This window comes from Marinomonas epiphytica, assembly GCF_054780655.1.
On record NZ_BAAGVX010000033.1, the window covers coordinates 229,362 to 315,469 of the forward strand.

General features: G+C 43.7%; 76 protein-coding genes (1 of these 76 only partly in view). 28 read left to right on the top strand and 48 right to left on the bottom strand.

Features of this window, described 5'->3' with window-relative positions; genetic code table 11:
* The 18 genes from der to iscR all read right to left on the bottom strand — a co-directional run.
* Nucleotides 1-1,140 carry the 5' portion of a ribosome biogenesis GTPase Der gene (der, locus tag ACYVGZ_RS11355; protein ID WP_460755485.1) on the bottom strand. 198 nt of this gene lie to the left of the window's left edge, so 1,140 of the gene's 1,338 nt are visible here — the first part of the coding sequence; the start codon lies at nucleotides 1,138-1,140; the stop codon falls past the left edge of the window.
* An 82-nt stretch (nucleotides 1,141-1,222) separates the two neighbouring features.
* A complete protein-coding gene (gene bamB, locus ACYVGZ_RS11360) occupies nucleotides 1,223-2,353 on the bottom strand; it encodes an outer membrane protein assembly factor BamB (RefSeq protein WP_460755488.1) in 1,131 nt (376 codons plus the stop codon).
* A gap of 2 nt (nucleotides 2,354-2,355) precedes the next feature.
* Entirely contained in the window at nucleotides 2,356-2,997 is a 642-nt protein-coding gene (locus ACYVGZ_RS11365; RefSeq protein WP_460755491.1) for a YfgM family protein, read from the bottom strand.
* Between the two features lie 57 nt (nucleotides 2,998-3,054).
* Complete coding sequence (hisS, locus tag ACYVGZ_RS11370; RefSeq protein WP_460755493.1) at nucleotides 3,055-4,332, bottom strand: histidine--tRNA ligase; 1,278 nt, start codon at nucleotides 4,330-4,332, stop codon at nucleotides 3,055-3,057.
* 9 nt (nucleotides 4,333-4,341) lie between these two features.
* On the bottom strand, nucleotides 4,342-5,454 hold the full coding sequence (gene ispG, locus ACYVGZ_RS11375; RefSeq protein ID WP_460755496.1) for a flavodoxin-dependent (E)-4-hydroxy-3-methylbut-2-enyl-diphosphate synthase: 1,113 nt from the start codon (nucleotides 5,452-5,454) through the stop codon (nucleotides 4,342-4,344).
* Between the two features lie 8 nt (nucleotides 5,455-5,462).
* Nucleotides 5,463-6,431 carry a RodZ domain-containing protein gene (locus ACYVGZ_RS11380; RefSeq protein ID WP_460755498.1) on the bottom strand — a complete coding sequence of 323 codons (969 nt, stop codon included), beginning with the start codon at nucleotides 6,429-6,431 and terminating at the stop codon, nucleotides 5,463-5,465.
* A gap of 1 nt (nucleotide 6,432) precedes the next feature.
* Entirely contained in the window at nucleotides 6,433-7,158 is a 726-nt protein-coding gene (locus tag ACYVGZ_RS11385) for a hypothetical protein (protein ID WP_460755500.1), read from the bottom strand.
* 75 nt (nucleotides 7,159-7,233) lie between these two features.
* A complete protein-coding gene (gene rlmN, locus ACYVGZ_RS11390) occupies nucleotides 7,234-8,349 on the bottom strand; it encodes a dual-specificity RNA methyltransferase RlmN (RefSeq protein WP_460755502.1) in 1,116 nt (371 codons plus the stop codon).
* A 140-nt stretch (nucleotides 8,350-8,489) separates the two neighbouring features.
* Nucleotides 8,490-8,897 carry a nucleoside-diphosphate kinase gene (ndk, locus tag ACYVGZ_RS11395; RefSeq protein ID WP_460755505.1) on the bottom strand — a complete coding sequence of 136 codons (408 nt, stop codon included), beginning with the start codon at nucleotides 8,895-8,897 and terminating at the stop codon, nucleotides 8,490-8,492.
* Between the two features lie 159 nt (nucleotides 8,898-9,056).
* Nucleotides 9,057-10,205 (bottom strand): IscS subfamily cysteine desulfurase, encoded by a 1,149-nt coding sequence (locus ACYVGZ_RS11400; RefSeq protein WP_460755508.1) that lies wholly within the window; start codon nucleotides 10,203-10,205, stop codon nucleotides 9,057-9,059.
* 21 nt (nucleotides 10,206-10,226) lie between these two features.
* Nucleotides 10,227-10,652, bottom strand: coding sequence for a SufE family protein (locus ACYVGZ_RS11405; protein WP_460755511.1), 426 nt, complete (start codon nucleotides 10,650-10,652; stop codon nucleotides 10,227-10,229).
* A 106-nt stretch (nucleotides 10,653-10,758) separates the two neighbouring features.
* A complete protein-coding gene (sufT, locus tag ACYVGZ_RS11410) occupies nucleotides 10,759-11,289 on the bottom strand; it encodes a putative Fe-S cluster assembly protein SufT (RefSeq protein ID WP_460755514.1) in 531 nt (176 codons plus the stop codon).
* A 5-nt stretch (nucleotides 11,290-11,294) separates the two neighbouring features.
* A complete protein-coding gene (locus ACYVGZ_RS11415) occupies nucleotides 11,295-11,645 on the bottom strand; it encodes a HesB/IscA family protein (protein WP_460755517.1) in 351 nt (116 codons plus the stop codon).
* A 9-nt stretch (nucleotides 11,646-11,654) separates the two neighbouring features.
* The gene (locus tag ACYVGZ_RS11420; protein ID WP_460755520.1) at nucleotides 11,655-12,872 is read right to left on the bottom strand and encodes an aminotransferase class V-fold PLP-dependent enzyme; all 1,218 of its coding nucleotides are present in this window, start codon (nucleotides 12,870-12,872) and stop codon (nucleotides 11,655-11,657) included.
* Nucleotides 12,873-12,883: 11 nt separating this feature from the next.
* A complete protein-coding gene (sufD, locus tag ACYVGZ_RS11425) occupies nucleotides 12,884-14,143 on the bottom strand; it encodes a Fe-S cluster assembly protein SufD (RefSeq protein WP_460755523.1) in 1,260 nt (419 codons plus the stop codon).
* Between the two features lie 3 nt (nucleotides 14,144-14,146).
* A complete protein-coding gene (gene sufC / locus ACYVGZ_RS11430) occupies nucleotides 14,147-14,932 on the bottom strand; it encodes a Fe-S cluster assembly ATPase SufC (RefSeq protein ID WP_460755525.1) in 786 nt (261 codons plus the stop codon).
* Between the two features lie 11 nt (nucleotides 14,933-14,943).
* Entirely contained in the window at nucleotides 14,944-16,380 is a 1,437-nt protein-coding gene (gene sufB, locus ACYVGZ_RS11435; RefSeq protein WP_460755528.1) for a Fe-S cluster assembly protein SufB, read from the bottom strand.
* Nucleotides 16,381-16,460: 80 nt separating this feature from the next.
* Nucleotides 16,461-16,949, bottom strand: a complete 489-nt coding sequence (gene iscR, locus ACYVGZ_RS11440) for a Fe-S cluster assembly transcriptional regulator IscR (protein ID WP_460755531.1) — start codon at nucleotides 16,947-16,949, stop codon at nucleotides 16,461-16,463.
* Between the two features lie 230 nt (nucleotides 16,950-17,179).
* Here iscR and ACYVGZ_RS11445 point away from each other — a divergent pair, with 230 nt between their 5' ends.
* A complete protein-coding gene (locus ACYVGZ_RS11445; RefSeq protein ID WP_460755534.1) occupies nucleotides 17,180-17,692 on the top strand; it encodes a hypothetical protein in 513 nt (170 codons plus the stop codon).
* A gap of 9 nt (nucleotides 17,693-17,701) precedes the next feature.
* On the opposite strand, the gene ACYVGZ_RS11450 is transcribed toward ACYVGZ_RS11445, so the two are convergent.
* On the bottom strand, nucleotides 17,702-19,723 hold the full coding sequence (locus tag ACYVGZ_RS11450) for an oxidoreductase (protein WP_460755537.1): 2,022 nt from the start codon (nucleotides 19,721-19,723) through the stop codon (nucleotides 17,702-17,704).
* Nucleotides 19,724-19,836: 113 nt separating this feature from the next.
* On the opposite strand from ACYVGZ_RS11450, the gene ACYVGZ_RS11455 reads away from it, so the two are divergent.
* The gene (locus ACYVGZ_RS11455) at nucleotides 19,837-20,448 is read left to right on the top strand and encodes a TetR/AcrR family transcriptional regulator (protein ID WP_460755540.1); all 612 of its coding nucleotides are present in this window, start codon (nucleotides 19,837-19,839) and stop codon (nucleotides 20,446-20,448) included.
* Here the strand turns inward: ACYVGZ_RS11455 and ACYVGZ_RS11460 are convergent.
* On the bottom strand, nucleotides 20,440-21,327 hold the full coding sequence (locus ACYVGZ_RS11460) for a DMT family transporter (RefSeq protein ID WP_460755543.1): 888 nt from the start codon (nucleotides 21,325-21,327) through the stop codon (nucleotides 20,440-20,442). The genes ACYVGZ_RS11455 and ACYVGZ_RS11460 overlap by 9 nt on opposite strands.
* Before the next feature lie 113 nt (nucleotides 21,328-21,440).
* Between ACYVGZ_RS11460 and ACYVGZ_RS11465 the strand changes: the two genes are divergently transcribed.
* The 7 genes from ACYVGZ_RS11465 to ACYVGZ_RS11495 all read left to right on the top strand — a co-directional run bounded on the left by ACYVGZ_RS11465 (nucleotide 21,441) and on the right by ACYVGZ_RS11495 (nucleotide 28,891).
* Nucleotides 21,441-22,376, top strand: coding sequence for a LysR family transcriptional regulator (locus tag ACYVGZ_RS11465; RefSeq protein ID WP_460755546.1), 936 nt, complete (start codon nucleotides 21,441-21,443; stop codon nucleotides 22,374-22,376).
* 189 nt (nucleotides 22,377-22,565) lie between these two features.
* Entirely contained in the window at nucleotides 22,566-23,453 is an 888-nt protein-coding gene (gene aguB, locus ACYVGZ_RS11470; protein WP_460755549.1) for an N-carbamoylputrescine amidase, read from the top strand.
* A gap of 29 nt (nucleotides 23,454-23,482) precedes the next feature.
* Nucleotides 23,483-24,580 (top strand): agmatine deiminase, encoded by a 1,098-nt coding sequence (gene aguA, locus ACYVGZ_RS11475; protein WP_460755551.1) that lies wholly within the window; start codon nucleotides 23,483-23,485, stop codon nucleotides 24,578-24,580.
* 60 nt (nucleotides 24,581-24,640) lie between these two features.
* Entirely contained in the window at nucleotides 24,641-25,198 is a 558-nt protein-coding gene (gene hemG / locus ACYVGZ_RS11480) for a menaquinone-dependent protoporphyrinogen IX dehydrogenase (RefSeq protein ID WP_460755554.1), read from the top strand.
* 62 nt (nucleotides 25,199-25,260) lie between these two features.
* Nucleotides 25,261-26,070: an alpha/beta fold hydrolase gene (locus tag ACYVGZ_RS11485; RefSeq protein ID WP_460755556.1), complete on the top strand. Its 810-nt coding sequence runs from the start codon at nucleotides 25,261-25,263 to the stop codon at nucleotides 26,068-26,070.
* Between the two features lie 97 nt (nucleotides 26,071-26,167).
* On the top strand, nucleotides 26,168-26,962 hold the full coding sequence (locus tag ACYVGZ_RS11490; protein ID WP_460755559.1) for a M48 family metallopeptidase: 795 nt from the start codon (nucleotides 26,168-26,170) through the stop codon (nucleotides 26,960-26,962).
* Between the two features lie 45 nt (nucleotides 26,963-27,007).
* Nucleotides 27,008-28,891 (top strand): cation:proton antiporter domain-containing protein, encoded by a 1,884-nt coding sequence (locus ACYVGZ_RS11495; RefSeq protein WP_460755562.1) that lies wholly within the window; start codon nucleotides 27,008-27,010, stop codon nucleotides 28,889-28,891.
* 113 nt (nucleotides 28,892-29,004) lie between these two features.
* Here the strand turns inward: ACYVGZ_RS11495 and ACYVGZ_RS11500 are convergent, their stop codons facing one another.
* From ACYVGZ_RS11500 to ACYVGZ_RS11515, 4 genes are all read right to left on the bottom strand, one after another.
* Nucleotides 29,005-30,561 carry an extracellular solute-binding protein gene (locus tag ACYVGZ_RS11500; protein WP_460755564.1) on the bottom strand — a complete coding sequence of 519 codons (1,557 nt, stop codon included), beginning with the start codon at nucleotides 30,559-30,561 and terminating at the stop codon, nucleotides 29,005-29,007.
* A gap of 131 nt (nucleotides 30,562-30,692) precedes the next feature.
* Nucleotides 30,693-31,574, bottom strand: a complete 882-nt coding sequence (locus ACYVGZ_RS11505; RefSeq protein ID WP_460755567.1) for a carbohydrate ABC transporter permease — start codon at nucleotides 31,572-31,574, stop codon at nucleotides 30,693-30,695.
* Between the two features lie 11 nt (nucleotides 31,575-31,585).
* Complete coding sequence (locus ACYVGZ_RS11510; protein ID WP_460755569.1) at nucleotides 31,586-32,554, bottom strand: ABC transporter permease; 969 nt, start codon at nucleotides 32,552-32,554, stop codon at nucleotides 31,586-31,588.
* A gap of 9 nt (nucleotides 32,555-32,563) precedes the next feature.
* Nucleotides 32,564-33,670 carry an ABC transporter ATP-binding protein gene (locus tag ACYVGZ_RS11515; protein WP_460755572.1) on the bottom strand — a complete coding sequence of 369 codons (1,107 nt, stop codon included), beginning with the start codon at nucleotides 33,668-33,670 and terminating at the stop codon, nucleotides 32,564-32,566.
* A gap of 692 nt (nucleotides 33,671-34,362) precedes the next feature.
* On the opposite strand from ACYVGZ_RS11515, the gene ACYVGZ_RS11520 reads away from it, so the two are divergent.
* A complete protein-coding gene (locus ACYVGZ_RS11520; protein WP_460755575.1) occupies nucleotides 34,363-36,339 on the top strand; it encodes a polysaccharide lyase family 7 protein in 1,977 nt (658 codons plus the stop codon).
* 108 nt (nucleotides 36,340-36,447) lie between these two features.
* Here the strand turns inward: ACYVGZ_RS11520 and ACYVGZ_RS11525 are convergent, their stop codons facing one another.
* Complete coding sequence (locus tag ACYVGZ_RS11525) at nucleotides 36,448-37,077, bottom strand: HAD family hydrolase (RefSeq protein ID WP_460755577.1); 630 nt, start codon at nucleotides 37,075-37,077, stop codon at nucleotides 36,448-36,450.
* A gap of 283 nt (nucleotides 37,078-37,360) precedes the next feature.
* On the opposite strand from ACYVGZ_RS11525, the gene ACYVGZ_RS11530 reads away from it, so the two are divergent.
* Nucleotides 37,361-38,389 (top strand): TAXI family TRAP transporter solute-binding subunit, encoded by a 1,029-nt coding sequence (locus ACYVGZ_RS11530; RefSeq protein WP_460755580.1) that lies wholly within the window; start codon nucleotides 37,361-37,363, stop codon nucleotides 38,387-38,389.
* 95 nt (nucleotides 38,390-38,484) lie between these two features.
* Entirely contained in the window at nucleotides 38,485-40,620 is a 2,136-nt protein-coding gene (locus ACYVGZ_RS11535; RefSeq protein ID WP_460755583.1) for a TRAP transporter permease, read from the top strand.
* An 82-nt stretch (nucleotides 40,621-40,702) separates the two neighbouring features.
* Here ACYVGZ_RS11535 and ACYVGZ_RS11540 read toward each other — a convergent pair whose 3' ends face one another.
* Nucleotides 40,703-42,055 carry a peptidoglycan DD-metalloendopeptidase family protein gene (locus ACYVGZ_RS11540; protein WP_460755585.1) on the bottom strand — a complete coding sequence of 451 codons (1,353 nt, stop codon included), beginning with the start codon at nucleotides 42,053-42,055 and terminating at the stop codon, nucleotides 40,703-40,705.
* Nucleotides 42,056-42,306: 251 nt separating this feature from the next.
* Here ACYVGZ_RS11540 and fdhD point away from each other — a divergent pair, with 251 nt between their 5' ends.
* Both fdhD and ACYVGZ_RS11550 read left to right on the top strand, forming a co-directional pair.
* Nucleotides 42,307-43,092 (top strand): formate dehydrogenase accessory sulfurtransferase FdhD, encoded by a 786-nt coding sequence (gene fdhD, locus ACYVGZ_RS11545; protein WP_460755588.1) that lies wholly within the window; start codon nucleotides 42,307-42,309, stop codon nucleotides 43,090-43,092.
* A gap of 10 nt (nucleotides 43,093-43,102) precedes the next feature.
* The gene (locus ACYVGZ_RS11550; RefSeq protein ID WP_460755591.1) at nucleotides 43,103-45,424 is read left to right on the top strand and encodes an FdhF/YdeP family oxidoreductase; all 2,322 of its coding nucleotides are present in this window, start codon (nucleotides 43,103-43,105) and stop codon (nucleotides 45,422-45,424) included.
* Between the two features lie 420 nt (nucleotides 45,425-45,844).
* Here the strand turns inward: ACYVGZ_RS11550 and ACYVGZ_RS11555 are convergent, their stop codons facing one another.
* Nucleotides 45,845-47,167, bottom strand: coding sequence for a methyl-accepting chemotaxis protein (locus ACYVGZ_RS11555; protein ID WP_460755594.1), 1,323 nt, complete (start codon nucleotides 47,165-47,167; stop codon nucleotides 45,845-45,847).
* Nucleotides 47,168-47,496: 329 nt separating this feature from the next.
* Between ACYVGZ_RS11555 and ACYVGZ_RS11560 the strand changes: the two genes are divergently transcribed.
* From ACYVGZ_RS11560 to ACYVGZ_RS11570, 3 genes are all read left to right on the top strand, one after another.
* Nucleotides 47,497-48,489, top strand: coding sequence for a 2-hydroxyacid dehydrogenase (locus ACYVGZ_RS11560; protein ID WP_460755596.1), 993 nt, complete (start codon nucleotides 47,497-47,499; stop codon nucleotides 48,487-48,489).
* Nucleotides 48,490-48,629: 140 nt separating this feature from the next.
* Complete coding sequence (locus tag ACYVGZ_RS11565; RefSeq protein ID WP_460755599.1) at nucleotides 48,630-49,592, top strand: aldo/keto reductase; 963 nt, start codon at nucleotides 48,630-48,632, stop codon at nucleotides 49,590-49,592.
* Between the two features lie 31 nt (nucleotides 49,593-49,623).
* Entirely contained in the window at nucleotides 49,624-50,640 is a 1,017-nt protein-coding gene (locus tag ACYVGZ_RS11570; RefSeq protein ID WP_460755602.1) for a TauD/TfdA family dioxygenase, read from the top strand.
* Nucleotides 50,641-50,701: 61 nt separating this feature from the next.
* Here ACYVGZ_RS11570 and ACYVGZ_RS11575 read toward each other — a convergent pair whose 3' ends face one another.
* The 6 genes from ACYVGZ_RS11575 to ACYVGZ_RS11600 are packed head-to-tail and all read right to left on the bottom strand — an operon-like array spanning nucleotide 50,702 to nucleotide 56,660.
* Nucleotides 50,702-50,965: an amphi-Trp domain-containing protein gene (locus ACYVGZ_RS11575; RefSeq protein ID WP_460755605.1), complete on the bottom strand. Its 264-nt coding sequence runs from the start codon at nucleotides 50,963-50,965 to the stop codon at nucleotides 50,702-50,704.
* A gap of 3 nt (nucleotides 50,966-50,968) precedes the next feature.
* Nucleotides 50,969-52,291, bottom strand: coding sequence for a metallophosphoesterase family protein (locus ACYVGZ_RS11580; RefSeq protein WP_460755608.1), 1,323 nt, complete (start codon nucleotides 52,289-52,291; stop codon nucleotides 50,969-50,971).
* Nucleotides 52,292-52,315: 24 nt separating this feature from the next.
* A complete protein-coding gene (locus tag ACYVGZ_RS11585) occupies nucleotides 52,316-53,005 on the bottom strand; it encodes a histidine phosphatase family protein (RefSeq protein WP_460755611.1) in 690 nt (229 codons plus the stop codon).
* Nucleotides 53,002-54,096, bottom strand: a complete 1,095-nt coding sequence (locus ACYVGZ_RS11590) for an HprK-related kinase B (RefSeq protein WP_460755613.1) — start codon at nucleotides 54,094-54,096, stop codon at nucleotides 53,002-53,004. The genes ACYVGZ_RS11585 and ACYVGZ_RS11590 overlap by 4 nt, the downstream gene beginning before the upstream one ends.
* On the bottom strand, nucleotides 54,086-55,030 hold the full coding sequence (locus ACYVGZ_RS11595; protein WP_460755616.1) for a GAK system ATP-grasp enzyme: 945 nt from the start codon (nucleotides 55,028-55,030) through the stop codon (nucleotides 54,086-54,088). Before ACYVGZ_RS11595 ends, ACYVGZ_RS11590 begins: the two co-directional genes overlap by 11 nt.
* On the bottom strand, nucleotides 55,023-56,660 hold the full coding sequence (locus ACYVGZ_RS11600) for a phosphotransferase (RefSeq protein ID WP_460755619.1): 1,638 nt from the start codon (nucleotides 56,658-56,660) through the stop codon (nucleotides 55,023-55,025). Before ACYVGZ_RS11600 ends, ACYVGZ_RS11595 begins: the two co-directional genes overlap by 8 nt.
* A gap of 123 nt (nucleotides 56,661-56,783) precedes the next feature.
* Here ACYVGZ_RS11600 and ACYVGZ_RS11605 point away from each other — a divergent pair, with 123 nt between their 5' ends.
* The gene (locus ACYVGZ_RS11605; RefSeq protein ID WP_460755622.1) at nucleotides 56,784-57,647 is read left to right on the top strand and encodes an inositol monophosphatase family protein; all 864 of its coding nucleotides are present in this window, start codon (nucleotides 56,784-56,786) and stop codon (nucleotides 57,645-57,647) included.
* Here ACYVGZ_RS11605 and ACYVGZ_RS11610 read toward each other — a convergent pair.
* Complete coding sequence (locus tag ACYVGZ_RS11610; RefSeq protein ID WP_460755624.1) at nucleotides 57,644-58,459, bottom strand: CLCA_X family protein; 816 nt, start codon at nucleotides 58,457-58,459, stop codon at nucleotides 57,644-57,646. The two genes, ACYVGZ_RS11605 and ACYVGZ_RS11610, sit on opposite strands and share 4 nt — an antisense overlap.
* An 87-nt stretch (nucleotides 58,460-58,546) precedes the next feature.
* On the opposite strand from ACYVGZ_RS11610, the gene xylA reads away from it, so the two are divergent.
* Nucleotides 58,547-59,869 (top strand): xylose isomerase, encoded by a 1,323-nt coding sequence (gene xylA / locus ACYVGZ_RS11615; RefSeq protein WP_460755627.1) that lies wholly within the window; start codon nucleotides 58,547-58,549, stop codon nucleotides 59,867-59,869.
* 36 nt (nucleotides 59,870-59,905) lie between these two features.
* Here xylA and ACYVGZ_RS11620 read toward each other — a convergent pair whose 3' ends face one another.
* The 10 genes from ACYVGZ_RS11620 to ACYVGZ_RS11665 form a co-directional block, all read right to left on the bottom strand.
* Nucleotides 59,906-61,090: a XylR family transcriptional regulator gene (locus ACYVGZ_RS11620; protein ID WP_460755630.1), complete on the bottom strand. Its 1,185-nt coding sequence runs from the start codon at nucleotides 61,088-61,090 to the stop codon at nucleotides 59,906-59,908.
* A 232-nt stretch (nucleotides 61,091-61,322) separates the two neighbouring features.
* Nucleotides 61,323-62,774: a xylulokinase gene (gene xylB, locus ACYVGZ_RS11625; protein WP_460755632.1), complete on the bottom strand. Its 1,452-nt coding sequence runs from the start codon at nucleotides 62,772-62,774 to the stop codon at nucleotides 61,323-61,325.
* 70 nt (nucleotides 62,775-62,844) lie between these two features.
* Complete coding sequence (locus ACYVGZ_RS11630; protein ID WP_460755635.1) at nucleotides 62,845-63,981, bottom strand: sugar ABC transporter permease; 1,137 nt, start codon at nucleotides 63,979-63,981, stop codon at nucleotides 62,845-62,847.
* Between the two features lies 1 nt (nucleotide 63,982).
* Nucleotides 63,983-65,500 (bottom strand): xylose ABC transporter ATP-binding protein, encoded by a 1,518-nt coding sequence (locus ACYVGZ_RS11635; protein WP_460755638.1) that lies wholly within the window; start codon nucleotides 65,498-65,500, stop codon nucleotides 63,983-63,985.
* A gap of 67 nt (nucleotides 65,501-65,567) precedes the next feature.
* Nucleotides 65,568-66,566 carry a D-xylose ABC transporter substrate-binding protein gene (gene xylF / locus ACYVGZ_RS11640; protein WP_460755641.1) on the bottom strand — a complete coding sequence of 333 codons (999 nt, stop codon included), beginning with the start codon at nucleotides 66,564-66,566 and terminating at the stop codon, nucleotides 65,568-65,570.
* A gap of 162 nt (nucleotides 66,567-66,728) precedes the next feature.
* On the bottom strand, nucleotides 66,729-67,709 hold the full coding sequence (locus ACYVGZ_RS11645; RefSeq protein ID WP_460755644.1) for a lipid A deacylase LpxR family protein: 981 nt from the start codon (nucleotides 67,707-67,709) through the stop codon (nucleotides 66,729-66,731).
* A gap of 298 nt (nucleotides 67,710-68,007) precedes the next feature.
* Entirely contained in the window at nucleotides 68,008-69,387 is a 1,380-nt protein-coding gene (locus tag ACYVGZ_RS11650) for a short-chain fatty acid transporter (RefSeq protein ID WP_460755647.1), read from the bottom strand.
* A gap of 149 nt (nucleotides 69,388-69,536) precedes the next feature.
* The gene (locus ACYVGZ_RS11655) at nucleotides 69,537-70,712 is read right to left on the bottom strand and encodes an acetyl-CoA C-acetyltransferase (protein ID WP_460755648.1); all 1,176 of its coding nucleotides are present in this window, start codon (nucleotides 70,710-70,712) and stop codon (nucleotides 69,537-69,539) included.
* Between the two features lie 25 nt (nucleotides 70,713-70,737).
* Entirely contained in the window at nucleotides 70,738-71,397 is a 660-nt protein-coding gene (locus ACYVGZ_RS11660; RefSeq protein WP_460755651.1) for a CoA transferase subunit B, read from the bottom strand.
* A 24-nt stretch (nucleotides 71,398-71,421) separates the two neighbouring features.
* A complete protein-coding gene (locus ACYVGZ_RS11665) occupies nucleotides 71,422-72,126 on the bottom strand; it encodes a CoA transferase subunit A (RefSeq protein ID WP_460755653.1) in 705 nt (234 codons plus the stop codon).
* 155 nt (nucleotides 72,127-72,281) lie between these two features.
* Here ACYVGZ_RS11665 and ACYVGZ_RS11670 point away from each other — a divergent pair, with 155 nt between their 5' ends.
* Nucleotides 72,282-73,163, top strand: a complete 882-nt coding sequence (locus ACYVGZ_RS11670) for a LysR family transcriptional regulator (RefSeq protein WP_460755656.1) — start codon at nucleotides 72,282-72,284, stop codon at nucleotides 73,161-73,163.
* Between the two features lie 19 nt (nucleotides 73,164-73,182).
* On the opposite strand, the gene ACYVGZ_RS11675 is transcribed toward ACYVGZ_RS11670, so the two are convergent.
* Genes ACYVGZ_RS11675 through ACYVGZ_RS11685 form a run of 3 tightly spaced genes read right to left on the bottom strand, consistent with a single transcriptional unit; the run spans nucleotide 73,183 to nucleotide 75,778 of the window.
* Entirely contained in the window at nucleotides 73,183-73,959 is a 777-nt protein-coding gene (locus tag ACYVGZ_RS11675; RefSeq protein WP_460755659.1) for an inositol monophosphatase family protein, read from the bottom strand.
* Between the two features lie 24 nt (nucleotides 73,960-73,983).
* Nucleotides 73,984-75,015 carry a LacI family DNA-binding transcriptional regulator gene (locus ACYVGZ_RS11680; protein WP_460755662.1) on the bottom strand — a complete coding sequence of 344 codons (1,032 nt, stop codon included), beginning with the start codon at nucleotides 75,013-75,015 and terminating at the stop codon, nucleotides 73,984-73,986.
* Complete coding sequence (locus ACYVGZ_RS11685) at nucleotides 75,005-75,778, bottom strand: MBL fold metallo-hydrolase (RefSeq protein WP_460755665.1); 774 nt, start codon at nucleotides 75,776-75,778, stop codon at nucleotides 75,005-75,007. The genes ACYVGZ_RS11680 and ACYVGZ_RS11685 overlap by 11 nt, the downstream gene beginning before the upstream one ends.
* 170 nt (nucleotides 75,779-75,948) lie before the next feature.
* Between ACYVGZ_RS11685 and ACYVGZ_RS11690 the strand changes: the two genes are divergently transcribed.
* The 4 genes from ACYVGZ_RS11690 to ACYVGZ_RS11705 are packed head-to-tail and all read left to right on the top strand — an operon-like array spanning nucleotide 75,949 to nucleotide 79,910.
* Nucleotides 75,949-76,977 carry an ABC transporter ATP-binding protein gene (locus tag ACYVGZ_RS11690; protein WP_460755667.1) on the top strand — a complete coding sequence of 343 codons (1,029 nt, stop codon included), beginning with the start codon at nucleotides 75,949-75,951 and terminating at the stop codon, nucleotides 76,975-76,977.
* A 48-nt stretch (nucleotides 76,978-77,025) separates the two neighbouring features.
* Nucleotides 77,026-78,174, top strand: a complete 1,149-nt coding sequence (locus ACYVGZ_RS11695; protein WP_460755670.1) for an ABC transporter substrate-binding protein — start codon at nucleotides 77,026-77,028, stop codon at nucleotides 78,172-78,174.
* A 60-nt stretch (nucleotides 78,175-78,234) separates the two neighbouring features.
* Nucleotides 78,235-79,068 carry an ABC transporter permease gene (locus tag ACYVGZ_RS11700; protein WP_460755673.1) on the top strand — a complete coding sequence of 278 codons (834 nt, stop codon included), beginning with the start codon at nucleotides 78,235-78,237 and terminating at the stop codon, nucleotides 79,066-79,068.
* Nucleotides 79,065-79,910, top strand: a complete 846-nt coding sequence (locus ACYVGZ_RS11705; RefSeq protein WP_460755675.1) for an ABC transporter permease — start codon at nucleotides 79,065-79,067, stop codon at nucleotides 79,908-79,910. Before ACYVGZ_RS11700 ends, ACYVGZ_RS11705 begins: the two co-directional genes overlap by 4 nt.
* Before the next feature lie 63 nt (nucleotides 79,911-79,973).
* Here the strand turns inward: ACYVGZ_RS11705 and ACYVGZ_RS11710 are convergent, their stop codons facing one another.
* Complete coding sequence (locus tag ACYVGZ_RS11710; RefSeq protein ID WP_460755677.1) at nucleotides 79,974-80,756, bottom strand: SDR family NAD(P)-dependent oxidoreductase; 783 nt, start codon at nucleotides 80,754-80,756, stop codon at nucleotides 79,974-79,976.
* A 277-nt stretch (nucleotides 80,757-81,033) separates the two neighbouring features.
* On the opposite strand from ACYVGZ_RS11710, the gene ACYVGZ_RS11715 reads away from it, so the two are divergent.
* The 4 genes from ACYVGZ_RS11715 (at nucleotide 81,034) to ACYVGZ_RS11730 (ending at nucleotide 84,817) form a co-directional block, all read left to right on the top strand.
* Nucleotides 81,034-81,753, top strand: coding sequence for a FadR/GntR family transcriptional regulator (locus ACYVGZ_RS11715; RefSeq protein WP_460755680.1), 720 nt, complete (start codon nucleotides 81,034-81,036; stop codon nucleotides 81,751-81,753).
* Nucleotides 81,754-81,989: 236 nt separating this feature from the next.
* Nucleotides 81,990-82,961: a TRAP transporter substrate-binding protein gene (locus ACYVGZ_RS11720; protein ID WP_460755683.1), complete on the top strand. Its 972-nt coding sequence runs from the start codon at nucleotides 81,990-81,992 to the stop codon at nucleotides 82,959-82,961.
* Nucleotides 82,962-83,011: 50 nt separating this feature from the next.
* A complete protein-coding gene (locus tag ACYVGZ_RS11725; RefSeq protein ID WP_460755685.1) occupies nucleotides 83,012-83,533 on the top strand; it encodes a TRAP transporter small permease in 522 nt (173 codons plus the stop codon).
* Complete coding sequence (locus ACYVGZ_RS11730; protein ID WP_460755688.1) at nucleotides 83,534-84,817, top strand: TRAP transporter large permease; 1,284 nt, start codon at nucleotides 83,534-83,536, stop codon at nucleotides 84,815-84,817.
* The last annotated feature ends 1,291 nt before the right edge of the window (nucleotides 84,818-86,108 follow it).

An 86,108-nucleotide genomic window follows, 5' to 3' on the forward strand; every position in this document is an offset into this window, starting at 1 on the left:
GCGCCCATTTACCAATGGCGGCTGATGCTCACTGACAGCACCTTCTAAAATTCTAGTCAGGCGGTTAGTTGACCATTTGGCATAACAGGATTCATAGGTACTTTCGATCGTATCGTAAAGGTCACCGACCGCAGTGCCATGCAAAGCAGAAATGTAGTGAACTTTCGCATAAGGCACAAAACCTAACCGACGCTCGACTTCTTTCTTAATGTGCTCTCGTTCGTCCTTCGCCAAGCCATCCCATTTATTAATTGCAATCACGACACCACGACCTGCATCTAACACATAACCAATCATGTGTAGATCTTGTTCCACCAGATCCTCATGCCCATCGATAACAACAATAACCACATTGGCATCTTGGATCGCTTGCAGTGTTTTCACAATCGAGAACTTCTCAACCGCCTCTTTAACATGTTTACGACGGCGAACACCTGCGGTATCAATTAGGGTATATTGTTTTTCGTGACGCTCATAAGGGATATAAACACTGTCACGAGTCGTGCCAGGCATGTCATAAACCACCACTCTGTCTTCACCTAACATGCGGTTTACTAAAGTCGACTTACCAACATTAGGACGCCCAACTACGCCAATTCGTATACCACGCGCAGACAGATCTATTTCATTTTTTGCTTCTGCCACTTGTTCAGCGAAAGGCAACATAACTTGATCAACAAGTTTATGAACACCTTTACCATGAGCTGCAGCAATTGGGTGCAACTCACCTAAGCCAAGAGAATAAAAATCTGCTAAGGCAATGTCTTCGTTAATACCATCGGTTTTATTCACCACAAGGGAAACTGGCTTACTAGAACGTCGTAAATGATTTGCTATCATTACATCTGCAGGGTTCAAGCCATGGCGGCCATCAACCAAAAACAGCACGGCATCCGCCTCTTCAATAGCTAAGAGGGACTGGCGCGCCATTTTTTCATCAATACCCTGTTCATCACCACTGATTCCACCGGTATCAATAACAATAAATTCGTGCTCAGCCAACTTAGCATCACCGTATTTACGGTCACGGGTTAAACCTGGATAGTCTGCTACCAAGGCGTCACGAGTGCGCGTCAATCGATTGAACAAAGTGGATTTTCCAACATTGGGTCTACCTACCAATGCAATAACTGGGATCATTTTTCTACCTTTATAAATACAAAGTGGCTGCCACCCCAACCGGAGTGGCAGCCGCTTACTATCACTTAATTATGAAGCTTGCTTATTTGCGGTAACGAAAAGCGACAAGGTTAGCCGTTGGGGTCATTGCAAATAACTGCTGCCCATTTGACACCATACGCCCGCCAAGTAGCACGTCTTCATCTAAAATTCTTCTGCCTTCAACCTCACCTGTTGCTAAATTAAGCAAGTGAATATAACCACCGCGATCTACTAAGGCAACGTATTCTCCTACAAAAATAGGCAACTGCAAATCTCTGTCGACAAGTGTATCATTTTCCCAGATTTGATTGCCGTTTTTTGCATTAAAGGCCAGCACTTTACTGCTAACATCAGTCACAGCCAAGATATCACCTTGTAAAGCAACACCTGAAGCACTAGATACAGCTCGTTGCCAAATAGGACGACCACTTTCTAGGGACAAGGCTGAAAGAGTACCGTTATAGGCAACCGCATAGACAATACCGCCTTGCACAACGACACGGCCATCTACATCACTAAGACGCTCTATTTCATATCGCCCTTCCGGTTTACCTACTTCGAATGACCAAAGCTCATTACCAGTATTAAGGTCGTACGCCTTTAGCTCACCTAGCGCCGTTCCAGCAATTACACGGCCTTGTGCGATAACGGGAACGCTTGTACCTCTAACCGTTAAGGCTGGTAAATCTTCTTTTACGCGCCATAAGGTATTTCCTGTTTGAGCATCTAACACACTCAACCAGCCGTCGGCAGTCTGTACGGCAAGTTTACCCGCCGCATATGCGACTTCAGATAAGATTTCTGAACTCATAGGGCGCTGCCACAGCACGGTTTCAGTCGCGGTTGAAACGGCGGCTACTTCAGCATCATGAGTACCAAAATAAAAAGTATCTTGATTGCGAGTTACCCCAGTACTAGGGGAGAAGCCAGTATAAACAATGCTTTCTTTACGGCCGTCTTCTTGATCGACTTGATAAATTGTCCCTAAGTCCGTAATAAAATAAAGCGTTTGTTCTTGAGCTAACAAGTTGAGCCGCTCCCCTTTCTTACCATAATATCCATCAACTCCAATACGCCAATCGGTATCTAGTACCACTTGCGTATCAATAGCATCTGGTTTTGGCAAAGCATTAGAGCAGCCTTGCAATAATAATAGGCTTGAAAGTGCTACAACTAAAAGCGACTTACTCATTATTAACCCTTCACTAAATCTTGCAGTTTAATCTCTAATAACGGATGGTTAGTTCCACCTACAAGCGCATTCTTGGCGGTTTGATACGCTTCTCTTGCTTGATCACGCTTCCCCTGCTGCAAGTAAATATCACCCATTAACTCTTGCTTTTGTGCAACAAACTCACTCGCAGTTACGGTTTCTAACTGCGCTAAGGATTCACTGAACTTTTCTTGCTGTAATAACAATTGCGCAATTCTTAATTGAGCTATAGCACGAAAAGACTCGTCTTCCGTTTGTGCTGCAGCTTCTTTTAAAGCTCCCACAGCTTGATCATAATTACCTTGCTCTGCATCTAAGCGTGCCACAAACAACTTAGCAAACATGGCGTAGCCGGTATCGCTATAGTCATCATTTAATTGCTGAGCAATAAAGGAAACCGTTTTTTGATTATCTTCGTTAGTTAAATCTGCAGATGCTTGAACCATATTTTGGTAAAGATCAGAAGCCTCTGCCACATGGTTCGCTTTACTGGTCTGCCACGCCTGGAAACCAAAATAACCACCTACTGCAACAGCCACGGTAATAATGAGTGCCGTACCATTCTTTTTCCACCAGGTTTTAAATGCTTCAATTTGTTCTTCTTCTGTCTTCAATTCAGACATGGATTTTCCCCAACTTAATTTTCATTCTCATAATAGTAATTAACAAGAAACTAATGACTAATTTATTAACGTTTCTAAAAATGCCGCAACCTCTTGCTGCTGACATTCAGTTTGCTCTCCGGTTGCCATATTTTTAACTTGGCACATTCCTTGATCGACTTCATCCTGCCCTAAGATCAAGGTAAATTTAGCGGCGAATCGATCTGCTTTTTTCATTTGGTTTTTAAAGTTGCCACCACCGCAATGGCGTAATACTGTCCAATCACCCTGCGCAGAACGCAACTGTTCAGCCAACACACTTGAAGCTATCTGGGCATCTTCACCAAAGCTGGCAATAAAAATATCCGTTTGATGTTGCGCGTCTGCTGGTATTAAATCCAGCGTTTCAAGTAGCAGCACCAAACGCTCTACGCCCATGGCAAACCCTACACCAGGCGTTGACTTACCGCCCAACTGCTCAACTAAACCGTCATAGCGCCCACCCGCACAGACAGTTGCTTGAGCACCAAGATGAGTCGTTACCCATTCGAAAACGGTTTTGCCGTAGTAATCCAAACCGCGAACAAGTCGGCGGTTGATCACATAAGAAATACCATTCGCTTTCAATAAAGCTTGCAAGTGATCAAAGTGAGACTGAGACTCTTCACCAATAAAGTCCTCTAAGTTAGGCGCATCAACTAAAACTGCTTGGGTTGAGGCATCTTTAGAGTCCAATATCCGCAAAGGATTTGTTGCCAAGCGGCGTTGACTGTCTTCATCAAGCTGATCTTTGAATTGGGTTAGATACTCTACCAAGGCTGCTTTATAGGTTTCACGTTCCGACGCTAAACCAATAGTATTGAGTTGTAGCTCCACATGCTCCAGTAAGCCAAGTTGCTTCCATAAGCGGGCCGATAGAATAATTAACTCAGCATCTACATCAGCAGTACTCATACCAAAAGCTTCTACGCCAATCTGATGAAACTGGCGATACCGACCTTTTTGTGGACGCTCATAGCGAAACATTGGCCCGACATACCAAAGGCGTTGCACTTGATTAAAGAGCAAGCCTGCTTGATCTGCTGCACGAACACAACTAGCCGTTCCTTCAGGACGTAGCGTTAAAGACTCACCATTGCGGTCTTCAAAGGTATACATTTCCTTTTCCACAATATCAGTGGTTTCACCCACACCGCGTTTGAACAGGTCGGTGTTTTCAACCACAGGAAAACGGATTTGCTGATAACCATAAGACTTAACAACTTGCGCTATGGTGTTCTCTAGGTACAACCAGACAGAGGATTGACCTGGAAGTATGTCATTCATTCCGCGGATTGCTTGAATTTTACGTGCCACTAGGGTTCCTTAACTCTTTGCTATAATGTTCGCTTCTTGCTCAGCCTTTGCTGCCGCTTTCGCGCGAATTTTCTTTTCTAAATCATCCACCAAGGTATCGTTCTTGGTTTTACTCTCTGGCTTACCGTCTTGGTATACAAGATTGTTCGGGGTACCACCAGTTAAGCCGATGTCGGCTTCTTTGGCCTCTCCGGGGCCATTTACCACACAACCAATAACAGCAACATCCATTGGAACGGTAATATCCTCAAGGCGTTCTTCAAGTTGGTTCATGGTTTTGATGACATCAAAATTTTGCCGCGAACAACTTGGGCAGGCAATAAAATTGATTCCTCGGTTACGTAATTTGAGACTACGTAGCATATCCCAACCCACTTTGATTTCTTGTACTGGATCAGCAGCTAAAGAAACACGTAGGGTATCGCCAATACCATCCATTAATAGCAAACCAAGGCCAATGGAAGATTTCACGGTACCCGAGCGCAAACCTCCCGCTTCGGTAATGCCAAGATGCAATGGGTTATCTATTTGGCTGGCAATTTTGCGGTAGGCTTCCACCGTCATAAAAATATCAGAGGCTTTTAAACTAAGCTTGTATTCATGGAAGTCTAGCTCGTCAAAATACTGTATTTGACGGAACGCTGATTCCACCAGAGCATCAGGGGTGGGTTCGCCGTATTTTTTCTGTAAATCTTTTTCCAAAGAACCAGCATTAACACCGATTCTAATAGGAATGTTTTTGTCGCGGGCGCTATCTACTACGGCTCGAACACGGTCTTTATTACCAATGTTACCGGGGTTAATTCGCAAGCAATCAACACCGTATTCCGCAACTTTCAAAGCGATTTTATAATCAAAGTGTATATCCGCAACTAGGGGAACCGACACTTGCTGGCGAATTTGCTTAAAGGCTTCAGCTGCATCCATAGACGGCACAGAGACTCGAACAATATCGGCACCAGCATCCGTAATGGCTTGGATTTGTTGCACCGTTGCGGCAACATCACACGTTTCTGTGTTCGTCATACTTTGAACACTGATTGGGGCTCCGCCACCCACAGGCACATCCCCCACCATAATTTGGCGAGACTGACGACGCTTTATCGGAGATTCAAAATGCATACTATTCTCTACTTGAGCTCAAAACGAGCCAAATCTTTGCTAACATAAGAAGAAAAGTCGAACTCCTCTCCCTTATAAATCAATGAAGATACTCCACGAGCAAAGCCAAGTACCACTCGGTACGGCCCCTCTCCATTCAGCGTTAATGAACTACCCGCTGATTTTACCCCAGAGTACAAAATTTTGCCGTTATTATCTCTTACTTCCGTCCAACAGTCTGCAACGAATTGCATTTCAATTTCATGATCGTAAGCGGGCACCACTGGTGTTACCGGACTCTCAACCTCAGGCTCTGGTATCTTGGTTGCAGAAGCGATCACTTCCTCCTCAACACCCGCTTCTTTTAACAAAGCAACTTGTTCAGCGGACAAGCCCGTCACCACATCGATCTGATCGCTTTGAGATTCACTGGGGATTGACTGGCTAGCATCAATGGCTAGGGGTTCCTCAGCTTGTACCGGAGCAGGCACACCAGCCAAAACGGACAAATCTTCTTGTGCTTCCTCCGCCTGTGTTTCAGTAGCCGCGTCCAAAGGTTCTTCTAGACTGTCCTCGTCACTAGAAAAAGAAGGCCACCAGAAGGCTAAAAATACCAAAACGGCAATAATGACAATGGAAATCAGTACAATGAAGGGGTCACCAAGTTGGGACTGTTTATTCACTTTATCGACTGGTTGGATAGTGGGTTTTGCGTCTGACTGCAAACTGTTGAAGGCAGCAATCAGGACACTGGCATCCAATTGAACCACTCGACAATAGCTTTTAAGGAAACCTCTTACAAAGGTAGGGGAGCGAAAGTAGTTAAACTCATTTGCTTCAAGGGCACGCACTTGCTCAATAGAAATCTTCAGTTCTGAAGCCAGCTGTCGTTGATCTAAGCCTAGGGATTCACGTTGTGTGCTTAAAGTTTCACCAATATCAAAAGAAGCGACTGTTGCTTCTCTTTCAGAAGCTTCGTTGTATGTGTCAGTTGTCATGCTAATACCTTGAATCATTCAGGCAGATGTACGGGCTCGCAGACGGATTTCGTGTAAGGTCAGTCTCGCGTACAGATACTTGTCGCGACAGACAATGAAACTCGTCAAAATGCACGGATGTGAGTGCATTTTTCTTATTCGCCTGAATATTTTTTAAAATGTGGCGAGCGCTTTCTATATGGCCTTGTATTAAAGCAAGATTGAGCTCTGTCATCAAACCTATAAGAGGCAAATCTGCAATTTCTTTTGCTTGTTTAATATATAAAGTTGCTAAATTTACATCTTTTTGACGAAGGGCACAGCGAGATAAATTCAACCACACAGACTGCCCCCGTGGAACGGCACTTTTCCGGGCTTTTTCAAACTTCGCACACGCTTGGGACCAGAGCCCTTTCGCCCCTAATAACGTGCCATAATTATTCAATAAAAACGCGTCGTCTGGGTACAGGGTTAAGGCTTCACGATGGCTTTCTATTGCCTGTTCGTTTGACCCCACACTAAGCCAATATAAGCTCGTTAAACGCCAATAATTAAGGTTATAGAAAGACTTAGGCACAAGATTCAATTGTTGCTTGGCTCCTTGCCATTGCCCTAAAAGAAGGTAAGTTTGAGCCCGTTGCAACGCTTGTTGATAAGAAGCATCAGCATGTTGTGAAGGCAATGCTTGATGACTACAAGCCGAAAGAAACACACAGAAAACACAAACAAAAGATTTAAAAAGACACATAAATAGACATCCTTGTCATTCATGTTAGAGAAGCATCTGCTAAAGCAACCACCTCATCCTTGAGGTAATAGTGCGCTAGTTATTTACTTCTCTAAGTTCAATGTATTTTTGGCTCCGACGGGTCTTATCGTGAAAATCCCCGACTAACTGACCACAAGCCGCGTCAATGTCATCACCACGAGTGGTTCGTACCGTAACAGTATAGCCAGCATCTGCCAGAATTTTTTGGAATCGACGAGTTCTGTTATTGGAAGGCTTGTCATACCCAGAATGAGGGAATGGATTAAACGGAATCAAGTTAATTTTACATTCTAAGTCTTTTAGCAGTTGCGCCAATTCATGGGCCTGCTCTTCATTATCGTTCACCCCAGACATCAAGGTATATTCAATGGTAATGTGACGCTTATCTGGTAAGTTATCCAAATAGTGCTGACATGCTTCTAGCAGCTCGGCAATAGGGTACTTTTTGTTAATAGGCACCAGCTCATTACGCAATGGGTTATTTGGCGCATGTAACGAAATAGCTAATGACACGTCTGTACGCTTTACTAGCTCATAAATTTTTGGCACCACGCCCGAAGTACTTAGTGTGACACGACGCTTTGATAAGCCATATGCATTGTCGTGCATCATGAGAATCATGGCATCAACTACAGGCTCAAAGTTCATCAAAGGCTCACCCATCCCCATCATCACCACATTGGTCACTCTACGAGGGCCGTTAGGATCCATAGGGCCAAAAGACTTAATGGCAATCCACACCTGACCAATAATTTCTGCTGGAGTGAGATTTCGGTTAAACCCCTGTTTACCTGTAGAACAAAAACTGCAATCCAAAGAGCAACCAACCTGAGAAGACACACACAAGGTAGCCCTGTCGCCATCAGGAATTAGAACAGTTTCAACACAATCGTTTTTACCACCTTCTGTACGAATAATCCATTTGCGCGTGCCGTCTTTAGAAATGTTTTGAGACACCACTTCCGGCGCACGAATCTCGCATATTTTCTCTAATTTGGCGCGTAAGGCTTTACTAACATCTGTCATTTCATCAAAGCTTTCAGCCCCCTTTTGGTGGATCCATTTCATTACTTGTGTCGCACGAAATTTCTTTTCACCGATGGATTCAAAAAACTCAATGAGTTTTTGTGGGGATAAACCAAGAAGGTTCACTTTTTTAATGTCAGTCATAATTTAAATCACTTGCCAAATAGAGCATTAAGTATAAACGAAAAAAGCCTCTGAAAAGGTGCACCTTTTCAGAAGCCTCTGTAAAAAAACGGGCCTAGGCCCGTTTCTCACATTGCCGACGCTGTTAAAACGTCTAGCGATTACTTACCAAAGAAGTAAGCAATTTCACGTGCAGCAGATTCTGCAGAGTCAGAACCGTGAACAGCGTTAGCATCGATAGATGCTGCGTAATCTGCACGCAAAGTGCCTGTTGCAGCTTCTTTCGGGTTAGTTGCACCCATTAGTTCACGGTGACGCAATACCGCATCTTCACCTTCAAGAACAGAAACCACAACTGGTCCAGACGTCATGAAAGCAACCAAGTCTTTGTAGAATGGACGCTCTTTATGCTCAGCGTAAAAACCGCCAGCTAATTCGTCGTCTAGTTGAATCATTTTTGCTTCAACAATTTTAAGACCTGAACGCTCAAAACGAGTGTAGATTTCACCGATCACATTTTTAGCAACAGCATCTGGTTTGATGATAGAAAGAGTGCGTTCTAACGCCATGGTATAACTCCAAATTAACAATTATTAGAGGTTGCCTTTCGCAAGCTCTAGGACAAAAAGATTAGCGCGTGGATTATACGCATCAATTTATGAAAATTGTATGCTCTTTTGAACATTATTTAGTCATTATCGAAGAAAATTCACATTTTAAGAGAAAAATTAACCTCGTAGCTGAGTCACAGCATGAGTAATGGTCTTAGCCGCAAAATCCACTTCTTCTTGTGTCGTAAAACGCCCAACAGAAATGCGCAAAGAACTGTGTGCTAATTCTTCGCTCAAACCAATTGCCCGCAGCACATAAGAGGGCTCTAGACTTGCTGATGTACACGCCGACCCTGAAGATACCGCCACATCACTAAGAGACATGAGCAACACCTCACCGTCGACACCTTCGAACCCAACATTGAGCACACCCGCAACTCTGTTCTCAGGGTGACCGTTTAAATGCACCCCAGAAATCTGGGTTAACGCGCTCCAAAGACGGTCTCTAAGCAAAGCAATACGCGAGCTGTCTTCTTGCATCTGTTGCTGCGCTAGGTGAAAAGCTTGCCCCATTCCCACAATTTGGTGAGTTGGCAAGGTACCAGAACGCATGCCGCGTTCATGTCCACCACCATGAATTTGAGCCACTAACTTCACTTTCGGAGAGCGACGCACGTACAAAGCACCAATGCCTTTGGGACCATAAGTTTTGTGTGCAGTAAGTGACATTAAATCTACTTTCATCGCCTGCACATCGATTGCAGCTTTACCTGTTGTCTGGGCAGCGTCTACGTGAAAAAACACCCCATGCTGACGAGTTAATTCACCAATGGAAGCGATGTCAGTTAATGTTCCTAATTCATTATTGCCATGCATAAGTGACACTAAAATAGTGTCTTCACGCAGAGCTTGAGCAACTTGCTCTGGGGTAATCATGCCTTCTTTTGAAGGAGTGAGATAGGTAACCTCAAAGCCCTCTAGCTCCAATTGCTTGCAAGGATCTAATACCGCTTTATGCTCTATCATGGAGGTAATGATATGACGCCCCTTTTGCTTATAAGCATGGGCAACACCTTTTAAAGCAAGATTATTCGCTTCCGTTGCACCTGATGTCCACACGATTTCTCTTGTATCTGCGCCAATCAAATTAGCCACCTGCGCCCGAGCTTCTTCCACAGCTTCTTCTGCTCGCCAACCAAAAAGGTGTGAACGAGATGCAGGATTGGCGAAGTTCCCTTCTTGGGTAAGACAGGCCATCATTTTTTCAGCCACACGAGGGTCAACAGGTGTCGTAGCCGAGTTATCAAGATATACAGGTTGAATCATGTAAACTCCATGGGGTGGCAGCTAAACCGCTGCTTTTGCTATCGTTTGAATACGGGAAACAATCGAGCGTAAACCATTACCTCGAGTTGGGCTCAAATGGCGCTCTAGGTCAAGATCTTGAAAATATTGTTCGATATCAAAAGACAAGACTTGTTGCGGTGTTTTGCGATCAAAAGCCGCCATCACCAAACCTAGCAAGCCACGTACAATAATGGCATCGCTGTCTACCGAAAAGGTCAATACTTCACCTTGCTGAGCATCTTGCTCTGCACCAGGCTGAATCCAAACATTACTCTGACACCCTTTCACCAAACGTTCTGGGGTGCGCCACTCGTCACTAAATTCAGGCAAGGATTTTCCTAGATCAATAATGTATTTGTACTTATCTTCCCAATCATCAAAAAACTCAATATCTTCAATAATTTCTTCTGTAGTAGGTAAAGACATACACCCTCTTTAAATTCATTATGTTTTTTACAAGCTAGTCTTAACACAAACAAAAACGACCTTAAGGCAATTAAGGTCGTTTTTATAACGCGAGTTGAGCAAGGGATTAAAAAAACAGACCCGCTTCTAACTGCGCTTCTTCACTCATCATCTCTCGTGACCAAGGTGGATCAAACACCAACTCTACCTTAACACCTTCAACGTTTGGCACTTTAGCAACACGATATTCAACATCGCCCACTAAAACAGGCCCCATGCCACAACCAGGTGCCGTTAGGGTCATTTGAATATCAACCAGTTTGTCTTGTTGATTCACGGTGACTTTATAGATCAAGCCTAAAGACACCAAACTGATTGGAATTTCAGGGTCAAAAATACTGTCTAATGCTTGCCAAACTTGCTCTTCGCTGATTTTTTCATCCGCAGGAGAAGCAAAATCCAACACTTCTGGCTGCTGACCAACGGCTTCTGCGTCTGTACCATCAATACGTAACATATTACCCTGCCATGTCACGGTATAATTACCGCCTAGGCTTTGATTAATGGTAATAAACTGCCCTTCAGGAATGATCGCAGGCTCACCACTTGGAACACGGCGAGCGGGACAAGCTCGCTGAGTAACCACCATCTTTTGCATGCAATCTAACTCACACTAAAGCTTTCGCCACAACCACACTCGGCCACGACGTTAGGATTATTAAATTTAACAACCTGATTCACTCCTTCTCGAACCAAATCGATTTCTGTACCTTGCAACATTTTGGCCGAGGCACTGTCTACCGCCAGATCAACGTCTCCAAAACGAAGCAGATCATCTCCTTGCTGTGCCTGATCAACAATATCTAGCACATAGGCAAAACCCGTACAGCCACTTTCTTTAGTGCTTAAACGAATAATTTTACCTGGCTGTTTCACTAACTTCGAGGCAAAATATTTTTGCGCAGTCGCCGTTAACGTAACACTCGCGCTTGGGTCAAATGTAGCCGCCGTCATTGTCTTCTCCTAAGCTAACATATCGCGCACTTTTGCTAAGCCTGCGAAAAGTGCATCAATTTCTTGAGTGGTGTTATACACCGAGAACGAAGCTCGTGCGGTACCAGGTACACCAAACCGAGCCATTAAAGGCTGAGCGCAATGATCACCTGTACGAATAGCAATACCTTGACGATCCAGCAGAAAGCCAATATCCGCTGGATGACCTTGCTCAAGCACAAAACTCAACACACCAACCTTGTGCTTCGCATTACCTATAATAGTAAGGCCTTCAAACTCATTGGCTAAAGCCGTAGCATGATTAACAAGGCTCTGCTCATGTTCATATAAGGCTTTTTGATCCAACGACTGAAGCCAACGAATGGCTTCGCCAAGTGCAATTGCATCGGCTACGTTGGGAGTACCCGCTTCAAAACGGTGCGGCAAAACATTCCAGGTAGCATCTTGCAAGGTGACGGTTGAGATCATCTCCCCACCGGTACGCCAGACAGGCCAGTCAGCCAACACTTCAGCTTTACCCCAGAGTACGCCTATGCCCATCGGCGCGTAAATTTTATGCCCTGAAAAAGCGTAAAAATCACACCCTATTTCTTGTACATCCACAGGCTCATGAGCGATCCCTTGAGCACCATCTATTAAAACCCAAGCACCAAATGCTTTGGCTTTTTGCGTCATTTCTTTAATTGGATTAATGGTTCCAAGGGCATTCGAAATATGTGGAAAGGCAACAAAGCGCGTGCGCTCATTTAGCAACTCATCATAAACAGCTAAATCCAGCTCCCCGTCATCTGTAACTGGCACTATTTTTAGAGTAGCACCCGCTTTTTTACAAGCTTGCTGCCAAGTAACCAAGTTAGCATGATGTTCCATACCCGTGGCAATGACTTCATCACCAGTGGATAAAACTTGCCCTAAGCCATTCGCGATCAGGTTAATGCCTTCGGTTGTTCCAGAAGTCCAAATAACCTCTTCACGTGCTGGTGCATTAATAAAGCGAGCGACAGTATCACGAGCTGCTTCAAAGCTCTTAGTTGCCTCATCCGCTAAACGATGCGCTCCTCTATGAACATTTGAATTGCTCTGAGTATAGTAATTTACTAAGGCATCAATAACACATTGGGGCTTTTGAGTCGTTGCAGCATTATCGAGGTAAATCAATGGTTTGCCATCAATCTCTCGCTGCAAAATAGGAAACTCTCTGCGTATCGCTGCTAAATCAAAACTCATTAGATTCTCGCTTAATTCACTTCCATTTGCGCAAAACGCTCACGGATAATAGGACGTATCCACTCGGCCAAAGCTTGGTTAGGCATTAGATCAATAAGCTCGTTAATGAAACCAAAGTTCAGCATCACTTGAGCCTTTGCTCGACTCACACCGCGGGTTTGCAAGTAGTACAAGGCTTGCTTATCAATTTCAGCAATCGTAGCACCGTGAGCACAACGCACGTCATCTGCGTAAATTTCAAGCTCTGGCTTAGTGTTTATCTCAGCTTTATCTGACATGAGCAAATTGCGGTTATTCAATTCTGCTAAGGTTTTTTGAGCGTCTTTATGGATGTGAATACGACCGTTAAATACTGCCCGTGAACGATCAGCCACTATGCCTCGCACATTCTCTTCCGTCGTGCCATTTGGCATGGCGTGCTCCACTGTCGCATGCAAATCAAATAAGGCATTACCATCCAATAAATACATGGCGTTGAGCTTAGCATCGGCATGTTCACCAGCATGAATAATGTCAGTATCGATACGTGATAAGTCACTACCAAAACCAACTAACGTACTGTGCATTTTAGCATGATCATGAAGGTTGAAGTGGCTGCCACCCAAATTAACATTGGAGCCCACTGACAGGGCAAAACGGTAATGTTCTAGGTTGGCATTCACGGCTATATCGTACTCTACAAATCCGGTATTTAAGGTATCACCTTGACCATTCATGTCTTCAATAATCGTCGCTTTTGAACCTTCTTCAAGAACCACTTGCACGCGAGTATGAGCTTCTACTCCAGCACTCAATAAAGAACTGATACGAATTGGTGACTGAATGTCTGCATTGGCCGCCACTCGAATACTGAGTACATCTTGCGCTAAGGCGTCGTTAATCAGTCCAAACAAGTGACGCTGAGGTTTAATTTGCGACAATTGACTCACTAGAGTCTGTTGCGCTTCCCCGGCCAGCTGACTGCCCAATGTAATCGATAAGCCAGCAGGTAATGTTTGAGTAGACTGCTGTGCATCAAACTGACCGTTCACAAACACCAACTCAATGGCATCTAAACCGGCAACTTGCGCTGGAGATAAATCGTCCAAACCAACAGATGTTGATGCTTTGCTGCGCTCAACAGCACGTAGTGGAGTATAACGCCAAGCTTCTGTCTTACGAGTTGGCCAAGATGTCTGCTGCAAAGTTTCAATCGCCACTTGACGATTTGGCGTTAGCCAATCTTGGACCGCTTGCCCGCGAGCAATAGCAGAAGATAACCATTCACTCATGTTTTATCCCTCAAGTTCGTCTTCAGCAGGTGCATTCTGCAACCATGCATAGCCTTGCGCTTCTAGTTCTTTAGCCAAAGAAGCATCGCCACTTTTAACAATTTTGCCGTCAGCCAATACATGTACGAAATCGGGTTTAATGTAATCTAAAAGGCGCTGATAGTGAGTCACTACAATGAAGCTGCGATCAGCACTGCGTTGTGAATTCACGCCATCTGCAACCACTTGCATAGCATCAATGTCTAGGCCGGAATCCGTTTCATCAAGAATACACAGCTTTGGTTTCAGCAATAGCATTTGCATCAGCTCGTTACGCTTTTTCTCACCACCAGAGAAACCTTCATTGACACCACGTTTCAAGAAAGAAATCGGCAAATTAACTTGCTTACACGCCGCTTTTGCTTCCTTCAGGAAGTCTGCAGATGTTACGGCTTCTTCACCACGAGCTTCTCGCTGTGCATCAACAGCGGCTTTTAGGAATTCAAGGTTACTCACTCCTGGGATCTCAACAGGGTATTGAAAAGCCAAGAACAAGCCTGCGCGAGCGCGCTCTTCGGTTTCCATATCGAGTAGGTCTTCTCCCGCAAGGGTTACGCTGCCGCTTTCAACACTGTAACCATCACGTCCAGATAGCACATACCCCATGGTACTTTTGCCTGCGCCGTTTGGCCCCATGATGGCATGCACTTCACCTGGTTTAATATCTAGGTTAAGCCCTTTAATGATTTTCTTTTCTTCTACACTTGCGTGTAGTTCATTAATCGTCAACAAACTGTTTGCGTTAGACATTTTTTTATTCCTTAACCTACTGAGCCTTCAAGGCTTATTTCTAGTAACTTGCCGGCTTCAACAGCAAATTCCATCGGTAATTCTTTAAATACTTCTTTACAGAAACCATTAACAATCATGGAGACGGCTTTTTCAGGGTCCAGACCACGCTGTTGACACAAGAACATTTGCTCATCACTTACTTTAGATGTCGTGGCTTCGTGCTCAACAATGGCAGAGGGGTTGCGGCTTTCTACATAAGGGAACGTATGAGCGCCACATTGATCTCCGATTAATAGAGAATCACATTGAGTAAAGTTACGCGCACCTTGAGCTCCCGGGTTCATACGCACTAAACCACGGTAGCTGTTGTTACTCTTGCCTGCTGAAATCCCTTTGGAGATGATGGTCGACTTGGTATTTTTACCAAGGTGAATCATCTTAGTCCCTGTATCGGCTTGTTGACGCCCACGAGTTAGGGCCACGGAGTAGAACTCACCAATACTGTTATCACCCTTCAAAATACAGCTAGGATACTTCCAAGTTACCGAAGAACCTGTTTCAACTTGTGTCCATGATATTTTTGCATTGGTATGACAGACGCCACGCTTAGTAACAAAGTTGTAAATACCACCTTTGCCATCTTCATCACCTGGGTACCAGTTCTGAACCGTCGAATATTTGATCTCCGCGTCATCAAGGGCTACTAACTCAACGACGGCTGCATGGAGCTGGTTTTCATCACGTTGTGGAGCAGTACATCCTTCTAAGTAGCTCACATGGCTACCCTCATCAGCAACAATCAGTGTGCGTTCAAACTGCCCCGTGTTTTGCTCATTAATACGAAAATAAGTCGACAGCTCCATGGGACAACGCGTGCCTTTTGGAATATAAACAAATGAGCCATCGGTAAATACAGCACAATTTAATGCGGCATAGTAGTTATCTTTTGTGGGTACAACACTGCCTAAGTATTTTTTGACTAACTCAGGATATTTGTGAACCGCTTCAGAAATCGGGCAAAAAATAACGCCCGCTTCTTCTAGTTTATCGCGGAAAGTCGTAACCACAGACACTGAATCAAATACGGCGTCAACAGCAACACCAGCAAGCATTTGCTGTTCGATTAGAGGAATCCCAAGTTTCTCATATGTGCGCAGCAACTCTGGGTCAACTTCGTCCAGAGATTTAGGCTTATCCTTCATGCTCTTAGGCGCTGAGTAGTAAGAAATGGCTTGGAAGTCGATTTTTGGATAATCCACGTGCGCCCAATCAGGCTCCACCATATCAGACCAGATACGGAACGCGTTCAGGCGCCATTCTAACATCCACTCGGGTTCGTTTTTCATGGCCGAAATACGTCGAATTACGTCTTCGTTAAGGCCAGGTTCAAAGGTTTCTGATTCCACGTCAGAAACAAATCCGGCCTCATATTCCCTTGCCAGTGCCTTATCTATCTGCTCAGTCATATTAAAAAACTCACTTAGATTTCAAAACAACGACTATATAAATAGTTGTTTTATTTAACTTAATTCAACTAAAGAGGCCATTAGCCCACAATGGCCGCGTTGATCTTATCCTGCTCTGCCGCTTCTAAACGGATTTGTCTATCTTGTCGGCTGGACACTTTACGAACATCTTCACGCTTAACCAGCTGTTCAAGACTAATTTGACTTAGAAAATCATGAATTTGATCACTCAAGTCACACCAAAGATGATGAGTTAAACAAGTCGTACCACTTTGGCAGTCACTACGCCCCTTACAGCCTGTCGCATCAACAGATTCATTTACAGCATCAACTATTTGCGCAACAAAAATATCAGCATGGCCTCGGCTAAGACGGTAGCCGCCACCTGGCCCTCGAATACTTTGAACCAGCTCTTGTTTACGTAATTTTGAAAACAACTGCTCCAAATAGGAAAGTGAAATTCCTTGCCGATTCGAAATGTCAGACAATGACACTGGGCCGCGATCAGAATGTAACGCTAGGTCAAGCATGGCAGTTACTGCGTAACGGCCTTTTGTTGTCAGGCGCATAGGCTATCCAATTAAGACTATTATTTCAGTGCGCATCATACACAAAACCTAGCGTTTTTATCAAGTATTTACCTGACTAAAACACTAGGTTATTAACCACATGAAAATTTGCCGCCATATTTTACGCTCTCGCGATCAAAAACTAAACCTCAACTAAGCGGAAATACTTGCGCTTCACTGCAAGATAGGAGAAATTTATTGTACAAATCACAACAAAAGGTTTGAGATTCATGGCAGACGCAAACAAAACCGACGATTTAGCTCCCGCTCCCAAGAAAAGCAAAGCTCTGCCTATTGCCTTTTTACTGTGCTTTTTGCTCAGTCTTGGTACTTCATCTGGGGTCACGTTCTTTCTGACATCGAAAAAGCCCCCTGAGGTAACACCACAGGCCAGCAAGCGAGACAAGCCGCAAGATGAAAAGTTGCTAGAACTACAAGCATTAGTCACCAGCCAGCAACAAACGATTGAGCAGTTAGAACAAGAGGCTGAATTACTCAAAATCTATTTACGCCACAGCAGTGCTGATGCCATCAAGCACATCTTAATAGACCAAGAAAGAAACATTCAGGCTTTCATTAAAGTACTCAAGGAAGCAATGAATGAACACGCTAAATTTACGCCACGAGAAAAAAAATGGAATGAAGACTTTCAAGTACAACTTAACTTGGCTTTAAAAGGCAGTTTAGAAAGAGAAGATCTGTTGAAACTGTTAAAAACTGGGGAGCCCACTGCTCCCCAGTAACGCTCAACGCTAAATTTGAGCCCCTAGTTCCGTCCCCTGCTTAATGGCCCGCTTGGCATCTAACTCACTTGCCACATCAGCACCGCCAATTAAGTGCACTTCACACTTTAGCTGGTCGGCTAACGCTCGATTTGGCTCTTGTCCTGCACAAACAATAACATTATCAACACCAAGACAAGTTTGCTCCCCTGCAATGCTCAAATGCAGACCTTGATCGTCTACTTTTTGATAGTCGCACTCAGCAATAAATGTCACTCCTTTCTTTTGCAATTCCGTGCGATGAATCCAGCCTGTGGTCTTACCTAATTTAGCCCCCACCTTACTCTTTTTGCGTTGCAGTAAATACACTTCTCGTGGCGCTTTAACAAAGTTTTGCTTAACACCCTCTACCCCCCCCCTAACGCTGAGAGTCATGTCAACCCCCCATTGCCCCATAAATTCTTCGATGGACAAGTTCTGCTGCTCACTGGTATGAATTAAATATTCGCTGATATCAAAACCAATCCCGCCAGCTCCAATCACTGCGACTTTTTGCCCGACCGGTTTACCCGCCATTACATCCAGATAACTTAACACCTTAGAGTGATCCACCCCTTCAATATCTGGTGTCCGCGGGTTAATGCCGGTTGCAAGGACAACCTCGTCATAACCCAAACTTTCCAAACTCTCAGCATCAACCCATGAATTCAAGTTTACCTGCACACCGGTTAACTCAAGTTGACGTTGAAAGTAGCGCAGCGTTTCATAAAACTCACCCTTACCTGGAATCCGCTTAGCTATGTTAAATTGACCGCCTATCTGCTCTGCCGCATCATACAAAGTAACATTATGACCTCTTTGGGCGGCCGTAGTAGCAAACGCTAATCCTGCAGGCCCAGCTCCTACCACTGCAATCTTTTTAACTTGTTCAGTTGGGGTGATTAGCAACTGGGTTTCATGACAAGCTCTAGGATTGACAAGGCAAGAGGTTAGCTTGCCAACGAAAGCATGATCCAAGCAAGCTTGGTTACAACCAATACAGGTATTAATTTCATCGCTGCGATTTTGCTCGGCTTTTACAACAAACTCAGGATCCGCTAAAAATGGCCGCGCCATTGACACCATATCAGCGTCTCCTCTGGCTAATACCTCTTCCGCAGTCTCAGGCATATTAATTCTATTAGAGGTAATTAACGGCAACGTCAAAGACTGACGTAAACGCGCCGTGACCCAAGTAAATGCTGCCCTTGGCACTTTCGTCGCGATGGTCGGAATACGCGCCTCATGCCAGCCTATACCTGTATTGATAATACTCGCCCCAGCCTTTTCAATAGCATGACCGAGCTCAACAACTTCATCCAACGAACTACCACCTTCCACTAAATCCAGCATAGAAAGGCGATAGATAATGATAAACGCCTCCCCTACGGCCTCTCGAATTCTCTCAACAATTGCTATAGGCAGGCGTACACGGTTCCCATACTCACCGCCCCATTTGTCGTCCCTTTGGTTAGTTCGAAGGGCAATAAATTGATTCAGTAAATACCCCTCCGACCCCATGATTTCAACACCATCATAACCCGCCTGCTGGGCCAGCTTAGCGGCCCGCACGAAGTCATTAATTTGGCTTTCAACTTCCTCATCGGTTAACGCTTTGGGTTTAATTGGGTTAATTGGCGCTTGAATAGCCGAAGGTGCAACGGCTTTAGGGGTATAGGCATAACGCCCAGTATGAAGAATCTGCATACAAATTTTTGCATCGTATTGATGCACAGCTTGCGTCACTAGCTTATGTTTCTCAACATCTTCTTGAGACTGCATGACAGCCGCACTGGCATGCACCGCACCTTCAGCATTTGGTGCAATCCCCCCCGTCACAATTAATGCAACTCCTCCTTTCGCTCGTTCTGAATAGAATGCCGCCATACGTTCGAAGCCGCCCTTCATTTCCTCAAGGCCTAAGTGCATTGAGCCCATAAGAATGCGATTTTTAAGTTGCGTAAAGCCTAGGTCTAACGGTGTAAAAAGATGAGGATACTGAGAATGACTCATGTGACTGCCCTTTCATTGTTATTGTTGTAATGCGACTGCCCATCGCAATGTTGACACCGTCAAGATAGGGCTTTATTTTGACACTGTCAAGATAAAAGGATTTAATCACCTGCATGACAAAATTAAAGAATCAATATCATCATGGAGATTTAACACAATCTCTATTAAACGAAGCAGCTAGTATCATTAAGACCTCTGGTACTGAAGCGCTTTCCATGCGCAAACTCGCCGATCAAGTAGGAGTATCACGCACTGCTCCCTACCACCATTTTAAAGATAAAAATGCATTACTCTGCGCTTTAGCTGAAACAGGCTTCAAAAGTCAAAAGCAACAACTCAGTGATGTAATAAGCCAATTGGAAGTCAGCCATGAGTCTTTCAAGAAGTATGTTTACCAGTATTTAGATTACGCCAAACTGAACAGTGAAACTTACGACCTCATGTTTGGCCGAGCCATTTGGAAAGCAGGTACTCCGACAGAGTCATTGCGAGAAGCGTCTAAACAGACTTTTAAATTATGGTTAACCTGGGTAGAAGAACTGCAAAAAAAAGGAGTATTGCCAAATAACAATACCCCTCTAAGAACCGGACAAGCCACCTGGGCAGGCTTACACGGATTGGCTCGTTTGATGATCGATGGTGTCTACCTTGACCAAACAGATCAAAAACCCATGATAGATCAAATGATCCAAATGCTTTGCACTAAAGAAAATGCCTTAAATTGAATTGAGTGGTGCAGGCTCGGCGTTCTTTTTGCTCTGCTTTTTCCCCAAATACAGCAAGGGCAAAATAATCATGAGCGAGCCCACAAACAACCCTAAATCAGGTGTTTCTCCAAAAACCCACCAGCCGAATAGCATGGCAAAAATAAGGCCTGAATATTCGGCACTCGCCACTTTACTTGACTCCACATAACGATAAGCCACTAGACAAGACACGCTGTAAACAATAGAGCAAATAGACGATAACGCCGCATACACCCACAATTCCTTTTGTATGGGCTCTCCTTCCCAAAAGGCCAAACCGCCAGCCATAGGTAAGGCGCAAAGTTGGGTAACAAAAAGGCCGTAAAACATGCTTTGCTGTTTAGGGAGTTTTTTGATCAATAAGCTATTCGCAGCCAATACAACAGCGAATAAAATAGCGCTCACCATACCCAGGCTAATATGGGTCGGCCTAAGAATTAACAGCACTCCAGCAAACCCCAGTATACTAGCCGCAAGCACTTCCACACCCAACTTTTCTCTATAGAGAAGGCCTGCAAATAACACAATAAATAAAGGCGAGGTATAAAATACCGCATTGGCTGTTGCTAACGGCAACTCTGACAATGAAACAACCAATAATACGGCTGCTAGAACCCATAAGTTACCACGTAAGATATGAACCTTAATGCCTTTAGAAGAGAACTTTTCGCCTGTTGTCGCCCTTAAATAGGCCACAATGGGCAACAATAAAACACACATAAACGCCGCGCGCCAGAAGCTAAACTGAAAAATGGCGACATCTGCCCCTACCAGCTTAATGACCACATCACATAAGGTGGCAAACAAGCTGCCGAATACCAAAACAGAAATGGCACTCCCCACTGTTTGACCGAACATGAAAACCTCCTAAACACAACAAGACGACAATAATAAGGGGCAAATAATAACCACTGAAAAACATTAAATAAAATGATATATTTAAACCAAGTATTAGTTTTTTGGATATTAAAATGCTGCCACCTTTAAAAGCCTTGCCTGTTTTTGAAGCTGTTGCACGTCTTAACAGTTTTTCACAAGCAGCCATCGAATTGAATGTTAGCCAAAGTGCTATCTCGCACCAAATACGCCAGTTGGAGGACCACTTAGGAGAAACGCTTTTTCTACGACAAGGTCGTCACCTAGAGCTAACACATGAAGGCAAGCTTTATTTAGAAACCATTAGTCAGTCCTTGTCGCAAATTGCCCAGGCCACAGACCAAATAAAAGGCACGTTAAAAACTCAAGTACGCTTGCTGGTATACAGTTCACTGGCCGTATATTGGTTAATTCCGCGCCTCCCAAATCTGAAGCGCCTTTATCCAAATTTGGATATTTCCATCGAAATGAGCCATGGTGCACCGGAACTTTCTGACCGTACTGGCGACTTTTTTATTACTGTGGAGAACAATAAAAGAGGATTTACCTACGAACCCTTTTATCAGGAAAACTTGTTCCCGGTATGCAGCCAAGCCATGCTGGAAAATATAAAAAATGCCTTCCATTGCAACAGCATGATGGAGCTAGAAAAAATTCTCACAAAAAGCCCTGAACGACTCGCGGAATTTCCACTCATTACGGCACACAGCTTATATGACAAATATGCAGAGGATTGGGTTCGCTGGTTTAAAAATGTCCACGTCACCTTGCCTGCGAAGAGTCAATTTCACCGTTTCAGTCACTTAGCCTTAGTGTATGAAGCGGCTAAACACTCGTTAGGGATTGCTCTAGTAAATGACTATATGATGGGAGAAACGGATGAAGCCCAAGCTTTAATTAGGCTGCCTTGTGCCAGTGTTAAAACCAATGCAGAATTCTTCCTTGCTTATAAAGAAAGCCGACGTAAAGAAACCGGCATTCAGGATTTAAAGAACTGGCTATTTAGCGAAGCCAGAAGCCTTCATACATAATCCCAAATGGCTCAGTTCTAAAATCGGCGATCATTAGGCTAGGCCTGCCTAGCACTATTTAACTTGATGAAAAAAATGTCTAAATTTAGACACCAGTCACTTTCTCATATTAAACCTTAAAATGACGCTTCCATAATCACCTAAAAACCGTTACAAATAGCCTATTCGATTGAGACTGAGGCATTTATTGTGAAAAAAGTGACCGTTGCAGCCACCCAGATGGCATGCACTTGGGATTTAGAAGACAACCTACAAAAGGCTGAAACCTTGGTTCGCCAAGCGGCAGAGCAAGGAGCACAGATCATTCTGCTGCAGGAGCTTTTTGAAACACCTTACTTTTGCATTGAAATCAGTGAGTCATTTCACTCCTTAGCCACCACTCTTGAAGAAAATAAAGCATTTTTACGTATCCAAGCACTTGCAAAAGAGTTGCAGGTTGTATTGCCTTTCAGCTGGTTTGAAAAATCCGGCAACGTTCGCTATAACAGCGTCGCTATTATTGATGCTGATGGTAGCGTGCTCGGCACTTATCGAAAAACTCACATTCCTGATAGTGACGGCTATTTAGAAAAATACTACTTCTCACCAGGAGACACAGGTTTTAAAGTATTTCAAACTCGCTACGCAAAAATTGGTGTAGGCATATGTTGGGACCAATGGTTTCCCGAAACAGCCCGTAGTATGGCATTACAAGGGGCAGAATTACTCTTCTTCCCCACAGCCATTGGAAGTGAACCCAGCCAGCCAGAACTGGACAGCCAACCCCATTGGGAATGTGTCATGAAAGGACATGCTGCTGCCAATCAAATCCCGGTTATTGCATCAAATCGTATTGGCAAAGAGCAAGCGAAGTACCGTGATCTTGAACTAACCTTTTTTGGAAGCTCCTTCATTACCGATGGAACAGGGCAGCTCATTGCCAAAGCTGACCGCCACAGTCAAGCCATTCTGGTGCATGACTTTGACCTAGATGAGCTGGCTTTCCAACGCCAAGCTTGGGGCTTATATCGTGACCGTCGTCCCGCTCTTTATGACACTCTAATGACCCTAGACGGTAAAACGCCTGGTCGCTCATAAGCGGCCAGTGTTTTTTTGGGACACAGACAGTGAAAAAAGCCTTAATCAGTACTCCACAACAAGATAACTTTTACATGCCAGGTGAACACACACCTCAAGAACAGGTGTGGATGGCTTGGCCATTCAGGGAAGATAACTGGCGTGATCAGGCTATTCCCGCCCAACAAGAGTTCATTGCGGTTGCTAATGCCATTGCCGATTCAACCCCTGTAACCTTTATAGCTGACCCAGCTTATCTACGGCAAGCTAGAAGAGACATTCCAGACTCCATTCGTGTCATTGAAATGGCCTATAACGACAGCTGGATGCGCGACATCGGAGCAAGCTACTTAATTAATACTCAAGGTGAGCGTCGAGCGGTCAGCTGGCAGTTTAATGCATGGGGAGGCGAACTGGACGGCTTATATGATAACTGGCAAGACGACGATCTGGTGGCCGCTCAAATGGCCAATCAAACTGAAGACCTCTATTATCAGGCTCCTTTCATATTAGAAGGCGGCTCAATTCATTTAGACGGAGAAGGCACAGTATACACAACCGAAGAATGCCTACTCCACCCTAGCCGCAACCCGCATTTAAGCAAGCAACAAATAGAGGCTTTCTTATGCCAATACCTCAATGCGAGTAAGGTTATCTGGCTAACCAAAGGGCTCTATAATGATGAGACAAATGGCCATGTCGATAACATTATGCATGTCATTCGCCCAGGCGTTGTAGCACTGACGTGGTGTGAAGACAACACCGACCCCCAATACGAGATTAGTCAGCACGCTTATCATATTTTAAGCCAAACTCAAGATGCCAAAGGGCGAGATCTTGAGATCATAAAATTACCCTTACCCGGACCATTATATGTCACGGCAGAAGAAGCTAGGAGCGTACAAAGTAACGGTTTAATGGCAAGACAGGCGGGGGAGAGATTAGCCGCTTCATATGCCAATTTTTTAATCAGTAATAATAGGGTTATTGTACCGTTACTTGATGATCAAACTGACCAACAAGCACTGGATATTTTGCAAAATGCTTTTCCTGAGCATACAGTTGTCGGAGTTGCGACTCGCAACATTTTATTAGGAGGGGGAAATATCCACTGTATTACTCAGCAGGTTCCCAAAAAGTGTCGCTAGCAATGCTCCCATTTTTAGGAACTCACTAGCAGCTTCACCCATCATGATATCGAGCTTACTATGTCGAAAACTTTAATACTTTATTCCACGACTGACGGTCAAACCATTAAAATTTGCCAAGCCATGTCTTCTCAGCTGGAAGCGCTGGGCCACACAGTGCAAACATCAGCTATTGCTGAGGCCAATGCCGACTCTTTAACAGGCCAAGATACCGTCATTATTGGGGCGAGTATTCGCTACGGTAAGCACCAAGCTCATGTGGCTGAGTTTATTAACCAACATAAAGCAACCTTGTCCTCTCTAAATAGTGCTTTTTTCACTGTTAACCTAGTGGCCAGAAAAGCACTTAAAAACCAACCAGGCACCAACCCATATATGATCAAATTTTTAGATCAGGTTGACTGGCATCCGAACCATAAAGGCGTATTTGCAGGACGACTTAACTACCCTAAATACAGTTTCTTGGATCGACAAATGATACGTTTCATTATGTGGATGACCAAAGGCCCTACAGACACAAATACAGATACGGAATTTACCGATTGGCAGAGTGTTAAACAATTCACCAAACAAATACATGAATCTCAGTGCCAAGTTAATGAAAAACCTATAGGTTAACCATGTGCCCGAAGAAACAGATCTGCCTAATCTTTGTACTAAGCTTCTTTTTGACGGCATGTATGGCGCCAAAAGAAATTGAGCAAAACGGCGAGATCACCAAACAAGTCCTGCAAACGCCTAATTTAATTGAGCACGGCTATTTTAATAATCTAATACCCGCCTATCAGCTACACTATATTGCGAATCAAATAACCAACACCCCACGACCTGTGGTGGTGTTTGTGCATGGTACGCCTGGTAGCTGGTCTGCTTTCTCACGCTACTTTCTTGAAGCCAAGCTCAATCAACATTTCCGGCTTATTGCCATTGACCGGCCAGGTTGGGGCGAATCAGGTTTCGCTGGTGAGGCATTCCCCACATCATTACAAGAACAAGCATTCCATATTGCCCCCTTATTGCAACACATCTGGCAAGCCAACCATCAACAACCTTTAATTCTAGTAGGCCACTCTTTAGGAGGCTCATTGGTTCCTTTATTAGCGGCGAACCAGCCATATCTAGTAAAAGGCAGTATTATTTTAGCTGGTGATTTACAGCCCCAGCTAGCCACACCTCGCTGGTATAATACTTTGCTGACTTGGCTGCCAGATGCCTTACTTGCTGATAAGTGGCAACACTCCAACCAAGAGGTCTACCAACTTACCCCAAGCCTTATGAAAGCTCATGATAAGCTAGCCTCATTGACTAGCCCTGTGACTATTTTACAAGGAGATCAAGACAGTTTAGTTCACCCTCAGAATGCCGTTTACGCTCAGCAACTTTTTACACAGAATAAGCTCAAGATTGTAATGCTTAAAGAGGCAGGACATTTGATTAATTTAAACCAAGTTGATCAAGTTGTAGCAGCAATTGAAGAGATGGCTCAATAGGCAGCTCCATAATACTTGCACGCCCTTAAATTGCCATTTAAAAGCCTTTCCGCTAGGCTTTCCCTTATCCTGCTGTTGCATTTAAGGTTTCTCCATCATGCTGACTAAGCTTTTCACTGGCTGCTTGCTAATAACACTACTGGCTGCTTGCAGCACTTCTCCTACAGGTAGAAAGCAATTTATTTTACTGCCGGACGAGCAGCTAAACGAAATGGGGATTGCTTCTTTTCAAGAAATGAAAACAACGATTGCACTAAGCCAAGATCAAAAAGTTCAGTCGCAAGTGCAGTGTGTTGCAGACCATTTGATCGCCGTATTACCTGAACAATACCGCCAACAAAATTGGGAAGTACAATTATTTGCAGACGACAAAGTCAATGCCTTTGCTTTGCCGGGATATAAGATTGGGGTATATAAAGGTCTACTTAAGGCCGCGCAAAACCAATCTCAATTAGCAGCGGTAATGGGGCATGAAGTCGGCCATGTATTGGCCAGACACGGCAATGAAAGGGTTTCAACAACCTTTGCCACTAACCAAGCACTGCAACTCGGTTATCAGCTGAGTGGCCCAGATAGTCCAGCGAAACAGGCCGTCTTTCAAGGTTTAGGGGTTGGAGCCCAAGTGGGAATTATTTTACCATTTAGTCGCATCCATGAGTCTGAAGCAGACCTCATCGGTTTAGAACTCATGGCGAAAGCTGGCTTTGACCCAACCCAAAGTGTGACTCTTTGGGAAAATATGAGCAAACTTGGCAGCAGCAATACACCAGAATTTTTATCAACACACCCCTCTCATAATACTCGTATTGCTGATTTAAAAAGTGCGATGGCTGAACCCCTCGCACTTTATCAAGCCAAGCTTGCGAAAAACGAAACCGCCCAGTGTTTTTAATACTAGAATACAACCCAAATAACGACTTTTTAGGATACGTCCACTATGAATGATGCGCTATTACTTGCCTTTATCTTTCTATTGTCTGGCGTTATTGCAGTTCCTATCGCATCACGCCTTGGCTTGGGGTCGGTGCTGGGGTATTTAATTGCTGGCGTGTTGATTAGTCCCATGCTCAGCCTACTAAAGGTAAACATAGTGGCCATTCAACATGTGGCTGAATTAGGTGTGGTGCTTATGCTGTTTCTGGTAGGGTTAGAACTCAGGCCTCAGAAGCTGTGGGAATTACGAACTAAACTGCTTGGGTTAGGTGGCGGTCAGGTCGCGCTAAGTGCGCTGGCAATAATGGGCGTTGCTATGCTATTTGAGCTAGATTGGCGAGTCAGTTTGGCTACTGGCCTAGTATTAGCATTATCATCGACAGCCATTGTGCTGCAAACTCTCACCGAAAAAGGGTTACTCAAGTCTGATGGAGGACAATCTTCTTTTTCTGTTCTTTTAGCACAAGATATCATTGTTATTCCTATTTTAGCTTTCATCCCGTTACTGGCTGTACCCGAATTGGCGGTACATATTAGCGTTTCAGAAAGTTCCAATAGCCACGAACAGAGCGCAGGATTATTAGCTAGTTTGACTGTATGGCAATCTATGTTGGTCAACTTTCTCGCCATCGCTTTGGTGATTCTCAGTGGCCGCTTTTTGGTCTCCCCCGTTTTTCGTTTCATCGCGAAAGCTCAACTCCGAGAACTGTTTACCGTTACGGCCCTTATGTTTGTGGTCGCGACAACTTTGCTCATGTCTTTTGTTGGTCTATCACCAGCCTTGGGTACTTTTTTGGCTGGCGTAGTACTCGCTAATTCCCCATACCGTCACCAACTAGAAACAGATATAGCCCCCTTTAAATCCCTGTTGCTGGGTCTCTTCTTTATGACCGTAGGCGCAGGCATTAATTTTCAGTTACTCTCTTCCCAGTTTATTAATATTGTTTCCTTAACCCTGGGGCTCATCTTGATTAAAGCAGGCGTGCTATTTGTTTTGGCCCGCCTCTTTAAAATAAAAGGCTCTAATAAATGGCTATTTACTCTCGGCCTTGCCCAAGCGGGTGAGTTTGGCTTTGTTCTATTATCTTTTACTGTGGCAAGTGACGTACTGCCCCAAACGATTGCTGACCAGCTATTACTCATCATTGCCCTTTCAATGCTCATTACCCCGCTACTGTTTATTTTGTACGAGAAGGTCATTGCCCCGCGCTACGCTGTTGCAGCTGCCACTCGAAACGAAACCATTCCTAATGAGAATAAAATCATTATTGCAGGGTCTGGTCGTGTCGGTACGGTAATAGATCGAATGCTACGCCTTGCTAACTACCACTCTACTGTTATTGATTTTAGTGTAGAAAGACTGGAAGCTTTAGAACGCTTTGGTGTTAGAAACTATTATGGTGACGCCACTCAACCAGACCTACTACATGCAGCAGGTATTGAGGAAGCCAGCATTTTAATCATTGCCATTGACAACCCAGAACAGGTATCAAAATTAGTTAAATACACCACCAAGCATTATCCAAACTTGCACGTGATTGCTCGCGCTTACGATAATCAGCATGTGTACGACCTTTGGTCTTACGGCTGTCGTGACATTATTCGGGAAAATTTCGATTGCAGTCTACGCATGAGTCGATCAGCCTATGAGGCGTTAGGCATTCCCCGTGAAAAAGCAGACAACCTAGTCAGTGTATTCAATGACCATGATAGTCTCGTTATGCTCAGTGTGGCAGACTCCCACCAAGTCGGCGTGCCTTTTCACGAAAACAAAGCCTTTATTAAACGCTTTAGAGAGTTCTTAAATGAACAAGATCCGCAGGTGTTTGAACAAATGAATAACATTAAAATTGCTGCTCAAGTAAACAGTAAAGGCTCTTCAAACTAGGATAATGTAGCTTCTACTCTCAACCTTGCCCCAAAAAAGTCCCCACTGTTGTGGGGACAAGACGGATTACTCAACAATGTTTAAAGCAATTATTTACATTACGTTTAAAGCTGCTATTTATACTGCCTGTTGTAAGCTGACTGGTAGGCTTTTAATACTTCCTTAAAGCCTAATTTGTTGATGCGCTGAATGTAACTATCCCACTCTTTGTCAACATCACCAGTACCAATGATCCAACGCTGTTGGGTTTCCAGCATATAGGTTAAAATATTTGGCCAATGTTTGTCATAAACCATTCTTTCCTTAACCGTCATAGAGACACCCGGGAACTGCTCTACTATGTAGTTATTATCTACATATAATTCGATGCCTTTTGCTGCAATTTCATTCGTCCATTGTCGCTCATATTCATAATCTTGGTGAAAGCCTACTGGAATCTGCGCGCCAATATCCCACATTTGAGAGTTGACTGGCTGTGATGATGACAGTACTTCATCGGTGTATTTAGCCTTTCCATCAACCATGTTCCAATGAACACCTTCAATGCCAAAATTAGAGATATTGCGCCCTTTTTCTGTGAACATAAAGTCCATATATTTGATACTTGCTACTGGATCTTTATTTGAGTAGGTCAACGCCCAACCATCTGGTTTCACCGTTGTGCGGCCGTTTTCCTCCATTCTAACCCCTGATTTACTTGCTGGCGGAGCAAAGGGAAGCCAGTTAAAACCAGGAATGGTATCTTTTAGACTATTGTTATAAGACGCTGTGCTTGCAAACCAATCATGAGTCATTCCTCCAAGGTTATTACCTAATAGGAATTCACGTGCTTTAGAGCCTCTAGTAAAGACTTCTTTATCAATCAAGCCTTCTTTATACCACTTGGCAAGATTGCGAATACCTTCTCGGTAGCTCTCTTCTACATAACCATGTTTTACATCACCTGCGTCTTTAATGTAAAACTGATGATAGCTATCAGTACCCGTTGTTCTAGCATCCCAAAGCGTAACCATGCGGATCATTTCTTCCCAGTGTCGGAAGAATGCTGGAACTTCATCTTTTTTCCCATTGCCATTTGGATCTTGGTCTCTAAACGCTTTCAATACTTCGTATAATTCATCGACCGTTTGCGGCTGATCTAGGCCGAGCTTATCTAGCCAATCTTGGCGAATATAAAAAGCACGAGCAGCCTGACCATCTGGAAAATAAGCAATGTGATAAATATTACCGTCTGGTGCTGTAATGGCTTTTTTGAGATCTGGATTTTCTTCAAAAAACGCCTTAATGTTTGGCGCATACTCGTCTATCAAGTCATTTAATGGCAGAAAAGCTCCTTCCATACCATATTGAATGAAACTGTCTTTTAGACTATTACCACCAACTACATCGGGCAAGTTACCGGATACTAGCATCAGGTTAAACAGTTCCTGACTGTTTGTACCTATTTTCGACGCCACACCATTAAGACGAACACCAGTATACTTTTCATATTCCTTTGCTACAGGCCAGTTTTCGTCCCAAGCATATTTATTACGAAAATGCATATGTATATCAAGCTCTAGAGGCTTATCTGTAGCGCGGTATTTACTAATATCTTCCGCAATAGCACCAGACCCAGCGACTAAGCAAGCTGCAGCAACCACAGAAAGTGGGATCATTTTTTTCATCATGTTAACCTTCTCCTATTATTTTTATATTTTTCATTTGAACGCTAATATTAGATTTAAAATAGGTAGTTCAAGCTCTCTTTGAATCATCATTACTCACTCAAAGAGAGGCTAGTCTCACCTTCATAGGCTGTTTACTCTTTAACTCCTCCCATCATGATTCCTTTATTAAAGTGTTTTTGAAGATATGGATAAATCAGTAGCACTGGAATAATCGACACCACAATAATCGCTGCCACTATGGTTTCGAATGAATACGAACTGGTTAACAAGGTACTGGCAAACTCATCATCCATATTTGCCTCAATGATGATGCGCTTTAAATACACTTGTAGCGGAATTTTTTCTTCTTCCCGCAATAAAATCATGGCCCAAAAATAGCCATTCCACCGAGCCACAATACAAAAGAGAGTGACAGTAACAATGGCAGGTTTAGACAGAGGTATAAACACTTTCCATAACAAGCTGAACTCACTTGCACCATCCATTCGCGCAGCTTCTTCAAAAGATTTGGGTATGGCTTCAAAGAAGTTACGCAGCAGAATAATGTTAAAAGCGGTACAAGCGAAGGCAATGAGGATACCGAAACGAGAATCCAGTAAATCTAAATCTCTTAGATTTAAGAAGAATGGAATCATGCCGGCGTTAAACCACATGGTAAATGCAACAAAGAAATTAAAATAACGACGACCAACCAACTGTGGGCGAGACAATGCGTACGCGCCAGGAATAATAATCGCTAAACTTGTCAAAGTACCAAATATGGTATAGAAAAAAGTGTTGCCATAGGCCGTCCAAAATACAGGATCACTTAGCACCTTCTCATAAGCCGAAAATGTAATTTCTTTCGGCATAAACACTACTTGCCCGGATGATACGGCAAAACCAGAGCTGATAGAGCTAGCCCCTATATAGATAAAGGGATATAGCGTGCTTAGAACAAACAGGCCGATAAGGAGCATGTTAACGCCACCAAAAATCCTGTCACCACGAGAATATAAATTAAAATCCGACATAAATCTGTCTCCTACCACAAAGATGAAGATGAGTACTTACGGCTCAGCCAATTCGCACTGAATACCATTACAAAGGCGACAACGGCGTTGAACAAGCCAGCTGCAGTGGCAATGTCATATTGACTACCTTGCAGACCGATTCGGTAAATGTAAGTACTGATAACATCCGCAGTTTCATAAGTAGATGGTTGATACAACAAAATGATGTATTCGAAGCCCACTTCCACCATGTTACCGATACGTATAATCAGCATGATCAAAATAGTTGGCAGGATACAAGGGAGGGTAATTTTATACATCATCTGGAAGCGGCTCGCGCCATCGACCTTCGCAGACTCATATAAAGACGGGTTAACACTGGCTATCGCCGCTAAGTATACGATTGACTCAAATCCCGCTTCCTTCCAAACATTACTGCCAATAAAAATTGAGCGGAAGTAATCAGGGTTGGTCAAAAAATAAATCTTATCAAAGCCCAAAGCTTCTAAAGCAATATTGACAATACCCGTTGTTGGAGAAAGAAAACTCACCACCATACCGGCCACGATGACAATCGAAATAAAGTGCGGTAAATAGGCAATTGTCTGCGCAGTCCTTTTAAAGATCGCATGTTGGATTTCATTAAACATGAGCGCTAGCATAATTGGGATTGGAAACGCAAAAAGCAAACTAAAGAAACTTATAATGAAAGTGTTTTGTACAGAGCGTAAAAACATTTCATCATCTAGTAACGTTTTGAAGTGCTCAAGCCCTACCCAGGCACTGCCATCAATGCCACGAAACAAGCTGAAGTCTTTAAAAGCAATTTGAAGGCCTGTCATCGGAGTGTACAAGAAGACGATGAACCAGATCACCATAGGGGCAAGTAAAACGTATACCTGCCAATTACTTTTAATACTTTGAATAGCTTCGGACAACTTCTCAACAGCGCTAGGTGCTTTTCTTGAGGTTAGGTTTTGGCTATCAGTTAATGTTTTCATAATCAGCCTTTAGTAGATTGATTGTTCGGTTTCGCCATCAAATAGGTGCAAATATTGAAGGTCTAAATAAACCTCTTCGCTTTCGCCCATTGCTTCGATTGACGTATTCCGACTGTTGCTTTTCATAACTGCGGTTTGTTGACCAATTTTTACATGCAACAAAGCCTCAGCACCCAAGGGCTCGACTAAATCCACTCGGCAGTCTAGGCGTTCGTATTCGCCCAAGCCATTTGCAGAGATATACATATCTTCCGGGCGAATACCCAAGATAACGCTTTGACCATGAGTCAGTTCAGCACCATCTTTATGAGGCACTCGTACGCGGCTGCCACATTCAAGCTCTACTAAGGCGCCTGCTTGCTCAACCAGCAACTTACCTTTAAGAAGGTTCATTGGGGGACTACCAATAAAACCAGCTACAAAGGTATTAGCTGGCTTGGTAAACACCTCCATCGGTGTACCAATTTGCTCAATCTGACCGTCTTTCATAATGACAATACGGTCTGCAAGTGTCATTGCCTCCACTTGATCATGGGTTACATACACTGTGGTCACACCAAGACGATTATGCAGCCGTTTAATCTCGGCACGCATTTGAGTTCTCAACTTTGCGTCCAAGTTAGACAGGGGCTCATCAAATAAAAACACTTCAGGCTTACGAACAATGGCACGTCCCATGGCAACTCGTTGCCTTTGACCACCAGATAAATCAGCAGGTCTGCGGTCTAAATATTGCTCAAGTCCAAGAATAGAGGCGGCCTCTTTCACTGCATCATTCACCTCATCTTTAGAGCTTTTACGAAGTTTCAAACCGAAAGAAATATTTTCAGACACACTTAAATGTGGATAAAGCGCGTAGTTTTGAAACACCATGGCGACATCCCTGTCTTTTGGTGCAACTTTATTTACAACCCTGCCCGCAACACTAACCTCGCCATCTGAGATACCTTCTAAACCCGCAATCATCCTAAGCGTTGTCGATTTACCGCAGCCAGAAGGGCCAACAAGAACGATAAACTCTTGTTTACTGATATCAAGGTCAATTCCCTTGACCACTTCTATATGGTCATAGCGCTTAAAGACTTTGTTCAGAGCTACATTTGGATTTTCAGACATATTATGGATTACTCCTTTTTATATTTATTTTTTAAATAACTTGCCAGAATGCCCATTACTTAATATATCAAGAAGTAAGTTTTGGACAGACTATTAATATGTTAGCGCTGCTTTAGAGAAGAAGCTTCATACAGAAGCAGCCTACAACGCGAGACTCTAAAGTCGACGCTGGACAGATAAGCTAGCTCGCCGATGGTGTGGCGATAAGAAAGTGAGAATAGATATAGGTAGAGTGGCGTCATAAGCAATAACGCGCAGAAAAGAGCAGGACGCTTTCAAAAAAGCAGAAACACATACATAAAAACTTGATTTTATTGTTATTTTTTTCATTTTAAAGCCTATTTCTCAGTGTAAGTTAGAAAGTTATCACGACTTTTGGTGACTATATTATTTTTATGTTTCCTAAACACCTGAAGAAGCTGAACCTTTAGCTTCTCCTTAATGAGAACTTTATCAACAAAATAAAGCAAGAAACTCACTGTTAATATTTGTAATACAATTAATATTTTATTTATATTACAAAAAAACAATTCATTGATAATACTAATACACCATCATTTGTAATACTAATACTTTTTTCTTCCTTTACATTATGCTAATAATAAAAAAATACGAGCATAGGCTTCGTATGATCACTGGCCTTTCAGGAAGGCCAAAAGCAAACACAATAAGAATAAAATTGAGGTTTAAACATGAACAGTATCTCCATGGGGCTATTAGGTGCTTGTATTGCCACCCTCACTGTCGGCTGCGCATCCGTTAGTGTTGCTCCTCCGACAAAGCCAAATAACGTTGTTGCCAGCGACCATGATGGTAATGGCCCTGAAAGGTTATTTGATAACGATATAAAAACTCGCTGGTCTGCCAATGGAGATGGCGCTTGGGTAGTATTTGATTATGGCGAAGCCGTCAGTTTCAATGCCATAAAAATGGCTTTCCATAAAGGCAATGCTAGGTCTACTCACTTTACTATTGAAACCAGTAACAACAACCAAGATTGGCAAGAAGTTCTAACAAGAACGAGTAGTTCTGGCCGTTCCCTAGAAATGGAAAGATTTGATCTTTCCGACTTAGTTCAGGCACGCTATGTGCGCTATACGGGCTATGGAAACACTTCCAACACTTGGAACAGTGTTACTGAATTTCAAGTGGTTAACTGTCATATTCAAGACTGCCCTACCAATGAACTGAACCCATTAAAAGTCACAGCACAACCGATCGAAATAACCGCAAGTGACCACGATGGAAACGGGCCTGATAGACTCGTTGATCTAGACTTTAAAACCCGCTGGTCAGCCAATGGAGACGGGGCATGGGTTATATTTGACTACGGTAAGGAAGTCCAATTTAACGCTGTGAAAATGGCCTTTCACAAGGGTGATAAGCGCACTACCAACTTCTCTATAGAGGCAAGTAATGATGGAGAATCTTGGACTGAAGTGCTACCTATGACTGCTAGCTCTGGATTATCGTTAGATATTGAGCGCTTTGAGACAAACTATACATCTGCTCGATTCATTCGTTACCTAGGTTACGGAAACTCTTCCAATACTTGGAATAGTGTCACAGAGTTTTTAGTGGCAGATTGCGCTGTTGACTCTTGCCCGGACAGTGAAACTATTGCAGAGCTTAAGAAAGCTGCCGAGCTGAAAGCGGCTAAAAAAGAAGCAAAAAAGCAGGCAAAAAGTAAAAACACAACCGTACGACCAGGAGACTTTGGGACCCATGTCCCCTTAGTATGTGACGCAAAAGTGTCAGACTGCGGTTGTTTAAAAACCAATCCTGACTGCCAGTGGTGGCAATCTCCCTTACCAATTGTATCAACTCCTGCGCAATTAAAAACAAAGGTACCTCCTAGTACGAATTTCGATTTAGGGGATTGGTATCTGTCCATGCCGACCGATCACGATGGCAACGGTAAACCTGACAATGTTCCAGAGCAATTTCTGGCCCAGGGATATGAAAACCCAGACTTTTTCTATACGGCTAAAGATGGAGGTTTAGTATTCTACAGCCCTATTAAAGGGGTTCGCACATCAAAAAATACTAAGTATGTTCGCACAGAACTGCGAGAAATGTTACGCCGTGGAGACACCAGTATTGGGCTAAAAGGAGTGACTAAAAACAATTGGGTCTTTAGTTCCGCCCCGCAAGAGGACCAAGAAAAAGCTGGCGGTGTTGATGGGGTTTTAGAAGCAACCCTGAAAATTGACCACACCACCACTACCGGTGAACCTGAACAAGTCGGTCGGTTTATTATTGGCCAAATACATGCCAATGACGATGAGCCAATTCGCCTTTACTTTAGGCAGCTTCCAGGTCACACAAAGGGATCTATTTACTTTGCTCACGAAAACCGCAATGACGGCTCCGATAGATATTTTGACTTAATTGGTAGTCATTCAGGCGCAGCACCTGATCCAGTTGATGGCATCGCTATAGGTGAAGTATTTAGCTATCGCATCGAAGTTGTCGGTAATGATATGACTGTAACTATTAAGCGTGACGGTAAAGCTGATGCAATCCAACATGTTGATATGAGTAACAGTGGCTATGATGTTGGTGGCCAATACATGTACTTTAAAGCCGGCGTATATAATCAGAACCACTCCGGTGATCCAGACGATTATGTACAGGCGACTTTTTATAAAATAGAAAACTCACATTAACCTTTATAAAAATCCCTTGCTGCCTAAGGCGGCCCCCAGTAATTGGACGTTTTAATTATTGGGGGCTTTTTATCTACTTACACTCCCTCTGCTTCAAAGCTAAATTGGTTAACTCGAGGGATATTGCAATACATTAAATTGCATGAGTAGTTCTGTGGCTTGCTCAACGCCTTTTACACGATGCGCCTGTATTCCAAGCTTAAGAGCCGTATCCACATTAACTTGGTTATCGTCTATAAAGAGTATCTGTTCAGGAGCAACTTTTAAGCGCTGGAGAACATGCTGATAAATTTCGACATCGGGTTTTACTGCACCAATGTGATGGGAGGCAAAATAACTATGGAATTGCCCTGCTAGACCCATTTCTAACATCAGCCTGTCCCAATGGGCGGCATTAGTATTTGACAATATGGCCCTATGTAAGCCCGGTTTAACGGACGCAACCAAGTCTAAAGCACCCTCGAATAACCCTTTGGGCCAAGCCCTAAATGACGCTTTAAAGACAGCAGGGTCAATATCGCTCCCAACTTCTTCTGGTAAGCGCCTAGTAAATTCATCAAAACTTATTTTACCCGTATCAAAAGCAGCCACACTGGGCGAGTTAAGCCACTTGATCCAGACCTCACTTTCCTCTCCTTGGGTGTTGAGCATTTTATGCATAGTGGATACACCACCTAGGTCCACTAACACATTACCTAAATCGAATAACACCACTTGAATCGGAGTTGTCTTTTTCATATTTTTACGTCCTTTTCTCAATCAGCAAAATCTTGCTCATCAAACCTACTGATCAACAAGACTAGCACAATTACCCTAGAGAAATACGTACTTTCACAATAAGCAAATTATTGCCTATTGCCTTGTCGTTAGGATAGGCAATAATTCGCTCACTCTATTCTCAAAGTGCCATACTCAAGAGCAAAATTTAAATATTTTCCTTTATATTCAATTGGTTAAATTTTGTGGCATAGTTTTAGCTATATACCACTTGTTCTAAAACCCATTACTGGAGAAAAATAATATGAAATTGGGCTTTGTTAGCAAAACACTTCTAGCTTCCGCAACTGCTGCGGCTATGACCTTATCTGCGACTCAAGTAAGTGCAGCAGATGACCGTAACTATATTCTTGCAACGGCTTCTACAGGTGGTACTTATTATCCTGTCGGTGTCGCAATTGCCACCTTGAGCAAAGTCAAGCTTGAGCCTCAGTTTGGTTTATCTCTTTCTGCTATCAGCTCAGCAGGATCAGGCGAAAACATTAAGCTGCTTCGCGAGAACCAAGCTCAGTTTGCTATTTTACAAGGTCTTTACGGGGCTTGGGCTTGGAATGGCGAAGGCCCTCTAGAAAGCTCTGGTAAACAGACTGAACTACGCTCAGTTTCTATGTTGTGGCAAAACGTTGAGCACTTCGTGCTTAAATCCGATCTTGCTAAAACAGGCACTGTGGCTGATTTAAAAGACATAGAAGGCACAAACCACAAGTTCTCAATTGGTAAGAAAAACTCTGGTACAGAAGGCTCTGGCCGTCAACTATTAACCGGACTAGGCATTCAGCCAGATGACTTTAGCCTTGCCTACATGGGTTACGGTGCCAGCGCTGATGCGATGCAAAACGGCAACATTGACGGTATGAACACACCTGCAGGTGTTCCAGTTAGCGCGGTAACTCGTTTGTACGCTTCTATGGGTGATAAAGTAAAAGTGCTGGATTTCACCGATGAGCAAATGAAAGAAGCAAATGGTCACTACAAACTGTGGACTCGTTATGAGATCCCTGCCAACACATACCCAGGCCAAACTCAGCCGATTAAGACGGTTGCTCAGCCTAACTTCTTAGCCTCTCGTGCTGATTTATCAGAAGAAGATGTATACCAGTTAACTAAGTCTATTTATGAAAACTTGCCTTACCTTAGCGCAATCCATAAAGCGACAGCAGTAATGTCTATTGAGAAAGCCATTGCTGGTCTACCCGTTCCTCTGCACCCTGGTGCTGCTCGTTACTACCGCGAACAAGGTGTTGAAATTCCTGCTCACCTTATCGCAGAGTAATCTCTTTAGGAGGCTTTCCCTCCCCTTAAGCGCCAAGCTACCCCTTGGCGCTTAACATTGCTTTTCCTACTTGTACTTTAAAAGGTAGCTGTTCTATGACTACTTCATCTCAACCAAACCAGACCGAAGAAAATGAAATCAATCTAGAAGATTTCGAAACAAAGCATCGTTCTGGCACCTGGTTAAACCGTATAGTTTTTACCATCGCCATTTTTTTAGCGGTAGCCCACATTTACATTAATACAATAGGAACACTTCCTGAACTATGGGTATCTGCATTTCACTTTGCAGGCTTTGGTACTTTGTGTGCGTTACTGATTCCTGCCCACCCAAAGTGGCGCGACAGTAAAACCGCTATGGCAATGGACGCCGTCATTGTGCTTGCTCTTATCGCCATGGTGTTTTACATCGTACTGTTTGAAGACGCGCTTTATGCTCGTGGCGTAACCTTTAGTACCGGAGATTGGGTTATCTCCTCAATGGCCGTATTACTTGCACTTGAGTTAATTCGTCGTACTAGCGGATGGTTTATTCCCTTTTTAATTGTTGTCGCACTTAGCTATGTTGTTTTGTGGGGTAGCTGGTTAGGCGGAGCCTTCTCTTTCCCAGGTTTAAGCATGGAAACCTTACTATACCGAAGCTTTTTTAGCACAGACGGCATGTTTGGCTCTATTTCAAGAATTTCATGGAGTTTTGTCTTCATGTTTATTCTTTTCGGTGCATTCTTGGTCAAATCCGGCGCCGGAGATTTCATTATTTCTTTATCTCGTTCTTTAGCCAGCAAAATGATTGGTGGTCCGGGATTTGTCGCGGTTTTAGGCTCTGGTTTAATGGGGTCGGTGTCTGGCTCTTCTGTCGCCAATACGGTTTCGACTGGTGTTATCACTATTCCGTTAATGCGAAAAGCCGGGTTCCCAGCTCGCTTTGCTGCCGGTATAGAAGCCGCCGCCTCAACAGGTGGGCAGTTGATGCCGCCCGTAATGGGTGCAGGTGCCTTTATTATGGCATCTTATACTCAGGTATCTTATGTCACTATTATCAGTGTGGCTGCGATTCCTGCCCTACTGTATTTTTTAAGCGTGGGGTTCTTCGTACGAGTTGAAGCTAAGCGTAGCAAGGTTATTGCCACTGAAGACGACGCAACGCCTATCAAAGAGGTCTTAAAAGAAGGCTGGCATCATGTTATTCCATTAGGAGTACTGGTCACTTTGTTAGTACAAGGGTTCACACCAACTTATGCAGCTGGGTTAAGCATCCTCGCTGTTATTGCTGCGTCTTGGCTATCTAAATCTCATCGCATGGGCCCGTTAGCGGTTCTCGATGCCATGGTGCAAGGTGCTAAAAACATGTCTACAACCGCTGTGCTATTAATTGGCATTGGCTTGGTTGTCAATGTCATCAGTACCACTGGGGTTGGTAATACTTTCTCATTATTGATCACTGATTGGGCTGGCGGCAGTTTATTCTTTACTATTATTTTGGTTGCCATTGCCTCCTTGGTATTGGGCATGGGGCTACCTGTTACGGCTTCTTACATCGTTTTAGGCACCCTTTCTGCACCGGCGATCTTTAACTTGATTGCTGAAAGTCAGCTGATTGAAATGATGGCTTCAGGCAATTTACCCCAAGCTGCCAGCGCCGTGTTCATGTTGGTAGACCCAAGTGCTGTTGGCGCTCTCGCACAAGGCATGTCCAGTGCAGACGCCGCTGCTCTATTAGCGCAAGTGCCTTCCGACTTTAAAGGCATGCTGATGGATCAAGCCCTTGGTGCAGAAAGTGTTGCTATGATCTTAGTAACAGCTCATATGATTATATTCTGGCTTTCACAAGACAGTAACGTAACCCCACCGGTTTGTTTGACGGCTTTTGCTGCCGCAGCCATTGCTAAAACGCCGCCAATGCGTACCGGCATGATGGCTTGGAAGCTTGCTAAAGGTCTGTACATTGTGCCACTCCTAATGGCTTATACCCAGCTGATCGGCGGCGATGCGGAAACTCTCATTCGTCTAACGGTATTCGGGATTGTCGGTCTATATGCTCTGGTTGCCACACTAGAAGGCTACCTTGAAAATAAATTGAACCTTGTCTCACGAGTTCTCATGCTCATCGCATCTGTTCTCATGCTATGGCCAGGTTTAGAGCTTTGGATGCAATTTATCGGTATGGCAATGTTTATAGCGCAATTTGTTATTGGTAATAAAACCTACAACAAAGAGCTAAAAAGCGCCTAACTGTTAGCAAAAAAAAGCTGGTGCAGATTGCTTTAAATGAAAAGCTAATCGGCACCAGCCTTTTGTCGTTATAGAAAAGAGATTATTTAAACAACGACTGCCATTTCTCTACATTCGCCAAAAACAAACCTTTTTGATCGTTGCTAATGCTCTGTTCGGTAGGGATTTTAGCCGTCATTGGATTAACTGCCTGACCTTTAAAATGCAACTCATAATGCAAATGAGCCCCCGTCGAGCGACCAGTATTACCACTTAAAGCAATCACCTGACCGCGCTTAACTCGCTCACCTTTATTAACCAGAATCTTACTTAAGTGAAGGAACCGTGTGCTATATGGGCCAGTATTATCTAGCACCAAATATTTACCCGCGTACTTATGGTTGGCCACTCGTGTCACAATGCCATTACCCGTTGCTAGCACCTTGGTGCCAATTGGCGTTGCTAGATCAACGCCATTATGTGGCGCATGTCGGCCCGTAATGGGGTGAAGGCGGTTTTTATTAAATGGCGAGCTAATTCGATATTGCTTAGAGGTTGGCCAACGTAATAAGCTGGGGGATAAACCATTACCATTCTGATCATAGAAATGTCCGTCTAGATTACGAAAAGCTTGGAGTGTTTGCCCCTTTACGGTTAATTCAAGTGCTTCTAGTTCGCTATTACCAATTTGCTCCTCACCGACAAAACCTTGTCTCAAAACAGCTTTAAATTGGTCACCAGCTTGTATCTCGCTATCAAACTGAATTTGATTATTAAAGAGGTTCTGCACTAATAAAATATTTGCATCCGACAAACCATGTTTTCTTGCGGATTGATAGAAACTTCCAGCAATAGACACGTCGATGAGTTTTTCAACATAGTCTATTGGCGTTAATATTTCCTGATAGGTAAAACCGCCACTTTTATGGCGCACATAAGCTACTTGCTTACTAGCATCTAGCTGACGAGAAATAGCATAAAGTTTCCCTTGGGTATCAATTTGGAAGGTTAGAGTATCTCCTTTCAAAATGGGCTCTAATACTAAATACTCTTGATCCGCCTCCAAAATATTGTACATGGTTTTAAGAGGTAACTTCAGGCGTAAGAAAATCTTCGCTAAGGTATCGCCAGATTGTATTTCATAACGATGCTTTACTACCGTGGGCACTTCAGGCTCTCGATGAAAACGAGGTAACTCAGGTAAGCCGAGTGGTGATATTAAGTTAAGAGGGCCTTGTAGCACTACGCCATTACCTTTTGTTAAAGCCAGTGTAGGTTCAGCAACAGGCTTTGGTATTTTCCCAACAGATATAGGCGGTTCCGGTACTAGTTTTTGATAAGCGAATAAACAAGCTAAAAATACCCACGCAAAGCTAACAAGCCAAATGACACTGGCTCTTTGCGGTGCCTTATATGGTTTTCGAGTTGATGAAACGGCTGACGTTTTTTTAGGCATAAAAGAACTCAAAACTTATTCGATACACTGTGCCAAAAATACGAAGGCAAATTGAGGCGCAATTTTACAGGTTTCTCATAACCATTCTAGTACTTGGTCATGACTTAGCGAGTCTCCCCTATTTCTTTGCAAGAAAATAAGAAAAGGCTCACTTCTCAATCTAATCCTGCACTGAGCATGTGCAGTTAAATCTACAACCTCAATTCACGATGCAGTATTATGCCCCTAAGACTCAATTTTGGAACCTACTCATGCAGCCAATCCAAGCCACTCAGTTTAAAGTCTTAACGTCCCGAACTATAAATGACGAAAGCACCTCCCTAGTTGTTGAAATACCAGCAAGTATCACGGTGAATGGCATAGCACATGCAATCATGATGGTGACTCCAAGCCAACTCGAAGCCTTTGCAATTGGCTTTGCTTTTTCTGAGCAAATTATTAACGATTTGGACGAGATTAGGGACATTAACATCTCATCAGTGCAAAAAGGGTCACTGCCTTATTTACAAATCGATTTAGAGCTTAGTCCAAGGTGCTTACAATCTTATAAGCAACAAAAGCATGTCAGACTAGGAGCCACAGGCTGTGGTCTGTGTGGTAGCGACTCAATAGAACACGCTTTCCCCAACTTAGCAAAATTGAAACCCTCGCTGCCTCTGCCTCAAGATCAACTTATCGGCTTGCGTAAATTACTCGCTCAACACCAAATAATAGGACAAGAAACAGGGGCGATACATGGGGCACTACTGCTTGATCCAGAAGGACAAAATCTTGCTTGTATGGAAGACATAGGCCGACATAATGCCATCGACAAGCTCATTGGCCATGCCCTACTGAATAAACTCTCTCTTTATGATCACAGCATTGTCACCTCCAGCCGTTGCAGCACTGAGTTGGTGTTAAAAGCGGTCAGAGCAAAACTGTCTTGCTTGATACACTTGGCGTCTCCTAGTACGCTGGCCGTTACCTTGGCACGCCAATATGGTTTAACCCTTATTCATTTGACCAAGCATGATGGGCCAAGACAGTATTCTTAAGGAACAGATTATGAGCAAAAAAACGGATCATCATACCCCCTATTCAGGCCCTGCGGGCGGTTGGGGAGCCTTAAAAAGTACCACCAAACACTGGTTAAAAAGCGACAATGCCGTTCGCAACATTAATACCCTTTTAAAAACCAACCAACCATATGGGTTTGATTGCCCTGGATGCGCTTGGGGAGAGAAGCACGACCCAGCTAAGATTCGCTTTTGCGAGAACGGGGCTAAAGCCGTCAATTGGGAAGCCACTTCTCGAAAGGTCGATGCCGAGTTTTTTGCTCAATACAGTGTGAGCTGGTTAAAAACGCAGAGCGATTACTACTTAGAGTATCAAGGCAGATTAACCGAGCCCATGAGGTATAACCCACAATCGGATCATTATGAGCCCATTAGTTGGTCTCAAGCTTTTGAGCAGATTGCCTCAGCATTAAAAACTCAGCCCTCTCCTCACAGTGCTGCTTTTTATACTTCTGGGCGAGCTAGCAATGAAGCAGCTTTTCTTTATCAGTTGTTTGCTCGAGCCTACGGAACTAATAACTTCCCAGATTGTTCCAATATGTGCCATGAAGCAAGTGGTTACGCCTTAACCAGCAGCATTGGTATTGGCAAAGGTACCGTCTCTATTGAAGACTTTGAACAGGCTGATGCTGTTTTTGTGTTTGGTCAAAACCCAGGCACCAACCACCCGAGAATGTTGGAAACCCTGCGTGAACTGGTCAGCAGAGGGGCCGAGTTAATCAGTTTTAACACTCTTAAAGAGCGCGGTTTAGAGCGTTTTCAAAACCCGCAAAAGCCCATTGAAATGCTAACAAATGGCTCAAGACCAACCAATACCGCCTATTACTGCCCGAAACTAGGGGGAGATATGGCTGTCGTTCGAGGAATCATTAAGGTATTAATTGAACTCGAAGCACAAGCCTCACAATGTGGTAAAGCCGTTTTTGATCATGACTTTATTCAACAACACACTCATGGGCTTGCGACATATCTTGAGACGGTAAAAAACACCCCCTGGGAAACTATTCTTGATCAGTCTGGCCTCACTGAAGAAGACATTCGTCATAGTGCCCATGTCTATGCAAACTCTGAGCGAGTAATTTGTACTTGGGCCATGGGGATCACACAGCACCAACATTCAGTGGCAACTATTCATGAAATCGTTAACCTCTTAGCCTTAAGAGGCAACCTTGGAAAACCAGGAGCTGGGGCTTGTCCTGTGCGAGGGCATAGTAATGTGCAAGGCGATAGAACCATGGGCATTAATGAGCGGCCTAAACAAAGCTTTCTTGATGCTCTCGAAAAGCGTTTTCAATTTACCCCTCCAAGCACACCTGGGCTGGCGGTTGTTGATACCATAAAAGCCATGCAGCAAGGAAAAGTAAAAATCTTCATTGCCCTAGGAGGAAACTTTGCTGCTGCCACACCGGACAGCCAAGCCACTGCTGAAGCTCTACGCCAATGTGATTTAACCGTACAAATAAGTACTAAACTAAATCGTTCGCACCTACAAATCGGCAAAGAAGCGATTATTCTACCTTGCTTAGGCAGAACAGACATTGATCGCCAGGCCAACGGCGAGCAAAGAGTAACAGTTGAAGACTCTTTTAGCATGGTCCATGCTTCAGGCGGGGTGTTAGAACCATTAAGCTCAGAACAGCGCTCTGAGCCCGCTATTATTGCTGGCATTGCTCAAGCAACACTAGGTAAGTTCCCCATCGATTGGCAAGCCACTGTCGCAGACTATGACATTATTCGAGATCACATTAGTGCTGTTGTGCCAGGCTTCGAGCACTTTAACGAAGAAATTAATCAAGAAGGCGGATTTTATCTTGGCAATAGCGCAAGGGAAAGAAGATGGCATACTGAGAATGGTAAAACCATATTTCATAATCACGAGTTACCAGATTCGATACTCCCTACACAAGCAGCTCAACTGATAACAGACACCACCATGATATTGCAGAGCCTTCGTTCACACGATCAATATAATACGACCATCTATGGTATGGACGATAGATACAGAGGAATAAAGGGACAGCGTAACCTTGTGTTCATTAACCCTGCAGATATTGAGCGCTTAGGGTTTCAAGCAGGCCAAAAAGTATCAATCCGATCACTTTGGAACGACGGTATAGAAAGAAAAGTCACCGGTTTTACACTTGTTCCTTATGCAATACCAGCTGGTAATCTTGCGGCTTATTACCCTGAAACCAACCCTTTAGTTCCCCTGGACAGTGTTGGGGCTTTTAGCCATACCCCGACGTCAAAAAGTATTGCAGTTGAGCTATTCATCGAAGATACGAACAACAAGATTGCAACTGGCAACTAAAACCATATAAGTCAAAAAGGTTTCTAGCAAGGTAAATACCAGCAACGGTAGGAATAATGACACATGAAATTCACTTTACTTTTGTTAAGCTTAACCTTAACTGCATGTAGCCTTTTATCTGAAAAATCTATGTCTATTCATCTTGCAATGAGTAAAAAAGACGTTTTGGATACATTAGGCACACCCAGTCTGCGATCCTTCTACGGAAATGAAGAAGCTTGACAGTATGCAGGCTATAAAGGGGTTAACCAGTGTTCCTATATTACCATTTGGTTTGATAAAGGTTTGGTCGTTGGACAAAGCGCCCAGCTAAAAGAAACGAGTTCGGGTTGCATAAAAGGCTTGGCAACCATTGATTGGCAAGGTCATCAATAAATTCATTCGCACCCAGCTAGGCGTATTTTAACTGGGTGCTATTGATTAATTTTTGGTAAATTGATTGGCAAACTGTTCGACACAATTTACCACCCGTTGAGCACCATCTTGTATTTCTAAAATCACGTTTCCTGCTTCATTAGACAGCTCTAACCCTTGCTCGGCTTGCTCTTTACCCGTATTTACCAAGGCCACCGCCTTTTCAGCTAAGACTTGATTTTGCTCAACTACAGAAACTATTTCTTCGGTAGCGGCACTGGTTCGAGAGGCCAATTGTCGAACTTCATCGGCAACCACAGCAAAACCTCGCCCCTGTTCACCGGCACGAGCCGCTTCAATAGCCGCATTAAGCGCTAACAGGTTGGTTTGCTCTGCAATTCCACTCACACTTTGAATAATTTGTCCCACTAGCTGAGACTGCTTATCCAGCTCTGAAATACCATCGGCAGCTTGGGCCATTTGGTCAGACAATTGATGCATGACTTCAACGGTTTTTTGCACCACTTGGCTGCCTTTTTGAGCGCTGCCATCTGTACCTTGTGAAGTTGAAAAGGCTATATCAGCCGCCTCAGAAATAGCCAACTCACGATTCACTTGATCGGTAATGACCGTCGCGAACTTCACTACTTTATAGAGATCACCCTGAAGATTCGTAATAGGATTATAGGAAGCCTCTAACCAAACCGTATTACCGGCGCTATCCACACGTTTAAACCTTTGTGCAACAAACTCCCCTCGATTCAAACGGGCCCAGAATGCTTCGTACTCTGACGAATTTGCTTCTTCTTCCTCACAGAACATGCGGTGATGTTGCCCTTTGATTTGCTCTAGACTATAACCCATGCCTTGCAGGAATAATTCATTGGCATTAATCACGTGCCCTGACATTTCAAATTCAATGAAGGCAGTTGAGCGCATTAATGCAGCGATGAGATTTTCGTGTTCACGAGAGGTACTAATGGTTCGCGTTAAGTCATTACCATGAATTTTGAAAAACTGAACCTTACCAGACTGATCTTTTACTGGTTGTATAATAATACGCAACCAGGACTCATCACCATTAGCTTGCAACATTTGAAATGCCCCAGACCAGTGATGAACTGAGTTAATTGCCTCGACCAATTGTTTATAGTGGCTAGTTTGTTGAGAAGCAGGGCGGACTAGGTCAACGAGCTTTTGGCCAACTAAATCAGACTCGCTCTTATAACCAAGTGCTTCTAGCAGTAAAGGATTAGCTGTAATTATGTGTCCATTTTCATCCAGCCTCATAGATAACATTTCTTGCTTAAGACTGTCGCTCACTTGCTTTAAAGCAAAGTTTTCTTCTTTCAATAGCTGAATTTCTTGATGCAAATGCTTGGTAAACATATTTCCTTCCTGAAAATGAATTATCTAAATTTGCTTAATGGCATATTAAATATACCAAGTCTTCATTACCTAACCTTAATAGAATTTTAATAGTATGCCGCTCAACTAGCCACTTGCCCCTAATAAAAATAGCACATAGAGACAAAAAGATACGTTCTGTTACTCTTTTATTATTAACTTATGCTATCTGAAAAATTAGTAATACAAATATAGCATGTCACTTAAGCATTTACAGCCGTTGATATAAATCAAAGTTATAGCTGTTTTTTTCAAACCCGCAAATAAAAAAGTTACACTCAAAGGATTGATTTTCTAGGAGTAGCTAAATTATGAAGGTTGCTGTTTTCTCTTCCAAGCCTTATGACGAAAGAAGCCTAGCTGAATTCACTAGCTCGGCTTCAGAACTAACTTTCAGTTTTTTTGAAAGCCGACTTAGCTTAGAAACCGTTAGCTTAGCCAAGGGGTATGAGTTGGTATGCTGTTTCGTGAACGACCAGCTAACCGGTGAAGTTCTTACAAAACTACAACAATTGTCTGTGAAGGGCGTTGTTCTTAGGTGTGCAGGGTATAACAATGTAGACTTAGAGCATGCGAAAAAGCTCGGCATTAAGGTCTATTATGTACCAGATTACAGCCCAACCTCTGTAGCCGAGCACGCTGTTGCCCTAATCATGGCTTTGAATCGAAAAACCCATCGAGCCTTTCATAGAGTAAAAGAGAACAACTTCGCACTTGAGGGTTTGTTAGGCTTCAACTTAGAAGGAAAAACAGTAGGTAGTATCGGGGCTGGTAGAATTGGTGAGTCTTTTTGCCGTATCATGCGAGGTTTTGGCTGTACCGTACTCTATTACGATCTAAAAAAGAATACTCATTTAGATGAACTTGGTTGCCAACACACTGATCTCAACTTTTTATACCAAGAATCTGACATTATCAGCTTACATTGCCCGCTAAATGAACATACCCACCATCTAATAAATCGCACGTCCTTAAAGGAAATGCAAACAGGAGTCATGCTAATAAACACCAGCCGCGGTGGCCTCGTCCATGCCCAGGACGCTATTGAAGCTTTGTATAGTGGTCAAATTGGCTATTTAGGATTAGACGTATACGAATACGAAGGCTCTTTATTTTTTGAAGACCTGTCAGCACGAGTTATCCAAGACAGTGTATTCCAGCTGCTTTTGTCTTTCCCAAATGTTATCGTCACAGGCCACCAAGGCTACTTTACTAAAGAAGCTTTAGCCCATATTGCCAATACGACGATACTTAATATTAGGCATTATCAAGAAGGAAAACAGGCAGATACACAGTTGGTTTAAAGACTTAATTATCAATGCAGTTGAAACTCGCTTCACCTAAAGCAAAATATCTATGAATCCTGTTTTGCATAAGTAGGTTCTTTTACTTAAAATCGCTAACTAAATCCCAACAATAACATTAAGACATTGAGGAACCTGTTATGTCAGCAGATGCTGCAACTATTCCATCCGTAGGTTTCGGCTTATGGAAAGTACCAAATGAAATGTGTGCCGATACGGTTTATGAAGCCATTAAAGCAGGTTATCGCCATATAGATAGTGCCAGTGACTATGGCAACGAAAAAGAAACAGGGGAAGGTATTGCTCGCGCCATTAAAGAGGGTATCTGTACCCGTGAAGAGCTGTGGATTACATCTAAACTTTGGAATACCTACCACGCTAAAGAGCATGTAAAACCTGCATTAATGCGTACCTTAGAGGATTTGCAACTAGATTACCTAGATTTATACCTCATCCACTTCCCAATTGCCCAGCAATTCGTACCTTTCGAGGACAATTACCCACCTGGTTGGACAGTTGACCCAAGTGCTGCCCCTAAAATGACTTTAGCTAAAGTGCCATTACACGAAACCTGGTCAGCCATGGAAAGCCTAGCGGAAGAAAATTTGGTTAAGCATATTGGTGTGTGCAACTATAATACAGGGTTGCTTCACGACTTAATGAACTACGCCAATATTAAGCCACATAGCTTGCAAATTGAATCTCATCCCTATCTAACTCAAGAACGCCTTATCCGCATGGCAAAAGATTACGGCCTGCAAGTGACCTCTTTCTCTCCCCTTGGCGCACTTTCTTACCTTGAACTGGATATGGCAGGCCAACAAGAGTCCACTCTTGAGCAATCTGTTGTGAAAGCGGCTGCGGCTCGCCTTGGCAAAACACCAGCACAAGTTGTATTACGTTGGGGCGTGCAACGAGGCTGCTCGATCATTCCAAAAACCAGCAAGCCTGAGCGAATGATTGAAAACTTATCTTTGTTTGACTTTGAACTGACACAAGAAGAGATGGATGCGATTACGGCACTCAATCAAAACCGTCGTTTTAATGATCCTGGTCACTTCTGTGAAGCAGCATTTGGTACTTTTTACCCTATTTACGACTAAATAGGGTTTATTTGATAAAAAGGAAACAACTATGGCGACCCTAAATACAAAAGGGGCGATTGAGTTTGCTAATCTCGAAGGCCTACACACATACGACGATACTCTTTTCCCAAGTATCGTCACTCAGCAAAGTATTGTTGCGCCTAATTCAATTAGTGATCTTACTCAGTCCATTGCGTGGGTAAAAAACAATTTAGCAGAGCTCAAAGAAGCCCTGAGCGAATCAGGTACTTTGCTATTTCGTGGTTTTCCACTTCATTCTGCAGAAGATTTTGATGCCTTTTCAGCGGCCTTTGAATTTGACTCTTTTACTTACCAAGAGTCTCTTTCTAACGCTGTCCGCATTAATTTTACGGAGCGAGTCTTTACGGCTAACGAAGCTCCCAAAGATGTGGAAATATTCTTACACCATGAAATGGCACAAACCCCCGTTTCACCAGATCAGCTTTTCTTCTTCTGTTTAAAAGCCGCAGATCATGGTGGTGCCACTCCTTTATGTCGTTCTGACAAGCTTTTTGAAAAGCTACAAAAAGTCGCTCCTGAACTGGCACAAGACTTTGCTGAAAAAGGATTAAAATACACCACCAGCATGCCAAGTGAAAATGATGTTAATTCAGGACAAGGCCGTAGTTGGAAAAGCACTCTGAGTTGTGAAACCCAAACAGAAGCCGAGGCCAAACTGAAATCTCTTGGCTACTCATGGGAATGGCTAGAAGACGGCACATTAAGAGCGACCACACCAGTTCTACCTGCCGTAGTTGAGCTTAAAAATGGCAAGAAGACTTTCTATAACCAGTTGATTGCTGCTTATATGGGATGGAAAGGAGTACGTGAAAATCCATCGAGTGCTATCACCTATGGAGATGGTTCACATTTTAAAGCGGAAGATCTTGAGCTAATTAATAGCTTATCAGCCGAGTTCACCTTTGATGTGGAATGGCAAGACGGAGATATGGCGATAGTCGATAACTATATGGCCATGCATGGTCGTCGCCCTTATGGTGGTGAAACCAAACGCCAAGTATTGGTTGCACTAGGCAAAAGCTAGGGTGTTATTTAAGTTGGCAATCAGGTGCTTTGCCAACTTAAATGAGCAAAGGGGAGGTGACCTAATTAATCTTAGGGAGTTCTTTACTAAGTTTTTTAGGTTGCTTTTCCCAGCGCACTTTAATGTCAAATTGCTGACGGTCATCCTCTTCTGAGGCTGTGACTTTAAGGTATAAAAGTCCTTCTGGTTGTAGCACAAGTGCGCCTTTCTCATCGCTAAACTCAAGTTTACCCTTACCTAAACTTTTCGAAATCGTTTTTAGCAGATCTTGAATATCACTACTATCTAATAACGCTTCGTGTTTAAACTCAGTTTTAGATTTCATAAGTTATCCATATATTTGTCTTAATGTCTCAGGTTTCATCACTTTAACTTGCGGATAGTCACAGCTAATCCCCACTACACCATGCGCTTTGCTAATGATGGTTGCCCCTATACCATAGCCTTCTAGTCCTTCATTGATGCGCGAATGTGTGTCTAGAGTGACGTCCGCTTCAATATGAATGAGCCCTTTCTTTACCGTAATTCTTTGCCCAAACCGTCGGTTAACATGACCTTGAACGACAACATGAACACCCGATTTATGTACCGCTTTCACACCATGATCCGTTAAAGGTAAATCGGCTTCCCGATATTTTGTACGGAAGGTATTCGCAAGTGAACTGTAGTAAAAACCAAATAAATCACGATGTTTTAAATTGCGATGAAACGCTTTATTCGCATACTTAATTCCACTTTTTAGCAATAGCTGCCCCATGGTGTCATCTAAACCTGCATGCAAAAAGAGAAATGCCCCCCGCTTTTCAAGCAATTTCATCTTATGAAAAAACCAAGCAAACTCGCCCTTTTTACTTAGGAACAGCTTTTGGCACATCAGTGCAGCGGCATAAACCTGCTGCAGCGTCATACCAGCTGCAAGGCAATTTTTTTCAAAGGTTTGCGACTTAGAGGACATTTTACGTACTTCACGCTCAATTCCTTCCGCTGTCAGCTGACCCGCTGCATGGTAGGGAAAGGCTTCAAACCACTTTTCACTAGGAAACAGCTTATTGCGACAAGTGTCTTCATCCGGCACCTTTTTCTGCCAGTTCGTTCCTTCCACATACTGCTCGAACACTTCTTTAAATAAAGGAATAACCTTTTTCCCCATACGAACAAAAAAGTGCTGATTCCCTATATCTTTTTTACGCTCTAGCGCCAACAGCCCCATGATTAGTCTTAAATCATGATTACCCGCTAACAAAGTCACTCTGGCTTTTAAACGAAACAATTGTTTTACGCTGCGTAATAGGTCTAAATTACTTGGACCTTTATCTAGGCAGTCTCCCCCAATGATAATTTCGGCTTTACGGCCAAACTTAGTTAACTTTAGCTTACCCAAGCCAGCCTTACGTTGACGCGCGACCCCTGCGGCAATTAAGGATGCTTCGAACGCTTGGGCATCGGCATGAGGGTCTGAAATAAACACCACTGGGCGTTTAGGCCACTTTAACTTGCGCTTCAGTTTATGGGCCTTGGTTGCTCCAGTCATGCGAGCACTGGCGTTACTAGAACCACCGTCTTGTGGCCAATCAATCCACTCAGAAGGCAGCCTAGCAAGGATATCTGCATGAACTGGGGAGTCAGCAATTTTGGGAATAGGGTTTTTCATATATTTACCTAGTGAACGCAATGCCTAATCAGGCACTTCGTTTAATTTTCTTTGTTTCCATTTGCCAAACACAGGAACGGAAAAGCTTGTTTGATTGGCAAAATCAAACACCACTGGGTGCCCATAAAACATACTTAATTGCCTAATCTGTTCCTTTTCCATTAATTCAAGCAAATAGGCTGCGTGACGGATTGACGCACCATGTCCGATAATCAGTTTAAGCGTGTCATCATGCTCACCAAGCATACGATGCTGAATGTGATTCGCGACTCTTGTGCCTGCATCCATTAATGACTCAGCCCCATCGAAAGGCAAACAATAATCGCTGGACGACTTCCAATTAGCAGGAGGACGCTCAAACCTAGGGTCTAGCTCTAAAATTCTTTCGATTTCATCGACCGTTAAATTAGCCACCGCGCCGACACTGCGCTCGCACAAGGCTGAAAACGACTCTATAACAGGTGTATTTTTGAAAAAACCGGCCAGTTCCTGGCGATATATTTCAGCGGTTTGCCATGCTCTAAGTAACGTAGAGCAATCAATAATAGGGTCTAATTGAATGGCATGTTCTGACAACCAAGCAGCCAATTGTCGGGCTTGCTGGCGAACCTCAATTTCCCCTTGTATTGTTAATGGGTAAGGCTGTAACGCACTAGGAGCTTGCTCAATTTGTTGATAAGCACCGTGTCGGATAAGCGCGATTTTACGACTCATATTTCCTCCGTTGATGCTAAAAGATCAACGGCTTTATCAAAGTCTACCGCACCAAATAATCGATACACGGCAATGCCCTCTAGTACTTGCTGATAATCTTCAAGGTCAGCGCACTCTGTCAGCTCAATGAATTGCCCAGTACTATCTTGGTAAAAAGGTCCTGGCCGCTTCCTAAGCCCTTCAATATGAGCAAGACCTTGCTGAAGATCAACTCGCTCAATTTGGGTAGGCACCTTCGATCCTAAAGACCAATCCAGCATAATTAAACGTGTCAACTGCCCGGTTAACACAACACGTTCAGGACCATATTCATCTTCAATCTGCACATCGTACTTTTGTTCAAGTTGCCAAAGCGTTGACTGATCAAGCTGTTGTAAGCGTTCCTGCTCTTGTACGGGCAAAATGTGCTTGAGCCGCCCCCCAGAAGAGTGCAACAAGGTACCAGGGTTTACCCTGGGCAGTTTGGCTACACCGGTTAAGGTCACACCGGCTTCATTTCGTTGTAACAAAATACGATCGTTACTAATGAAATGAGTCGAATCATCCTCCAAGCAACGCAGCATTAGAGTCGACTTCCCCCCCCCTGAACCTGCTGCAATCGCCGTTACTTGCCCCTCTTTAGAAAACGCAGAGGCATGGCCAAGCAAACAACCTTCGCGTAAATGAACATTGATAAATTGATTATTAATAAAGTTAACTATTTGCGCCAAATTCTTGACGCAAGGTCCCACGGCGACTGGGTCCCTTTGCCTTTGTAATAAGGCTAAACCGGTTTTGAATTTTTTTATCCAACGCCCCGACGGGCTATCAATATAACCTTCTTTACGACCCGTTTTACCAATTTCTCTGGGAACAGGTAGCCAATCTAATGCGGCGCCCACGACCCCCTGCTCCACCACATAAACGTCGACAACTTTTTGCTCCACAGTACTAGCGAAATAGCTTTTATAATACTCTTTTAGCCCTTCTATAATGCTTTCGTTGTTGCTATGCAGACAAAAACCTAAACCGGCAAAAACAAACATATGTTTATATTGGCAAGACGCTAAGGCGTGTTTTAATTCATGGTTTGCCAAAGGATTATTCAGCATTATGACTCCTTACTTGCTGTACAGCATAGTTCGCATAAGCTTGTGCAGCATCGACCCCACAACCTTCGAGTGCGCCTTTAAAGCCCCCAAAAGCGGATACTTCAAACACCACCGGGCCCTTATCTGTTAGTGCGATATCTACCGTAGTAAAGCTCATTTCGTAACACGCTTGGGCTCGCTGCCCCAACTCGATTAACTCATCGCTCGCTGCGTAGTTTTCATAGCGACCACCACTGTGAATAGTCGTATTCCAAGTATCATTGCCTGCTACACGAGCGTAGGTACAAAGATACTGGCCACCTAAAAACACCATGCCCAGATCTCGGCCATTAAGCTCTAACTTTTCTTGAATATAAATAATTCCCTGCTCGTCCAAGTAAGCTGATAGCTGTTTTCGAATTTCATCATCTGAGTTATCCGCGCCAAGCATCAACATGCCGCGCGCTTTCGTCGAGTACAAAGGCTTAACAATAGCAGAGCCATATTCACGAACAGTTTGCACAGCAAGTTCCAAGGACTCAGTCACTCTCGTTTTGGGCATTGGAATATCGCCTTGATGAAGCGCAAGAGTACCGCTCAGACGATTAATCAACTTATCCATGCTATGAGTAGGACTAAAAACGGTTACGCCACAACACTCTAAATGGGACAGCAGATGGATTCTATCTTCTGCACTAGGGGAATAGACTTGGCTGATTTTCTTAACGATGACCCCATCTAATTGAGACAAATCCATGCCCTGCCACATTACCTGATTAGTATCGAGCCGTAATTCTACATCCTTCATATCAATTACAGCTCGAAACCCAGTCATGGCTTCTAGACGATCTGCCAACACCTCTGTGGACCATTTCCCTGGTATACCGACCACGGCAATACGTGGTGCGTTCTCCTGGTTGTGTATTGCCTCTTGATCAGAGGGTAGATTATTCAAAATACAACTCCTTTAGTGGAATTTTAAAAGAGGTTTCTTGCTCAGAGGGCATATTCGCTAATGTTTCAAGTAAATAGCGTGCTCTTAAATGCATGCGAGAAGCCAGTTTTTTATCAAAAATGAATCGCGTGGAGGTTGCGAAAGAGCGAGCTAAACCTGCCGCTAGGCGAAGTTCAAAGGTGCTGTCTTGATGTCGCTTCGCGTATCGGCTACCAAATTGGTATATTTGCTTCGCACTATCCATCATAAGCGCGCGGGTTTCACCACTGAGCACTTGTAAGCGATAGATAGACACCATTAACACAGAAAGATCTTGCACATAATCAAAATACTGGGAGCGATGTAAATCAATAAAATAAATACGTTTCTCTAAATCATCATAAATCAAATTATCGACATTAAAATCCCCGTGGGTTAGCACGGAAAAAGGCGCAGGCCAGAGACGTTCTTTGGCAGCCACAGCGTCAATTAAATGATCGAAACTTGGCCGTACAAAACCACATAAACTCTGTTCTTCACTAAAAAAAGTTGGATGCAGTTGACGACTGGCGTCAATGCGCTTTGCCAGTTGTGCCATGAATTTAGCCTGTATCGGCTCTGCTATAAGGGTTTTCTTCCAAGTACTATTCAGTAACGCAAACAAGGCGTTTAGGCTGACATGAACTGCCTTTTCATTACCATTTAGTAATAGAGCTTCCAGTGTTTGGCCTGGCATATGCTCAATCAACAGCGACGAAGTATTGTTCTTTTTATCCGTGTGAGCTAACACATCGGGGGCCACATTAGGGTCCACTTTTTGCCATTGTTTCACCCCAGCTACTTCTTCAGCGATTTTTTCTTGGTTACCTTCTTTATAAACCGCCAGTACGCCATTATCCGTTTCTGTTTTATGACTAATTGAAGCAATGGCACTACCCGAACGGGTTAAAGCAAGGCGACGAATTTTCAAATCGGCTAAGTCGTAATTCAATGAGTCCGCTGAGGCTTGCAAGTGATCGTAATTTTGTAAAGAGACTACCTGACCTAGATCCGCTTGAATTAGGCACTCTCCCACAACAGAAAGTTGGTCAACGGCTTCTTTTAAACAGTAAGCCGTCAAGAAAGCCGACTGCAGAACCTCACCTGATAAACTATTTTTCTGCTGTTTAATTGTAACGAGAATTTCCTCATACAAAGACAGCATTGGCTGTATTCGACGTCCTACTTTTATGCCAGTACGACGTAAAGACTTGTCTAAGCCTAGCTTAACGAGCCGCACCGCACGATGCATTTTTTTGACTAAGGAAAAGCATTTTTGCACCTCTGGGTGGTCTTTTGAACTAAACACCAGCCCCTGTTCGATACAATGATGAAGATGCAAGGCCATGCGGTCTAAAGCCATGGCAAGAGTGCGATTCGCTTCTACTTTAATATAGAAACGAGTGCCAGGCTTGCGACGTTCGATTAACAAAGCGCACTCTTTATCGACCTTTTCTCGCAACGTTTTAATATAGCCTCTGCGGCCACACATACGCATGTATAAGTCGCTAGGAAAGTCTGTAAAAAACTGTTCAGCAAGCTGGCAATGAAGTTCAACTTCATTAATGAGAAAGTGTAAGTTCTCTTGTACTGCCGAGGCAGGTTTTGACATTATTAAGGTCCATTTTTCATTTTCTGTCTAACAACAGTAACAATCTTTCGTTACGATTAAGTTAAAATGTTACAAATATGACAGTAGCATACTATTTCAAATGACTTCAAAAGGGAGCAAGTAATGTCGCTGGACAAAGCAATGCAAGACGAGCTAATACACATTGTAAGACGAGCAGGCCAGGAAATTGTAATGAGCAAGTTTCGCCAGTTAGACCTGTCTGATGTCGCTACAAAGAGCAGTTTGAGCGACCTTGTCACCATTGCAGACCACGCTAGCGAAGAGTTTATTAGCACCCAAATCAAGCAAAGCTTTCCCAATTGGGCGATTGTTGGAGAAGAAGCCGTCGCCGAAGACCCAAAAACAACCGATCTTATTAGCAGTGCAGACACCTGCGTGATCATAGATCCGATTGATGGCACTTGGAACTTTGCACATGGTTTATCTGACTTTGGGATTATTCTCGCCGTCGTAGAAAAAGGCGTTACCCAATTTGGTTTACTTTATGACCCTGTGAATGACGACTGGATCTATAGCCACTTGGGACAAGGGGCATATTTTCAAAGAACACTGCCACAAGAAAAAGGCGACACCACAGTCAATGCCTTTGCTCAACCTCCCAAGCCTTTAACCATTCAAGCGCAAACAGAGTTAACTGCATTGGCAGGCATTATGTCTATCCATGCCTATACGGGTGAAAAGTTAAAAGACTTTGCCTTAAAAGCGACTCACTTTGCTCGCATTAATAACCTTCCTTCTTGCCCAGCTTATCGTATGCTGGCACAGGGGCACTTTCACTTTACCCTCACCTATAAAATGATGCCTTGGGATCATGCTGCTGGCGTTCTGATATACCAAGAAGCTGGTGGTGTCTGTCGCACGTTAGACGGAAAAGAGTATCAGCCGACTTTACTAGATGGAGAAATGCTGGCTGCTCAATCTGAACAGCAATGGCAAGCCCTCGCTAAACATTTTAGAGAAAACTAATCGATATTCGGCGCCTTACCAAGCGCCGAACCTAAATGTGCAAAGTAGTCAGCAAAGGCTAAATTAATTGCCTCTCGGTTTTTTCCTTTTGGGTAAAGCCCGAATTGAGCTTCTTGGGAAGCACGGGTGCCTTTTACTAAAAACTGGCTATTGGGTAAGGCATCTTCAATAAAGGCTTCAAAGCAGCGTGCTGCCATTTCTTCCGGCTTGGCGTAATAATAGCTATTCAGCTGTCCATCTACTTGTTTTGCTAGCATAAATAGCTCGCTCGGCCGCTCCCCTGCGTCATCTAATAAAATGGTCTGAAAACAGTGGCCGAGCAGTGTATTTAAAGGGTGTGGATAAGGCACTGCATTATTGATCCAAGCAAATGAAGCGAATTCCTTGTCAGATATTGTCGCAAACATCTTACTCCCCATATGGTGATCAAAGGCATGGAACCATTCATGGGCTAAACTACCCGCCCCAGCGTTTTTCGCTAACGCCAATTGCCTTGTGGCAGGAGTGTAATGGGCACTAACTCCCAGTTGACCGCCCTTACCATACTGGATACCTAATTGCCCCCGTAACGAAATAACTTCATAAGGCACATTGAGCACGCGCTTCAAATCGGTTAAAGCTTGGTAAAATTTTGGCGCCGCCCTATCGCGTTCTTCACTGGTTACCCAACGCCCCATTTCAATACTGCGAAAGTCAAACTCTCTGCGAATCGCAACAAAGTTCATAGTGTTCCTTTTTCTGCGCACCAAGCCGTTATGAAGCCCGCACTTTTTACAAAGTGCGTTTTTGTGCTCGATAAATTCAATAATCACCGGAAGAAATTTCGTAATTGCGGCTCAGCCTTAAAAAGCCAATGATTTGTTTTACCCAATAAAAACAAGAAACACTAGGAGTATGCGATGAGCGATTTTTTTCCCACGGTTCCACAGGTACAATTTGAGGGACCCAATTCCACCAACCCTTTTGCTTTTAAGCATTATGATGCTAACAAGGTAATCATGGGTAAAACCATGGCTGAGCATTTACGTATGGCCGCATGCTATTGGCATAATTTCTGTTGGCATGGCAGTGATGTATTCGGCGAGAATACCTTTAACCGCCCTTGGAGTAAAGGTTCTGCAACCCCAATGGAGAATGCCAAATTAAAAGCCGATGCGGCATTTGAATTCTTTTCTAAACTGGGTATTTCTTATTACAGCTTCCACGATATTGATGTGTGTCCTGAAGGTAATTCAGTAACCGAGTACATTAATAATTTAGACGCCATGGTAGATGTTTTGCAGGCTAAGCAAGAAGCCAGTGGGCTAAAACTGCTTTGGGGCACAGCTAATGCTTTTTCTAATCGACGCTATATGTCCGGTGCTGCGTCGAACCCAGACCCTGATATTTTTATGTACGCTGCAACGCAAGTTTTTCATGCTATGCAAGCAACACAAAAACTTAATGGTGAGAACTATGTACTTTGGGGTGGCCGCGAAGGCTATGAAACCCTACTGAATACGGATTTGCGCAAAGAACGCCAACAGTTAGGTCGTTTCATGCAAATGGTCGTTGAACATAAACACAAAATTGGCTTTAAAGGCTCTTTGCTGATCGAGCCAAAACCCGCTGAGCCAACTAAACACCAGTATGATTATGATACAGCGACTGTTTATGGTTTCTTAAAAGAGTTTGGCTTAGAAAATGAAATCAAAGTAAATATTGAAGCGAACCATGCAACCTTAGCTGGCCACAGTTTCCATCACGAGATAGCCACTGCTTGCTCACTGGGGATCTTTGGCTCTGTGGATGCCAACCAAGGTGATGCTCAACTAGGCTGGGATACCGACCAATACCCAACTAGCGTGGAAGAGTACACTTTGATTACCTATGAGATTTTAAAAGCGGGTGGTTTCCAAACGGGTGGTTATATGTTTGACACCAAATTAAGACGTCAGTCAAACGACTTAGAAGACCTATTCCACGGCCATATTGGCGCTATGGATACTCTGGCTTTATCCCTAGAAAAAGCCGTAAAACTAATAGAAAGTGAGGCATTGTCGAGCTTTGTATCACAACGCTATCAAAAATGGGACAGCCCAATGGGACAGGATATTTTACAAGGGAAACTGAGCCTTGAAGACATTGCTAAACATGTTCAGAGCAATAATCTGAATCCGACTGCCGTCTCTGGCAAGCAAGAGTTGCTTGAAAATATAGTTAACCAGCACATTCGAGGTTAACAACCTGACAGAAGCCCGAAAGGGCTTCTTAATCTTTTAATTCGACTCTTTTACCATCTTTGCAGACAAACGATATTCCTTAGGGGTCATGCCTAGATTTTTGCGAGACACTGTATACATGTATTGCACAGAAGGGTAGCCACAGGTTCGCGCAATTTCTTCAAATGCCAAGTCAGTAGAAGTAATCAATTCACAAGCCCGGTAAAACTTTGTCATATGAAGCTGTTCATGCATTGAACAGCCAATTTCTTCGATAAAACGCGTTTCTAAGTTTGTTCGCGAAATACCAACATAGTCCACCACTTGTGCAACTTTCACTCCCCGACATGCATTGTGCCTTATGTAATGCATTGCTTGCATAACATAAGGGTCTTCTAGGGCTCTAAAATCTGAGGACTGGCGCTCTTCAATACCCAATGGCGGTACAATGACAAGGTCATTCTCCAAAGGATATCCAAGTAACATACGATGTAACATTTTGGCAGCCTGGTAACCCATTTGTTTACTGCCTTGTTGCACCGAAGATAAAGCAGTACGATTTAAATAACGCGCCATGTTCTCATTATCGATTCCCACAATGGCCACTTCTTCCGGCACCAAAATATTCAAATGATCACAAGCTTGCAAAAGGTGACGAGCCCTAGAGTCTGTTACTGCCACCACACCAACTGGCTTTGGCAGGGTTTTTAACCAATGTTCCAAGTTTTGCTGCGCCGTTTGCCACTGTTTGACATTGGTGCTTTGGCCTTCATTCACATTGCTTTCAAAGCCATCTGCTTTTACTAACTTAACAAAGGCTCTTTGCCGCTCTTGGGACCAACGCGTGTATGGAGTGGCAGGCACACCGTAAAAAGCAAACTGTGTTAGGCCTTTGTTTTTCAAGTGCTCGTAAGCTGTTTTAACCAGTGCCATGTTATCAGTGGCGACGTAAGGAAACCTCGGATACTCCTCACGAGTATGGTAAGACCCACCTAACGCAACAGTAGGAATGTTCGTTTCTCGTAATAACCGTTCTACATCTGGATTATCAAAATCGGCAATGATACCGTCACCTTGCCAAGTATTGAGCCCTTCGACTCGATAACGAAAGTCGTCTTCAAAATAGACATCCCAATCGCATTGAGCCGCTTGTAGATACTCACCAATACCTTCTATGACTTGGCGGTCGTAGACTTTATTCGCATTGAACACAAGGTTTAAACGATATCGTTTTTCAAACATGGACTGCTCTCTAATTTTTGTTAAATAGACCACGGCTTTATGGAAGGTCGCGCCACCAAAGATAAATTCGGTAGCAGCATTACCTATGATTTACTCTTGCTTCTCCCATTGTGAAGAAGGGTTTTGTAAGAGTAAACTTTATATTGAAAGGGCATTGAAAAAGTCACCACTTCCGAGCACAGCAGCCCTAAGAAGTGGCTTTTCAGATCAAATCTCAACAGCATTCAGACACTTACAACAACCCTTTCACCCCTTGATATAAGGCGTGATAGCGCTCATGTTTCTGCTGATAATAGTCAGTTTGAGCTTGCTGGGGAGTTAACGTCTTAATAATATCCGGCTGTGAACAGATGCGATCAAGTTGATCTTCTGGATTAACACCAAGGGCGGCAAGCCTTGCAGCACCTAGCGCTGGGCCCACTTCTCCTCCGGCTCGATACACCATGTCTTTCGAAAAAATATTGGATAGCATTTGCAACCAGTATGCGCTGCGCGCGCCACCTCCAATAACATCCATACTTTGAGACACTTCTTGGACTGATGATACGGCTTCTAAACCATCAAGAAGAGCAAAACTAACCCCTTCTAGAACCGCTTGAAAAAAGTCTAGGCGGTCAGTATCGTGCCCCATACCCCAAAACACTCCTTTCGCATTTGGGTCATTATGTGGTGTTCTCTCCCCACTTAAGTATGGCAAAAATGTCACACTAATACTTTTTGGTGGACGCGCTTCTAATTCAGCAAAAGCCTGCCCGACACTCTCAAAGCCGGTTAATTTGACTACCCAATCCAAGCAGCTGGCCGCACTTAAAATAACCGACATAGTATGCCAAGTGTTGGGTAAGGCGTGGCCAAAGCTATGCAAGGCCACACTTGGGTTGCTCGTGAAGCCGTCACTGACAGAAAAGATCACCCCCGAAGTGCCAAGAGAAAGCATGGTTTGACCCTCATGGATTTCTCCCATCCCCACCGCACCCGCAGCGTTATCTCCGCCACCAGCAACAATAGGAACAACCGGCATAGACCAACGTTTCGCAACCGTCGCATTTAGTTCTCCAGTCACTTGTGAGCCTTCATAAAGCTTAGGCATATGGCTCTCATTGAGGCCTGAAGCTAACAACATACGCTCACTCCAGCACCTTTGTTGCATGTCTAGCCATAAGGTTCCTGAGGCGTCAGATACATCTGTAGCAAAGTCCCCACTCATCCGAAAGCGCAAATAATCTTTAGGGAGCAGAACCTTATCAACTTTATCAAACAGGGCTTTTTCATGCTTTTGCATCCACAAAAGCTTAGGGGCGGTAAACCCCGGCATAACTAAATTACCTGTGATGGTTTGCACCTCAGGGCACTTTATTTGTAGTTCTTTACAGGCTTCAAAGGAACGTCCATCGTTCCATAAAATCGCCGGTCTCAATACTTGATGGTCCTTTCCAAGCAATGTCGCACCATGCATTTGACCTGATAGACCAATGGCTTTTACCTCAGCCAAGCTGACTTTGCTAGCCAACTCTTGCATGGCTTGATCTGTTGCTAACCACCAATCTTCCGGGTTTTGTTCAGACCAAAGCTCTTTTACTCTAGAAACACTCAAAGGAGAAGAACAACTGGCTGTTACTTGTCCATCTTCCCCCATTAAAATAACTTTCACGCCTGACGTGCCAAGATCAATACCGATATACATAATCTTTCCTTATCAAACCAAGAACGGTGCTCTTCAGCACCGCTCCTGAAATATTATTCCACTCTTTTAATTAATGGCTCTTTTTGGTTTTTACATCAAGCCAAACTGCTAACAAGAGAATGCCACCTTTTACAATAAGCTGCCAAAAGGTAGGCACATCTAACATACTCATACCATTGTCTAAGCTGGCCATAATTAAGGCCCCCATAATGGCACCAAATACTGTACCAATACCACCCGCCAAGCTGGTTCCACCTATGACACATGCAGCAATCGCATCTAATTCAGCCATATTACCCGCTGCTGGTGAGCCTGCTCCTAGCCGAGCCGTTAGGATCAGTGCGGCAATTGCCACCATAATGCCATTTAAACCAAACACAAACATCTTGGTTTTTTCAACGTTCACACCAGACATGCGGGTGGCTTCAATGTTTCCTCCTATCGCATAGACACGTCGACCAAACGCCGTTTTCTTTGCTATATAAGTGGCAAACAAGATCAGGCTCCCCATGATTAGGATAGGTGTAGGAATACCACGATAGCTCTCTAACACCGCAAGCAATGCCAACAATGCCAGCACAGCAAAAACCGCTTTGGTATACTCAAAGGTAACGGGCTTGAGCGTGCTACTGGTTTTAGCAACTGAAGCTTTATTATGTTTACGATAGACCTTCACTAAAATCCCCAGACAAACGAGGGCAATGACACTGCCTCCCCAGCTGGTTGGTAAGTAGCTTTGCCCTATTTGAGCCAAGGAAGGGGATGTTGGAGCCACCGTGACACCATCGGTAATACCAACTAAGATGCCTCGAAAGGCCAACATACCTGCCAGAGTCACTATGAAAGAAGGAACTTTTTGATAGGCTACCCACCAGCCATTAAACAAACCGAGCACAAGCCCGGTGGCAACAGTGATCAGTACTGTTAAGGCAATAGGCAAGTCAAACCAAACATCGAGTATGGCCGCTATACCGCCTAACAAGCCCATCATAGAGCCGACCGACAGGTCTATTTCGGCACTGATAATTACGAATACCATGCCAATGGCGAGAATCCCCACTATGGCAGTTTGACGCAATAAGTTAGAAATATTTCTCGGGGTAATAAAAGCCCCTTCCGTAGCAATGGAAAAAAAAATCACAATAAACAGCATGGCTGCTAACATAGCCAGTAACTGCAGGTGATGTGTTTTTATTTTTGTAAACATCTTATGCGCCCTCTTTAATAGCACAATTCATTATCATTTCTTGAGTAAGCCCCTCGGCGTTAAATTCACCCTTTAGCTGGCCTTCATGCATGACCAATACTCGATCACTGATGCCAATCACTTCTGGTAATTCGGATGACACCATAATGATGGACATCCCCTCTTTAACTAAGGCGTACATCAATTTGTAAATCTCATATTTTGCTCCCACGTCGATACCCCGTGTAGGCTCATCTAAAATTAAGATTTTCGGTTGATTTAATAAGCATTTGGCAATAATGGCTTTTTGCTGATTACCGCCACTGAGATTTTTGATCGCCAACTCTGGGCTAGCCGTTTTCACTTTTAGCCTCGCGATGGACTCTTCTATTGCCTGCTGCTCTTGGTCTTCTTTCATTTGTCCGTAGGTAGAAAACTGTTCCAAGACCGATAATGTAATGTTTCTCCCCACTCCCATAATGGGAACAATACCGTGTCGTTTTCTATCTTCCGGCACCATAGCGATGCCGGCTGCCAGAGCGGCGCGCTGAGATGACACCTTTATCGATTGCCCTTCCAGCTCTATTTCTAGACTATATTGGCCAGGATAACTGCCGTAGATACACTGCATTAATTCCGTGCGTCCCGAACCAATTAGGCCTGAGATACCTAGAATTTCGCCGCGTTTCAGACTAAAACTAACATCTTTAACCTGCTCTGTAGGCGCTCCCATTTGACGCGCACATGCATGGCTGACTTTAAGAATTTCATCGCCGACTTGATGGGCTTCTCTAGGATAAAGTTGATCAAGCTCCCTTCCCACCATCATGGCAATAATGTCATTTTGAGTGAGTGCTTGCGCGGGAGTCGTGGCAATCTGCTTGCCATCGCGTATGACCACAACCTGATCGGATAAGTCTAAAACCTCGTCCAGCTTATGAGAAATGTAAATACAGGCAATTCCTTGCGCTTTTAGCTCATGCACTATACTTAATAAAATTTGAATTTCTTTTGCCGTTAGTGAGGAAGTAGGTTCATCTAATATTAAAAGTTTGACGTCTTTATTCAGTGCTTTAGCGATCTCTACTAACTGCTGTTGTCCAACCCCTAGCTCTGCGACCTTAACATTTGGGTCTACATCCAATTTGACTCTAGCGAGCAAATCTACACTTCTTTGGTACATGCTATCGTCATTCAACCAAGCTTGTGAGCCCAATTCATTACCCAGAAAGATATTCTCCATGACAGAGAGCTCTTTCACTAATGCCAACTCTTGGTGAATAATAACAATACCTAAACGTTCAGTGTCTCGTATGCTTGTTGCTTTAACTTGCTGACCCGCAAAATAGATTTCGCCTTCGTAGGTTCCATATGGCCAGACGCCACTCAACACCTTCATCAGAGTCGATTTGCCAGAACCATTTTCTCCACAAACAGATAGTGCCTGCCCTGCCTCTAGACAAATGCTGACGCCATCTAATGCTTTAACGCCAGAAAAACTTTTTACAATCCCACGCATGTCTAGTAAGGAATGCTTCATTTTCTTACCTCAATTAATCGACATGACACCCTAGTAGCAGGGGTCATGTCATCAACATTAATAGCAATTAGTGGCTGTAAACGTCTTCGTGAGAGTGGAAACCATCGGCAATAACGGTATTGTCCAGGTTATCCTTAGTGACTGAAATTGGGGTAAGTAGAACTGCTTCAACGTCTTTTGTACCGTTGTTTACTGTTCCATTAGTTTGAATTGATTCATTACGAGCCAGTTTAACAGCCATTTCAGCACTGGTTTTCGCCAGTTTTGAAATAGGTTTATATACCGTCATCGTTTGCGTACCATCCACAATACGACGCATTGCTGCAAGGTCGGCGTCTTGACCTGAAATCACAACCTTACCACTCAACCCCTGTGCGGCTAACGCTTGAATCGCGCCACCTGCGGTAGAATCATTAGATGCAACAACAGCATCAATTTTGTTGGCGTTGGCGGTCAGACCATTTTCCATAATGTTAAGTGCTGCTTCGGCAGACCAACCCATGGCCCATTGATCACCGACTATGGAAATTTGTTTAGAATCGATAGCAGGTTGTAGGACATTCATTTGTCCTTCTCGAAACATTTTTGCATTGTTATCGGTAGGAGAGCCGCCCATCAAAAAGTAATTGCCATTAGGCTTACGGTCTAATAAAGCCTGCGCCTGCATTTCACCAACACGAATATTATCAAAGGAAACATAGAGGTCGATATCCGCAAATTTAATTAAGCGGTCATAAGCAAGTACTTTAATGCCTTCTGATTTCGCTTCTGCCAGAACATTGCCAAGCACTTCGCCATTCTCAGGTACAATGACCAACACATCTACGCCGCGAGAAATCATGTTCTCTACTTGTGATATTTGAGTATTCGCATTGCCATTAGCAGATTGAGTATAAACTTTAGCGCCCATCGCTTCTGCTGCATCAGTAAACAAATCACGGTCTTTCTGCCAGCGCTCTAGGCGCAGATCAGACATGAGTAGACCAATCTTTTCTCCTGCTGCCATGGCAGGAACAGCACTCATCACAGACGCAGCGATTAACCCTAATGTGAACATCTTCTTCATCTTCTCGTTTCCTTTTATTCTTATTTATTGAAGTGACTCTCTAAGGAGTAGATAAGAATGTAGATGGATCAGAGAAGCTAAGAAATTACTTTTTTTTGTTTCTCAATAGCCTTATTTACAAAAAAGTGGGGCTTTCACCCCACTTTCGCACTCCTTTTTAAGCTATCTTTGGCGCGGCCAAGAAAGAGTAATCGTACCGTATTTGTTCATCTGCTCAACCTCTTCAGAGTTGCTTGAAGCAACGGAGAGTGGCGCATTCAAAGCAAAAGTCAATGCTAGGTCACCCCACGAATAAGCAACACCTGCCGTCAGTGTCCCGGTACTGCGATCGTATTGAGTAGAAGGGCCTGACTCAAACGTATTGCCATCTAAGAAAATATCATTCAATACGTATTCAACCTGTAGGCCCGTGTACACATACCAACCACCTTGTATAGCTACTGGGTTAGAAATACGAGAATCGGTTAGCAAGGCACTAGAATAGGAAGAGTCGAGCTTTTCCCCGTAGCGTAACATCACTCCAGAGCCGACTGAGCTACGTAAGGTCCCCAAATTAGCATCCAATCCTAACAATATGTCTGCTGTATCATTTTTCGATGCCCAACTACGCCATATACGCCCTCTTGAAAACTCAAAAACCAGCTCTGTATCTAACTGATAGTCCCAACCTTGTGGCTCTGCGGCACCAATCAAGCCATGAATAAAGCTTTGGGATTCTTCACCAAACGCATAAGGGCCAATTAAGCCAACAGTGGTCCTTACCCGATCAGCATACTTCGCCGTTTCTTTAATAAATAAGTTGGAATAGCTTAGAAGCGCGGAATAAGGGATTCCATCAGGATCTGGGCGAGCTATTTGAATGTCTTCTGGAGTCATCATGATTTGCCCAACACTATTAACGCTGCCGGTTCTTCTTGCCTCACCTTTAGGTAAGGTCCAAAGTAATGGTGATACCCAAATACTAGGAGTGAGGTTTGATTCCCCTGTTTCACTCACTCGATAGGTCGATAAAAACAAACCATTTGTATAGCCACTATCTTTACCAACAAAAGCGTCATTATCAAACGTGAGAGAAGCCCAATTCATTTCAGCAACAACAGGACCAACCCAAAGAGATAACCAGACTAGGAGGATTTTTTTCACTTTCTTACCTTAATATCTTCACTCAAAACAGTTTGGCTAGTGCAGCCCAAACTGTGCTCTAAACATGTTTAGATAATAAGGTTTGTAAGATAAAAACACCGGAAAATGGCAAGAAACAAACAAGGACTTCTTTACACAAATACGACAATTGGAGGGGTAAATCGAAGAAAAAGAATAATAGATATGCCAGTATATTATTTGAGAACAAAATGCGTTTAACCGCTAGAAAACAAGAAAAAAGCCGTCATAATTCCATTCAGACTAAATGGGCTACAACGGCTTATTCCTTGAGCTCAACTTAGAAGAGTAATAGGCCAATTGAGATAATAATGCCTGAACCAAATAAAGCCATGATGCAATATCCCATTACATCTTTTGCCCCCAAGCCAGCAATGGCCAAAGCAGGAAGCGCCCAAAAAGGTTGAATCATATTCGTCCAAGCATCGCCCCATGCAATTGCCATGGCGGTTTTCGCAGCATCCACTCCAAGCTCAGCACCTGCAGGCATCATAATAGGAGCTTGTACCGCCCACTGACCACCACCTGAGGGAACAAAGAAGTTCACTATTCCGGCACTGATAAAGGTAAATAATGGGAAAGTAGTCTCTGTCGAAATAGAAACGAAAGCTTGAGAAATCAAGCCAGCTAAGGAAGCGCCTGAATCACCTGTCGCTGTCATCATCCCCATGATGCCCGCGTAAAAAGGAAATTGCAGTAAGATCCCCGCACAGTTCTTAGCCCCTTGAGACACAGAGTTTAGCAAGCTCTTCGGAGTGCCATGTAATAGTACCGCCGCAAATAGAAAGGTAAAGTTCACTATGTTTAAATTAAGGGCAAAACCATTATTAACAAAATAGTAGATCACATAAGTGAAACCTAACACGCCCAGTAATAGAGAGAGTAAACGGCTGTTTTCCAGACGTTCTGCTGGAGACATATCAGCTTTATCTTTACTTTCTACTTCTTCTTGCGCTTCATTAACCAGCGCTGCGTCAATGCTCAATGTGTCTTGAGCAGAAGGGTGCATTAGACGATTAAGCAAAGGAATAATTAGAAACATGGCTCCTAAAATAACTAGGTTCATGGTTGAAAAAATCGTTTCTGATGTAGCAATAGCCCCCACAACAGCGCCATTAGTCACCACTTCATTATTGCTGCCACTGGCAATGGCTAATGGAATTGAGCCAGATAAACCGGCATGCCAGAACAAGAAACCGCTGTATGCAGATGCAATGAGTAAGCGATAGTCAACGCCTTTCACTCGCGCTGCGATTTCACGAGCAAAAATAGCCCCTACAACCAAACCAAAACCCCAGTTAATCCAGCACGCTGCCGCACTAATTACGGTAACAAGAATAATGGCTTGACCCGGTGTTTTCGCAATGCCGGCAAGCATGGCAAGTTTCTTTTTAAATGCTGGGGCACTCGCCATAGCATGGCCCGTCACCACCACTAAAGCCATTTGCATTGCAAAAGTCAGTAGTTTCCAAAAGCCCCCAGCCCAAGCTTCTACCACTTGAATTGGACCTTGGCCTGTACTTGGCATAACCAACACAAAAACCAATAAGGTCAATACAATGGCAAAAATAAATGGATCGGGTAAGTAGCGTTGTAACAGGGTCACAAAAAACTTACTTAGTCTTTGTAGAAAGGTCAGCTGAACCGTTTGTGTTGTCATAGTCGTCCCTATAATTATTTTTTTTGTAGGTGTCTTCGATAGAAGACAAAAAAAGAGAAGGTACGAATTTACCCTATTCTCTGTAGAGTCTAATCCGTACCTTCCTTATGCTTTTGGCATAAGTTAAAAATGATGCTTTTTACTCGGCATCAGCGAGACACCAACATTGCGACTCCCATGCCGCCACCAATGCAGAGAGTGGCTAAGCCTTTTTGGGCATCACGACGTGTCATTTCATGTAATAAAGTGACCAGTATACGACAGCCAGAGGCACCGATAGGATGCCCTAGCGCTACTGCACCACCGTTTACATTGACTTTTTCAGCATCAAGCTTGAGTTCTTGATTGACACATAGCGCTTGAACTGAAAAGGCCTCATTTGCTTCTACAAGGTCTAAGTCAGACACTTGCCAACCTGCTTTCGTTAGAGCCTTATTACTGGCGCTAATTGGGCCTGTCCCCATGATTTCAGGTTCGACACCAGCACTGGCACTGGCCTCGATCACCGCTAATACAGGCAAACCAAGTTGCTTGGCTTTCTCTTCTGTGGTCACAATCACCATGGCAGCACCGTCATTCAATGTCGACGCATTGCCAGCCGTTACTGTGCCGTCTTCAGCAAAAGCAGGGCGTAACTTTGCTAACCCTTCTATTGAAGAGTCTGGACGAATTTGCTCATCCTGCTCTACCACAATAGGATCGCCTTTGCGGACCGGAATACACACTGGAACGATTTCTTCAGCGAAGATACCCTGCGCTTGAGCGTAAGTCGCTTTACGCTGTGAATTCACCGCAAATTCGTCTTGCTGAGCACGGCTAAAGTCCCAACGCTTAGCAATGTTTTCAGCGGTTTGTCCCATATGATAATCATGAAAGGCATCCCACAAACCATCACTGATCATGGTGTCTATCATTTGCCAGTTGCCCATTTTTTTACCATTACGGCTTTGCGGTAAGACATGAGCCGCTTGGCTCATGCTTTCTTGACCACCAGCAACGACCATTTGAGCATCGCCAGCCAATACGGCTTGAGCTGCCAATTGCACTGCTTTAAGACCTGAGCCACAAACCTTATTAATGGTCATGGCACTCACGGATACATCCAACCCTGCTTTGACAGCGGTTTGGCGGGCTGGGTTTTGTCCGCAACCAGCGCTCAGCACTTGACCTAGAATGACCTCGTCAATATGTGCAGACAAGTCTGGTTGCTTAGCAAGCATGCCTGTGAGTAATTGTGTACCTAGCTCTACTGCACTGAGGGAAGATAAGGCGCCGTTAAATGCACCTATTGGGGTGCGGGCAGCGCTAACAATAACTGCTTTCATTGCTGTTTCCTCAAACCTTTAACTATTAGTTGAATACCATTTCAGGAACTTGATCAGGCACAATCAGTTTGCCTTGAGTTTTAGCTTGAATCTCTTCAACGCTTACCCCAGGAGCGCGCTCTTTAAGAACAAAAGCTCCCTCTTCAATTTCCAGCCAAGCAAGATCTGTCAGAACTTTTTTGATACAGCCCTTACCCGTCAGTGGCAAAGAACAAGCTGAAAGTAGCTTAGATTCGCCCGCTTTAGAGGCGTGAGTCATGGTCACAATGATGTTCTCTGCGCCTGCCACCAAATCCATTGCCCCACCCATACCTTTTACTAGCTTATTGGGAATCATCCAGGAGGCAATATTACCGCTCACATCCACTTCAAACGCCCCCAACACAGTTAAATCAACATGCCCACCACGGATCATGGCAAAAGATTCAGCCGATGAAAAAATAGACGCCCCTTGTACCGCAGTCACTGTTTGCTTACCGGCGTTGATCATGTCGGCATCAATGGTTTCTTCTGTCGGGAACTCCCCCATGCCAAGCAAACCATTTTCAGATTGCAACATCACAGACATATTTTCAGGAACATAATTGGCAACTAAGGTAGGAATACCAATGCCTAAATTCACATAGAATCCATCGCGTAATTCTTGGGCTACACGCTGCGCCATTTGTTGTCGAGAAAGTGCCATCTTTCACCTCTTATTATTAGAATGTTAAGCGTCAGTTTTTACGGTTCTTTGTTCAATACGCTTTTCAAAATCACCTTGTATCACACGGTCTACATAAATCCCGGGGGTCTGTATTTGTGACGGTTCAAGCTTACCCACTTCTACGATTTCCTCTACTTCCACAACGGTAATTTTACCTGCCGTGGCCGCCAGTGGATTAAAGTTTTGCGCAGTATGACGGTAAATCACATTACCGTAGCGATCCGCCTTCCAACCTTTAACAATGGCGAAATCCCCTGTAATTGACTCTTCTAACAGGTACTCACGACCATTAAACTCTTTCGTTTCTTTGCCTTCAGCAACAGGAGTTCCAACACCGGTTGCCGTGTAAAAAGCTGGAATACCCGCTCCACCCGCTCGCATTTTTTCTGCCAAGGTGCCTTGTGGTGTCAGCTCCACTTCGAGTTCACCTTCTAAAAGCTGCTTTTCAAATAGGGCGTTTTCGCCTACATAAGAGGAAATCATTTTGCGGATTTGCTTATCTTCAAGCAGGATGCCTAGTCCAAAGCCATCTACACCACAGTTGTTAGATACGATAGTGAGGCCACGGGTGCCTTTTCGTTTAATCTCTTGAATGAGGTTTTCAGGAATGCCACAAAGGCCGAAACCTCCCGCTAATACGGTCATATCATCTTGTAGCCCTGCTAGTGCCTCTGCATAAGAGGAAACTACTTTATCAAAACCCGCCATTATTATTCTCCCATTATCAGTCGGTGTTTTATTGCTTAGTATGAAATTAGGGAAGGAAGTAGAGAAATACCTTGCCCTTAAGCACTGCAATCAGTTTGACCTAGATAGATAAATAAATTAAATTTAAAAAATATATTTATTAGTAAGTTTTTTAAATGAACATCAAACAAATTAAAGCGTTTCTCGCGGTTGCTCAAAGCATGAGCTTTGCCAGTGCAGCCAATCAATTACACTTATCTCAACCTGCTCTTAGCCTTTCTATTAAAAACTTAGAGGACAATCTAGGCGGTAAATTATTGACCCGAACCACTAGAACAATTGCCCTCACCCCAGAAGGTGAAGCATTAGTACCAATCGCTAAGAACTTATTGGCTCAGTGGGAAAATGCTGAAGACGAAATGAAACAACGCTTTGCTTTGCAATTAGGCAAGATCACCATAGCGGCCATGCCTTCTTTTGCCGCTTCTTTGTTACCGAAAGCTATTCAAAACTACCACCAGGTATACCCAAGTATTCAGGTCGCAATAAACGACGTACTATCAGACACAGTCGTGGACATGGTGAGTAATAATCAGGTGGAATTAGGAATTTCATTTGAGCCTTTTGTCCCTATTGATATGGCTTTCTATCCTCTTTATGAAGATAGGTTTATGGCTATATTGCCTGCCGAACACCCTTTAACAAAAGAGGCTGAGATCCCTTGGCAAAACTTACTTCACTACGATTTTATCAGCTTACAACGACCTTCCAGTGTGAGGGCAATGATAGAAACCGCTTTAACAGATGCCGAAATAGATTTGCATGTATCTTTCGATGCGCACCAGCTCACTACTGTCAGCCGAATGGTCAGCGAGGGCATGGGGGTCGCAGTCGTCCCTGCCCTTTGCCGCCGACAAGTAGAAGAGCAAGGGGCAGTATGTCGTCCTGTTACCTCACCAGTTATAGCGCGGCGGGTGGGCGTAATTTGCCAACCGCGCTCTAATTTATCAAGAGCTGCCGCAGCCATGCTAGATGTACTTATTAGTACCTACCAATAACTGTCAGATTTAAGCTCTGTTAGGTTAATGCTTGCAATTTAGGGTGAATCGACTGCCATAAATCTGGAGTGGCTGCCCACACGTAATTCCCTTCTGTCAGTTGCTCTGCTTGCTGAATAAACGCAGATACCTTACCACCCGCTTCCTCAATAATTAGCAGGCCTGCCAATGCATCCCAACTGTTCAGGTGGGCTTCAAAGTAACCATGCACATAGCCTGCCGCTACCTGAGCAAGCATTAGCGCTCCTGCCCCAAAACGGCGATACTCTATATTGTTGCGATCAAGCACGGATAGTGTTTGCAGATACCAATCCAAGGGCCTACGGTTCGAGCGCCCTAATCCAATAATGGCTTGGCCTTGCTCAGGCTCTTTAACAGACAAAACTTGCCCATTTAAATACGCTCCCTGCCCTTTTTTAGCATGATAAAACTCATTCTTATCCGGCGCGTATACATAGGCTTCCTGCACTTGGCCTGACACCCAATAAGCTACTGAGATACACCAGTAATCCATTCCTTGCATGTAATTGGTCGTCCCATCAATGGGATCGATTACCCAGATGCCTTGACCTTCTGATAGTAAAGACAAGCCCGACTCCTCGCCCAGAATCGCATCCTCTGGGTAACGTTCAAGAATGCGCTCTTTAAGTAGCTTTTCGACCTTAATGTCCGCTTGCGAAACAAAGTCTTGGCGACCTTTTACGGTTACTTCTAATCCCTCTTGGCGTAACGTTTGAGCAAGCAGCCCGACTTCTTTCACCGCATCAATTAGGTAGATGTTTTTTGTTGCTTGCATGGTATTTCCTTATCAATAAATGAATCAATTGGCTTTAAAAGGCGCTGTTTGCCGGCTTACTAATTCAACCGGCACTCGATCAATGCGTTGCTCTATACTTGGGTTAGCACCGCGAGTCGCTAAACAATGCAGGGCTCGCTTGGCAGTTTCGCCGATATTTTGAGCAACACTGGATAGTTGATAGCTGTAATAAGATGCCTGGGGCGTATCATCAAATCCTATGATTTTAAAATCTCTTGGAGGCTCGAGCCCCAGCTCTCTCATGGCATCTAAAAAGCCACAGGCCAGTTGATCATTAGCACAAAAAACGCCATCCACAGCCCCTCCTTGCTCATACCATTTTTGAGCTGCTTTGCGCCCTCCTTCGTAACCATCATGAGGAGCAGTTAATTCACTTAGGTGTGGTCTTAAATCGGAGGCTATGGTTTGAATTTTTCTTCTGAAGGCCTCTCCACGCTCAATGCCCCCCCAGGTGGACTTGTGGTAGTTCAGCCACAATAAGTGACGGCAACCGTGCAACATTAACTGCTCCAACGCGAGCAAGGCCCCTTGCTCATTATCAGAACAGACAAAATCTACATTGGGTATATCCATGTACCGATTTATACCAACAACCGGAATATCATGATGCACACACTCTTGGATAAGTTCGACAGGGGGCTGACCGGAAGTAACTATTACGCCTGATACTCGATACTGGGTAAAACGACGTATTATGTCTTCGAGCGCTTGCGGATTACGAACCTCCATGACCAAAGCTTGATAGCCTTTATTTTGGATTTCTTCTAATAACCCTTCTAACAAGTGACTTCTAAATGGATCGCTCAATCTGGCGACAACCACACCAATGAGTTGACTGCGTTTACGATTTAACCCTTGTGCTAAAAAGTTTACTTGGTACCCTAATTCCTTAGCGGCTTTTAATACTTTTTCTCGTGTTTTAGGAGCAATGCTACCATTGTTCGTAAAGGTCCTAGACACTGCCGCTCTTGATACACCAGCTTTCAAGGCAACATCTTGTGCCGTAACCGTAGTAGTCTTTTTACTATTTGCCATGAGGCTCTCCTAAACCTGAACTAATACTACTTAGCTCAATAATGAGCCCGTCATGACTAACAAAAACATGTGGGTGGGATAACAGCGCTTGCTGCAGTGGCTCAATGGCATTGTCATAGCAATGATACAATCCCAAGTGCCCAATATCAGACTGTTCAAATACCCTTAGGCAATCTGCCAAATCCCCGTGGGAACTGTCCTCTGGTAAAGAATGAAAAGACGCACATTCCTGAAAAGCCAGATCAACACCATCCATCAAAGCAATTGATTCTTCAGTGGGTCTACCGTCACCACTATAAAATAGCGACTGCCCAGAGCACTCCACTCTTAGGGCAAGGTTAGACATCTCATGTTGAGTCGATGCTGTGCTTAATGTCCAATTTTGCCAAACAAAGTGCTCTGGAATATCGTGCCAATGAATATCAAAACAAATGTCTTGTTCCGGCCAAATTGCTAATTCGATTAGAGATTTCAAACAAGCTTGCTGCGCTTGCTGACAATAAATCTCTAACGGAGCATGGCGCTTAAAGCTCTTCCAATGATTAATAAGAGCACAAAGACCTGAGCTATGGTCTGGGTGAATATGAGTAAAAAAAATAACCTGAATGTCATTTATTTTTTTATTCCTCTGCCAAAGTGCTCTTGGTACTGTCGGACCACAGTCAATAAGCCATTGGTTTTCTTGATCATCCTCAATGAGGATTGAGGAAGTATTGTTTACTTTTGAAAATGCGCTGCCACTACCAATTACGTCAATTTTCATCACATCTCACAAATCTGTCTTTTTTGTTTAATTAAAATGTCATAAAGATACGACAAAGTAGGCTCAATAATGTCGCTTCAAGATGACATTTTTTTTACAGAACAGTGAACACGTGTTCATTTTTTATAAAAAATATCTTTGAAGTGCAAACAAAGGGTTACGGAGCAAGTATGACAGGTTTAGCAATTCAAAACTTACAAGCGGGTTATGGTAATAAAACCATCTTAGACAATATTAATTTAGCTCTTGATGAAGGCGAAATGATCGCCCTGTTAGGGCCGTCAGGTTGTGGGAAAACAACCTTCTTAAATGCCCTATGTGGTTTTGTTCCTATTTCTGGTGGAAGCATTAAAGCTGGGCAGAGAGACATTAGCCAACTGCCACCAGAAAGCCGCAACATTACTATGGTTTTTCAAAGCTATGCTCTGTGGCCACACATGACAGTTGAACAAAATATCGCCTATGGCCTAAAGGTTCGTAAGGTTGGAAAAGTTCAAATCGCAGCACGTGTTGCTGAGTTAATCACAACGCTTAATCTCAACGGTCTAGGCCAAGAAAAAGTCACCTCTTTATCTGGCGGCCAGCGTCAAAGAGTTGCGCTAGCCCGAGCATTAGCCATCAACCCTGACGTTTTGGTTCTTGATGAACCTTTATCTAACCTGGATGCGAAAGTACGCTTACGTGTTCGCCATGAAATTAAAAGCCTACAAAAACAGCTGGGCTTTACTTCTCTTATCGTTACCCATGACCAAGAAGAAGCCTTAGTGATGGCGGATCGAATTGCTATTTTAAACCAAGGTCGTATTGAACAGTTAGGTACACCTGAAGAGATCTTCCATCAGCCAGCTACGCCATTTGTAGCGGATTTTATGGGAGCAGATAACCAATTAGTCTGGCCACAAGAAACGAGTATTATTCACTTCCTGCCTGACTCCAGAACGTCTAAAAGCGCTTCTGTCAAACTGTTCTTTCGCAGTGAAAACGCCATTATTGAGACCTCAAAAACGGACGATAAAACCGGCCTAACCATAAATGGGCAGGTCATCAGTTGTGTGTTTTTGGGTAAGAGTTATCGAATTAGTGTGCAATGCGGAGAGCACACTTTTCAAGCTCACCATGATCAGAGCTTGCCCGTCAATTACTCCGTGGTGTTACGCGTTCCTAACGAAGCGCTGCATGTCTATGACCAGTTGGTCTAACGCAGCATCAACAAGCATTTTTATGTCAGTTCATTAATGAGGGATATCATGTTTAGCAAAGCGAAACTAACGGCAATTGCAGCCATTGGCCTTACTCAATTATCAATCAGTGCGCACGCAGAAACGGTACTTAATGTCGCCACTGCGGGTAGTCAAAATATGGTGGATTACGTTAAAACCTACCTAGCTCCAAAATTTGAAGCCGCTAACCCTGGGGTCAAAATCAACGTAGTAGGTACGGGCCCAGGAGATGCGGGTTCACATAAAATTTTAGAGAAACTATCAGCTCAGCAAGCAGCTGGTAAATCAAACTGGGATATTGACGTTGCCGTTGTTCACCAAAAAATAGGTGGCGAGATGGCTAATAACCAGTTGCTTTCTAAATTTCGTGATGACATTGAAACAGGACATTTAGTCAGCCGCAATACTGCGGTAAATGCTTTAGGAGCGAATGTCGATGGCTATGTTATGCCTATGTTCCACAGCCAAACGGCTATTGCCTACAACAGCGACTTCATCACCAATCCGCCTAAATCATATGACGAATTGGTGAAATGGACCCAAGAAAACCCTAAAGCGTTCGGCTATAACGGCATCAAAAACGGTATGTCGGGAGTCAGCTTTGTTACGGGCTGGATATATGCTTATGGTAGCAATGCAAAAACGCTCTCAGAAGGGCCTTACAATGCTCAAACAAAGTCTCAATGGCAACAAGCTTATCAAGACCTAAAGGCCTTTAATAAAAATGTCACTTTCACACCGGGTAACGCTGGCACACTGGATATGCTGAATCGTGGTGAGATTTTTATGGGCCCTGTTTGGGTCGATATGTTTTACAGCTGGAAAGAGCAAGGCAAGATTCCACCAAGTATGAAGCTTTCTTTAATCGCTCCGGGCATGCCTGGTCAGCCTATGTATTATGTTGTTCCAGCCAAGGCCACCAACCAAGACTTAGCGCGTAAATTTGTTGCCCTAGCCACTAGCCCGAAAATCCAAGCAGAAGGCATAGTGAAGCGCTTTAATTGGTACCCAGGCATTGACGCTCAGCATGTTCAAAGTGAAATGGATCAGGCCTCTTGGAACAAGCTCTTTCAAGAGATTTCACCTGCAGATCTTGCCAACTACGGCAAGAGCTTCCCAATTGCTCAATATTTTGACGACATAAAAGAAGGTTATGAGCGCCAAGTCTCTAACTAACTAGGTTACTCACTCTGATGAGAGTGCTGATCAGAGTGAGTCTTTTAACAAGGTTCCGTTATGCAAACTAAAGCAACGCTCTATTTATGGCTACTTATGCCCGCAGCGCTTATGGTCGGGTTATTCTTCTTGTATCCATTAGCTTTATCTGTGTTCTCCGCTATTCGCTATGAAGGTAGCTTTACTCTTTCTCATTTGGTCAAAGCGTTTGAGCTCTATTCATCAGATATTTTGTTCACAATTATTATTGTATTTTCTAGTGTCGCGATTCTCGCCGTTTTATCTGTTGCTATTGCAGCTTTAATTATTCTTTCGCCTTTTAAAAAGCTAACTCGGCTACTAGGTTTGATTTACAAACTGCCATTGTTTATTCCGTTTATTGTGACGGCACAAATGATGCGAACTTTCTTAGCAAAAAACGGTTTAATGAATAATGCTTTTGTTGCAGCCGGTTTTCTGACGCCATTACAAACCGTCTCTTTTCTCGACTGGAGTGGCATCATCATTACATTAGTTTGGAAACAACTGGCATTTACCACTTTATTGCTGGCTGGGGCTATGAGTGCTTTAGAGCAGACTCAACTTAGAGCCGCAAGCAACCTTGGCGCTTCAAGGTTTCAAATTCTCTTTCATATTATATTACCGCAAACCAAAACAACTCTTGGAGTTGCACTTGTTTTATCTACCGTGACCATGATGTCCGTATTATCTGTACCACTTATGATTGGCACAGGTACTCCCACCATGATTAGCGCTGATATGGCGTTTCGTGTTAACTCTTACGGTGACTATTCGGTCGCCAATGCCCTTGGCCTTGTCTCCTATGCGATTTGTTCTGCGCTGACTTGGTTTTATTTACGTCATAGTCTGAAGGAAAAGGGGGCAACATCGTGAACGCATTTAAACCTTTGCAAGTGTCAATATTGACTCGCTTCTCTAACCTATCTTTTTGGTTGCAAGCGCTCTTTATTCTCGTGTTTGCTCTCATTATTTTTGGGCCATTAACCAATTTGCTTATTTGGACTGTCGCTGAGTCCTGGTATTTTCCTAATGCGCTACCAAATGAATGGGGACTAAAGTATTGGCACCAAGTGTTCAACCCCTACAGCGATGTGTCTGGTTCTTTGCTAACCAGCATAGTGATTGCATTGTTAACCGTATTTTGTTGTTTATTGATTAGCGTGCCAGCCGGGTATGCACTTAGTAAACAAAGCATTCCTCTACGAGTCTTTTGGATGTTGTTGTTTTTGCTACCGCAAGCCTTTCCAAATTTAACCGTCTACATGAACATAGCGCGTATCTTTTACGACTTTAATCTCAACGGCACTGTGGTGGGCGTCGTAATAGTACATACGGTACATGGACTCATGTTTTCCATTTGGATTTGCGTTGCGGCATTTTCGACTACAGACCCATTATTAGAAAGGGCTTCACGTAACCTTGGTGCTGGACCTATTTATACTTTTTTCCATGCTATTTTGCCTCAGGCTATGCCCGGCATCATTGCCAGCTGTATCTTTGTATTCCTTGAGTCATTAGATGAGTTTACAGGTACTTTTTTTGTTGGAGCCCCTGATATCAGAACTCTTCCGTTACTCTTATATACCGCCAGTATGGAAGGAAATTATCAAATAGCCTCTATAACGGCGCTGATATTATTAGTCCCTTCCATTCTATTTATGCTGCTCATTAATCGATTTATGAGCCCTGAAATGTTATCTAAAATAGGTAAATAGAAGGTCTAATATTAAAAAGGGGAAGCATTTCGTTTCCCCTTTTTTCATAATAATAAAAATGTTCTAGGGGGCCATTTGGCCACCATTTACATCTAAAATTTGCCCCGTTATATAGCCACTACACTGGTGAGAAGCAAAAAAAGCATAGGACGGTGCTAGTTCTTCACTGGTACCAAAGCGTCCAAAAGCGATACTAGCAGCAATTTTTTCTTTCAATTCATCACTTTTATCTGCATGAAACTCGGTATCTATTGTACCTGGCGACACAATGTTAAAACGGATATTGTCTTTACTGTATTCTTTTACCCAATTACGGTGGATGTTATGTAACCAAGCTTTAGAAGCCGCGTAAATTCCAGCCCCTAAACCGCCACCTTCTCTTCCGGCAATAGAGCCCGTGCTAATAACACTCGTTGAAATACCCGAAGCTTTTGCTGACTCACGTAAATGAGGAATGGAAAATTTTGTCACCATCAAAGCTGAACGAGCATTCAGGTCCATCACATGATCATAAAAATGATCATCAATCAGCTCTAGGCCAGAACGTCCACCTAAACCACCAGCATTATTAATCAGTACATCTAAGCCACCAAACGCTTCTACAAAGCTAGCGACCAATTGCTCACACTCAGAAGTTTTTGTCAGATCAGCGGCTATATAGGTCACATGATCTTCACCTGCTATATTTTGCAATTCAGCTAAAGCTTGCTTAGCAGACGGGCTATTAGAGCGTCCATTAATGGCAATTTTTGCTCCTTGCTGAGCAAATAACTTCGCAACAGCAAAGCCAATACCAGCGGTTGAACCAGTAATAAGAACGCGTTTCCCAGATAAATCTTGAAACATATAAAACTCCTGTTATTCTTATTTAGTAATATAATACCACTAATATATGTGATGGTTAGCGAATCCACAAGAGTTTCACCACTGAGTTCTATATGATTCAATCATTTTGTGAGCTAATTAGTGATTATTTTTTGAATAATCAACACTTTTATCAAGGTTATATATTACAATTGGCAAAAAACATATAATAAAAAAACGTAACTGCTGTAGAGCAAGCAATCATTCCATGTGGAATAGCACGACGCATCACTCTACCGTATACATAGCCAGGATCATCATGACAAATAATTTTTCTTCTATCTCAACTTCTTCTAGAAGTTTGCACGTGCAAGTTGCCAGAAGCATAGCTCGTCGCATTTTATCTGGGGAACTCGCACAGGGCTCCATCGTACCAAATGAAATGGCATTGTGTGATCAATTTGGTGTTAGCCGAACTGCGCTTCGAGAAGCCATCAAATTACTTACTTCAAAAGGCTTACTGGAGTCACGCCCAAAAATTGGTACTAAAGTCGTACCTCGCCCTTATTGGAATTTTCTAGACCCTCAATTGATAGAGTGGATGGAAGGGCTGAGCGACCTAGAGGAATTTTGTAGCCAATTTCTTGGCTTAAGAAGAGCGGTTGAACCTGAAGCTTGTGCCCTTGCAGCAGTTAATGCGACGGAAGAGCAAAAAGCAGAGCTAACAGAGACTTTTAATCGCATGGTTAAAGTCAGCGAAAACTTTAATCAAGAAGCCTGGACAGAAGTAGACCTGAACTTCCACCGCCTTATTTTTAACTCTACCAATAATGACTTCTATCTCCCCTTTGGTAATATTTTGTCTACTATGTTTAAAACCTTCATCATTCACTCCAGTAAACATGGTGATGTGTGTTTGAATGAACATAGGCTCATATATGAAGCCATTATGGAAGGCAACAGCGCTAAAGCTCGAGCAGTATCTTCTGACCATTTGCAATCTTCGAAGCACCACTTGCCAGAAGCTGACATAGCTTAATTCACAAGGAGCATTTAGCACTCTCTAAGTGCTCCATTTTTTCATCTTCCTACTTTGCTATTAGACTAGAGCTGTCTAAACTGTTCATTAAGTATCTCAAATTTGACGCACCTCTTTTCTGAAAAATAATACAATAAGACTATTGTTTTCACTTTAGATATAGGGTAAAAAATAAGCTCACTAATAATAAAAAACCCTGCTTTGGCAAGAAGCAAAATAAAAAGAGGAAAAAAACAATGAAAAAAGCTCTTATCACATCCGCTGCATTAGCCAGTTTGGCTTTCTCTGGATCTACTCTCGCTGCATGGACAGGCTGGAACATTCACAATAAAGACTACCCTATTACGGACGCGCTAGAGTCTTTCATTGAGAATGCAGAAAAAGTAACCGATGGCCGTGTATCAGGTACACTGTATAACGGTGCTGTTCTTGGTAGCCAAGGTGATGCCATTCAGATGATGCAGATTGGTTCTGTACAATTCGCAGGCTTTAGCTTAGGGCCTATGGGTACAGAAATTCCAGAAGCAAACATCGTCTCTCTTCCTTTTATCTTCAAAAACGTTGATCACATGCACCGTGTATTAGACGGACCTTTTGGTCAGCGTTTAAGTGATGCCATGTCTAACTACGGCATTAAATCTTTAGGTTGGTATGATGCAGGTTCACGTTCTTTTTATAACAGCGTAAAACCGATTACTAAACCTAGTGATGTTGAAGGCATGAAGTTCCGTGTAATGAACAACGAACTTTATGTTGGCATGATTGCCGCTTTAGGTGGTAATGCCACGCCAATGGCCTTCAACGAAGTTTATCAATCTCTAAAAACAGGCGTTGTAGACGGTGCGGAAAATAATCCGCCTTCTTACGAGTCTACTAACCACTATGAAGTAGCTGAGTATTACTCTCTATCTCACCACTTGATCATTCCTGAGTGTTTATGTGTTAGCACAAAAGCTTGGAATGAGCTTTCAGCAGAAGACCAAGCGGCACTGCAAGTAGAAGCCGACAAGAGTGTTGCGATGCAACGTAAATCTTGGGCTGAGCGTGAAGCAGCGAGTCGTAGCCTAGTAGAAAAAGCAGGTGTTAAATTCAACGAAGTTGAAGACATCAATGCTTTCGCAAGTGCTATGAAGCCAGTTTATGAAAAAGCAATTCAAGCAACACCTGTTTTAGCGTCTTACATTGAAGAGATTCAAAGTATCGACTAGGTAAAACTAACGGGAACACATAAGTGTTCCCGTTTTTTATGAGATAGACTATGAATAATATCTTGTGTCTTTATGACAACCTTCTCACCTACACCAAAAAATTAGCTAACTTAATATCTGGCCTAGGTATGATCACATTAGTGTTCACCTTTGCTTGGCTAGTTTTTGGACGTTATGTTTTAAATGATACTCCAACCTGGGTGGAGCAATTATCTCTTCTCTTGGTTATTACTATCAGTTTCCTTACCGCTGCCGTAGGCATTCATGAAAGAACTCACTTAAGTGTCGACATATTCACTCAGTTCTTACCGAAATCTGGTCAATTAACTATTTCCATTCTTGCTGATGTGGTAATGGCGACTTTCGGCTTCCTAATGGCTATGAATGCGATAGACCTTGTTAACTTTGCTTGGCCTAAGAAAATCCCTCTACTTGGTATCAGCGATGCATTTCGTTACTTTCCTGTCGTGGCATCTGGCTCCATGATTTTTGTCTTCTCGATTGATCGCATTGTTCGAGACATATACCAAGTACTTAAGCCTCAGACTTCTGCTTCTAAGGAGGTAAATTAAATGGGTTTAGCTATCTTATTAGGGGTTTTTGCTACTGTTATGGTGATGGGTGTACCTGTTGCTTTTGCATTAGGTATTGCCGCAATCTCAGCCTTTATGTTTGAAGGCTTACCGTTAATGGTTGGCTATCAACGTATTGTGGCAGGCATGTCGACTTTCGCGCTTCTTGCTGTCCCCTTCTTTATCTTTGCCGGCGAACTCATGTTACACGGCGGTATCGCCGCACGACTCATTCGCTTTGCATCGGCATCTGTTGGATGGATGCGCGGTGGTTTGGCTCAGGTAAACGTATTTTCCAGTATGCTTTTTGGCGGGATTTCAGGTTCTGCTGTTGCGGACATTTCAGCACTGGGCTCGCTTCTTATCCCTGTTATGAAGGAGAAAGGCTACGACGACGACTATGCCGTTAACGTAACCGTAACCTCTTCAATTGCAGGTATTGTAATACCACCAAGCCATAACATGATTTTATACGTGGTGGCTGCAGGTGGTGGTATCTCTATATCTAGCCTGTTCATGGCAGGTATTGTTCCCGGTATCTTGATGTGTTTCCTATTGGCGTTTGTTGCACGCCTTATTGCCATCAAAAAGAAATTCCCGACGGAACCGTTTGTAGGCTTAAAAACTCTAGCCTTAACGTTCTTAGCATCGGTTCCAGGCTTAATCACTGCAATCATAGTGGTTGGTGGAACCCTTTCAGGTGTGTTCACAGTAACCGAATCGGGCGCCATCGGTGCAATATATGCTCTACTCGTTGCCTTCTTTGTTTACCGTTCTATGAGCTTTAGTTCATTCTTAACGGCAGTTACCAGCTCAATCAAAACAACAGGAATGGTAATGATCCTTATTGGTTGTGCCTCTGCTTTTGGTTATATGCTTGCCTTCTATCAAGTACCTGCAGTCCTATCGAACTTCATCACTTCGATTTCAGACAACCCTATTGTGATCTTGATCCTACTTAACTTACTGCTTCTTACGTTAGGTATGATCATGGACATGGCTGCATTGATCTTAATCTGTACTCCGATTTTCCTACCTATTGCAGTTGGATTCGGTATGGACCCAGTTCACTTCGGCATCATGATGATGATGAACTTAGGTTTAGGACTTTGTACCCCTCCTGTAGGATCATGTCTCTTTGTTGGCTGTGTTGTAGGTGGAGTTACCATTCAAAAAGCAGTAAAAACAATTTGGCCATTCTATCTTGCAATGCTTGCAGCATTGATTTTAGTCACCTTTGTTCCTGCAATCTCAATGACACTACCTAACCTGTTAACAAACTAACTTATTATGGTTAACATAAAACCAGAGCCTAGGCTCTGGTTTTTTTATGTCTATAACGCCTCCACAGAAATACGAAAATCACGATTCACAAAGCGAATCTGACGCCGAGGGCGTAGCCCTCGTGTTACACCACGCAATTTGGTTCAATCATGGGTGCTTCGCACTCACGCCGCATTACGGCCTTCGGCCTAACAGCGCCCTACAGCCGTGGGCGTAGTCCTCATGTTACACAAACGCAATTTGGTTCAATCATGGATGCTTCGCACCCAGCGGCGCATTACGGCCTGCGGCCTAACGGCGCCCTACGATTGGCGGCAAATGATCTCCATGGATTTTGGGCAATTTGTAGGTCACGGTTCGCGAAGCGAATCTGACACCGAGGGCGTAGCCCTCGTGTTACACCACGCAATTTGGTTCAATCATGGGTGCTTCGCACTCACGGCGCATTACGGCCTTCGGCCTAACGGCGCCCTACAGCCGAGGGCGTAGTCCTCATGTTACACAAACGCAATTTGGTTCAATCATGGGTGCGGCGCACCCACGGCGCATTACCATTGGGGGATGCGGTAAAATATAATAGGTTGCGTTTATGCACTTACGCAGGCGCCGACGCGTCGAGGTACGAGACAGGCGCAGGTTAATGGATAATCACAACCGATACGTCCAATGTTGGTTATATGGGCGCTTCGCACCCAGCAGCGCATTACGGCCTTCGGCCTAACGGCGCCCTACAGCCGAGGGCGTAGCCCTCATGTTACACAAACGCAATTTGGTTCAATCATGGGTGCGGCGCATTACGATTGGGGATGCAATAAAATTTAATAGGTTGCGGTTATTTATTTACGCTGACGCGTCGAGGTACGAGACAGGCGCAAGTAGATGGATAACCACAACCGATGTGTCCAACATCGGTTATATAGGTGCTTCGCAACGGCGCATTACGGCCTTCGGCCTAACAGCGCCCTACAGCCGTGGGCGTAGTCCTCATGTTACACAAACGCAATTTGGTTCAATCATGGGTGCGGCGCATTACGATTGGGGATGCAATAAAATTTAATAGGTTGCGGTTATTTATTTACGCTGACGCGTCGAGGTACGAGACAGGCGCAAGTAGATGGATAACCACAACCGATGTGTCCAACATCGGTTATATAGGTGCTTCGCAACGGCGCATTACGGCCTTCGGCCTAACAGCGCCCTACGATTGGCGGCAAATGATCTCCATGGATTTTGGGCAATTTGTAGGTCACGGTTCGCGAAGCGAATCTGACACCGAGGGCGTAGCCCTCGT

What these genes read in the sequence shown, in the direction of transcription:
- bamB (WP_460755488.1), bottom strand. Translation starts at nt 2,353, where the DNA reads ATGAGTAAGTCGCTTTTAGTTGTAGCACTTTCAAGCCTATTATTATTG.
- ACYVGZ_RS11365 (WP_460755491.1), bottom strand. Translation starts at nt 2,997, where the DNA reads ATGTCTGAATTGAAGACAGAAGAAGAACAAATTGAAGCATTTAAAACC.
- ispG (WP_460755496.1), bottom strand. Translation starts at nt 5,454, where the DNA reads ATGCATTTTGAATCTCCGATAAAGCGTCGTCAGTCTCGCCAAATTATG.
- ACYVGZ_RS11380 (WP_460755498.1), bottom strand. Translation starts at nt 6,431, where the DNA reads ATGACAACTGACACATACAACGAAGCTTCTGAAAGAGAAGCAACAGTC.
- ACYVGZ_RS11385 (WP_460755500.1), bottom strand. Translation starts at nt 7,158, where the DNA reads ATGTGTCTTTTTAAATCTTTTGTTTGTGTTTTCTGTGTGTTTCTTTCG.
- rlmN (WP_460755502.1), bottom strand. Translation starts at nt 8,349, where the DNA reads ATGACTGACATTAAAAAAGTGAACCTTCTTGGTTTATCCCCACAAAAA.
- ndk (WP_460755505.1), bottom strand. Translation starts at nt 8,897, where the DNA reads ATGGCGTTAGAACGCACTCTTTCTATCATCAAACCAGATGCTGTTGCT.
- ACYVGZ_RS11400 (WP_460755508.1), bottom strand. Translation starts at nt 10,205, where the DNA reads ATGATTCAACCTGTATATCTTGATAACTCGGCTACGACACCTGTTGAC.
- ACYVGZ_RS11405 (WP_460755511.1), bottom strand. Translation starts at nt 10,652, where the DNA reads ATGTCTTTACCTACTACAGAAGAAATTATTGAAGATATTGAGTTTTTT.
- sufT (WP_460755514.1), bottom strand. Translation starts at nt 11,289, where the DNA reads ATGCAAAAGATGGTGGTTACTCAGCGAGCTTGTCCCGCTCGCCGTGTT.
- ACYVGZ_RS11415 (WP_460755517.1), bottom strand. Translation starts at nt 11,645, where the DNA reads ATGACGGCGGCTACATTTGACCCAAGCGCGAGTGTTACGTTAACGGCG.
- ACYVGZ_RS11420 (WP_460755520.1), bottom strand. Translation starts at nt 12,872, where the DNA reads ATGAGTTTTGATTTAGCAGCGATACGCAGAGAGTTTCCTATTTTGCAG.
- sufD (WP_460755523.1), bottom strand. Translation starts at nt 14,143, where the DNA reads ATGAGTGAATGGTTATCTTCTGCTATTGCTCGCGGGCAAGCGGTCCAA.
- sufC (WP_460755525.1), bottom strand. Translation starts at nt 14,932, where the DNA reads ATGTCTAACGCAAACAGTTTGTTGACGATTAATGAACTACACGCAAGT.
- sufB (WP_460755528.1), bottom strand. Translation starts at nt 16,380, where the DNA reads ATGACTGAGCAGATAGATAAGGCACTGGCAAGGGAATATGAGGCCGGA.
- iscR (WP_460755531.1), bottom strand. Translation starts at nt 16,949, where the DNA reads ATGCGCCTGACAACAAAAGGCCGTTACGCAGTAACTGCCATGCTTGAC.
- ACYVGZ_RS11445 (WP_460755534.1), top strand. Translation starts at nt 17,180, where the DNA reads ATGGCAGACGCAAACAAAACCGACGATTTAGCTCCCGCTCCCAAGAAA.
- ACYVGZ_RS11450 (WP_460755537.1), bottom strand. Translation starts at nt 19,723, where the DNA reads ATGAGTCATTCTCAGTATCCTCATCTTTTTACACCGTTAGACCTAGGC.
- ACYVGZ_RS11455 (WP_460755540.1), top strand. Translation starts at nt 19,837, where the DNA reads ATGACAAAATTAAAGAATCAATATCATCATGGAGATTTAACACAATCT.
- ACYVGZ_RS11460 (WP_460755543.1), bottom strand. Translation starts at nt 21,327, where the DNA reads ATGTTCGGTCAAACAGTGGGGAGTGCCATTTCTGTTTTGGTATTCGGC.
- ACYVGZ_RS11465 (WP_460755546.1), top strand. Translation starts at nt 21,441, where the DNA reads ATGCTGCCACCTTTAAAAGCCTTGCCTGTTTTTGAAGCTGTTGCACGT.
- hemG (WP_460755554.1), top strand. Translation starts at nt 24,641, where the DNA reads ATGTCGAAAACTTTAATACTTTATTCCACGACTGACGGTCAAACCATT.
- ACYVGZ_RS11485 (WP_460755556.1), top strand. Translation starts at nt 25,261, where the DNA reads ATGGCGCCAAAAGAAATTGAGCAAAACGGCGAGATCACCAAACAAGTC.
- ACYVGZ_RS11490 (WP_460755559.1), top strand. Translation starts at nt 26,168, where the DNA reads ATGCTGACTAAGCTTTTCACTGGCTGCTTGCTAATAACACTACTGGCT.
- ACYVGZ_RS11495 (WP_460755562.1), top strand. Translation starts at nt 27,008, where the DNA reads ATGAATGATGCGCTATTACTTGCCTTTATCTTTCTATTGTCTGGCGTT.
- ACYVGZ_RS11500 (WP_460755564.1), bottom strand. Translation starts at nt 30,561, where the DNA reads ATGATGAAAAAAATGATCCCACTTTCTGTGGTTGCTGCAGCTTGCTTA.
- ACYVGZ_RS11505 (WP_460755567.1), bottom strand. Translation starts at nt 31,574, where the DNA reads ATGTCGGATTTTAATTTATATTCTCGTGGTGACAGGATTTTTGGTGGC.
- ACYVGZ_RS11510 (WP_460755569.1), bottom strand. Translation starts at nt 32,554, where the DNA reads ATGAAAACATTAACTGATAGCCAAAACCTAACCTCAAGAAAAGCACCT.
- ACYVGZ_RS11515 (WP_460755572.1), bottom strand. Translation starts at nt 33,670, where the DNA reads ATGTCTGAAAATCCAAATGTAGCTCTGAACAAAGTCTTTAAGCGCTAT.
- ACYVGZ_RS11520 (WP_460755575.1), top strand. Translation starts at nt 34,363, where the DNA reads ATGAACAGTATCTCCATGGGGCTATTAGGTGCTTGTATTGCCACCCTC.
- ACYVGZ_RS11525 (WP_460755577.1), bottom strand. Translation starts at nt 37,077, where the DNA reads ATGAAAAAGACAACTCCGATTCAAGTGGTGTTATTCGATTTAGGTAAT.
- ACYVGZ_RS11530 (WP_460755580.1), top strand. Translation starts at nt 37,361, where the DNA reads ATGAAATTGGGCTTTGTTAGCAAAACACTTCTAGCTTCCGCAACTGCT.
- ACYVGZ_RS11535 (WP_460755583.1), top strand. Translation starts at nt 38,485, where the DNA reads ATGACTACTTCATCTCAACCAAACCAGACCGAAGAAAATGAAATCAAT.
- ACYVGZ_RS11540 (WP_460755585.1), bottom strand. Translation starts at nt 42,055, where the DNA reads ATGCCTAAAAAAACGTCAGCCGTTTCATCAACTCGAAAACCATATAAG.
- fdhD (WP_460755588.1), top strand. Translation starts at nt 42,307, where the DNA reads ATGCAGCCAATCCAAGCCACTCAGTTTAAAGTCTTAACGTCCCGAACT.
- ACYVGZ_RS11550 (WP_460755591.1), top strand. Translation starts at nt 43,103, where the DNA reads ATGAGCAAAAAAACGGATCATCATACCCCCTATTCAGGCCCTGCGGGC.
- ACYVGZ_RS11555 (WP_460755594.1), bottom strand. Translation starts at nt 47,167, where the DNA reads ATGTTTACCAAGCATTTGCATCAAGAAATTCAGCTATTGAAAGAAGAA.
- ACYVGZ_RS11560 (WP_460755596.1), top strand. Translation starts at nt 47,497, where the DNA reads ATGAAGGTTGCTGTTTTCTCTTCCAAGCCTTATGACGAAAGAAGCCTA.
- ACYVGZ_RS11565 (WP_460755599.1), top strand. Translation starts at nt 48,630, where the DNA reads ATGTCAGCAGATGCTGCAACTATTCCATCCGTAGGTTTCGGCTTATGG.
- ACYVGZ_RS11570 (WP_460755602.1), top strand. Translation starts at nt 49,624, where the DNA reads ATGGCGACCCTAAATACAAAAGGGGCGATTGAGTTTGCTAATCTCGAA.
- ACYVGZ_RS11575 (WP_460755605.1), bottom strand. Translation starts at nt 50,965, where the DNA reads ATGAAATCTAAAACTGAGTTTAAACACGAAGCGTTATTAGATAGTAGT.
- ACYVGZ_RS11580 (WP_460755608.1), bottom strand. Translation starts at nt 52,291, where the DNA reads ATGAAAAACCCTATTCCCAAAATTGCTGACTCCCCAGTTCATGCAGAT.
- ACYVGZ_RS11585 (WP_460755611.1), bottom strand. Translation starts at nt 53,005, where the DNA reads ATGAGTCGTAAAATCGCGCTTATCCGACACGGTGCTTATCAACAAATT.
- ACYVGZ_RS11590 (WP_460755613.1), bottom strand. Translation starts at nt 54,096, where the DNA reads ATGCTGAATAATCCTTTGGCAAACCATGAATTAAAACACGCCTTAGCG.
- ACYVGZ_RS11600 (WP_460755619.1), bottom strand. Translation starts at nt 56,660, where the DNA reads ATGTCAAAACCTGCCTCGGCAGTACAAGAGAACTTACACTTTCTCATT.
- ACYVGZ_RS11605 (WP_460755622.1), top strand. Translation starts at nt 56,784, where the DNA reads ATGTCGCTGGACAAAGCAATGCAAGACGAGCTAATACACATTGTAAGA.
- xylA (WP_460755627.1), top strand. Translation starts at nt 58,547, where the DNA reads ATGAGCGATTTTTTTCCCACGGTTCCACAGGTACAATTTGAGGGACCC.
- ACYVGZ_RS11620 (WP_460755630.1), bottom strand. Translation starts at nt 61,090, where the DNA reads ATGTTTGAAAAACGATATCGTTTAAACCTTGTGTTCAATGCGAATAAA.
- xylB (WP_460755632.1), bottom strand. Translation starts at nt 62,774, where the DNA reads ATGTATATCGGTATTGATCTTGGCACGTCAGGCGTGAAAGTTATTTTA.
- ACYVGZ_RS11630 (WP_460755635.1), bottom strand. Translation starts at nt 63,981, where the DNA reads ATGTTTACAAAAATAAAAACACATCACCTGCAGTTACTGGCTATGTTA.
- ACYVGZ_RS11635 (WP_460755638.1), bottom strand. Translation starts at nt 65,500, where the DNA reads ATGAAGCATTCCTTACTAGACATGCGTGGGATTGTAAAAAGTTTTTCT.
- xylF (WP_460755641.1), bottom strand. Translation starts at nt 66,566, where the DNA reads ATGAAGAAGATGTTCACATTAGGGTTAATCGCTGCGTCTGTGATGAGT.
- ACYVGZ_RS11650 (WP_460755647.1), bottom strand. Translation starts at nt 69,387, where the DNA reads ATGACAACACAAACGGTTCAGCTGACCTTTCTACAAAGACTAAGTAAG.
- ACYVGZ_RS11655 (WP_460755648.1), bottom strand. Translation starts at nt 70,712, where the DNA reads ATGAAAGCAGTTATTGTTAGCGCTGCCCGCACCCCAATAGGTGCATTT.
- ACYVGZ_RS11660 (WP_460755651.1), bottom strand. Translation starts at nt 71,397, where the DNA reads ATGGCACTTTCTCGACAACAAATGGCGCAGCGTGTAGCCCAAGAATTA.
- ACYVGZ_RS11665 (WP_460755653.1), bottom strand. Translation starts at nt 72,126, where the DNA reads ATGGCGGGTTTTGATAAAGTAGTTTCCTCTTATGCAGAGGCACTAGCA.
- ACYVGZ_RS11670 (WP_460755656.1), top strand. Translation starts at nt 72,282, where the DNA reads ATGAACATCAAACAAATTAAAGCGTTTCTCGCGGTTGCTCAAAGCATG.
- ACYVGZ_RS11675 (WP_460755659.1), bottom strand. Translation starts at nt 73,959, where the DNA reads ATGCAAGCAACAAAAAACATCTACCTAATTGATGCGGTGAAAGAAGTC.
- ACYVGZ_RS11680 (WP_460755662.1), bottom strand. Translation starts at nt 75,015, where the DNA reads ATGGCAAATAGTAAAAAGACTACTACGGTTACGGCACAAGATGTTGCC.
- ACYVGZ_RS11685 (WP_460755665.1), bottom strand. Translation starts at nt 75,778, where the DNA reads ATGAAAATTGACGTAATTGGTAGTGGCAGCGCATTTTCAAAAGTAAAC.
- ACYVGZ_RS11690 (WP_460755667.1), top strand. Translation starts at nt 75,949, where the DNA reads ATGACAGGTTTAGCAATTCAAAACTTACAAGCGGGTTATGGTAATAAA.
- ACYVGZ_RS11695 (WP_460755670.1), top strand. Translation starts at nt 77,026, where the DNA reads ATGTTTAGCAAAGCGAAACTAACGGCAATTGCAGCCATTGGCCTTACT.
- ACYVGZ_RS11700 (WP_460755673.1), top strand. Translation starts at nt 78,235, where the DNA reads ATGCAAACTAAAGCAACGCTCTATTTATGGCTACTTATGCCCGCAGCG.
- ACYVGZ_RS11710 (WP_460755677.1), bottom strand. Translation starts at nt 80,756, where the DNA reads ATGTTTCAAGATTTATCTGGGAAACGCGTTCTTATTACTGGTTCAACC.
- ACYVGZ_RS11715 (WP_460755680.1), top strand. Translation starts at nt 81,034, where the DNA reads ATGACAAATAATTTTTCTTCTATCTCAACTTCTTCTAGAAGTTTGCAC.
- ACYVGZ_RS11720 (WP_460755683.1), top strand. Translation starts at nt 81,990, where the DNA reads ATGAAAAAAGCTCTTATCACATCCGCTGCATTAGCCAGTTTGGCTTTC.
- ACYVGZ_RS11725 (WP_460755685.1), top strand. Translation starts at nt 83,012, where the DNA reads ATGAATAATATCTTGTGTCTTTATGACAACCTTCTCACCTACACCAAA.
- ACYVGZ_RS11730 (WP_460755688.1), top strand. Translation starts at nt 83,534, where the DNA reads ATGGGTTTAGCTATCTTATTAGGGGTTTTTGCTACTGTTATGGTGATG.